Source organism: Streptomyces sp. NPDC031111 (assembly GCF_055570675.1).
This window is the reverse complement of sequence record NZ_JBVIGS010000003.1, coordinates 112199-225962: the sequence shown is the minus strand read 5'-3', so window position 1 is coordinate 225962 and position 113764 is coordinate 112199. Positions and strand designations below refer to the sequence as shown.

At 73.1% G+C, this 113764-nt stretch carries 102 protein-coding genes and 2 pseudogenes (2 of these 104 cut by a window edge); 52 read left to right on the top strand and 52 right to left on the bottom strand.

Features of this window, described 5'->3' with window-relative positions; translation table 11 throughout:
* The 4 genes from dgoD to ACZ470_RS08220 all read right to left on the bottom strand — a co-directional run.
* Window positions 1-183 carry the 5' end (the start) of a galactonate dehydratase gene (dgoD, locus tag ACZ470_RS08235; protein WP_468425553.1) on the bottom strand. The gene continues 963 nt to the left of window position 1, outside the view, so 183 of the gene's 1146 nt are visible here — the first part of the coding sequence; its start codon is at window positions 181-183; the stop codon falls past the left edge of the window.
* 58 nt (window positions 184-241) lie between these two features.
* Window positions 242-1018: an SDR family NAD(P)-dependent oxidoreductase gene (locus ACZ470_RS08230; RefSeq protein ID WP_468425551.1), complete on the bottom strand. Its 777-nt coding sequence runs from the start codon at window positions 1016-1018 to the stop codon at window positions 242-244.
* Window positions 1019-1130: 112 nt separating this feature from the next.
* Window positions 1131-2252, bottom strand: a complete 1122-nt coding sequence (locus ACZ470_RS08225) for an amidinotransferase (protein WP_468425549.1) — start codon at window positions 2250-2252, stop codon at window positions 1131-1133.
* A gap of 140 nt (window positions 2253-2392) precedes the next feature.
* The gene (locus tag ACZ470_RS08220; RefSeq protein ID WP_468425547.1) at window positions 2393-3397 is read right to left on the bottom strand and encodes a GlxA family transcriptional regulator; all 1005 of its coding nucleotides are present in this window, start codon (window positions 3395-3397) and stop codon (window positions 2393-2395) included.
* A gap of 119 nt (window positions 3398-3516) precedes the next feature.
* Here ACZ470_RS08220 and ACZ470_RS08215 point away from each other — a divergent pair, with 119 nt between their 5' ends.
* From ACZ470_RS08215 to ACZ470_RS08200, 4 genes are all read left to right on the top strand, one after another.
* Entirely contained in the window at window positions 3517-4146 is a 630-nt protein-coding gene (locus ACZ470_RS08215; protein ID WP_468425545.1) for an isochorismatase family protein, read from the top strand.
* A 122-nt stretch (window positions 4147-4268) separates the two neighbouring features.
* Entirely contained in the window at window positions 4269-5633 is a 1365-nt protein-coding gene (locus ACZ470_RS08210; RefSeq protein WP_468425543.1) for an MBL fold metallo-hydrolase, read from the top strand.
* A gap of 59 nt (window positions 5634-5692) precedes the next feature.
* Window positions 5693-6436, top strand: a complete 744-nt coding sequence (locus ACZ470_RS08205; RefSeq protein WP_468425541.1) for a sulfite exporter TauE/SafE family protein — start codon at window positions 5693-5695, stop codon at window positions 6434-6436.
* A 137-nt stretch (window positions 6437-6573) separates the two neighbouring features.
* Complete coding sequence (locus ACZ470_RS08200; RefSeq protein ID WP_468425539.1) at window positions 6574-7149, top strand: rhodanese-like domain-containing protein; 576 nt, start codon at window positions 6574-6576, stop codon at window positions 7147-7149.
* Window positions 7150-7157: 8 nt separating this feature from the next.
* On the opposite strand, the gene ACZ470_RS08195 is transcribed toward ACZ470_RS08200, so the two are convergent.
* The 11 genes from ACZ470_RS08195 to ACZ470_RS08145 all read right to left on the bottom strand — a co-directional run bounded on the left by ACZ470_RS08195 (window position 7158) and on the right by ACZ470_RS08145 (window position 21444).
* Window positions 7158-7811 carry a response regulator transcription factor gene (locus tag ACZ470_RS08195; protein ID WP_468425537.1) on the bottom strand — a complete coding sequence of 218 codons (654 nt, stop codon included), beginning with the start codon at window positions 7809-7811 and terminating at the stop codon, window positions 7158-7160.
* Window positions 7812-7815: 4 nt separating this feature from the next.
* On the bottom strand, window positions 7816-9294 hold the full coding sequence (locus ACZ470_RS08190) for a sensor histidine kinase (RefSeq protein WP_468425535.1): 1479 nt from the start codon (window positions 9292-9294) through the stop codon (window positions 7816-7818).
* A gap of 76 nt (window positions 9295-9370) precedes the next feature.
* A complete protein-coding gene (locus ACZ470_RS08185; protein WP_468425533.1) occupies window positions 9371-10621 on the bottom strand; it encodes a hypothetical protein in 1251 nt (416 codons plus the stop codon).
* Between the two features lie 131 nt (window positions 10622-10752).
* Window positions 10753-12825, bottom strand: coding sequence for an SWIM zinc finger family protein (locus ACZ470_RS08180; protein WP_468425531.1), 2073 nt, complete (start codon window positions 12823-12825; stop codon window positions 10753-10755).
* A complete protein-coding gene (locus tag ACZ470_RS08175; protein ID WP_468425529.1) occupies window positions 12822-15725 on the bottom strand; it encodes a DEAD/DEAH box helicase in 2904 nt (967 codons plus the stop codon). Before ACZ470_RS08175 ends, ACZ470_RS08180 begins: the two co-directional genes overlap by 4 nt.
* A gap of 98 nt (window positions 15726-15823) precedes the next feature.
* Window positions 15824-16402, bottom strand: a complete 579-nt coding sequence (locus ACZ470_RS08170) for a sugar kinase (RefSeq protein WP_468425527.1) — start codon at window positions 16400-16402, stop codon at window positions 15824-15826.
* Window positions 16399-17547: an ROK family glucokinase gene (locus ACZ470_RS08165; protein ID WP_468425525.1), complete on the bottom strand. Its 1149-nt coding sequence runs from the start codon at window positions 17545-17547 to the stop codon at window positions 16399-16401. The genes ACZ470_RS08170 and ACZ470_RS08165 overlap by 4 nt, the downstream gene beginning before the upstream one ends.
* A gap of 140 nt (window positions 17548-17687) precedes the next feature.
* A complete protein-coding gene (locus ACZ470_RS08160; protein ID WP_468425523.1) occupies window positions 17688-18482 on the bottom strand; it encodes an ATP-binding cassette domain-containing protein in 795 nt (264 codons plus the stop codon).
* Window positions 18479-19522 carry an ABC transporter permease gene (locus ACZ470_RS08155; protein WP_468425521.1) on the bottom strand — a complete coding sequence of 348 codons (1044 nt, stop codon included), beginning with the start codon at window positions 19520-19522 and terminating at the stop codon, window positions 18479-18481. Before ACZ470_RS08155 ends, ACZ470_RS08160 begins: the two co-directional genes overlap by 4 nt.
* On the bottom strand, window positions 19519-20523 hold the full coding sequence (locus tag ACZ470_RS08150; RefSeq protein WP_468425519.1) for a sugar ABC transporter substrate-binding protein: 1005 nt from the start codon (window positions 20521-20523) through the stop codon (window positions 19519-19521). The genes ACZ470_RS08155 and ACZ470_RS08150 overlap by 4 nt, the downstream gene beginning before the upstream one ends.
* Window positions 20524-20694: 171 nt before the next feature.
* Window positions 20695-21444 (bottom strand): GntR family transcriptional regulator, encoded by a 750-nt coding sequence (locus tag ACZ470_RS08145; RefSeq protein ID WP_468426283.1) that lies wholly within the window; start codon window positions 21442-21444, stop codon window positions 20695-20697.
* Between the two features lie 116 nt (window positions 21445-21560).
* Between ACZ470_RS08145 and ACZ470_RS08140 the strand changes: the two genes are divergently transcribed.
* Window positions 21561-22583 carry a Gfo/Idh/MocA family protein gene (locus ACZ470_RS08140; protein WP_468425518.1) on the top strand — a complete coding sequence of 341 codons (1023 nt, stop codon included), beginning with the start codon at window positions 21561-21563 and terminating at the stop codon, window positions 22581-22583.
* Between the two features lie 14 nt (window positions 22584-22597).
* On the opposite strand, the gene ACZ470_RS08135 is transcribed toward ACZ470_RS08140, so the two are convergent.
* Genes ACZ470_RS08135 through ACZ470_RS08125 form a run of 3 tightly spaced genes read right to left on the bottom strand, consistent with a single transcriptional unit; the run spans window position 22598 to window position 25064 of the window.
* Entirely contained in the window at window positions 22598-23026 is a 429-nt protein-coding gene (locus tag ACZ470_RS08135; protein ID WP_468425516.1) for a PaaI family thioesterase, read from the bottom strand.
* Between the two features lie 51 nt (window positions 23027-23077).
* Window positions 23078-23752: a response regulator transcription factor gene (locus ACZ470_RS08130; protein ID WP_468425514.1), complete on the bottom strand. Its 675-nt coding sequence runs from the start codon at window positions 23750-23752 to the stop codon at window positions 23078-23080.
* Between the two features lie 58 nt (window positions 23753-23810).
* Entirely contained in the window at window positions 23811-25064 is a 1254-nt protein-coding gene (locus ACZ470_RS08125; protein WP_468425512.1) for a sensor histidine kinase, read from the bottom strand.
* Between the two features lie 179 nt (window positions 25065-25243).
* Between ACZ470_RS08125 and ACZ470_RS08120 the strand changes: the two genes are divergently transcribed.
* Complete coding sequence (locus tag ACZ470_RS08120) at window positions 25244-25444, top strand: hypothetical protein (RefSeq protein WP_468425511.1); 201 nt, start codon at window positions 25244-25246, stop codon at window positions 25442-25444.
* A 28-nt stretch (window positions 25445-25472) separates the two neighbouring features.
* Here the strand turns inward: ACZ470_RS08120 and ACZ470_RS08115 are convergent, their stop codons facing one another.
* Window positions 25473-25898, bottom strand: coding sequence for a guanyl-specific ribonuclease (locus tag ACZ470_RS08115; RefSeq protein ID WP_468425510.1), 426 nt, complete (start codon window positions 25896-25898; stop codon window positions 25473-25475).
* 238 nt (window positions 25899-26136) lie between these two features.
* Here ACZ470_RS08115 and ACZ470_RS08110 point away from each other — a divergent pair, with 238 nt between their 5' ends.
* Entirely contained in the window at window positions 26137-26988 is an 852-nt protein-coding gene (locus ACZ470_RS08110; protein WP_468425508.1) for a MerR family transcriptional regulator, read from the top strand.
* A 20-nt stretch (window positions 26989-27008) separates the two neighbouring features.
* Here ACZ470_RS08110 and ACZ470_RS08105 read toward each other — a convergent pair whose 3' ends face one another.
* A complete protein-coding gene (locus tag ACZ470_RS08105) occupies window positions 27009-27611 on the bottom strand; it encodes a dihydrofolate reductase family protein (protein ID WP_468425506.1) in 603 nt (200 codons plus the stop codon).
* A 148-nt stretch (window positions 27612-27759) separates the two neighbouring features.
* Here ACZ470_RS08105 and ACZ470_RS08100 point away from each other — a divergent pair, with 148 nt between their 5' ends.
* Window positions 27760-28524: an SDR family oxidoreductase gene (locus ACZ470_RS08100; RefSeq protein WP_468425504.1), complete on the top strand. Its 765-nt coding sequence runs from the start codon at window positions 27760-27762 to the stop codon at window positions 28522-28524.
* Between the two features lie 158 nt (window positions 28525-28682).
* On the opposite strand, the gene alc is transcribed toward ACZ470_RS08100, so the two are convergent.
* The gene (gene alc, locus ACZ470_RS08095) at window positions 28683-29774 is read right to left on the bottom strand and encodes an allantoicase (protein ID WP_468425503.1); all 1092 of its coding nucleotides are present in this window, start codon (window positions 29772-29774) and stop codon (window positions 28683-28685) included.
* Window positions 29775-29806: 32 nt separating this feature from the next.
* Window positions 29807-31147 (bottom strand): allantoinase AllB, encoded by a 1341-nt coding sequence (allB, locus tag ACZ470_RS08090; RefSeq protein ID WP_468425501.1) that lies wholly within the window; start codon window positions 31145-31147, stop codon window positions 29807-29809.
* Between the two features lie 243 nt (window positions 31148-31390).
* On the opposite strand from allB, the gene ACZ470_RS08085 reads away from it, so the two are divergent.
* The gene (locus ACZ470_RS08085) at window positions 31391-32197 is read left to right on the top strand and encodes an IclR family transcriptional regulator (RefSeq protein ID WP_468425499.1); all 807 of its coding nucleotides are present in this window, start codon (window positions 31391-31393) and stop codon (window positions 32195-32197) included.
* An 11-nt stretch (window positions 32198-32208) separates the two neighbouring features.
* On the opposite strand, the gene ACZ470_RS08080 is transcribed toward ACZ470_RS08085, so the two are convergent.
* Window positions 32209-32523 (bottom strand): DUF5955 family protein, encoded by a 315-nt coding sequence (locus tag ACZ470_RS08080; protein WP_468425497.1) that lies wholly within the window; start codon window positions 32521-32523, stop codon window positions 32209-32211.
* A 201-nt stretch (window positions 32524-32724) separates the two neighbouring features.
* Here ACZ470_RS08080 and ACZ470_RS08075 point away from each other — a divergent pair, with 201 nt between their 5' ends.
* Window positions 32725-33342 (top strand): nucleotidyltransferase family protein, encoded by a 618-nt coding sequence (locus tag ACZ470_RS08075; RefSeq protein WP_468425495.1) that lies wholly within the window; start codon window positions 32725-32727, stop codon window positions 33340-33342.
* 207 nt (window positions 33343-33549) lie between these two features.
* Window positions 33550-35175, top strand: coding sequence for a malate synthase A (gene aceB / locus ACZ470_RS08070; RefSeq protein ID WP_468425493.1), 1626 nt, complete (start codon window positions 33550-33552; stop codon window positions 35173-35175).
* 3 nt (window positions 35176-35178) lie between these two features.
* Here the strand turns inward: aceB and ACZ470_RS08065 are convergent, their stop codons facing one another.
* Window positions 35179-36105, bottom strand: coding sequence for a HipA family kinase (locus ACZ470_RS08065; RefSeq protein WP_468425491.1), 927 nt, complete (start codon window positions 36103-36105; stop codon window positions 35179-35181).
* A gap of 42 nt (window positions 36106-36147) precedes the next feature.
* On the bottom strand, window positions 36148-37638 hold the full coding sequence (locus ACZ470_RS08060; RefSeq protein ID WP_468426281.1) for an IucA/IucC family protein: 1491 nt from the start codon (window positions 37636-37638) through the stop codon (window positions 36148-36150).
* Window positions 37639-37750: 112 nt separating this feature from the next.
* Between ACZ470_RS08060 and ACZ470_RS08055 the strand changes: the two genes are divergently transcribed.
* The 3 genes from ACZ470_RS08055 to ACZ470_RS08045 are packed head-to-tail and all read left to right on the top strand — an operon-like array spanning window position 37751 to window position 41385.
* Window positions 37751-39262, top strand: coding sequence for an IucA/IucC family protein (locus ACZ470_RS08055; protein WP_468425490.1), 1512 nt, complete (start codon window positions 37751-37753; stop codon window positions 39260-39262).
* A 45-nt stretch (window positions 39263-39307) separates the two neighbouring features.
* A complete protein-coding gene (locus ACZ470_RS08050; protein ID WP_468425488.1) occupies window positions 39308-40582 on the top strand; it encodes a VWA domain-containing protein in 1275 nt (424 codons plus the stop codon).
* Window positions 40582-41385, top strand: coding sequence for a hypothetical protein (locus ACZ470_RS08045; protein WP_468425486.1), 804 nt, complete (start codon window positions 40582-40584; stop codon window positions 41383-41385). Before ACZ470_RS08050 ends, ACZ470_RS08045 begins: the two co-directional genes overlap by 1 nt.
* A 46-nt stretch (window positions 41386-41431) precedes the next feature.
* Here ACZ470_RS08045 and ACZ470_RS08040 read toward each other — a convergent pair whose 3' ends face one another.
* Window positions 41432-42058, bottom strand: coding sequence for a winged helix-turn-helix transcriptional regulator (locus ACZ470_RS08040; protein ID WP_468425484.1), 627 nt, complete (start codon window positions 42056-42058; stop codon window positions 41432-41434).
* A gap of 83 nt (window positions 42059-42141) precedes the next feature.
* On the opposite strand from ACZ470_RS08040, the gene ACZ470_RS08035 reads away from it, so the two are divergent.
* Window positions 42142-43350: a pyridoxal phosphate-dependent aminotransferase gene (locus ACZ470_RS08035; protein ID WP_468425483.1), complete on the top strand. Its 1209-nt coding sequence runs from the start codon at window positions 42142-42144 to the stop codon at window positions 43348-43350.
* Window positions 43351-43391: 41 nt separating this feature from the next.
* On the top strand, window positions 43392-43718 hold the full coding sequence (locus ACZ470_RS08030) for a hypothetical protein (RefSeq protein WP_468425481.1): 327 nt from the start codon (window positions 43392-43394) through the stop codon (window positions 43716-43718).
* 7 nt (window positions 43719-43725) lie between these two features.
* Here the strand turns inward: ACZ470_RS08030 and ACZ470_RS08025 are convergent, their stop codons facing one another.
* Window positions 43726-44142, bottom strand: a complete 417-nt coding sequence (locus tag ACZ470_RS08025; RefSeq protein WP_468425479.1) for a winged helix-turn-helix transcriptional regulator — start codon at window positions 44140-44142, stop codon at window positions 43726-43728.
* A 100-nt stretch (window positions 44143-44242) separates the two neighbouring features.
* On the opposite strand from ACZ470_RS08025, the gene ACZ470_RS08020 reads away from it, so the two are divergent.
* Entirely contained in the window at window positions 44243-45694 is a 1452-nt protein-coding gene (locus ACZ470_RS08020) for an MFS transporter (protein ID WP_468425477.1), read from the top strand.
* Between the two features lie 9 nt (window positions 45695-45703).
* Here the strand turns inward: ACZ470_RS08020 and ACZ470_RS08015 are convergent, their stop codons facing one another.
* On the bottom strand, window positions 45704-46405 hold the full coding sequence (locus ACZ470_RS08015) for a hypothetical protein (protein ID WP_468425475.1): 702 nt from the start codon (window positions 46403-46405) through the stop codon (window positions 45704-45706).
* A 45-nt stretch (window positions 46406-46450) separates the two neighbouring features.
* Complete coding sequence (locus ACZ470_RS08010) at window positions 46451-46777, bottom strand: hypothetical protein (RefSeq protein WP_468425474.1); 327 nt, start codon at window positions 46775-46777, stop codon at window positions 46451-46453.
* A gap of 157 nt (window positions 46778-46934) precedes the next feature.
* Between ACZ470_RS08010 and ACZ470_RS08005 the strand changes: the two genes are divergently transcribed.
* Together ACZ470_RS08005 and ACZ470_RS08000 are read left to right on the top strand one after the other, a co-directional pair.
* Window positions 46935-47822: a serine/threonine-protein kinase gene (locus tag ACZ470_RS08005; RefSeq protein ID WP_468425472.1), complete on the top strand. Its 888-nt coding sequence runs from the start codon at window positions 46935-46937 to the stop codon at window positions 47820-47822.
* A gap of 56 nt (window positions 47823-47878) precedes the next feature.
* Entirely contained in the window at window positions 47879-51409 is a 3531-nt protein-coding gene (locus ACZ470_RS08000) for a protein kinase domain-containing protein (RefSeq protein WP_468425470.1), read from the top strand.
* Between the two features lie 16 nt (window positions 51410-51425).
* On the opposite strand, the gene ACZ470_RS07995 is transcribed toward ACZ470_RS08000, so the two are convergent.
* Window positions 51426-52331 (bottom strand): oxidoreductase, encoded by a 906-nt coding sequence (locus tag ACZ470_RS07995; protein WP_468425468.1) that lies wholly within the window; start codon window positions 52329-52331, stop codon window positions 51426-51428.
* Window positions 52332-52473: 142 nt separating this feature from the next.
* Here ACZ470_RS07995 and ACZ470_RS07990 point away from each other — a divergent pair, with 142 nt between their 5' ends.
* Window positions 52474-53358: a helix-turn-helix transcriptional regulator gene (locus ACZ470_RS07990; RefSeq protein WP_468425466.1), complete on the top strand. Its 885-nt coding sequence runs from the start codon at window positions 52474-52476 to the stop codon at window positions 53356-53358.
* On the opposite strand, the gene ACZ470_RS07985 is transcribed toward ACZ470_RS07990, so the two are convergent.
* Complete coding sequence (locus ACZ470_RS07985; protein ID WP_468425464.1) at window positions 53350-53811, bottom strand: ATP-binding protein; 462 nt, start codon at window positions 53809-53811, stop codon at window positions 53350-53352. The two genes, ACZ470_RS07990 and ACZ470_RS07985, sit on opposite strands and share 9 nt — an antisense overlap.
* A 154-nt stretch (window positions 53812-53965) precedes the next feature.
* On the opposite strand from ACZ470_RS07985, the gene ACZ470_RS07980 reads away from it, so the two are divergent.
* The 6 genes from ACZ470_RS07980 (at window position 53966) to ACZ470_RS07955 (ending at window position 57990) form a co-directional block, all read left to right on the top strand.
* Entirely contained in the window at window positions 53966-54796 is an 831-nt protein-coding gene (locus tag ACZ470_RS07980; protein ID WP_468425462.1) for a helix-turn-helix domain-containing protein, read from the top strand.
* Window positions 54793-55002 carry a DUF397 domain-containing protein gene (locus ACZ470_RS07975; protein WP_468425460.1) on the top strand — a complete coding sequence of 70 codons (210 nt, stop codon included), beginning with the start codon at window positions 54793-54795 and terminating at the stop codon, window positions 55000-55002. The genes ACZ470_RS07980 and ACZ470_RS07975 overlap by 4 nt, the downstream gene beginning before the upstream one ends.
* Window positions 54999-55634 carry a hypothetical protein gene (locus tag ACZ470_RS07970; protein WP_468425458.1) on the top strand — a complete coding sequence of 212 codons (636 nt, stop codon included), beginning with the start codon at window positions 54999-55001 and terminating at the stop codon, window positions 55632-55634. Before ACZ470_RS07975 ends, ACZ470_RS07970 begins: the two co-directional genes overlap by 4 nt.
* 58 nt (window positions 55635-55692) lie before the next feature.
* Window positions 55693-56115 carry an acyl-CoA thioesterase gene (locus tag ACZ470_RS07965; RefSeq protein ID WP_468425456.1) on the top strand — a complete coding sequence of 141 codons (423 nt, stop codon included), beginning with the start codon at window positions 55693-55695 and terminating at the stop codon, window positions 56113-56115.
* A 239-nt stretch (window positions 56116-56354) separates the two neighbouring features.
* The gene (locus ACZ470_RS07960; RefSeq protein WP_468425454.1) at window positions 56355-57239 is read left to right on the top strand and encodes a lysozyme; all 885 of its coding nucleotides are present in this window, start codon (window positions 56355-56357) and stop codon (window positions 57237-57239) included.
* Between the two features lie 85 nt (window positions 57240-57324).
* Window positions 57325-57990, top strand: coding sequence for a peptidoglycan recognition protein family protein (locus ACZ470_RS07955; protein WP_468425452.1), 666 nt, complete (start codon window positions 57325-57327; stop codon window positions 57988-57990).
* A 68-nt stretch (window positions 57991-58058) separates the two neighbouring features.
* Here the strand turns inward: ACZ470_RS07955 and ACZ470_RS07950 are convergent, their stop codons facing one another.
* The 7 genes from ACZ470_RS07950 to ACZ470_RS07920 all read right to left on the bottom strand — a co-directional run bounded on the left by ACZ470_RS07950 (window position 58059) and on the right by ACZ470_RS07920 (window position 64617).
* Window positions 58059-59489 carry a nucleobase:cation symporter-2 family protein gene (locus ACZ470_RS07950; RefSeq protein ID WP_468425450.1) on the bottom strand — a complete coding sequence of 477 codons (1431 nt, stop codon included), beginning with the start codon at window positions 59487-59489 and terminating at the stop codon, window positions 58059-58061.
* Window positions 59490-59707: 218 nt separating this feature from the next.
* A complete protein-coding gene (locus tag ACZ470_RS07945; RefSeq protein ID WP_468425448.1) occupies window positions 59708-61087 on the bottom strand; it encodes an 8-oxoguanine deaminase in 1380 nt (459 codons plus the stop codon).
* A 138-nt stretch (window positions 61088-61225) separates the two neighbouring features.
* The gene (gene pucL / locus ACZ470_RS07940; RefSeq protein ID WP_468425446.1) at window positions 61226-62128 is read right to left on the bottom strand and encodes a factor-independent urate hydroxylase; all 903 of its coding nucleotides are present in this window, start codon (window positions 62126-62128) and stop codon (window positions 61226-61228) included.
* 4 nt (window positions 62129-62132) lie between these two features.
* Window positions 62133-62537, bottom strand: coding sequence for a hydroxyisourate hydrolase (gene uraH / locus ACZ470_RS07935; protein ID WP_468425444.1), 405 nt, complete (start codon window positions 62535-62537; stop codon window positions 62133-62135).
* 6 nt (window positions 62538-62543) lie between these two features.
* Window positions 62544-63053: a 2-oxo-4-hydroxy-4-carboxy-5-ureidoimidazoline decarboxylase gene (uraD, locus tag ACZ470_RS07930; protein ID WP_468425442.1), complete on the bottom strand. Its 510-nt coding sequence runs from the start codon at window positions 63051-63053 to the stop codon at window positions 62544-62546.
* A gap of 947 nt (window positions 63054-64000) precedes the next feature.
* On the bottom strand, window positions 64001-64369 hold the full coding sequence (locus tag ACZ470_RS07925; protein WP_468425441.1) for a helix-turn-helix domain-containing protein: 369 nt from the start codon (window positions 64367-64369) through the stop codon (window positions 64001-64003).
* Complete coding sequence (locus ACZ470_RS07920; RefSeq protein WP_468425439.1) at window positions 64366-64617, bottom strand: YkoF family thiamine-binding protein; 252 nt, start codon at window positions 64615-64617, stop codon at window positions 64366-64368. The genes ACZ470_RS07925 and ACZ470_RS07920 overlap by 4 nt, the downstream gene beginning before the upstream one ends.
* Window positions 64618-64915: 298 nt before the next feature.
* Between ACZ470_RS07920 and ACZ470_RS07915 the strand changes: the two genes are divergently transcribed.
* The 14 genes from ACZ470_RS07915 (at window position 64916) to ACZ470_RS07850 (ending at window position 85385) form a co-directional block, all read left to right on the top strand.
* Window positions 64916-66292, top strand: a complete 1377-nt coding sequence (locus ACZ470_RS07915) for a hypothetical protein (protein ID WP_468425437.1) — start codon at window positions 64916-64918, stop codon at window positions 66290-66292.
* Entirely contained in the window at window positions 66286-67635 is a 1350-nt protein-coding gene (locus ACZ470_RS07910) for an MFS transporter (protein WP_468425435.1), read from the top strand. The genes ACZ470_RS07915 and ACZ470_RS07910 overlap by 7 nt, the downstream gene beginning before the upstream one ends.
* 119 nt (window positions 67636-67754) lie before the next feature.
* Window positions 67755-71246, top strand: a complete 3492-nt coding sequence (locus tag ACZ470_RS07905; protein ID WP_468425433.1) for an amino acid adenylation domain-containing protein — start codon at window positions 67755-67757, stop codon at window positions 71244-71246.
* 82 nt (window positions 71247-71328) lie between these two features.
* Window positions 71329-75561: a non-ribosomal peptide synthetase gene (locus ACZ470_RS07900; protein WP_468425431.1), complete on the top strand. Its 4233-nt coding sequence runs from the start codon at window positions 71329-71331 to the stop codon at window positions 75559-75561.
* A complete protein-coding gene (locus tag ACZ470_RS07895; protein WP_468425430.1) occupies window positions 75558-75965 on the top strand; it encodes a cupin domain-containing protein in 408 nt (135 codons plus the stop codon). Before ACZ470_RS07900 ends, ACZ470_RS07895 begins: the two co-directional genes overlap by 4 nt.
* Before the next feature lie 17 nt (window positions 75966-75982).
* The gene (locus ACZ470_RS07890) at window positions 75983-77365 is read left to right on the top strand and encodes a lysine N(6)-hydroxylase/L-ornithine N(5)-oxygenase family protein (RefSeq protein ID WP_468425428.1); all 1383 of its coding nucleotides are present in this window, start codon (window positions 75983-75985) and stop codon (window positions 77363-77365) included.
* Window positions 77362-77748, top strand: a complete 387-nt coding sequence (locus tag ACZ470_RS07885) for a cupin domain-containing protein (RefSeq protein ID WP_468425426.1) — start codon at window positions 77362-77364, stop codon at window positions 77746-77748. Before ACZ470_RS07890 ends, ACZ470_RS07885 begins: the two co-directional genes overlap by 4 nt.
* Window positions 77745-79265 (top strand): class I tRNA ligase family protein, encoded by a 1521-nt coding sequence (locus tag ACZ470_RS07880; protein WP_468425424.1) that lies wholly within the window; start codon window positions 77745-77747, stop codon window positions 79263-79265. Before ACZ470_RS07885 ends, ACZ470_RS07880 begins: the two co-directional genes overlap by 4 nt.
* 49 nt (window positions 79266-79314) lie before the next feature.
* Window positions 79315-80589 carry an ATP-grasp domain-containing protein gene (locus ACZ470_RS07875; protein ID WP_468425422.1) on the top strand — a complete coding sequence of 425 codons (1275 nt, stop codon included), beginning with the start codon at window positions 79315-79317 and terminating at the stop codon, window positions 80587-80589.
* Between the two features lie 2 nt (window positions 80590-80591).
* Window positions 80592-81899: a diaminopimelate decarboxylase gene (gene lysA / locus ACZ470_RS07870; protein WP_468425420.1), complete on the top strand. Its 1308-nt coding sequence runs from the start codon at window positions 80592-80594 to the stop codon at window positions 81897-81899.
* A gap of 199 nt (window positions 81900-82098) precedes the next feature.
* Window positions 82099-82938, top strand: a complete 840-nt coding sequence (locus ACZ470_RS07865) for a TIM barrel protein (RefSeq protein WP_468425418.1) — start codon at window positions 82099-82101, stop codon at window positions 82936-82938.
* Window positions 82939-82971: 33 nt separating this feature from the next.
* Window positions 82972-83865 carry a 2-hydroxy-3-oxopropionate reductase gene (locus tag ACZ470_RS07860; RefSeq protein WP_468425416.1) on the top strand — a complete coding sequence of 298 codons (894 nt, stop codon included), beginning with the start codon at window positions 82972-82974 and terminating at the stop codon, window positions 83863-83865.
* Between the two features lie 421 nt (window positions 83866-84286).
* Window positions 84287-84523, top strand: coding sequence for a hypothetical protein (locus ACZ470_RS07855; RefSeq protein ID WP_468425414.1), 237 nt, complete (start codon window positions 84287-84289; stop codon window positions 84521-84523).
* Between the two features lie 160 nt (window positions 84524-84683).
* Window positions 84684-85385 carry a TIGR04222 domain-containing membrane protein gene (locus ACZ470_RS07850; protein WP_468425412.1) on the top strand — a complete coding sequence of 234 codons (702 nt, stop codon included), beginning with the start codon at window positions 84684-84686 and terminating at the stop codon, window positions 85383-85385.
* Between the two features lie 641 nt (window positions 85386-86026).
* On the opposite strand, the gene gcl is transcribed toward ACZ470_RS07850, so the two are convergent.
* Entirely contained in the window at window positions 86027-87811 is a 1785-nt protein-coding gene (gene gcl, locus ACZ470_RS07845) for a glyoxylate carboligase (protein WP_468425410.1), read from the bottom strand.
* A 209-nt stretch (window positions 87812-88020) separates the two neighbouring features.
* Between gcl and ACZ470_RS07840 the strand changes: the two genes are divergently transcribed.
* From ACZ470_RS07840 to ACZ470_RS07830, 3 genes and pseudogenes are all read left to right on the top strand, one after another.
* Window positions 88021-88692, top strand: a complete 672-nt coding sequence (locus ACZ470_RS07840; protein ID WP_468425408.1) for a hypothetical protein — start codon at window positions 88021-88023, stop codon at window positions 88690-88692.
* 43 nt (window positions 88693-88735) lie between these two features.
* A pseudogene (locus ACZ470_RS07835) lies at window positions 88736-89107 on the top strand (GNAT family N-acetyltransferase); the annotation flags it as partial.
* 117 nt (window positions 89108-89224) lie between these two features.
* Window positions 89225-89740 carry a GNAT family N-acetyltransferase gene (locus tag ACZ470_RS07830; protein WP_468426279.1) on the top strand — a complete coding sequence of 172 codons (516 nt, stop codon included), beginning with the start codon at window positions 89225-89227 and terminating at the stop codon, window positions 89738-89740.
* Between the two features lie 7 nt (window positions 89741-89747).
* Here the strand turns inward: ACZ470_RS07830 and ACZ470_RS07825 are convergent, their stop codons facing one another.
* Both ACZ470_RS07825 and ACZ470_RS07820 read right to left on the bottom strand, forming a co-directional pair.
* Complete coding sequence (locus tag ACZ470_RS07825; RefSeq protein ID WP_468425406.1) at window positions 89748-91367, bottom strand: AMP-binding protein; 1620 nt, start codon at window positions 91365-91367, stop codon at window positions 89748-89750.
* Complete coding sequence (locus ACZ470_RS07820) at window positions 91364-93034, bottom strand: AMP-binding protein (RefSeq protein ID WP_468425404.1); 1671 nt, start codon at window positions 93032-93034, stop codon at window positions 91364-91366. The genes ACZ470_RS07825 and ACZ470_RS07820 overlap by 4 nt, the downstream gene beginning before the upstream one ends.
* A gap of 141 nt (window positions 93035-93175) precedes the next feature.
* Here ACZ470_RS07820 and ACZ470_RS07815 point away from each other — a divergent pair, with 141 nt between their 5' ends.
* From ACZ470_RS07815 to ACZ470_RS07805, 3 genes are all read left to right on the top strand, one after another.
* Window positions 93176-94009: a helix-turn-helix transcriptional regulator gene (locus ACZ470_RS07815; protein ID WP_468426277.1), complete on the top strand. Its 834-nt coding sequence runs from the start codon at window positions 93176-93178 to the stop codon at window positions 94007-94009.
* Between the two features lie 154 nt (window positions 94010-94163).
* A complete protein-coding gene (locus ACZ470_RS07810) occupies window positions 94164-96974 on the top strand; it encodes an ATP-binding protein (RefSeq protein ID WP_468425403.1) in 2811 nt (936 codons plus the stop codon).
* Window positions 96975-97170: 196 nt separating this feature from the next.
* Complete coding sequence (locus ACZ470_RS07805) at window positions 97171-97962, top strand: S1 family peptidase (protein ID WP_468425401.1); 792 nt, start codon at window positions 97171-97173, stop codon at window positions 97960-97962.
* Window positions 97963-98063: 101 nt separating this feature from the next.
* On the opposite strand, the gene ACZ470_RS07800 is transcribed toward ACZ470_RS07805, so the two are convergent.
* Complete coding sequence (locus tag ACZ470_RS07800) at window positions 98064-99182, bottom strand: winged helix DNA-binding domain-containing protein (RefSeq protein WP_468425399.1); 1119 nt, start codon at window positions 99180-99182, stop codon at window positions 98064-98066.
* Window positions 99183-99423: 241 nt separating this feature from the next.
* Here ACZ470_RS07800 and ACZ470_RS07795 point away from each other — a divergent pair, with 241 nt between their 5' ends.
* The 4 genes from ACZ470_RS07795 (at window position 99424) to ACZ470_RS07780 (ending at window position 101225) form a co-directional block, all read left to right on the top strand.
* A complete protein-coding gene (locus tag ACZ470_RS07795) occupies window positions 99424-99783 on the top strand; it encodes a hypothetical protein (protein ID WP_468425397.1) in 360 nt (119 codons plus the stop codon).
* 20 nt (window positions 99784-99803) lie between these two features.
* Window positions 99804-99986: a hypothetical protein gene (locus tag ACZ470_RS07790; protein ID WP_468425395.1), complete on the top strand. Its 183-nt coding sequence runs from the start codon at window positions 99804-99806 to the stop codon at window positions 99984-99986.
* 40 nt (window positions 99987-100026) lie between these two features.
* Entirely contained in the window at window positions 100027-100965 is a 939-nt protein-coding gene (locus ACZ470_RS07785; RefSeq protein WP_468425393.1) for a polysaccharide pyruvyl transferase family protein, read from the top strand.
* Between the two features lie 86 nt (window positions 100966-101051).
* Window positions 101052-101225, top strand: coding sequence for a hypothetical protein (locus ACZ470_RS07780; RefSeq protein WP_468425392.1), 174 nt, complete (start codon window positions 101052-101054; stop codon window positions 101223-101225).
* 139 nt (window positions 101226-101364) lie between these two features.
* On the opposite strand, the gene ACZ470_RS07775 is transcribed toward ACZ470_RS07780, so the two are convergent.
* The 7 genes from ACZ470_RS07775 to ACZ470_RS07745 form a co-directional block, all read right to left on the bottom strand.
* Window positions 101365-102261, bottom strand: a complete 897-nt coding sequence (locus ACZ470_RS07775; protein ID WP_468425390.1) for a glycosyltransferase family 2 protein — start codon at window positions 102259-102261, stop codon at window positions 101365-101367.
* Window positions 102258-103133 (bottom strand): glycosyltransferase family 2 protein, encoded by an 876-nt coding sequence (locus ACZ470_RS07770; RefSeq protein ID WP_468425388.1) that lies wholly within the window; start codon window positions 103131-103133, stop codon window positions 102258-102260. Before ACZ470_RS07770 ends, ACZ470_RS07775 begins: the two co-directional genes overlap by 4 nt.
* Window positions 103134-103307: 174 nt before the next feature.
* Window positions 103308-104471: a glycosyltransferase family 9 protein gene (locus ACZ470_RS07765; protein WP_468425386.1), complete on the bottom strand. Its 1164-nt coding sequence runs from the start codon at window positions 104469-104471 to the stop codon at window positions 103308-103310.
* Window positions 104468-105418, bottom strand: a complete 951-nt coding sequence (locus ACZ470_RS07760) for a glycosyltransferase (protein WP_468425384.1) — start codon at window positions 105416-105418, stop codon at window positions 104468-104470. The genes ACZ470_RS07765 and ACZ470_RS07760 overlap by 4 nt, the downstream gene beginning before the upstream one ends.
* The gene (locus ACZ470_RS07755) at window positions 105415-106404 is read right to left on the bottom strand and encodes a glycosyltransferase family 9 protein (protein ID WP_468425382.1); all 990 of its coding nucleotides are present in this window, start codon (window positions 106402-106404) and stop codon (window positions 105415-105417) included. Before ACZ470_RS07755 ends, ACZ470_RS07760 begins: the two co-directional genes overlap by 4 nt.
* The gene (locus ACZ470_RS07750) at window positions 106401-106952 is read right to left on the bottom strand and encodes a D-glycero-alpha-D-manno-heptose-1,7-bisphosphate 7-phosphatase (RefSeq protein WP_468425380.1); all 552 of its coding nucleotides are present in this window, start codon (window positions 106950-106952) and stop codon (window positions 106401-106403) included. Before ACZ470_RS07750 ends, ACZ470_RS07755 begins: the two co-directional genes overlap by 4 nt.
* Window positions 106949-107956, bottom strand: a complete 1008-nt coding sequence (locus ACZ470_RS07745; protein WP_468425378.1) for a glycosyltransferase family 2 protein — start codon at window positions 107954-107956, stop codon at window positions 106949-106951. Before ACZ470_RS07745 ends, ACZ470_RS07750 begins: the two co-directional genes overlap by 4 nt.
* Before the next feature lie 230 nt (window positions 107957-108186).
* Here ACZ470_RS07745 and ACZ470_RS07740 point away from each other — a divergent pair.
* Window positions 108187-108324: pseudogene (locus ACZ470_RS07740) on the top strand (polysaccharide deacetylase family protein); the annotation flags it as partial.
* Window positions 108325-108407: 83 nt separating this feature from the next.
* Entirely contained in the window at window positions 108408-108848 is a 441-nt protein-coding gene (locus ACZ470_RS07735; RefSeq protein ID WP_468425376.1) for an SRPBCC family protein, read from the top strand.
* 1 nt (window position 108849) lies between these two features.
* Here ACZ470_RS07735 and ACZ470_RS07730 read toward each other — a convergent pair whose 3' ends face one another.
* The 3 genes from ACZ470_RS07730 to ACZ470_RS07720 form a co-directional block, all read right to left on the bottom strand.
* A complete protein-coding gene (locus ACZ470_RS07730) occupies window positions 108850-111468 on the bottom strand; it encodes a S1 RNA-binding domain-containing protein (RefSeq protein ID WP_468425375.1) in 2619 nt (872 codons plus the stop codon).
* A complete protein-coding gene (locus ACZ470_RS07725) occupies window positions 111461-112291 on the bottom strand; it encodes a hypothetical protein (protein WP_468425374.1) in 831 nt (276 codons plus the stop codon). The genes ACZ470_RS07730 and ACZ470_RS07725 overlap by 8 nt, the downstream gene beginning before the upstream one ends.
* 174 nt (window positions 112292-112465) lie before the next feature.
* Window positions 112466-113764 carry the 3' portion of a hypothetical protein gene (locus ACZ470_RS07720; protein WP_468425372.1) on the bottom strand. The gene runs 159 nt beyond the window's last position, so the window shows 1299 of its 1458 coding nt (coding positions 160-1458); its start codon lies beyond the right edge, outside the window — the gene reads right to left on this strand; the stop codon is at window positions 112466-112468.

Below are 113764 nucleotides of genomic sequence, written 5' to 3'. Positions count from 1 at the left end.
CTCGATGCGCATCGGGTCCTGGCCGACGAGGTACTCGGCGAGCTCGTGCACGGCCGTGCGGACGGTGGCGGCCCTGCCTTCCACCACCGGCTCGCCCCAGCCCACCACACCGTCGTCGGTCTCGATGCGGCAGAACAGCCAGCGGGGCGGTACGGCGAAGGTCTCAACCCGGGTGATCTTCAAGGGACATGGCTCCAAGGCAGGGAACTGAGGGAGGAGGGGGACGCGGGCCGCTCACGAGTCACGAGGAGTTCTTCAGCACGCTCCATCCACCGTCCACGACGAGGGACGCCCCCGTCACGAAGGACGCGTCGTCGCTGACGAGGAAGGCGACGGCGGCGGCGACCTCCTCGGGTCGGCCCAGGCGGCCCGTCGCGGTCTCGGCGGCACTGGCCCGCCGGTCCTCCTCGCTGACGGCGTCCCATGCCCGGGTCAGAACAGGGCCGGGCAGCACACTGTTCACACGCACCTGTCCGCCGTACTCGACGGCCAACTGCCGGGCCAGTCCCGTCAGGCCGGCCTTGGCGGCCGCGTAGGCGGGCCGTCCGGGCAGGCCCACCAGGGCGTGCACCGAGGACACCAGCACGACGCTTCCGTCCGTGGCCCGCAGGTCGTCGAGGCAGGCCCGCACACCGAGGAACGATCCGCTCAAGGTCACGGCGAGTTGCCGGTTCCACTGCTCGGCGCTGGTCTCGTGGGCCGCCGCGACCCGGACCGCGTAGGCGTTGCTCACCAGAGCCCGGATCGGGCCGAACGCGTGACGGGCCGCGTGGACCGTCCCATTCCAGGAGGACTCGTCGGCGACATCGCAGTACTGGAACAGCGCCTCTCCGCCGTCCTCGCGGATGCCGGCGGCCACCGCCTCTCCGGCCTCGGCATCGATGTCGGCGAGGACCACGCGGGCACCCTCGGCGGCGAGGCGGCGGGCCGTGGCGGCCCCGATGCCCGACGCGGCCCCGGTGACGAGCGCGCACCGGCCGCCGAGGCGTTCCGAGAGGGTTACCCGTGCGGGAAGCATGGAGGCGACTCCTGTGACTGAGGCAGACAACGATGAGGACATTAAATATTAATTATCGATGCAAGCCAAGAGGTGAGAGGCCGAGCGCCCACCGATGCCGCGCGAAGGCCGATCAGTGCGTGTACGACTCAAGGGTGCCGCGACGCCGGACGTCGAGCGTCGCACAGTGGAACGAGCCTCCGAACGGCGCGTAGTGCAGCAGGTCGCACGGGATCGGTTCGAAGCCCCAGCCCTCCAGGGCTCGCAGCATGGCGGTGTGGTGTCGCTCCGCGATCACCCGTTTGTCGTCGATCACGAGCACGTTCATGCTGAGCCACTTGCCGCACATCGACGTGAGCTTGAGCAGCCGCTCGCCGATCGGGTCGGGTTCCGGGGCGATCAGGATGTCCCAGGAACCCAGGACGTCGGGCAGTCGGTCGACGTCGACGTACTCGGGATTGACCAGTGCCCTGCCGGGCGCGAGCGGGAGGAAGGTCGTGTCGATGTGCATGGGCGTACGGCAGCGGCTCTCGATCTCGTGAATGCGATAGCCGGGTCCGAGATGGCGGCGCAGCCACTCGATGCCCATCCCGTTGGTGACATTGCTCCGCGTGACGAACAGGTCGCGTCCCGCGCGCACGAAATCCGCCGCGTCGAACACCGGCTCGAACTCGGTGAGGATGTGGCGCACGGGCTCGTCGACCGCCGGTGGGGAGAAGTCCGCCTCGAACAGCTCGTCGGTGAGCTGTGGCTTCGGAGCCGCCGTCCAGCGTGCGCCGCGCCGGAAATAGTCCTTGAGGAGCGACCGATAGGAGTGGGTCTCGAAATATCGGCACGGCCAGGCCATCGGGGTCTCGATGATTTCGTCACCGATCACGAGCAGGCAGTCGCGCGGACACGTGTTGCAGAAGCCGCGTGACTGCCAGTCGGGTGTACCGAAGCGTCGCCCGTGATCGACCGCGTCCGGGCGTCTGACCGTGATACCGAGGGACTCGAGGAGGACCACGAACTGATCGAGCTCGTGCCGCGCCGGCTCGATCAGCATGCGCGGGTACTTGAGACCGGCGGCGAGCCCCTGGAGTCGCCCCGTCCACCGCGGGACGTTGCAGGACACGACCGGATGGTCCGAGGGGATCGTCGCGCCATCGAGGCGCCCGACGACGACCTCCTCGAGTGGATCCCATTCGTTGTGCGAATTGACCGGCGAAACGAGAGGCTCCGTAGCAGGCTCAGCCATGGTCGAAGATGATGACATAAGGGAACGAAGTTCCCTGTCAAGGCTTTCTATTCAGCGGCGGTGGATGTGGCTGTCGTATCCGTCCACTAGCGATTCCCGACGCCTGCGGTCGCGCCATCCGGCGGCACCGCCCGGGCCCGTACGTGGCCGGGATGTGGCTATGCCGGTGCTCCCCCGCTCGGCGTGAAGGAGGGTTCCGGGGCGGGGGCTGTCGTTCCGGTGTGGTTGGTGAAGCGGTGGCGGTAGGACGTCGGTGTGGTCGCGTAGTGCGCGGTGAAGTTCTGGCGGAAGGTCACGGCGCTGGCGAAGCCGCACGCCGCGGCGATGCGGGTGATGCTCCAGGTGGTCGTCTCCAGCAGCCTGCGCGCTTCGTCGAGTCGGCGGGTGAGGATCCACTTGGCCGGGCTCATGCCGGTCGTCTCGTGGAAGCGGCGGGAGAAGTTGCGGGTGCTCATGTGCGCGTGGGCGGCGAGTTCGGTGACGGACAATCGCTGATCGAGGTTGGCCAGGGCCCAGGTGATCGTGTCGCCGACGGGCCCCGCGGCGTCGTCGGGGACGGGCCGGTCGATGTACTGGGCCTGGTCGCCCTCCCGGTGGGGCGCGATGACGAGATGACGCGCGACGGTCGCGGCAGCCGCCGATCCCAGCCGCTCGCGGACGATGTGCAGGCAGGCGTCGAGCCCGGAGGCCGTACCCGCCGAAGTGAGCACGTCGCCATGGTCCAGATAGAGCGCGTCCGCGCGTACGTCCACGGCCGGGTAGCGTTCGGCCAGCTCTGCCGCCGCGGCCCAGTGGGTGGCAACGGCGCGCCCGTCGAGCACACCGCTGCCCGCCACGGGGAACGCGCCGAGACAGAGCCCGACGATCCCCACTCCGCGAGCGTGCGTGTCCCGGATCAGGGCGGCGATCCCGCCGTCCGGTTCCGGGAAGTCGGCGGGCCAGGAGGGGAAGACGAGCAGGTCGGCCGATTCCGCCGCGGCCGGTCCGGCGAGGTCGTCGATCAGGATTCCCTCCGAGGTACGGACCGGGCGCGCGTCCGCGCTCCACACCGTGGTGGTCCACCCCGTGGCCAGTCCCTGGCGGGCCACCTCGCCGAAGACGAGCAGGGGCGCGGCGAGGTGGAACGCGGTGATCCCGTCGAAGGCGTGAATGGCGATGCGCATGCCTGTCCTGATCTCATCGATTATCTGCTTTTCTGCCACTCACTGTAGCGCCCGCGGTCCCGTGAGCATGGGGTCCACGGCGCCCTCCGCGCCGTATCCACCGGAAACAGGAGAGAACGTTGACCGCCCCACGCCGCGCCCTTGTCCTCATCGACGTGCAGCAGGAGTACTTCGACGGACCGCTGAGCATCCAGTACCCGCCCCGCGACGAATCGCTGGCGAACATCCTGCGCGCCCTGGACGTCGCCGCGCGGGCGGACCTGCCCGTCGTCGCCGTCCAGCACCGGTTCCCCGACGGGGCCCCGGTCTTCGCGGCCGGCTCGGCCGGCTGGGAGAACCACCCCGAGGTGGAACGCCGCATCGGGTCCACGACCAAGCGAGTGGTCAAGAACTTCTCCGACATCTTCGCCGCGACGGGCCTCGCCGAATGGTTCCGGGAGAACCGGATCGACACCCTGACCCTGGTCGGCCACATGACGAACAACTGCGTCCTGTCCACCGCCGCCGCGGCCGAACCGCTCGGTTTCGCGATCGAGGTCCTCTCCGACGCGACCGGCGCCGTCCACCTCGCCAACGAGGCCGGGACCGCCTCCGCACGCCAGGTCCACGAGACCCTGATGACGCTGCTGCACTCGAACTGGGCCGCGGTCACCACCACCGACACGTGGGCATCGGCCGTGACCGGCGAAGAGCGACTCGCCAAGAGCGATCTCGTCACCTCGGCCACGCAGGGCCGAGCCGCTCACTGACGCCGCACCACCCTCCGCAGAGGCGGGAGCGACTCCCTGAGAAATACCCCCGGGGGTATAGATGTTAGTGTGGACATCAGATACCCCCGGGGGTACATCTCATCAGAGAGGAGTCGTGGATCGTGTTCTTCGTCGACACCATGGAATTCGAGGGCCTGGGCAACCGGAGCTACCTGGCCGGCGGGCCCGGTGCCGCGGTGGTCGTCGACCCGCCGCGCGACATCGACCAGGTCATCGCCGCGGCGGCCCGGCGCGGGGTGCGGATCTCCCATGTGGTGGAGACCCATGTGCACAACGACTACGTCACCGGCGGCCTGGAGCTCGCCCGGGTGACCGGAGCCGCCTACCTGGTGCCGGCCGGTGCGCAGGTGTCCTTCGCCCACACGCCGGTCGGCGACGGCGACACCGTGACGGTGGACGGGGGGCTGGTGCTGCGCGCGATCGCCACTCCCGGGCACACCCCGCACCACACCTCCTACGTCCTGGAAGAGGACGGGCGCGGCGTGGCGGCGTTCACCGGTGGGTCGCTGCTGATCGGCACCGTGGGCCGCCCCGACCTGGTCGAACCGCGGCTGACCGAGCAGTTGGCCCGGGCCCAGCACGCCTCCGCCCACCGCCTGGCCGACGAACTGGCCGACGAGGTGCCGGTGCTCCCCACCCACGGCTTCGGCAGCTTCTGCTCCTCCGCGCAGGCCGAAGGGGACGCGACCACGATCGGCCGGGAGCGCGAGACCAACGACGCGCTGACCCTGGACGTGGACACCTTCGTCGCCAGGACGCTCGCGGGCCTGGACGACGTGCCCGCGTACTACGCGCACATGGCTCCGGCCAACGCCGCGGGTCCCGCGCCGGTCGACCTCACCCCGGCCCGGCGCGCGGACGCCGAGGAGATCGCCTCCCGCCTGGCCGCGGGCGAGTGGGTGGTGGACCTGCGCAGCCGCGTGGCCTTCGCCGAGGGGCACGTGGCCGGGTCGTTCAACTTCGAGGGTGAGGGGAAGCTCGCCACCTACCTGGCCTGGCTGATCCCGTGGGGCAAGCCCGTCACCCTGCTCGCCGACACCCCGGAGCGGATCAGTGACGCGCAGCGAGAGCTGGCCAGGGTGGGCATCGACCGCCCGGCCGCCGCGGCCACCGGCGACCCGGCCGGCTGGGTCCGCGCCGGCGAGCGGCTCGCGTCCTTCCCGCGCGCACGCTTCGCCGACCTCGCCGGCGTCCGCGAGCGCGGCGAGAGCGTGGTCGTCCTGGACGTGCGGCGGGACTCGGAGCGTGCGGGCGGACACATCGACGGCTCGGTCCACATCCCGGTCCACGAACTGCCCGGCCGCACCGGCGAGGTGCCGGACGGGACGGTATGGGTGCACTGCGCCGGCGGGATGCGCGCGGCGATCGCCGCCTCCCTGCTGGATGCCGTCGGCCGTGACGTGGTCGCCGTCGACGACGGCTTCGACGCGGCGGCGGATGCCGGGCTGCCCCTGGTCTCCGGCTGATCGCAAGAAAGGAAGCGTGTGATGTTCCTCTTCCGTCGGAACGCGTGGGCCGCCGCAACGTGACCGTACTCGTTCTCGCTCTGATCGCCGGGGCCGTCGTCGGTCTGGCCCTTGGCGCCCTCGGCGGTGGCGGCAGCGTCCTCGCCGTACCCGCACTGATCTACCTGCTCGGATTCACCCCGGCGGCGGCCACCACGGCCGGCCTGATCATCGTCACCGCCACCTCCGCCACCGCCCTGTACGCCCACACCGGCGACGGGAACGTGGCCTGGCGGACGGGGACGCTGTTCGCCGCGGCGGGCATCGTCCCCGCCTTCCTCGCCGGGGCCGTCGCCGGGCGCCTGCCCGGGGCGCTGCTGACGGCGGCGTTCGCGGTCGTCGCCGCTCTGGCGGCCCTGCGCATGCTGCGTCCGTCCGCGGCCCGGCCGCCGGACCGGATCCGTCCCGGCAGGGCGGCCGGCGCCGGTGCCGGACTGGGCACCGTAACGGGCCTCTTGGGGGTCGGCGGGGGCTTCCTGGCCGTGCCCGCCCTCGTGGGTGTCCTGGGGCTGCGGATGCGGCAGGCGGTCGGCACCGGCCTGCTCGTCGTCACGGTGAACTCGCTCGCCGCGCTCGCCGCTCGCACCGGCACCGGTGGCGGGCTCCACTGGGAGGTCATCGGGCCTTTCACCGGAGCCGCGATCCTCGGTGCCCGGGACGGCAAACGGCTCGCGGCGAAGATCTCCGGCACCACCCTTCAGAAGATCTTCGCGGGTGTCCTGCTGGCGGTGGCCGCCTTCATGCTCGTCGACATGATCGTCTGATCGAGAGGCCCGCGGGCTGTGTGTCCCGGCCCGCACCGCACCGGGGGCTCCCGCCGGATCAAGCTCCGCTCCAACTCCGCACGACAGTACGGTCCCCCGCCGGGGGCACCGTCGCACACACAAGGATGACCTCTGCCATGACCACGCCCACCGCCCTCACCACCGACGAGGCACGCACCCGCCTGCACGAACTGACCGTCATCGACGTGCGCACCCCCGGCGAATACGCCGGCGGTCACCTCCCCGGCGCACTCAACATCCCCCTCGACCGGATCCAGCGCGCCCTGCCCGACATCCGGCATGCCGCCGGCCGCGGTGACATCCTGGTCGTGTGCGCGTCGGGCGCCCGCTCCGAGAAGGCCTGCGGGATCCTCGCGGAGAACGGCGTCACCGCCGCCACCCTGTCGGGAGGCACCGGCGCCTGGGCGGCCGGCGGCCACGAACTGCACCGCCCCCAAGGCGCCTCGCGTGCCACCTGGGGCATGGAGCGGCAGGTGAGGCTCACCGCGGGAGTGCTCGTGCTGCTCGGCCTGCTGCTCGGCCTCGTCGTCCACCCCGCCTTCCAGCTCGTCTCCGCCGGCATCGCGGGCGGCCTGGTCTTCTCCGCCCTCACCAACACCTGCGGCATGGCCGCCATACTCGCCAAACTCCCCCACAACCGCCCCCGCACCGCCGACATCGACAGCACCCTGGCGGCACTGCGCAATCGCTAGTGGCGCCTTCAGCGGTCGGTGAGGAGGCCCGCGTCGTGGGCCAGTACGGCGGCCTGTACGCGGTTGGCGCAGCCGGTGCGGGTGAGGATCCGGCTGATGTGCGCCTTGACCGTGCCGGCGCTCAGATACAGCTGATCGGCGATCTCCGCGTTGGACAGACCCCCGCCGAGCAGGCGCAGGACGTCCCGTTCGACGGGGGTCAGTTCCCTGGTCCTGTGCAGGGCGGCCTCGGTGTGCCGGCCGGACTGCACGTGCCGGTCCAGGAGTTGGCGGGTGATCCGGGGTGCCAGGACCGGTTCGCCCTTCGCGGCGAGCCGCACGGCGTGGATCAGGTCGGCGGGTCCGGTGTCCTTGAGGAGGAACCCGCTCGCCCCGGCGCGCAGGGCGCGGGTCACGCTCGCTTCCTCGCCGAACGCCGTCAGCATCACGACGCAGGTGCGGGGCGACAGCCGGGCGATGTCCTCGGCGGCGGCGATGCCGTCCCGGACCGGCATCTGGATGTCGACCAGGGCGACGTCGACGGAGTGGGTGCGGCAGGCCTCGGCGGCCTCCCGGCCGTCGCCCGCCTCGGCGACCACCTCGATGTCCTCGGCGTTCTCCAGGATGAGCCGGATTCCGGCGCGCATCAGCGTTTCGTCGTCGGCGACCAGGACTCGGATCACCCGCTCATCCTACGACCGCACCGGCCAGCAGTACGACGAGGAAGGCGACCGTCGGCAGGACGACGAGCAGGGCCAGGCACCCCGACCCGAGGATGCGGGGCCAGGTCAGGATCTCGTCCGGCAGCGGGGCACGCGCCCCGCGCTGTCCCTCGGTGCCGGTGCGGAAGGGGGCCGTGTCCCGGGGTGGTTCGGCGGATTCGGGGTGGGGGTGCGCCTGGGAGGGCAGCCAGGCGGCCATGCGGAAACCGCCGTTCGGCAGGGCGCCCGCCTCGAAGGTGCCGCCGAGCAGGGTGATCCGCTCCTGGCAGCCGGCCAGACCGCTGTGGTTCCCGCCGTGGGAGCGGCGCGCCACGCGCGGCGGGTCGTTGACGACGGACACCGCGATGCCGTGGTCCGTGGCCCTCACCGTCACCTCCGTGGCGGCGCCGGACGCGTGCTTCAGCACGTTCGTCAGCCCTTCGCGGACCACGCGGTGGATCGCCTGACGCGTACGGATCCCCACCTCGGCCGTGCCGGGAACGGACCAGTCCAGCGCCACGGTGCTGCCCGTTCGCCGCGACTCCTCGACCAGGGCGGCGATGTCCTCCCGTGTTCCCTTCTCGTCGCCGGTCCTCTCCCCCGGGTCCGTCAGGTCGCCGTGGCGCAGCACGCCGAGGATCTCGCGCAGTTCCTCCATCGCCGAGCCGGCGGTGGTGCGCAGCAGTTCGGCCTGTCCGACGAGGGCGGGGGCCTGCCGTCCGGCGGCGAGTTCGAGCGCTCCGGCGTGCACCGAGATCAGGCTCAGCCGGTGGCCCAGGAGATCGTGCATCTCCCCCGCGATCCGGTTCCGTTCCTCCATCCGGGCCGCCGCGGCGGTCAGGGCGCGGGTCTGTTCCAGATAGGCGTTGCGTTCCCGCAGCAGGCTGACCAGGGGCCGCCGCCGTCCCAACAGGGCACCGGCCAGGGCGGGAAGGAGCACGAGCAGCACCGCGGAGACGGCGTTCCCGGCCAGTTCCGTCGGCAGGTCCCCGGACCGTACCGGGGCGGCGGCGACGGTCAGGACCCCGACGACGGCGCAGACGATCCCGGCCAGTTGCCATACCCGGCGCTGCGGTGCGATGCGGCGGGTGGCGGACAGCACGACCAGCGGTGCCACCGCCATCGTCCACACGTTGAGACCCACGACCAGCGGCGCGGACCCCAGGACGGCGGCGACCGGCCGGCCGCGCCGGGCGGGGACGAGCAGCGCGGCCCACAACGCCTCCAGTACCGCCCACGTCAGGTGGTTCGGGGGCGCCAGGAGCAGCGGTGTGAGGCCGAACGCCGCGGCGAGGAGGCAGAGGAGTGCCTCGAGGACGACCGTAGGGCGCGCGGTGTTCCGCACCTCGGCCCGGATCGCGGCCGCCTCACGGCGCACCTGGCGCGCCATGTGGGCCGGCCCGGGGACCGGCCGGCCGGTCCGGCCCGACGGCTGTGTGTCCTCGTGCACCTGATGCATCGTCATCCCTGTCCCGCCACCCTGGATCTCCCCGGAGCAACGGTAGCCGTGGCGGTCTCCGCCGCACGGCAGGCCCCGGGGGTCACGCGCCCAGCCGGTGGCTCAGTTCCGCCCGCAGCGCGGCCACGTCCACCCGGCGGTCGGTGAGCAGCCGTACGACCGTGCCGTCCGCCCCGCCGTCCGCGTCGGCGGCGGGCCCGTCGAGCAGCGCGGAGAGCAGGTGGACCGTGCCGACGGTGGGTGATCCGTGCTCGGCGGCGGACAGCCGCGCCACCGCCATGGCCCGGTCGGCGGCGGCGGACTGCCGCACACCGTCGCCTCCGGGGACGGCGGCGGGCGGGGTCTGCGCGGCCGACGCGACCAGGGAGACCTGCCGTGCGCCGTGGCGGTGCAGCAGGGCGGGGGCGGCGTTGGCGGCGGCGAGGCTGTCGGGAAGGGAACGGCCGGCCACGGTCAGGGCCCGGTCCAGGGCCAGCGTCCCCAGCAGCAGGTCGACCGGCTCCACCGTGGCCCGCCCGCACCGCACCGCCTGCCGCCCGGCTTCGACGGACACCGCGAACAGCACCGGTGAGCCGTTCACGGTGCTGCCGGAGGTCCATGACGTCAGGGCGCGGCTCAGGGGGTTGCCGCTCCGGCCGATCGTCCCGGCCCTTCGCAGCAGGGTGACGCCACGGGATTCCGGTCCCTCCGTCTCGTCCGGGGCTGCCGTGTCCAGGGCGGCGAGGGCGGTCGCCGCCGCGGCCGTGTCCAGCCGCTCCAGCAACAGCGCTTCCCTCGCCCTGGTGTCCGGCAGCTCCAGCAGGGCACGGGCCACATGCCGGCAGCGCACGGAGACCGTGCCCTCGGCGCGGGCCGCCGCGACCGCGTGCAGCAGGCAGGCGCGCAGCGCCCCCGTCGTCCCGGGAAGCGCCGTGCCGCCGTCCGGGGCGGCTCGGCGGGAGCCGAGGCGGAAGCGCCAGCCGGCCTCGCGCCAGGCGGCCTCGACCTCCCACTCGTCGGCTTCCCGGCCGGCCCGCTCGTCGGCGCCGTCGCCGGCCGGCGTCTGGTGCGGCTCGTCGTCGCTCACCCAACCCCGGCCCGCGTGGCCGGAGATCAGGCCGCCGAGCGAACCGGCCTTCCGCATCCCCGGGGCGATCGCCGCACCGGCGTCCGTGTCCCCCATCACGAGTTCCCCGAGCAGGGTGTCCGTCCCCGCCTGCGGCAATTCGAGGCGGACCGCGCGGCGCACCGTCGCCACGAGCAGTTCCATGACATCCGGTTCGAACTCCGTGGTCGTCCCGGCCACGGCCGTGCCGTCGGTGTGGGTGTCGGTGGTGTCTCGTCGGCCCGTCAACGTTCCTCCCAAAGCGTGGTCACCTGGTCCGCATGACGCTAGGCGAACCCGGCGCGGTGCCGCTTCGGCCGACCGGCCACACTCCCGGTCCGATCGGCTGTGCCGGCAACTCCGCGCGGGAGCGGGCCGGTTCAGAGACTGCCGGGTGAGTCCAGACCGGTCAGCGCGCCGACGGGGTCCGGGTCGGGGGTGCCTCGGGGCCACCAGTCGTCGTGGCCCGGCTCTGACTCGTAGGCGTACCACAGGTGGTCGCGGCCGAGGCGGAGCTGGACATGGCCCCGGGGGTGGGTGAGGCGGTTGCGCCAGGGGCGGAAGGCGGGCAGGTCGGCGGCGAGGAGCAGCGGGCGGGCGCGGTCGAAACGGCCGGCCGGCGGGTCCCAGGGCTCCTCGAGGACGGCGAGGCCCGCCCGGCCGCCCTGACGCCAGGCGGCGACGGCGCGTGCCAGGTCGGCGGGGGTGCGGTCGGCGGCTCGGGCGAGGGAGGAGTACAGCGCGCGTGTCGCCGCGGTCAGGCCGGAACCGGGGCGGGCGGCGGCGAGCCGCACCGCGTCCTGCCAGAGGGTGAGCCCGCCGACCGGGTCGCGGCCGGTGGTGAGCAGGGCGTGTGCGCGGGCGGCGGCGTCGGTGGCCAGCTGGTCCAGGGCGAACGGGTCCGGCCCGCCGGGGGACGCGGGGTACACGGGCGGCTGCTCGGGGTGCGCCGGCGGGGGCAACGGGGCGGGGAGCGGCGGGAGTTCGCGGTCGCGTCGGGCGAGGGCCTCGGTCGCCCGCAGGCCGGGAAGGGGCTCCGGTTCCCTCTTCTGGGCGGCGCGGGCCGCGCGGGCGGCGCTGAGCCGGGACAGCGCGTCGATCACCTCCCGCTCACCGCGTCCGCGCAGCAGGAGCAGCACGAACGGGTCGGCGTCGAGCAGTCGGGCCGTCTGGTAGCAGAGGGCCGCGGCGTGCTTGCAGGGGTGACCGGAATCGGGGCAGCTGCACCGGGGGGTGAGGTCGCCGGGGCCGGGCAGCAGCGGGACCCCGCAGTCGGCGAGGGACTGGGGCATCTCCTTGTCCAGCAGGGCCGCGATGTGGCCGGGGCGGTCGGCGGCGGCGTCCAGGAACCGCTCCCAGTCGGCGTCGTCGAACGTCCGCAGCCGCACCTGCACCCGGTACGGGCGCGGGCGGCTGCCCTGCACGTAGGCGAGCACGAGCCCGGGTGTGACGGTGATGGCGTCGACATGTCCCTGTTCGGCGTACCCGCGTCCGCGTGCGAGCCGGGCCGCGTCCAGCGCGCCCTCCTCCAACGCGGTGACCCACGCCTCACCCCACCAGGTCTCGGCGAAGCCCTCGCTGTCCGGGGCCCGGGGCGGGAGCGCCGGGAAGGTGCGGCGCAGATCGCCGTCGCGGGCGGGGGCGGCCATGGAGCGGGGGGTCGAGTGCGGGCGGGGGGTGGCGGGTTCGGGCGGTGTGCCTCGCGGCGTGTCGGGGGGCAGGGGTCCGGCGCCTGTTGAGGCGACGGGCGCCGAAGTCCCGCCGTGGGAACGGGAGTCGGGGTCCGGTCCGGAGACCGAGGTGGGCATGCCGAAGGCGTCCGCGAGCGACGCGCGTACCTCGCGGGCGCGTGCGTCGGCCACACGGTCGCCGCGCGTGGTGCGTGGAACGCGGGGTGTCGGTGCGCGCCGTTCCCGGGGTTCGGCGCGGGTCGCGCGGTCGTCGCGCGCAGGGCGCTCGCGCAGCGCCTCCTCGCGGGCGGAGCGCAGCGCCTCCCGTGCGATGTCCCCGGGGCGCCGGGCGGCGCGGTCCCCCGCGGCGCCCCCGGGCGGGGTCGCCGTCTCCTCGGACGACCGGTCGCCGGACGGCGGCTCGTCGACGGGCGGCTCGTCGCCTGATCCGGCGTCGTCCGCGGCGGGGTGCTCCGGTGCGTCCGTGTCCGCCCGGTCCGGGTCGGCGGCGTCGGTGTCGGCGGGTGTCGCGGTCCCGCGCCGGGCCAGTACGGCCCGGCGCAGCGCCTCACGGGCCACGTCACCGGGGCGGGATTCCGGGTCCCCGGGCCGGGCGGACCGGCCGGGGCGGTCGGGCTGTGCGTCGGTCGGGGCGGGGGCGGGCGGCTGTTCCGGAGCGGGCCGGTGATCGGGTGTGTCCGTGCCGCCCGTCGGCTCGCGGGCCGCCCGTGCGCGGGCCGCGCGCAGGGCCTCGCGGGCCTCGTCGGAGGGGCGGGGGGTCATGCCGGCCTCCGCAGGGACACCAGGTCGGACAGGTCGCGGTCGGACAGTTCCGTGAGGGCCGACTCGCCGGAGCCGAGGATCGCGTCGGCGAGGGCACGCTTGGACTCCAGCATCTCGGCGATACGGTCCTCGACCGTGCCCTCGGTGACCAGGCGGTGGACCTGGACGGGCTGGGTCTGGCCGATGCGGTAGGCGCGGTCGGTGGCCTGCTCCTCGACGGCCGGGTTCCACCAGCGGTCGAAGTGGACGACATGGCCGGCGCGGGTGAGGTTCAGACCGGTGCCGGCGGCCTTGAGGGAGAGCACCAGGACCGGGGTCGATCCGCTCTGGAAGCGGTCCACCATGCGCTCCCGCTCCGGCACCGGCGTACCGCCGTGGAGGAGGTCGACCGGGACCGCCCGCTCGGTGAGATGGGCGGTGATCAGGCGGGCCATCCCGACGTACTGCGTGAAGACGAGGGCCGAACCGTCCTCGGCGAGGAGGGTGTCCAACAGCTCGTCCAGCAGGGCGAGTTTGCCGGACCGGGCGGCGAGCCGGTCGTCCCCGGCCCGTGCCCGCTCCTCCTTCAGAAACAGCGCCGGGTGGTCGCAGATCTGCTTCAGCGAGGTCAGCAGTTTCAGCACCAGTCCGCGCCGACCCATGCCCTGCGCGCTCTCGATGGCGTGCATCGACTCGCGGACCACCGCCTCGTACAGCGCGGCCTGTTCGCGGGTGAGCGGTACGGGGTGGTCCGTCTCGGTCTTGGGCGGCAGTTCGGGGACGATGCCGGGGTCGGACTTCTTGCGCCGCAGCAGGAAGGGGCGGACCAGGCGGGCGAGGCGCTCGACCGCCTCCTCGTCCTCGCCGGTCTCCACCGCGCGGGCGTGCCGGGCGCGGAAGGACTTCAGCGGGCCGAGGAGTCCCGGGGTCGTCCAGTCGAGGAGGGCCCACAGTTCGGAGAGGTTGTTCTCCACCGGGGTGCCGGTGAGCGCCACCCGCGCGGGGGCCGGGATCGTGCGCAGGGCCTTCGCCGTCGCGGAGTGGGGGTTCTTGACGTGCTGTGCCTCGTCGGCGACGACCATGCCCCAGCTCCGCGCGGCGAGTTCGGGGGCGGTGGAGCGCATGGTGCCGTAGGTGGTGAGGACGAAGCCGCCGTCCAGGTCGTCCAGGGTGCGGTCGGGGCCGTGGTAGCGGCGCACGGGGACGCCGGGCGCGAACCGGGTGATCTCCCGCTGCCAGTTGCCGAGCAGCGAGGCGGGGCAGACCACCAGGGTCGGCTCGGTGCGGGCCCGCTTCAGATGGAGCGCGATGAGGGTGACGGTCTTGCCGAGGCCCATGTCGTCGGCGAGGCAGCCGCCGAGGCCGAGGGAGGTCATGAGGTCCAGCCAGGCCAGGCCCCGGAGCTGGTAGTCGCGCAGGGTGGCGTGGAGGCCGGGCGGCGCCTCGGCGGGCCGTACGCCGGCGGTCAGGCGGTCGCGGAGGGCGGCGAGGGCGCCGGTCGGCACCGCCTCGACCGTCTCGCCGTCGACCTCGGCGTGGCCGGTGAGGGCGACGGACAGCGCGTCGACCGGGTCGAGCAGTCCCAGGTCCCGTTTGCGGGCCTTGCGGACGAGGGCGGGGTCGACCAGCACCCACTGGTCGCGCAGCCGTACGACGGGACGGTGGGCCTCGGCCAGGGCGTCCATCTCCGCCTCGGTGAGCGGGTCGCCGGCGAGGGCGAGCTGCCAGCCGAACCGCAGCAGGTCCTCGCTCTCGAAGAATCCGCTGCCGTCGGTCGCCGAACCGGGGGCCGGGCGGACCACCGCCGTGGCGGTCAGATCCTGGGCGAGGTCCCGGGGCCAGTGCACGGCGACCCCGGCGGCGGCGAGCCGGGTGGCCGCCACCCCCAGCAGGTCGCTCAGCTCGTCCTCGGACAGGGCCAGTACATCCGGCACGTCCTGGTCGGAGAGCCGGTCCAGGGGCGGCCAGACGCGGGCGGCGCGGCGCACGGCGAGGGCGGCGTCCACGCGCGCCCGGGGGCCGAAGGCGGAGTCCGCCTCGCCCGCCCACAGGGCGGCGGCGTCGGCCACCAGGGTCGGGTCGGCGAGGCTGTGCACCTGCACGATCGCCGCGCCCGCGCCGCGAGTGTCGCGTCCCTCGCCGCCCGCTCCCTCCCCGGCGTCGAAGAGGTCGTACGCGGACAGGTCGAGGCGGAGCGAGACACGCACGCCGGCGTCCATTCCGGCGGCGACCTCGGCGGCCCAGTCGTGGGCGTCGGGCAGGCGCTGCGCCTGCCGCGCGGCGAACGGGAGCCCGGAGGCGTAGGGCGCGGCCGGGGTGCGGGGCAGGGTGTCGGCGACCGCGTCCAGGAAGGCGCGCACCAGCGCCTCCGGCCGGGGCAGCCGGAGGGGGCCGGGGCCGGGCAGGGGGACGGCGTGGCCCTCGTGGGGGAGGGCGGCGGCCACCGCGCGCAGGTGTGCCACGTCGTCCGGTTCGAGCGGGCCGGCGCGCCAGGCGTCGTGGCCGGTGGCGGTCAGGCCGGGCAGCAGCCGGCCGCGGGCGGTGAGCCGCAGGGCGTGCAGGGCGGCGGCGCCCCAGCAGGCGGTGGCGGGGTGGGCCGCGGGGTCGTGCCGGGCGCGGACCAGCAGCGGCAGTGCCTCGTCGACGGGCAGGGAGAGGGCGGGGGTCGTGTGCCGCCGCACTCCCGTGCCGTGCGGGCGGACGACGGTGAGGTCCGTGCGCCGCGCGGATCCGGTGGTGTCGGGCCCTTCGGCGGGTGGTCCGGGAATCGCCTCGCCGTCGGGGTCGTAGAAGGCGATCCGTCCGTCGCGCGGGAGGGGTGCGGAGAGGAAGACGGCCGGGAGCCGGACGGGGACGTCCGTCCCGTCCGTGCCGCCGGGCGCGGCCGGGTCCCGCTCGGCCGTCACGGTCCGCTCGCTCATACGTTCTGCCACCTCCCGCCCGCGTGTCGGATCAGTCGTCTTCGACTCTACGGGCGGGCTCTGACAATCGGCCCCGGCGGCCGGTGCGCGGTGCCGGATCAGGGCACGGTGCGGGAGACCACGTACACCCTCGGATAGCCCGGCTTGTGGTGGTTGACGACGACGTCGTGGGTGGGCGCCGGTTTCTTCTGCTCGTGCACGAGGCCGGACCAGGTGCCGGGGCCGTAGAACTTCCAGCCGGTGATGTCCCGGTCGCGCTCGCCGATGGTGATGTCGCCGGGCTCCAGGTCGTTCGCCTGAACGCCCAGGCTGGTGAGGAAGGCGCTCAGGCCCGCGTCGGTCGTCTCGAACTCGACGTACAGGCGGCTGGTCTTCCAGTTGTTGGTCTCGTACGAGGCCACCCACCACGCGGGGTGCGGTACGGGCACCTGGTAGAGGCGGCGCTGGACCTTCGACGGCCAGCCCTCGGTCAGGCCGGTCGCGGAGTACTTCGCCTCCTTGTCCTTGCCGCTGGCCCGGCTCTGGTTCGCGGAGATCACCAGATAGCCGGCCGGGACACCGATGAGCAGCACGATGATCAGCAGGGTGAGTGCCCTGCGGCGGATCATGTGCCGCCGGTCCTCGGGCGGGCGGGGTGCGCCCGGGAGGGCGGGCTGCTGGGGAAACTCGCCGGTCACAGCGACTCCTGGGTGGTGCGGCGGGCCTCCGCGTACCGCTCGTAGCGTTCGTAGCGCTCGACGCGGCGGCGCTTGGCGCGGCGGAAGCGGCGGGCGACCAGCCGGGCGAGGTCGGCGGCGCCGACCATGCCGGCCTCGGGACCGAGCTGGGCGCGGACGATGGTGGCCTCGGGGCGGTAGCCGCGGCCGGTGAGCTGCCGCTTGAAGGCGTCCCGCGCGGGGCCGATCAGCAGGTCGTCGGCGGCGGAGACACCGCCGCCGATGACGAAGCAGGAGGGGTCCAGCGCGGCGGCGAGGTTGGCGATGCCGACGCCGAGCCACTGGCCGATGTCCTGGAGGAGTTCGATGCACATGGCGTCGCCCTCGCGGGCCAGCTCGGTGATCATCGGGCCGCTGATGTCGGCGATGTTCCCCTTGACGTGCTCGATGATCCCGTAGGCGACGGGCGAGTCGGCGGCGGCCAGCTCGCGCGCCTCGCGGACCAGCGCGTTGCCGGAGCTGTACTGCTCCCAGCAGCCCCGGTTGCCGCAGGGGCAGCGGTGGCCGCCGGGGACGACCTGCATATGGCCGAACTCGCCGGCGACGCCGTACTTGCCCCGCTTGACCTGCCCGTCCTCCAGGATGGCGCCGCCGATCCCGGTACCGAGCGTGATCATGACCAGGTGGTCCTCGCCGCGTCCGGCGCCGAACCGCCACTCGGCCCAGGCGGCGGCGTTGGCGTCGTTGTCCACCAGGACCGGGACGGCGAGGCGGCCCGCGAGACGGTCGCGCAGCGGCTCGTTGCGCCAGGACAGGTGGGGGGCGAACAGCACGCGGTTGCGGTCGGCGTCGACCCAGCCGGCCGCGCCGATGCCGACCGCGTGCACGTCGTGCCGGTCGGACAGGTCCAGCACCAGTTCGACGATGGTGTCCTCGACGACCTTGGGGCTCTTGGACTTGTCCGGGGTCTCCGTGCGCAGCCGCTCCAGGATGTTGCCGTCGGCGTCGACGACGCCCGCCATCACCTTGGTGCCGCCGATGTCGATGCCCACCGTCGGGACACGGGGTGCCGTCAGGTGGGAGCGGCGCTCCCGGGTGCCGACGGTTCTCAGGACCGGGGCGCGGCGGGAGCCGATGGGGGCGGTGAAGTCGCGGTAGGTGCTCATCGTGTGCGATTCTGCCGCACCGGTGCGCGGATTGTGGTGCGGGGCAGGTGGGGGGTGGTGTGGATCATGGCCGGGTGCGGGTGCGTTGTGGTTGATCGCGCCCGCGCGGCGGAGCCGCAGATCTACACAGCCCCGCGCCCCTAAAGGGCGCGTTGCAGTTCGTGGCGTAGATCGTCCAGTTCGTCGCCGCCGGCCATCTGGCTCGTGAGCTCGTCCAGGGTGATCTCGCCCCGTAGGTGGTTGCCCGCCATCGTGCCGCGCTTCAGTAGGACGAAGCTGTCGCCCACCAGGTAGGCGTGGTGGGGGTTGTGGGTGATGAAGACGACTCCCAGGCCCTGGTCGCGTGCCGCGGCCACATATTTCAGGACCACGCCCGACTGCTTGACGCCCAGTGCCGCCGTCGGCTCGTCCAGGACGAGGACCTTCGCGCCGAAGTGCACCGCGCGGGCGATCGCCACGCACTGGCGTTCGCCGCCGGAGAGGGTGCCGATCGGCTGGTCGACGTCGCGCAGGTCGATGCCCATGCGAAGGAGTTCCGCGCGGGTGGTGCGGCGCATGTGGTCGACGTCCATGCGCTTGAAGGGGCCGATGCCCTTGCGCGGCTCGGAGCCGAGGAAGAAGTTCCGCCAGACCGGCATGAGCGGGACGACGGCCAGGTCCTGGTGGACGGTCGCGATGCCCCGGTCCAGTGCCTCGCGCGGCGAGGACAGGCGGGTCTCCTCGCCGTCGAGGGCGAGCGTGCCGCCGTCGTGCTGGTGCAACCCCGCGATGATCTTGATCAGGGTGGACTTGCCGGCGCCGTTGTCGCCCAGTACGCAGGTGATCCCGCCCGCGTGCACCTCCAGCGACACGCCTTCGAGGGCGCGGACGTTGCCGTAGCGCTTGCTGATGCCGGACAGCTCCACGAGGGGCGTGCGGTGGTCGGTCCGTGTCATGTCGAGGCCTCCGCGCGGCGGCGTACCCAGGTGTTGAGCAGGGTGGCGAGGAGCAGCATCGCTCCGAGGAAGAACTTGAACCAGTCGGGGTTCCACTCGGCGAAGACGATGCCCTTGCTGGTCATGCCGAAGAGCAGCGCGCCGACCGCCGAGCCGACGGCGCTGCCGTGGCCGCCGGTGATCAGACAGCCGCCGATGACGGCCGCGATGATGTAGATCAGCTCGTTGCCGACGCCCTCGCCGGACTGGACGACGTCGTAGGAGAAGAGCAGGTGCTGGCCGCAGATCCAGGCGCCGAGGGCGACGCCCATGTAGAGCGCGGTCTTGGTCCGGGCCACGGGGACGCCCACCGCGCGGGCGGCCTGTTCGTTGCCGCCGACGGCGAAGATCCAGTTGCCGGCGCGGGTGCGCAGGAGGATCCAGCTGCCGAGGGCGACCAGGGCGAGCCACCACAGGACGGTGACCTTGAGGTGCGTGCCGCCGACGGTGAGAGTCGAGGCGAACAGGGCCCGCGCGCTCGTGAAGCCCTCCATGTCGGCGATGGTCTTCGTGGAGACAGTGCCGCTGATCAGCTTGGTGAAGCCGAGGTTCATGCCGGTCAGCATCAGGAAGGTGCCGAGCGTGATGATGAAGCTCGGCAGCCGGGTGCGGGCCAGCATGAAGCCGTTGAAGGCGCCGACGGCGAGGGTGACCAGCAGGGAGACGCCGACGCCGACCCAGACGTTGGCGGTCATCTGGTAGCTGAACATCGACGACACCAGCGCCGACGAGGTGACCAGGACGCCGGCCGACAGGTCGAACTCCCCGCCGATCATCAGCAGCGCCACCGGGACGGCCATGATGCCGATGGTGGAGGACGCGTAGAGGACGGTGCCGAGGCCGGCGGCGCCCAGGAAGCCGTCGGCGACGAGGGCGAAGCAGAAGAAGACGGCGATCGCGCCGACGACGGAGCCCAGCTCGGGGCGGCTCAGCAGCCGCTGGACCGGGGCCGACGTACGCAGAAACCTTTCATCGGGAACGTCGGGAGTCGTCGCGCTCATCGGGTGCCCCGCTGCGTGTACTCCTCGAGCGCGCCGGCGTCGTCCTTGGTGACGATCTGCGGACCGGTGAGCACGGGCCGGCCGCCGCCCAGGACGTCGGCGTTGTACCGGTACAGCCACAGCAGGTCGACCGCCTCGTAGCCCTGGAGGTAGGGCTGCTGGTCGACGGCGAAGCCGAGGCTGCCGTCCTTCAGACCGGCCGCGACCTTGGCGTTGAGGTCGAAGGTGTCGATCTCGGCGTCGCTGCCGGCGCCGTCGCGGGCCTTCACCGCGGTGTCGGCGTAGGGGGCGCCCAGCGTGACGACGGCGTCCACGGCGGTGTCGGACTGGAGCCGGGCCTCGATCGCCGACTGCACGTCCGGCATGCTGGTGCCGTTGACGTGGAGGCGGACCACCGTGCCGTCGAAGGTCCGCTCCACTCCGTCGCAGCGCTGCTCGTGACCGACGTTGCCCTGCTCGTGCAGGACGCACAGGGCCTTCTTCCGGCCCCGCTCGTTCAGCTCCTCGCCGACGGCCTCACCGGCGATCGTCTCGTCCTGCCCGATGTGGCTCAGCGCGCCGAACTCCTTCGACTCGGCCGAGCCGCTGTTCACGGTGACCACCGGGATGCCCGCCTCGCGGGCGCGGGCGAGGGACGCCTTCATGGCGTCCGGTTTGGCGAGGGTGACGATGATGCCGTCGACCTTCTTGTCGACGGCCGCGTCCACGAGCTGCGCCTGCTGCTGGGCCTCGTCGTCGTGCGTGTAGAGGAAGCGGACGTTGTCCTTCACCGCGGCCTGCTTCGCGCCGCTCTGGACGATGTCCCAGAAGGTGTCGCCGTCCCCCGCGTGGGTGATCATCGCGAAGGTCCAGCGCGGTGTGTTCACCGCCGCCCGTCCCTGGGCCGCGGCGGCCGCGCGGGCGTCCTCCGCCCGTTTGCCGCCGGTATCGCTGCATCCGGCGAGCGTGAGACTCAACGCCCCCGCCACCGCCATGCCCACCCAGGTCGAAAACCGTGCCACGAGGACGTGCCCTTCTTGCTGTGCTCTTGCGTACACAAGGGGCCGATGACCGCACCGGCCCCAAACGCCCCATTCTGGAACACGCGCATCGGGCGCCCCCGCGCGGGGACCGGCAGCCGGTCACATTGTCCGGACATTCCGACGAGGTGTGACGTACGCCGCCCCGGATTGTCAGGACCGCACAAGCAGCTGGAACTCGAACGAATAGCGGGACGGCCGGTAGGTGTGCGTGCCGAACTCCACCGCACGGCCGGTGTCGTCGAAGGTCACGCGCTGCATGGTGAGCAGCGGGGCGCCGGCCGGCTCGCCGAGGCGCTCGGCCTCGGCGGCGGTGGCCGCGCGGGCGCCGATGGTCTGGCGGGCGCTGTGCAGGGTGATCCCGGCGGCCCGCATCAGCCGGTACAGGCCGGTCGCCTCGAGCTGCCCGGTGTCCAGGTCGAGCAGTCCGGGCGGCAGACAGTTGCAGAGGTACGCCATCGGTTCCCCGTGGGTGAGCCGCAGCCGCTCGATCCGGTGCACCTCACTGTCCTCGGCCACCCCGAGCGCGGACGCGACCTCGGCGGACGCCGGCACGACCGTGTTGACCAGCACCTTCGTGGTGGGGCGCTGACCGGCCGCCTCCAGGTCGTCGTAGAGGCTGCTGAGCTCCAGGGGGCGTTTGACCTGGCTGTGCACCACCTGGGTGCCGACCCCGCGACGGCGTACGAGCAGGCCCTTGTCCACGAGGGACTGGATGGCCTGGCGGACGGTCGGCCGGGACAGACCGAGCCGCGCGGCGAGCTCGATCTCGTTGCCCAGCAGGGTGCCGGGGGTGAGCACGCCGTGCTCGATGGCGGACTCCAACTGCTGGGACAGCTGGAAGTACAACGGCACGGGGGAGCCGCGGTCCACGCTCAGCTCCAGCTGTACGGTCGGGTCCACTTCTGGTTTCGGCACGGGGCGAGCGTAGCCCCGTGCGCTGTTGACGGGAAGTTGTGTAGTTCGGTTGTCCGGACATACGCATTGACAGGGAGCGGTGCGGGCCCCACTTTGTTTCCATGCGCATCGGGGTCATCGGTACGGGCCGTATCGGCACCATTCACGCCCACACACTCAGCAGGCACCGCGACGTCGGCTCCCTGATCCTCACCGACGTGGATCCGGCGCGGGCCCAGGCCCTGGCGCTCCGGCTCGGCGAGACGGCGGCACCCGGGGTGGACGAGATCTACACCTGGGGCGTGGACGCCGTGGTGATCACGGCGGCCACCTCCGCCCACGCCGATCTGATCGGCCGGGCGGCACGCGCGGGGCTGCCGGTGTTCTGCGAGAAGCCCATCGCCCTGGACCTCGCGGGCACGTTACAGGCGATCACTGAGGTCGAGGCGGCCGGAACCGTCCTCCAGATGGGCTTCCAGCGCCGCTTCGACGCCGGTTACAGGGGCGCGCGGGAGGCGGTGCGTTCGGGCAGGCTCGGGCGGCTGCACACCGTACGGGCGATGAGCAGCGACGCGGAGCCGCCGCCCGCCGGGTATCTGCGGCAGTCCGGCGGGCTGTACCGGGACACCCTGATCCACGACTTCGACATCCTGCGCTGGGTGACCGGCCGGGAGGTCACGGAGGTCTACGCGGCCGGGTCCGACGCCGGGCCCGCGCTGTTCCGCGAGATGGGCGACGTCGACACCGGCGCGGCCCTCCTCACCCTCGACGACGGCACACTCGCCACGGCCACCGCGTCCCGGCTGAACGGCGCCGGCTACGACGTGCGCATGGAACTCGCCGGGGAGCGGGACCAGATCGCCGTCGGCCTGGACGACCGTACGCCGATCGCGTCCACCGAGCCGACCGGGCCGCCGGCCGCGGACAAGCCGTGGACGGGGTTCCTGGAGCGGTTCGGACCGGCGTACGAGGCCGAGCTGATCGCCTTCGTCGAGGTGGTGCGGGGCGAGCGGGCCAACCCCTGCGACGGGCGGGAGGCCCTTCAGGCGCTGCTGATCGCGGAGGCGTGCGAGAGATCCCGGCGGGAGCGCAGACCGGTCCGGCCGACCGAGCTGGTGAGCGGATCCGCGGCGGCGTTCACCTGACGCGCGGGCCGGTGTCAGGGGGCCTGGACGGGCAGGACCGTCCCCTGGGCGACCGCGCACAGCGTCTCCGTGCCGTCCTCGTCGACGGTGAGCAGATCGCAGCGGACGACGGCCTGGCGCCGTCCGGCGTGCACGACCTCCGCGCGGGCGCGCAGGGTGCGGCCGGTGGCCGGGCGGAGGTACTGGATGGAGAAGCCGCCGGTGAGGACGTGCGGGCCGAGGACGGCCCCGGCGGCGAAGGTGAGGGCGTTGTCGGCGGCGTAGGAGAGGACGCCGCCGTGCACGAAGCCGTTCTGCTGGTGGAGTTCCTCGCGGATGTCGATCTCCAGGGTCGCCCCGCCGTCGCCGAAGGCCGTCACCCGGGCACCGAGCAGCCGGCTGAAGGGCTGGCCGAGCAGGGCCTGCTGAGCGGTGGTCAGGTCGAGCGCGGGGGACGCGGTCATGGGAACGGAACTCCTTCGACTGGCGGGTGGACGACGGACGGGGCCGGAGGGTCAGGGGCTGTCGGACTCCTCCAGGAGGCCGGCGTCGTGGGCGAGCAGGGCGATCTGGACGCGGTTGTTGAGGTCGAGCTTGGCCAGGATCCGGGAGACATGGGTCTTGACGGTGGCCACGCTCATGTAGAGCTGCGCGGCGATGTCGGCGTTGGACAGGCCCCGGCCGACCGCCACGGCGACCTCGCGTTCGCGGTCGTTGAGCTCGGCGACGCGCGCACGCGCGTGCGCGCGTCGCGTGCCGGCGGGCGTGCCCACCGCGTGTGCCATCAACTGCCGGGTGACGGTGGGCGACAGCACCGGATCGCCGGCCGCGACCCGGCGCACCGCGTCGACGATCTCGGCCGGCGGGGTGTCCTTGAGGACGAACCCGGCGGCGCCCGCGCGGAGGGCGCGCAGCACCTGCTCGTCGGCGTGGAAGGTGGTGAGCACCACGACCTGCGGAGCGTCCGCGCGCCGGCGCAGCGACTCGGTCGCGGTGAGACCGTCCACCGTCGGCATCCGGATGTCCATGAGGACGACGTCCGGGCGGGTGCGGTCGACGAGTGCCTCGACCTCTCCCCCGTCGGCGGCCTCTCCGACGATCTCGATGTCGTCCGCGCCGCCCATCATGAAGGACAGTCCGGCCCGCACCAGTGGGTCGTCGTCGACGAGGAGCACTCTGATCGCAGTCATGGTCGGTACGTAATCACGGTCGGGCGGGACGGAGACAGACGGCCCGGCCGATCCCGGTTCACCCCCATGGCAGCCGTGCCCGTACCTCGAACCCGCCGTCGGACGTGGGCCCGTGCTCCAGGGTGCCGCCCGCCAGGGTGGCCCGCTCGGTGAGGCCGATCAGGCCCTGCCCGGCACCGGGAACGTGCGGTACGTCCCCCTCCGGAGCCGGGTTGCGCACGGTCACGGTGAGGCCGTCCCCCGGGCCGCCGGTGACCGACACGGTGACCTCCGTGCCAGGGGCGTGCTTGCGGGCGTTGGTCAGCCCCTCCTGGGCGATCCGGTAGGCGGTGCGGCCCACGGAGGCGTGGACGGCGGCCGGGTCGGTGACCCGCTGTTCCAGGGTGACCTTCATGCCGGCCTGCCGGGACTCGGCGACCAGGGTGTCGAGCGCCGCGAGCGTCGGCTGCGGCCGCCCCGCGTCGTCGGACTCCCCGGCCCGCAGTACACCGATGATCTCGCGCAGGTCCTGGAGCGCCTCGTGGGCGCTCTCCCGGATGACGCCGGCCGCCCGCGCGATCTCCTCGCGCGGGGCGTCGGGCCGGAACTCCAGCGCGCCCGCGTGCACGCTCAGCAGCGTCAGCCGGTGCGCGAGGACGTCGTGCATCTCCCGCGCGATGTCCTCGCGCGCGAGCCGCTGCGCCTGCTCGGCCCGCAGCCGCGCCTCCGTCTCGGCCCGCCGTGCCCGGTCCCGGAGACTCAGCATGAGCTGCCGCTTGGAGCGTACGAACATGCCCCAGCCGACGGTCGCGACCGCCAGCACCGTGAAGAGGACGATCGAGGCGAGATACGGCAGGTCGGGGTCGGGGCGCCACCAGAAGTAGAACGGGACGAGCACCACCTGGGCGCCGCCCACCCAGACCACGTACCGGAAGGGGCGGTGCACGGCGAGCGTGAAGAGGGCGATGACGGCCACACCGCCGGAGGTCTCCGAGACGAAGCTGACCGGGACCATCACGGCGGCCAGGGCGAGCGGCCACCGCCGGCGCAGCCAGATCGCGGCGCAGGACAGCGCGCCGAGCACCTGGTCGGCGACGGCCACCGCGTGCGGGATGTCGTGGTTGTCGTTGAGTGCCTCGGCGCCCAGCAGTCCGACCAGGACGGCCAGCAGGAAGCAGGAGAAGTCGACGACCCAGTCGCGCGCGGTGCGCCGGGGCCTGCGCCCGGAGCGGGCCGCGTCGGGGTCGAGTTCGTGGATGAGGGCGGACGGGAAGTACCACCTGCGCCCCGTGAACACCGGGGCGGGGGTCTGTTCCGCCTTGTCACCAGTCACGGTCGACAAATCTACGCAGCGGGCCGGCCCCGGCACAGCCCGGACGGCGGGACGGCTACCGAAGTCGCGGCTCCGCAGACTTTCGGCGTACCGGCCGGCGCGCACGGTCGCCTTCCGTCGGGGAGGACTCGCCCCGCGGCCGATGTGGGTGGGGGGTCCGCGGGGCGAGAGTCGGTCGCATGAAGCAGTTGTTGGAGGTTCTGGGGTTCATCGCCGTCGTGCAGGGCGTGGCGGGGCTGGTGCACGAGTTCACCGACCTGGACTGGGGTCTCGTGCAGCGGGTCGATTTCCTCGACGACTACGGGATTTTCGCGAGCATCGCCCTGCTGGTGCTGGGCGCTGCCCTGTTCTCGGTCGCCGGGAGCCGGAAGCCCGGCTGACGGCCGGCCGGGCTTCCGGGCGCGGTGGTCAGCAGGTGTGGTCGACCAGGTCGAACGAGGCGTAGTGGTCGGCGGTGTAGTAGTCCTCCTGGTACTGCTCACCAGTGACGATGCGGCGTGCGCCTCGGGTGGGGGAACCGGGCGTGATCACCGTGTACTCGTGGTAGTAGCCGGTGGATTGGTCGGGCAGGATGCCCTCCCGGTTCTGGAAGACGGTCCCGTCCTGTTCGAAGGGATAGGGACCGCCCTGCTCGATCAGGTCGAGGGTGTCGTGCGCCTCGGCGGGCAGATCGCTGTAGCAGATGTCGCCGACCGCGAGGACGACGGAAGAGGCGACGGGGGCGGGTGCGGGGGCGGAGTGAGCCGTCGTCGCGGAGACGGTGCCGCCCAGGAGGAGCGCGGACAGGACAGCGGCTGCCGCGCCGGTACGAAGGGTGTGTGGGGGGAATCGCATGCCCCCATGATGACGCGCGTAGACGATGGCATGTCAATGACAACCACAGGGATTTTGCCGACGGGTCCCATGAGTTTTCCGTGACGTAACCCGCCGGGGCGCTGCCGCCGGCCCGGCAGGCGGTGAGAATTCATTTCCTGGCATTGGCGCGGCGCGGTGTGTATGGGGTTGCACCTTCCGTAGCGGCATGTGGTCCGGTGGACTTGCGTCCCGATGCCTCGAGGAAGGGTCCCTGCTCATGCCTTCGTCCTTCGTGCCACCCCGTCAGGTCAAGATCGGTGACGCGGCGGCCTTCGTCGGCAGCACGCCACGGGCGATTCGCCATTACCACGAGATCGGCCTGCTCCCCGAGCCCGAGCGGGGCGCGGATGACCGCCGCCGCTACGGGTACGAGGACATGATCCGCTTGCTGTGGATTCGCAGGATGGCCGACGCCGGGATCGCCCTGGACGACATCCGTGACGCCTTCACCACCGGCACGACTTCCGCCGCTGCGGACAGCGCAGACGCTGTCGCGGGCGTCCTGGAGCGGTTGGAGGAATCCCTCGCCGAGCAGGAGGCGGAATTGCGGCGGCAACGGACCGCCGTGCAGCGGATGCGCACCGAAGGCAGCCGGATGGGCCTGCTCTCCGACCTCGTCACCGAACGCCTCAAGAGCCTGCCCGAGGGCTCCCTGCGTCAGGCGGACCTGGACACTCTGCTGGTCACCGAGCGGATCTTCGGCCCGCTCGGCGCGGCCGTCCAGGCCACCCGCTTCGTCGTCCTGGCCACGCATCCCGCTCTGCGGGAGGAGTCCGACCGCATCGATGACGCCGAGGAGGCACTCGACGACAGTGTCGCCGTCGATGATCCACGGGTGGCTCAAGTGGCCGTCGAGCGGCACGCCTTCGAAAGCACCCTCCAGGCCGTCATCGAGGAGTCCGGCCTGGGTAAGGACGACGATGCCCTCTTCGACGCCTGGGACACGTCGCACCCTGCGGAGGCCGACTCCATGAGCGTGTTCGAAGCCACCGGCAAGATGCCCTACGACTTCTCCCCGGCCCGCCTGCGCTGTATGGAACTGGCGGAAGAACTGTCCGCCCAAGACTGACCCGCTACCTGAAACACGGCCTAGAGCTCGTACTCGCCGTACTCGGGGCGGCCCGCGAGGTCGTAGGTCTGGATGGACACTCCCTTGGAGGTGATGCTGCCGCCCGTGTGCTGGAAAGCGGTCGGTGCCGAGCCCTCCGGGAACAGCCGGCGTCCGGCGCCGAGGACGACCGGATACGTCAGCAGATGCAGGGTGTCCACGAGGCCGAGCGCGAACAGGGACCGGGCGAGGGCGCCGCTGCCATGGAGCTGGAGCTCGCCGTCGGTGCGCTCCTTGAGGGCGGTGACCTCCTTGGCGAGATCGCCGCCGAGGACGGTGGTGTTGGCCCACTCGGGTTCGCCGAGGGTGGAGGAGACGACGTACTTCGGCAGCGCGTTCACCGGATCGGCGGGGTCGGTCACCTTCGGCCAGGACGAGGCGAAGATGTCGTACGTACGACGGCCCAGGAGGAAGGCGCCCACCCGGGAGAAGACCCCGTCGACGAACCGTCCGAAGTCCTCGTCGAGGTAGGGGACGCTCCAGCCTCCCTGGTCGAAGCCGTCCCTGGTGTCCTCCTGGGGGCCGCCGGGAGCCTGGTAGACCCCGTCGAGGGTGACGAAGGTGGTGGCCACGAGCTTGCCCATGACGGGTACCTGCCTTTCGGTGCGCGGGGGCGGACGTGACGTCATCAGCTCAGACCCCGGCGGGGCCCGCAACTCATCGGTCGTCGTCCGGCAGGTCGACGTCCGTTCGCCGCCAGCACGGCCGGGCCGCGGGCGCTGGGATGGACGCATGACGACAGACACTTCTGTGAAGAACTTCGGGACGGCCCTGGCCGGCAAGGTGGCGCTGGTGACCGGCGCAAGCCGCGGGATCGGCGCGGCGACGGCGCTGCGGCTCGCGCGGGAGGGCGCGGACGTCGCGGTGACGTACGTGAGCGGCAAGGAGGCGGCCGAGGAGGTCGTGCGGGCCGTGGAGGCGCTGGGCCGCCGCGCGGTGGCCCTGCGCGCGGACGCCGGTGACGCGGAGGAGGCCGCCGGGGCGGTGGAGGCGACCGTGCGGGCGCTGGGGCGGCTGGACGTGCTGGTGAACAACGCGGGGGTCGGCGTGCTCGGGCCCGTGGAGTCCCTGTCCCTCGCGGATGTGGACCGGGTGCTCGCGGTGAATGTGCGCGGGGTGTTCCTGGCGTCCCGGGCGGCGGCGGCCCACATGGACGGTGGGGGGCGGATCATCACCGTCGGCACGTGCATGACGCAGCGGGTGCCGGGGCCGGGCGGGACGCTGTACGCGATGAGCAAGTCGGCGCTGGTGGGGCTGACGAAGGCGCTGGCCCGGGAGTTGGGTGGGCGGGGGATCACGGCGAACATCGTGCATCCGGGGCCGATCGACACGGACATGAATCCGGCGGGTGGGGCGTTTGCGGCGGATCAGGTCGCCATGACGGCGGTGGGGCGGTTCGGGACGGTGGAGGAGGTGGCGGGGGCGATCGCGTATGTGGCGGGGGCGGCGTATGTGACGGGGGCGGAGTTCTCGGTGGATGGGGGGCATGCGGCGTAGGGCTGCCGCACGGCGGCGGGGGTTACTGGCTGCCGCCGTGCGGGGGTTGCTCTGCCGGGGTTGCTCTGCCGGCGTTGCCGGGTGCCGCTGCGCCCACCCGTGCCGCCCCAGCGGCACGACTGCCCGCAGCTGCGGCGGCACGACTGCCCGCAGCTATGTCAGCTCAGGGTGGACTTGCCCTGGGCTGTCAGGGTGCCGTAGAGGCGGAGGCGGGAGATGCCGCCGTCGGGGTGGATGTCGATGCGGGCGTGGGTGGCGGTCGCCGGGGTCGGGAGGACGAAGCGGTGGTTGGTGTCGGGCTGGAGGCGGGTGCGCGGGAGGATCTCGCGCCAGTCCCCGTCTTCGCCGTCCTTCACCGACACCGACGCCCAGCCCGCGCTGTTGCCCTTGAGGTACGCCGTGTCGATCTCCAGGGCGCGGATCTGCGCCTGGGCAACCAGCCGGTAGCGGATCCAGTCGTGGCCCCGGTCGCGGCGGCGGCGGGTCTCCCAGCCGTCGTCCATCTTGTGGGAGCGGCCGGGCTGGATGGTGTTGGTGGCCGGCGAGTAGAAGCGGTTCGAGGCGTCCTCGACCCGGCCGCCGTTCTCCAGGGCGACGACGTCGAAGGTGCCCAGCGCCTCCAGCCAGGCCGGGTCCGGGACGACCTCGCCGTACACGCGCAGCCGGGCGATGCCGCCGTCGGGGTGCTGCTTGAGGCGCAGGTGGGTGAAGCGCTGCTCGTCCGTCACGGCGAAGCCGTTGGCCGCGTGGCCGCCGACCGGTGTGCGCGGGACGAGGGTCGTCCACTTCACGTCGTCCGCGAGGAGTTCCTCCGGCGACGGGGAGCCCGCCATCGCGGTGCCCTCGACGGACACGGCCTGCGGGTAGTTGCCGCGGAAGTGGGCGGTGTCCACGACGATGCCGCGGACCACTCCGGGCGCGCCGAGGCGGATCAGCGCCCAGTCGTGGTCGTCGTCCGCCGGCCAGGGGTGCTCGGCGGAGGGGCCGCGCCGGCGCCTGGTCTCCCAGCCGTCCATGACCTTGCCCTTGTGCCCGAAGTGCTCGGGGTCGAACTCGGCGCGCCCGGGGAGCAGGAGGTTCTCCCGCTGGGCGAAGAACTCGTCGTTGGCGGCGATGACACCGGCACCGAGCCGGCGGTCGGCGAGGTCGGCGTGGTGGGTGAAGGGGAAGTCGGCGGTGCGGTAGTCCGCGTACGGGTCACCGCCGCTGTAGGGGTTCGCGTCGCCGGTGAAGCTCTCGATCGCCGTCACGGTGATCAGGTCCTGCCTTTCGGGTGTCGGTGTCAGTGGGAGCGGGTGAGCAGTCGGCCCTTCGGTTCGGTGAACTCGCCGTCGGCCACGATGCGCCGGCCGCGCAGCCAGGTGGACCTGACGACGCCGTACAGGGTCCTGCCCGCGTACGCCGTCACCGGGTTGCGGTGCTGAAGCGCCGCGGGGTCGACGGTGAAGGTCTCGTCGGGGGCGAGGACGGCGAAGTCGGCGTCACGGCCGGGCGCGATGGCGCCCTTGCGCGCGTCGAGGCCGGCCAGCCGGGCCGTTCGCGTCGACATCCAGCGCACCACGTCCTCCAGGCCGTGGCCGCGCCTGCGGGCCTCGGTCCAGACGGCCGGCAGGCTGAGCTGGAGGCCGGAGATGCCGCCCCAGGCGGTCGAGAAGTCGTCCGTCTTGAGGTCGGCGGTGGACGGGGAGTGGTCGGTGACGACGCAGTCGATGGTGCCGTCCGCCAGGGCCTGCCAGAGCAGGTCCTGGTTGGCGGCCTCGCGGATGGGCGGACAGCACTTGAACTCGCTGGCGCCGTCCGGGACCTCCTCCGCGGCGAGGGTGAGGTAGTGGGGGCAGGTCTCGACGGTGACGCGCACGCCGTCCGCCTTGGCCCGGGCGATCACGGGCAGCGCGTCACTGGAGGAGAGGTGCAGGACGTGCACCCGTGCGCCCAGACGTTTCGCCAGGTCGACGAGGTGGGCGATGGCGGTGTCCTCGGCGTCGCGCGGGCGGGAGGCGAGGAAGTCGGCGTACTTGGGGCCGCCGTGCTGCGGGGCGGCGGCGAGGTGGTGCGGGTCCTCGGCGTGCACGATCAGCAGGCCGTCGAAGGCGGCGATCTCCGCCAGTGAGCGGGCCAGCCGCTCCTGGTCGAGGTGCGGGAACTCGTCCACGCCGGAGGGCGACAGGAAGGCCTTGAAGCCGAAGACGCCGGCCTCGTGCAGCGGACGGAGGTCCTTGACGTTGTCGGGCAGCGCGCCGCCCCAGAAGCCGACGTCGATGTGGGCCTTGTCGGCGGCGACGCGCTGCTTGACGCGCAGGTGGTCGACGGTGGTGGTGGGCGGGAGGGAGTTGAGCGGCATGTCGATCAGCGTGGTGATGCCGCCGGCCGCCGCGGCGCGGGTGGCGGTCCAGAAGCCCTCCCACTCGGTGCGGCCGGGGTCGTTGACGTGCACGTGGGTGTCGACGAGGCCCGGCAGCAGGACGTCGTCGCCGAGGTCCTCCGGGTGGGCGCCTTCGGGGACCGGCGCGTCGTACGGCAGTACGGCCGTGATCGTGCCGTCCGCGACCGTGACGGACGCGGCGCGCGTTCCCTCGGGAGTGATGACACGCGTGGAGCGCAGCACCAGTTCGGCGTCGGGCACCCGGAACCTCCTGAACTTCCGCCGGCCTGAGAATTCAACGTTCTGTTGAAGGAGTCTTCACCCGCGCTCCCACCCCGTCAAGAGCACACTTTCCGTGCGCCCCCGGCCCGGCGGCACCTCTGGACGATTCCACAAAGTGGAATTAGACTTTCGCTGAGCAGAACGTAGCTATGCACAAGCGGGCAGTCAACCGGCTGCCGGGTAGGCTGCTGCCCTTCCTGCCAGTCCCGAAAGGAACGCGCCGTGCCGACGTCCAGCGCCAGCACCACCGACTCCGCCCGGTCCGCCGCCAGCGGCGGCGTGCAGTCCCTCGAGCGCGCCTTCGATCTGCTCGAACGGATGGCGGACGCGGGCGGCGAGGTCGGCCTGAGCGAGCTGTCCGCGAGCAGCGGGCTGCCCCTGCCGACCATTCACCGTCTGATGCGCACGCTCGTCGCCTGCGGCTATGTGCGCCAGCAGCCCAACCGCCGGTACGCGCTGGGCCCTCGGCTGATCCGGCTCGGCGAGTCCGCCTCCCGGCTCCTTGGCACCTGGGCGCGGCCGTATCTGGCCCGCCTGGTGGAGGAGACCGGCGAGACGGCGAACATGGCGCTGCTCGACGGGGACGAGATCGTGTACGTGGCGCAGGTGCCGTCCAAGCACTCCATGCGGATGTTCACCGAGGTCGGCCGGCGCGTGCTGCCGCACTCCACGGGCGTGGGCAAGGCCCTGCTGGCCGCCTTCCCGCCGGAGGAGGTACGGGCCCTGCTCGGCCGTACGGGGATGCCCGCCGCGACGGACAAGACCATCACCACGCCGGAGGGCTTCCTCGCGGCGCTGGAGGACGTGCGCCGCCTGGGCTACGCGATGGACGACAACGAGCAGGAGATCGGCGTCCGCTGCCTCGCCGTCCCGGTGCCGGACTCCCCCACGGCGGCGGCGATCTCGATCTCGGGCCCGGCGGGGCGGGTCACGGAGTCGGCGACGGAGAAGATCGTGCCGGTGCTCCAGCAGGTCGCCGTGGAACTCTCCGAGGCGCTCACCACGCCGGGCACCGCCCCGACCGCCTGATCGGGGGGCCGTCAGCCGCGCGGCGAGGGCCCGAACAGCTCCACCGCCTCGCGCAGTTCGCGCACCCCCTGCCCCAGCGCGCTCACCGAGCCGATCGCCCCCGCGATCAGCAGCAGGGAGCGGCGCAGGCGGGGGACCTCGGGATCACCGGCGGCGGCCAGGCCGGCCAGCTCGGCGAGCTCATCCTCCGCGATGCCGCGGTCCCGGAAGTCCCCGGGATGGGCGGCGAGTTGCCGACGTAACCGGGACACGGCGGAGCGCAGCTCCGCCACCCGCGGGTCCACCTGACTGCCGGGCACACGCCTCTGCTCCACGCTGCGCAACACAGTCCTCCCCCTGGCACGTCGTTGTGCGCCTCCCCTGACCGGCCCCCGGTACCCCGTCGGCCGGTCGCGCCAGTAAACGCCACCCCGGCCCCCTCGCGCCAGTCCGCTGCGTCATCGAGTTGCTCCGCAGCGTGACATCGTGGCCCGAGGCATCCGTTCCCGCGCCGCCGTCAGCCGCGCCGGGTGCGGTATGCAGGACACATGACGACACATCACGGGGGCGGGCACCCCGCCACGGAGGTCGCGGGACTACTGCTGGCCGCGGGCGGCGGACGCCGACTCGGCGGCCGGCCCAAGGCGCTGCTCACACACCGGGGGCGGCCGCTGGTGGAGCACGCGGTGGAGGTTCTCCGCGCGGGCGGCTGCGCCCGGGTGCACGTGGTGCTCGGCGCGCGGGCGGACGAGGTGCGCGCCCGCGCCCATCTGCCGGGCTGCGTGCTCGTCGACAACCCGGAGTGGGAGCGGGGCATGGGCACCTCGCTCCGGGCCGGGCTGGACTCCCTGGCCGGGACGGGCGCGCGGGCCGCGCTGGTCTCCCTGGTCGACCAGCCCGGGATCGGCCCGGAGGCGGTCGCCCGGGTGCTCGGCGCCCTCGACTCCCCCGAGTCGCTCGTCTCGGCCGCCTACGACGGTGTGCGCGGCCATCCCGTCCTGTTCGGCGCCGCGCACTGGGCCGGGATCGCCGCGACCGCGACCGGCGACCGGGGTGCACGGGCCTATCTGAGGGAACACGCGGAACAGGTGGTGCTCGTCGAGTGCGGGGACGTGGCCGAGGCGTACGACATCGACACCGAGGCGGATCTGGCGCACCTTGAATAGACCGGAGTGGCAGGGAGTGAGCGGGATGGCACTGAGCGCCACGTTCCCTCGACCCGGAGAATCTCGACATCAACAAAACATTGAACTTCCACCATGAGGAAACTACTATCCACTGCTCAGAAGCGCCCGACCGCCGTACGGGCGTCCCCAGCCGTACCCGGGTCGACCGGCACCCGGTGCCATGCACGCCGAAGGAAGTGACAGCTGATGTCCGCACCAGCGCCGTCCCCGCTGGCCATCGTCGACGCCGAGCCCCTGCCCCGGCAGGAGGAGGTCCTCACCGACGCGGCGCTCGCCTTCGTGGCCGAGCTGCACCGGCGGTTCACGCCCCGGCGTGACGAGCTGCTCGCCCGCCGCGCGGAGCGCCGCGCCGAGATCGCCCGCACCTCCACGCTCGACTTCCTGCCCGAGACGGCCGCGATCCGCGCGGACGACTCCTGGAGGGTGGCCCCGGCGCCCGAGGCCCTCAACGACCGCCGGGTCGAGATCACCGGCCCCACCGACCGCAAGATGACCATCAACGCCCTCAACTCCGGCGCGAAGGTCTGGCTCGCGGACTTCGAGGACGCCTCCGCGCCGACCTGGGCGAACGTGGTCACCGGCCAGCTCAGCCTGATCGACGCCTACACCCGGAACATCGACTTCACCGACCCGGCGTCGGGCAAGTCGTACGCCCTGCGCCCGGACGAGGAGCTGGCGACGGTCGTCATGCGCCCGCGCGGCTGGCATCTGAACGAGCGGCACCTCACCGACCCGGACGGCACACCGGTCCCGGGCGCGCTGGTCGACTTCGGCCTGTACTTCTTCCACAACGCCAAGCGCCTGATCGACGCCGGCAAGGGCCCGTACTTCTACCTCCCCAAGACGGAGTCCCACCTGGAGGCCCGCCTCTGGAACGAGGTGTTCGTCTTCGCGCAGGACTACATGGGGATCCCGCAGGGCACCGTCCGCGCCACGGTCCTCATCGAGACGATCACGGCCGCGTACGAGATGGAGGAGATCCTCTACGAACTGCGCGACCACGCCTCCGGGTTGAACGCCGGCCGCTGGGACTACCTGTTCTCCATCGTCAAGAACTTCCGTGACGGCGGCGCCAAGTTCGTCCTGCCGGACCGCAACGCGGTGACGATGACCGCCCCGTTCATGCGGGCGTACACCGAACTCCTCGTGCGCACCTGCCACAAGCGCGGCGCGCACGCGATCGGCGGGATGGCGGCGTTCATCCCGTCCCGCCGGGACGCCGAGGTCAACAAGGTGGCCTTCGAGAAGGTCCGCGCCGACAAGGACCGCGAGGCGAACGACGGCTTCGACGGCTCCTGGGTCGCCCACCCCGACCTGGTCCCGATCGCCATGGAGTCCTTCGACCGGGTCCTCGGCGACAAGCCGAACCAGAAGGACCGACTGCGTGAGGACGTCGACGTCAAGGCGGAGGACCTCATCGCCGTCGACTCCCTGGACGCCAAGCCCACTTACGCGGGCCTGGTCAACGCGGTCCAGGTCGGCGTCCGCTACATCGAGGCGTGGCTGCGCGGACTCGGCGCGGTCGCCATCTTCAACCTGATGGAGGACGCCGCCACCGCCGAGATCTCCCGCTCGCAGATCTGGCAGTGGATCAACGCGGGTGTCGTCCTCGACAACGGCGAGCGGGTCACCGCCGAACTCGCCCGCAAGGTCGCCGCCGAGGAACTGGCGAACATCCGCGCGGAGATCGGCGAGGAGGCGTTCACGGCCGGCAACTGGCAGCAGGCGCACGACCTGCTGCTCAAGGTCTCCCTCGACGAGGACTACGCCGACTTCCTCACCCTCCCGGCGTACGAGCAGCTCAAGGGCTGAGCCCTACTGCTCCGAGCGGCCCAGGTGCACCGACCAGTCCTGGGCCGCCGCCGGTTTGCCGTGCAGGTCGGGCACGCGCTTGAGCCAGTCCGGGCGGCCCCGCTGGGTCCGGGCCGCCCGCCGGGCGTTCTCCTCGGCGAGCTCCTCCGCGCTGGGGAAGTCCGTGGGCAGCCACTCCCGCGAGGCCCGCACGCGCGCGTGGAGGTATGTCACGTACGCCTCCCGGACCTCGTCGGGCGTGGTGAAGCGGTGGTCGTCGGCCAGCCAGTCGTCGGGCACCTCGGCGGTGATGGACCGCAGCAGTTCCTCGGTCACCTTCGGCGCCAGCTCGGCGTCCGCGGCGCGGACGTCGGGGCCGTAGTGGCCGAGGGCGTGATGGCGGAAGTCGTACGCCTTGGCCGGGTCGGAGCCCTCCCAGCGGTGGTGGAAGACGAGCGCGGCGCCGTGGTCGATGAGCCACAGCCGCGGGGGTGCGGCGCCCAGCGTGGGCCAGACCACCAGATTGGAGCTGTGGACGGTGCGGTCCACGTTCACGGTCAGCGCGTCGAGCCAGACGATCCGCCCGGCCTCCAGCGGATCGACGGGAAAGTCCCGGGCGACCTCGGGGGTGAAGTCCGCGGCGCCGGACAGGTAGTCCATGCCGAGGTTGACGCCCGCGCTGGAGGCGTGCAGCTCCCGCACCTCCTGGTGGGGCTCGCTGTCCGCGATCGCCGGGTCGAAGTGCACCAGGACCAGCTCGGGGAAGCGCAGGCCGAGGGCGCGGGCCAGCTCCCCCACGATCACCTCGGCGACCAGCGCCTTGCGGCCCTGCGCGGACCCGGTGAACTTGACGACGTACGTCCCCAGGTCGTCGGCCTCGAAGACGCCGGGCACGGAGCCTCCCGACCTGAGCGGGGTCACATAACGAACAGCCTTCACGTCGCGCAGCACACCGGCCAGCGTACGGCAGGCTTCCCTTACCCTCACCTGCCTTTATGCGCCGGCCAGCGGATTGGGCAGCGGCAGGTAGCGGGCGTCCGCGCCGTCCGCGGCGGTCCAGCGCAGCAGGAGGTTGGTCTTGGCGGGCAGGGTCGGGGCGGTGAGGAGGGCGGGGATCTCGGGGAGGTCGTGGCGGGAGAGTTCGTCGCGCAGGGCGGGCCAGGGGTCGAGGCCGGGGTGGTGGTCGGCGAGGGCGGCGGCGATCTCCATGAGGTGGTTGACGACCAGGCAGTAGACCAGGCGTTCCCAGCCCGCCTCCCTGGAGACCGCGGACAGCAGTTTCACGCCCTCCGCGTCCCGGTACAGGGCCTGTACGGGCATGCCGCCGGCGTCCACGGCGATCAGCGCGTTCTGGAGGTGGGCCTCCAGGACGACGCCGTGCCGGTCGAAGGCCGTCAGCGCGGGGGGCACCACCCGCGCCAGGTACGCCCGCCACCAGTCCGCCGGACGCGGGGTGCCGGCGAGCGGGTCGCCGTCGAAGCCCTCCGCCAGCGCCGCCGCCAGGTAGGGGGTCGCTCCCTGCACCAGGTGCCCGCGCAGCCCGTCGCGTACGACGACGGCCAGCTGCTCGTGGGCGAAGTCCGTGGTGCGGTGGCCCCGGTCGCTGAGCCAGGCCGCGTCGAGCCCGGCGAAGGCGTCGCGTACGGCCGTGTCGGTCACCCGGAGTCCGTCCAGGTCGTGGCGCCACAGGCGGCGGATGTCGTTGGTGATGCGCACGTCCAGGCTGAACTTCAGGAACAGGTCCCGCTCGGGCGCGTACACGGTGCGGATCGCCGCCGTGGGCCAGGCCGGGAAGGCGGTCGTGCCCAGCCGGACCAGGCGGCCGTCGGCGAAGGCGGGGGCGAGGTCACGGGCCGCGAGGTCCAGCTGCCAGGGGTGGGCGGGGAGCAGCCGGTAGCCGGGCGGGGCGGTGCCCAGGCGGTCGAGGGCCGCGGTGTCGCCCTCGTCCACGACGGCGTCCTCGCGCACTCCCAGCAGCGCCAGCGGGAAGCGGGCGTGCGCCTCGGGCGCGTACGGCAGCCAGGCCGCCGCGGGGCCGCCGCCCCGTGCCTTGGGGGCGGGGTGGTGGGTGTGGCCGGTGATCAGGGCCTGTTCGGAGCGCAGATACGGGTCGTCCGGCGGGGTGGCCAGGGCTCGGGCGGCGAGCAGGACGGCCACCGTGTCCCGGCTGTCGAGCATCTCGGCGGGCAGTTCGTGGTTGGACAGGCCGGTGTGCCGGCGCAGCTCCTCGGCGACGAGTTGGACCAGCTCCGGGTGGCCGACGCGGTGCCAGGTGCCGGCGGCGTGGACCTCGGGTGCGGCGGGGCGTCGGGTGCCGCGCACCCGCAGCAGACGGTCCGTGCCGGGCAGGCGGTACGTCCGGTGCCCGTGGGAACCCGGGCCCGGCACGGGCTGGGCCACTTCGCGCAGCAGGCAGTTCAACAGCGGCACGGCCGCGTACGCGTCGGCGCGGCGCGCCGCGCCGTCGTCCGCGGGCGGGGGCATGAGGTCCACGCGTTCCCCTGGTTCCTTACGGTCTGTGCGGGCGGAGACGATCAGTATGTCTGTCACCGTCCACCCATACGTCCCACACCGCGTGTACCCGAGGAGCCCGCCCGTGCACCGTCCCTCCCCCGCCGAGGCCGAGGTCGCCGACGAACTGGCCGTCGTACGGCCCGGCCTCGTGCCCGGGTACGCCGACGCGCTCCCCGGTGCGCGGGCCGCCGTGCTGACCCGGCTGTGGCGTGGCCTCGCGCATGATCCGCTGCCGTGGGTGGCCGGGCGGGAGACGACGGGTGACGGGCTCACCCTGCGGCTGACGGACGGGCGGCGGCTGCACGGCCCGCGGGCGGATCCGTACGCGACCGGCGCGTATGTCACGGACGTACGGCTGGACGGGGCGGGGTACGGCGATCCGGCGCGGCTGATGACGGAGCTCGCGGTACCGCACTCGGCGGTCTTCGCGGCCGAACTCGGGCACAGTGTCGCGTCGTTGGCGTTGTCGCGGGCGGGGCGGCCGCGGGACGACCCGCGGCAGTGGCCGGCCCGGGACTGGGAGTGGGAGCAGCGGGTGGTGGACGGGCATCCGTTCCACCCCAACTGCCGTTCCCGGCCGGGCTTCTCGGTGGCCGAGCAGCTCGCCTACGGGCCGGAGCACGGGCCGCTCGTGGAGCTGGGGACGGTGCCGGTGCCGGACGGGGAGTGTCTGGTGACGGGGGTGTGGCCCGAGTGGCTGCGGGAGGCGGGGCGGGTGGTGATCCCGGTGCACCCCTGGCAGGCGGCGCACGTGCTGAAGCGGGCGGGTGGGCGGCGGCTCGCGGCGCATCCCCTGATGGCGCTGCGGACCCTCGCCTTGCCGGACGGGCCGCACGTCAAGACGGCACTGAGTGCCCGGCTGACGTCCTCGGTGCGGGACATCTCGCTCGGTTCGGTCGCCGCGTCGGCGGTGCTGTCGGACTTCGGGCAGGCGGTGGCGGCCCGGACGGACGGGCTGCTGCACATCACGCGCACGCTGGGCGCGGTGGCGGCGGGTTCGCCGGATCTCGCCGCGGTGCTGCGCGAGTCGCCCGAGGTGTTCGCGGGGCCCGGGGAGCGGGTGGTGCCGGTGGCGGCGCTGGCGACCACCGAACTCCCCCGCTCCGCCTCCTGGTCGGGCCGGTTCGCCCGGCTCGCGCTCACGGTCGGGCTGCGGCTGCTGGAGCTGGGGGTGGCGCTGGAGGCGCACGGGCAGAACCTGCTCGTGGTGCTGTCCCCGGCCGGGGACCCGGTGCGGCTCGTCTACCGCGATCTGGCCGATCTCCGGGTCGGCCCCGCGCGCCTCGCCCGGCACGGCGTCCCGCTGCCCGGAGGGCTTCCCGCGCGCATGGTCACCGACGACGAACGCACCCTGCGGCGCAAGCTGTTCGGTTCGCTGGTGGCCGGGGCGCTGGCGGGGATCACGGGGTCGGGGCCGGCGCTGCGGGCGGCGCTGGAGAGCGCCGTACCGCGGCTGCCGCGCACCCCGGACCTGGCCGCGCTGCTCGAGGAACCGGTGCCGACGAAGGCGCTCACGCAGATGCGGCTGTCGCCGCGGACGGCCGGGGACCGGTGGGCGGAGCTTCCCAATCCGCTGCGGTACGAGCCGATGTGACATCCCGTTTTGGAGGAGGCCACTTCTGATCAATAGGATCCGCCGATGATCAGAAGAAAACGGCCGGTGGCAGGCGCCTGTGCCCTGCTCGCCGCACTGACGGCCGGGCTCGCCTTCCCGGCCGGGGCGGCCGCCGGTGAACCCACGGGCCAGGACGCGCCCAAGGTGAACCTCGTCCTCGATGTGAGCGGCTCGATGCGCGCCAAGGACATCGACGGCCAGTCCCGGATGGCGGCGGCGAAGCAGGCGTTCAACGAGGTGCTGGACGCCACGCCGGAGGAGGTCGAGCTGGGCATCCGCACCCTGGGCGCGAACTACCCCGGCGACGACCGCAAGGAGGGCTGCAAGGACACCGCGCAGCTCTACCCGGTCGGCCCGCTGGACCGCACCGAGGCCAAGACGGCGGTGGCCACGCTCGTCCCGACGGGCTGGACCCCGATCGGCCCCGCCCTGCTGAAGGCGGCGGACGACCTCGACGGCGGCGCCGGCTCCAAGCGGATCGTGCTGATCAGCGACGGCGAGGACACCTGTGCCCCGCTGGACCCGTGCGAGGTGGCCCGGGAGATCGCGGCCAGGGGCATCGGCCTGACCATCGACACCCTGGGCCTGGTGCCGAACGCCAAGCTGAGCCGGCAGCTCAGCTGCATCGCCGAGGCGACCGGCGGCACGTACACGTCGGTCGAGCACCAGGACGAGCTCACCGACCGGGTGAACGAGCTGGTGGACCGGGCGGCCGAGCCCGTGGTGACGCCGGTGGCCGCCGAGGGCGCCGACTCGTGCGCGAAGGCGCCGGCGCTGAAGTCCGGTCTGTACACCGACCGCGAGGAGTTCGGTCAGCAGCGCTGGTACCGCGTGGAGGTGCTGCCGGGGCAGGAGCTGCGCGCCTCGGTGAGCGTGGCGGCGGACCGGGCGGTGCGTCCGGACCACGGCGTGCTGCTGCGGGCGGTGACGACGCACGGCCGGGAGATCGTGCGCGGTGAGGCGGCCGGCAACGGCCGTACGGACGTGCTGTCCACCGGGCTGCGGTACCCGAAGCCCGAGCTGGAGGACAGCGACGGCGACAAGGTCGCGGCCGAGGTCGTGTGCCTGGCGGTGACCAACTCCTTCTCGGCGGACTCCGGGGTCAAGACCACGCCCGGTCTTCCGCTGGAGCTGACCGTCGACGTCGTGGACGGTCCCGACGGGGCGGGCGACGTGGCTTCCTTCGGTCTGGGCCGGGGCTGGTGGCTGCTCGGCGCGCTGATCCTCGCCGGCTTCGTCGCCGGTCTGCTCTGGGGCTGGCTGTCACGCTGGCGGGTCGCCGTCTGGAGGACCAACTGATGCGCGTCACACGTGTACTGAGTGCCGCCCTGCTCACGCTCGGGCTGGCCGCGGCCCCCGCCGCGGCCGACTCCTCGCCCTCCCCGGGCGCGTCCGAGGACGGCGGGGCGCCCACCCGCGCGGGCACCTCGTTCCGCACCGCGGCGGAGGTCGAGCAGGGGCAGACCGCCACCGCGCGCGCCTCCACCGGTGACTACCTGTACTGGTCGTTCCCGGCGGACGCCGGGCAGCGTCCCACCGTCCGGGCCACGGTGAAGCTGCCGGAGACCCACGCGGCGGAGACCTGGCAGATCGACGTGTACGACGGTCTGCGCCGCCGTCAGGCCTGCCAGTACGGCGCGCAGACCCGCACCGCCCCGGCGGACGCGGCCTCGGTCGAGCTGGAGTGCGTGCTGCGCACCGTCCGCGCCTGGTCGGAGCCGTGGGCCAACGACCCGCTGCCGGGCACCTACTACGTCCGGCTCACCGCACTGCGGCTGTCCACGGCGGATCTCGGTCAGGCCGTGGACACCGAACTGCGGGTGGAGTCCAAGGACATGGGCGGCGCGGCGGCGGTGGACGGCGCGCTGGCGCGGCCGCTGGTGCCGGGCATCGCGACACGCGCCGAGGCCGACGAGGACGACGACTCGCCGTCCGCCGTGCTCGCCGGTCTGGAGCCGGAGGACGGCTGGACCTCGGGCTGGTGGTCCGACCGCTGGGTGTGGACGGCGGTGGGCGGTGCGCTGGCCGCGCTGGCGGGTGTCGGCGGGTACCGGCTGACGCGGGGATCCGGGCGCCCGCCCGGGGTGCCGCCGACCGCGTGACGCCCGTACGGAGGGCCCGCCCCGTGCGGGCCCTCCGTCGTTCGTCTCACAGCTCCCGCAGGGTTTTGGCGAGCGTGCCGTCGCCGGTGACCTCGGCCCGCCCGGCGCGCACGGCGTCGGCCAGGGTCAGCTCACCCCGGCTGATCGCCGTACAGGTGGCGGTGTCCAGGGACAGCAGGGCGTCGGGCTCCCCGGGGGCGGGCCCGTCGCCGTACACCGGCCCGTCCTCGGCGCCGACGTGCAGGTGGAACCGCCCCTCCTCCAGGCGTACTTCGACGAGGCCCTCGCCGTCCAGGGCCCGCAGCAGGGGCAGCGCGAACCAGTGCGCCCGTACCGCGTCCGTGGGCCGCCGCTCCCCCAGTTCGGCCTCGCCCCAGGCGCCGAGCGCCTGGAGCACCGGCAACAACGCGGTGCCGCGATCGGTGAGTTCGTACACGTACGCCGCTCCGGGCGGCGGCAGCCGGCGCCGGGTGGTGAGCCCGTCGCGTTCCATGTCCTTCAGCCGGGAGGCCAGTACGTCCGTGCTGACGCCGGGCAGGTCCGCGTGCAGGTCGGTGTAGCGGCGCGGTCCCGCGAGGAGTTCGCGGACGATCAGCAGGGTCCAGCGGTCGCCGACGGCGTCGAGCGCGCGGGCGGCGGAACAGTACTGGTCGTAGCTTCGGCGAGGTGACATGCGACGCAGTCTAGACATGTTGTTGGACTTTCCAAGCTCTCACTTGGTAAAACCAAGCAACACGACGTGAGGGGAAGCGGCGCATGGAGTTCCGGCAGTCGAGCAAGCTCAGCGAGGTCTGTTACGAGATCCGCGGCCCGGTCATCGAACACGCCAACGCGCTGGAGGAGGCGGGGCACAGCGTGCTGCGCCTCAACACCGGCAACCCGGCCCTGTTCGGTTTCGAGGCGCCGGAGGAGATCCTCCAGGACATGATCCGGATGCTGCCGCAGGCGCACGGCTACACCGACTCGCGGGGAATCCTCTCCGCCCGCCGCGCGGTGGCCCAGCGCTACCAGACCCTGGGTCTGGAGGTCGACGTGGACGACGTCTTCCTCGGCAACGGCGTCTCCGAACTGGTGTCGATGGCCGTCCAGGCGCTGCTGGAGGACGGCGACGAGATCCTCATCCCCGCGCCGGACTTCCCCCTGTGGACGGCGGTGACCACCCTCGCGGGCGGCAAGGCGGTCCACTACCTGTGCGACGAACAGGCCGAGTGGTACCCGGACCTGGACGACATGGCCGCGAAGATCACGGACCGTACGAAGGCCGTGGTCATCATCAACCCCAACAACCCGACCGGCGCGGTGTATCCGAAGGAGATCGTCGAGGGCATCCTCGATCTCGCCCGCCGGCACGGCCTGATGGTCCTCGCCGACGAGATCTACGACCAGATCCTCTACGACGACGCCGTGCACCACTCGGCCGCCGCGCTCGCCCCCGACCTGGTGGTGCTGACCTTCTGCGGTCTGTCCAAGACCTACCGCGTGGCGGGCTTCCGCTCGGGCTGGCTGGTGGTCACCGGTCCGAAGCAGCACGCGAAGGACTATCTGGAGGGCCTGACCATGCTGGCCTCCATGCGGCTGTGCGCCAACGCTCCCGCCCAGTACGCCATTCAGGCCGCGCTCGGCGGCCGGCAGTCCATCCGCGAGCTGACCGCGCCCGGCGGGCGGCTGCGCGAACAGCGGGACGTGGCCTGGGAGAGGCTGAACGAGATCCCCGGCGTGAGCTGTGTGAAGCCGAAGGGCGCGCTGTACGCGTTCCCGCGCATCGACCCCTCGGTCCACAGGATCCACGACGACGAGAAGTTCGTCCTCGACCTGCTGCTCCGGGAGAAGATCCAGGTCGTCCAGGGCACCGGCTTCAACTGGCCGTCCCCCGACCACTTCCGCATCCTCACCCTCCCCCACGCGGAGGACCTGGAGGCGGCGATCGGCCGCATCGGCCGCTTCCTGAGCGGCTACCGGCAGTAGGCCGCGGAACCGCCGGCGGGGACACCCGCGTCCGATCTTGCATGCGGGAAGAACCACTGGGCTGTGCGGGCATCCTCCTGGCGGGCCTGGGTGCCGTGGCCGCGGTGCTCGCCTGGGCGCCGAGGGCGCGGGTCAGCGTCCACGGCGGCTTCGAGGGCATGCACCGGGACCTGAGCGTCCTCTACGTCGACCTCCCCCTCATCGCCGCCGGGGGCGCACTCGTGCCGCTCGCCGCCTGGCTGCTCACCCTGCGCACACTGCGCCGCCCGTGGCTCGCGGCCGTGATCGCGTCGGGCGCGCTCGCGCTCGGGATCTGGGGGCTGCTCAGCTGGTGGACCCCCTATCAGCGGCCCGAGTTCATGGGTTAGCGAGCGATCAGCGACGGGCGGGCTGCGCGTCGGCCGGGGCGGGGTCGTGCTCGGCGTCGTAGGCCGCCCGCGACTCGGCGATGTAGACCCGGTGACGCTCGGACCAGTCCGTAAGCCGTAGCAGGGTCTCATGCAACTCCCGGGCCACCGGCGTGAGTTCGTACTCCACCTTCGGCGGCACCGTCGGGTGGACGGTACGGCTGACCAGTCCGTCGCGCTCCAGGTTGCGCAGGGTGAGGGTCAGCATGCGGCGGCTGATGCCCTCGATGCCGCGCTCCAGCTCGGTGAACCGGATGGGGCCCTGCGCCGCCGCGACCAGGATCTGCACGCTCCATTTCCCGGCGACCCTGTCAAGAACTTCCCGCACCGGGCACGCGTGCGCGTTCACCACCTGCGAGGTAACACCGGTGTTCCTCTGGGACATCGGACTGCCTCCTTACGCCGACTCCCATGGTTACTCAGGATGTACCCCGTTACAAGTCGTGCACCTTTGGAATCCGGGCAGAAAGCGGAGGCACCACCCCATGTCGACCACGACCGAGTCACCGGCGCCGGTGGCACCCCGACGAACGTACTCCCGCTGGGCGTCCCTCGTCGTGCTGTGCGCGGGGACGCTGATGACGATCCTGGACGGCAACATCGTCACGGTCGCCATGCCGGCCATCCAGAGCGACCTGGGCTTCAGCGCGCCGGGGCTGGCCTGGGTCGTCAACGCCTACCTCATCCCGTTCGGCGGCCTGCTCCTGCTCGTGGGCCGGCTCGGCGACCTGATCGGCCCCAAGCGGATGTTCACCGCCGGGCTGGCCGTCTTCACCGCGGCCTCCGTGCTCTGCGGGGTCGCGGACGATCAGGCCGTGCTGATCGCGGCGCGTGCGGTCCAGGGCGTCGGCGGGGCGATGACGTCGGCCGTGGTACTGGGCATGCTGGTGGCGCTGTTCCCCGAGGGGCGTGAACAGGCCAAGGCCATCGCCGTGTTCAGCGCCGTCGGCGCGGCGGGAGGGGCGCTCGGCACGTTTCTCGGCGGGGCGCTGACGCAGACCCTGGGCTGGCACTGGATCTTCCTGATCAACCTGCCGATCGGGGTCGTCGCGCTCGTCGCGGCGGTCCGCGTGCTCGCCCCCGACGGATCGGACGCCGCCGCCGGGTCCGCCCGGGGCGCCGACCATCTCGGGGCCGCGCTGGTCACGGGCGCGCTGATGCTGACCGTGTACGTGATCGTGGGCACCGGCGAGCGGAGCACGAGCCGCACCCTGCTGCTGTCCGCGCTCGCCCTGGCCCTGTTCGTCGCGTTCACCCTCCGCCAGGCCCGCGCCGCACGTCCGCTGCTGCGGCTCGGGCTGTTCCGCTCACGGCTCCTGAGCGGGGCGAACGCCGTACAGGTGCTGATGATCGCGACGATGTACGGGTTCCAGTTCATCGGCGCGCTCTATCTGCAACGGGTCCTCGGCTACGGCGAGTTGGCCACCGGGCTGGCCTTCCTTCCCGCGCCGGTCGCGATCGGCGTGCTGATGCTGGGCCTGTCGGCGCGGGTGGTGGGCCGGTTCGGCGCCTACCGTGTGCTGCTGTCCGGGCTGGTGCTGATCGTCGCCGGGATGGCGCTGCTGAGCCGGGCGCCGGTGGGCGGCGCGTACGTGACGGACGTACTGCCGCCGATGCTGCTGCTCTCGGTCGGGTTCGCCGCCGCGATGCCCGCGCTGACCGGGCTCGCCATGACCGGGGCGCGGGAGGAGGACGCGGGGCTCGCGTCCGGGCTGTTCAACACCACGCAGGTGGTGGGCGGTTCACTGGGCCTCGCGGTGCTGTCGGTCCTCGCGTCGAGCCGCACGGACGGGCTGCTCGCCGACGGCGCGGAGGTGGTAGCGGCGACGGCCGAGGGGTATCAGCTGGCCTTCCGGGTGGCGGCCGTGATCGCCGTCGGGGCGCTGGGGCTGGCGGCGGTGGCGCTGGGGGGACGCAAGCGAGGGCGCAACGCCTGAATCTCCTGGTCAGGCGGTGAGGGGCTCGGTGTCGGGGCGGCCCGGCACCGGCTGCCGTCCGGGGGACGGCGCCGGGTCACCGATCTCCTCACCCAGCGCCGTCACGGCGCCCTCCAGGACGTCCGGGCCGACGATGTTGATCAGCAGCAGACCGAGGGCGTACGACTTCTGGGTGTCCGTCATCTCGCTGGCGGCCAGCGACTCCACGGCGGTCGCGAGGTCCTGCTGCTCCTGCTCGGGCAGGTTCTGGAGCAGGGCCAGGCAGAAGGCGGGCAGGGCGACCCGGGCGCGCTCGAACCGCACCCCGCGCATGATGCGGGTGACCTGCTGGGAGCGGTCCTTGGCGCGGACGCGGTCCACTCCCCGGTCGGCCACGCCCAGCAGCATGGCGAGGATGAGGTTGGGGCCGACGCCGACCTCCTGGTCGCCGATGCGGACGTTGAACAGCGAGCTGCGGAACAGCGCCAGGGCGGCCAGTCCGGCGACGAGCACCTGGAGGGCCGCCGTCTGGTCGGGGGACGTGGAGCCGAACCGCCAGTCGAACGCGCGGATGAGCCACAGCACGCCGGTGCTCGCCGCCGCGTTGAGCAGGACGTAGAACCACGCGCTGGCGACACCCAGCAGCGCCGATGGACGGTCGCGGTAGCGCGACATCAGTTCGGCCGTGCCCACCAGCGCTCCCAGCACGCCCGCCGCGACGAATCCCTGCACCTGGTGCCCCTCCCGTCTGTCGCCTGCCTGAACCGGTCCTGCGGGCTAACGCGTGCTGTCAACGAACTCTTCTCCCGCAGGAGTGAGTTCGAGTACCTCGTCGGGGCCGGCGGCGATGACCTCCACCAGCGACAGCCGCCGGAGCATCTCCACCGTCTCGGCGATCTGAAGTGTGGTGAGGCCGAGTTCGACCCGCAGCTCACCGACCACCGTGGGCGGCCTGCCGTGCAGCGCCCGGATCACCCGCATCGCGTCGGGGGGCAGCGCGTCCGTGGAGCGCATCGGTTCGGCCGGCGAGTGCCCGACGGAATACTGACGGTTCGTCGCGTTGAGAAACGTGCTGAACGGATCCGCGGAGTGGTCCCTGGACATCCCGGCCCTCCTTGAAGCAGTACAACTACCGGACCGCATCACCCTTTGGTCGGCTTTCCGCACAAACCGTCCCGGTTCGGGTGCGGCCCCCTACTATACGAGGCGACCTGGATCACAGGGTCCGGTTCCGATCCGCGCGGACACGGGGAGAGTGCCGATGGACACCCGTAACCGGCCGCCGGTCCTTGGTCGTTGGGCGATCGGCCCACGGCTGGGGCGAGGCGGCATGGGCACCGTGTACGGCGCCGTCGACCAGGAGAGCGGCGAGCGCTGCGCCGTGAAGGTGCTGCGCGGGGACGCCGGTTCGCATCCCGGTGGGGATCCGCGCGTGCTGCGGGAGCTGCGTACGGCCGAGGTGCTCGTCCACCCCCATGTGGTGCGCACCCACGCCTGCGGATACGCGGACGGGCGGTACTTCCTGGTGATGGAGCTGTGCGAGGGCGGCAGCCTGGAGCAGCGGGTGCGGCACGGGGAACCGCTCGGCCCGGACGCGGCCGTCGCCCTGTTCCTCGACGTGCTCCACGGTCTGCACCACGCGCACACGGCGCCCCTGGAGGCCGTCGACGCCGAGGGCAGGCCGGTGCGGGTCACGGGCGTGGTCCACCGCGACATCAAGCCGCACAACCTGCTGCTGGCGGGCGATCCGTCGGCCCCCCAGGTGAAGATCGCGGACTTCGGCCTGGCCAAGTCGTACGAGCTGGCGGGGGCGAGCGGACTGACCCGTTCCGGCGCGTCCGCCGGGACTCCGGCCTTTATGCCCCGGCAACAGGTCGTCAACTTCAAGTACGCCCGGCCCGACGTGGACGTCTGGGCGGTCGCGGCCTCCCTGTACTTCGTACTGAGCGGCGGCCGCACCCCGCGGGACTTCCCACCCGACCGCGACCCCTGGCTGACCGCCTGGCACAGCGCGCCCGTGCCGCTGTCCGAGCGGGCGCCGGACGTGCCGCCGCGCCTGGCCCGCCTGGTCGACGAGGCCCTCACCGACACCCCGCGCATCCGCTTCCCCACGGCGGCCGCCCTCCGGTCGGCGCTGGAAGCGGTGTAAGGCGCGTTTCCCTGTTATGCGCGTCTCCCCCACTCCCTTCCCGGAAGGACCCCCGCATGCCGGTGCACAGCTCCCGCTCCTGGCCGTCGTCCGGACACCCCGCCCGGCCCGGGGACGGCACCCCCTGGCCGGCCGGATCGACGGTGCTGGGCGAGTTCGTCGTCGAACGCGCCCTCGGTCACGGCGGTTTCGGCGAGGTCGTCCTGGCGGTGAGCCGGCGCACCGGGGACCGGTACGCGGTGAAGCGGGTCCACCGCGACGACCCCGTGGAACAGGGCCGGTTCCTCACCGAGGCGCAGCGGTGGATCGGACTGCCGCCGCATCCGCACATCACCCCCTGCCACTTCACCCGCACCGTCGGCACCCAGCTGGCCGTGTTCAGCGAGTACGTCGCCGGAGGGTCCCTGGCGGACTGGATCGCGGACGGACGGCTGTACGCCGGCACGCCCCGGGAACGGCTGCACACCGTGCTGCGCATCGCCGTGGAGGCGGCCTGGGGGCTGGACGCCGCGCACGCCCACGGGTTGCTCCATCTCGACACCAAGCCCGGCAACGTCCTGCTCACCGAGGCCGGCGGGGCGCGCATCACGGACTTCGGGCTGGCGACCGGTGGTGAGCGGGACGCCAGGGACGTCATCGGCCAGGAGTTCGTCCTCGACTTCCTGACCCGGGAGGGCGACGGCATCGACGCCGAGGCGAGCGAGGCGCTCAAGACCGTGCTGCGGCAGACGCTGGCGGAGGCGCGGGCGGAGGAGGCGCCGCCGCCGAGCGCGGTCGCGGAGGGCGTCACCCCCGGCTACACCTCCCCGGAACAGGCGGAGGGCCGTCCGCTGGGGCGGCCCGCCGACCTGTGGAGCTGGGCCGTCACCGTGCTGGAGATGTTCACCGGTGGCCGCACCTGGCCCTCGGGGACGCTCGCCGGTGTGGCGCTGGAGGCGTATCTGGAGGAGCGCCGGAACGGCGCGGCGGGTCCGGTGGACATGCCCGACGGAGTGGCCGCGCTGCTGCGGGCCTGCTTCCGGACGGATCCGGGCGAGCGTCCCGAGTCCCTCCGGGACGCGGCGGACAGCCTGGTGCGGACCGCCGTACGGGAGTGCGGCATCCCGCTGCCCGGCGATCCGCCGCCCGCCGCGCCGCGTCCCTCCCCGAAGGGCGGCTTCGAGCGCCGGCTGCCCGGCGGGGCCGCGTGGCAGGACCCCCGCGAACTCCTCGGCGCCGCCTACGAGGCCGCAGGCCGGGACCCCGGGGAGGCGGTGCGGTTCTGGCCGAGCGGGCACGGCAGCCGGGCCTCGCAGGCCATGGAGGACCTGCGGGCGCTCACCGAGGCGGCCAGGGTCCTCGACACCGTGCCGGAGCCCGACGACCCGGTACGGCTCCTGCGGGCGCGTGTCACCGCCGAGTCGGGCAGGGTCCGGCACAGCCTCAACGACCTGCCCGGAGCCGTCGCGGCCTACCGGTCGGCCGCCGAGGCCCTGGAGGAGCCGGCCCGGCGGGGACCGGACCGGGACTACGCTCTCTCGCTGCGGCTCGCGGTGCTGCACTCGCTCGCCATCGTCCTGCGGCTGTCGGGTTCCCCCGGCGAGTCGGTGGCGATCTGCGATCAGGTCCTCGACGCGGCGGCCGCGCTCCCGGACCCCGTGGAGGCCGCCCGGACCCGGGGCATGGCACTCGGCACGAAGGCGAACGCCGTCGCCGATCCGCACGAGCGGCTCCCGCTGACCGAGCAGGCCGTCGAGGCCATGACCGCCGCCGGTGAGGACGAGGGCGTCGCCATCGCGCTGGCCGGCCGGGCCGGGGCGCTCGAGGAAGCAGGGCTCCCGGACGAGGCGACCGCCGTGTGGGAGCGGGCCGAGGAACTGCTCGAGGCCGCCGCCGCGCCGGGGCGTACCGATCTCGACGCCGTCCGCGCCCAGCTGCGCCTCAACCGGGCGGTCACCTCGGACAACAGGCGGGACTCGGCCGAGTACGCGCGGAAGGCGATCGAGCTGTACGAACCCCTGGTGGTGGAGCGGGGCCGGCACGATGTCGCCGGCGATCTGGGCCGCGCCCTGCTGCTGTCCGGCCTCGGCCACGAGAGGTCCGGACAGCCGCAGGAGGCACTCACCTCGTACCGGTCGGCCCGCTCCTTCCTGGAGGACGCGGTCCTGCGCGACGGCCGCCTGGAGTACGTCCGCTATCTCGCGCAGGCCCATGACCACGAGTCGACCCTCGTACGGGCGCTGGAGGACCCGGCCAGTGCCGTCGCCCTCGCCCGGCGGGCCGTCGACGTGTGGGACCGGCTCAGCGCCACGGACGGCCGCGACGCCTGGGCCGTCCAACGCGCCGACGCGCGGCACAAGCTCGCCGACGCGCTGATCGACGCGGGGGAAGGGGCCGCCGCGGCCCGGGAACTGGACGAGGCCGAGCGCGTCCTGGGGACGGCGTCCGGCCCGGACACGGGCAGTCGCCGCCTGGTGGCGGCGCTGATCCACAACGGGCGGGCCGTGCTGCTGCGCAGGTCAGGAGAGCCCGAGGCGGCGTGCGACGAGGTAGGGGTCGCGCTCGACGCCCTGGGCACTCCGGTCGACCCGCAGGAGGAGCAGGTCCGGGTGCAGTGCCTCCAGACCCTCAACGCCGCGCTCGGCAATCTGAACCGGCACGCGGAGGCGCTGGCGGTCGTCGACGACATCACCACGGCCGTGGAGTCCCTGTTCCGGCGCGGCGAGGTGTCCCTGCGCGATGTGGCGGACGCCCGCCAGCGCCGGGTCAACGTGCTGCTCCGGCTCGGCCATGTCGTCGAGGCGCAGGCCCCCGCGCAGCAGGCGCTGCGGGAGTACCGGAGCCTGATCGACGAAGGGCGCGCGGACCTCGTGAGCGAGGCGGCCCGGCTGCGCGGAGCCCTGTCCGTGGCGCTCCAGCGGTCCGGGGACCTGGACGGCGCGGTCCGCGAGATGGAGACGATGCGCCGGCACTTCGCCGAGCGGACCACGTACCCGTGGCAGCGCCTCCTCCCCGCCCAGGCCGTGAACACCGCGGCCTCACTGGGCGCCGACCCCAACGCCCTGCTGCTCCAGGGCCTGGACGTCCGGCTCGCCGACCTGGCGAAGGTACGGGACGTGAAGCCGCGGCACGTGGAGCGGCTGCTCGCCGAACTCGCCCGGCACCGCGAGGAGTTGGTGTCGGGCACGCTCGCCTTCATGGAGCCGGACCAGGTGTCCCAGGCCCTGGAGGACATGTGCGGCAGCCTCGTGTGGCTGGCGGAGCGGCATCCGGGGGACGCGGTGCACGAGGCGTGCGTGGAGACGGCGCTGGTCTCGGGCGTCACCGCGATGCGCTGCGCGCGCGACGGCGCGGCCGAACGCGGGTTCCGGCTGGCCGTGGCCCATGGCCGGGTCCTCGTACTGGACCGAGGCCGGACGGCTCACCTGGAGCGCTGGTCCAACGCCCATGTGGCACTGGCGTCCTGGCAGACGTTCCGGGGCGACGAGGACGGGGCCGGCCGCACAATCCGCGAGATGGAGACCCACCTGACCGCCCTGGTCCCGGCCCAGGTGTCGGCCTGGTCCGCGCACGCCCGCCAGGCGCTCGCCGCGTTTCGGCGCGGGTAGTTCCGCGCCGCACGGCTCACAGGTAGCGGACGCCCGTCAGTTCCTCGGCCGCCGCCCAGAGTCGCCCGCCCACGGCCGGATCGGCCGCCTCCCGGCCGATCCGGGCCTCGGTGACCCGGCCGCGTGTCTCCCCGAACCCCGACGGCCCGAAGAACTGACCGCCCCGCACGCCGGGATCGGTCGCGGCGCGCAGTTGCGGCAGCGCGCCCTGCTCCACCGACTGCGTGATCAGCAGGCCGGCCCGCGCGATCACCTGTCCGAGCCGGCCACGGTGCTCCCAGGCACGCGGGGTCAGGTTGGTGCGGGTGAGACCGGGGTGGGCGAGCGTGCTGATGACCGGTGATCCGGCGGCGCGCAGGCGCCGGTCCAGCTCGATGCCGAAGACCGTGGTGGCGAGCTTGGACCGGCCGTAGGCGGAGGCGGCCCCGTAGTCACGTTCCGCCATCAGGTCGTCGAAGTCGAGGTGCGCGTTCTTGTGGGTGATCGAGCTGAGACTGACCACGCGGGCTTCCCTCGCCGCCTCCAGCCTGTCGAGCAGCAGGCCGGTCAGCGCGAAGTGCCCCAGCATGTTGGTGCCGAGGTGCAGTTCGAAGCCGTCGGCGGTGGTGCGGCGCGGGCCGAGCAGGACCAGGCCGGCGTTGTTGACCAGCAGGTCGACCGTCGGATGGTCGGCGGCCAGCTTCGCGGCGAACGCGCGGACGGAGTCGAGCGAGGCCAGGTCCAGTTCGCGCACCTCCACGTCACCGCCGATCCGGCGGGCGGCCTCCGCACCGGCTGCGGTGTCGCGGACCGCGAGCACGACGTGGGCGCCGTGGCGGGCCAGCTCCCTGGCCGTGATCAGGCCGAGGCCCGAGTTCGCGCCGGTCACGACGGCGATCCTGCCCTGCTGGTCGGGGATGCGGTCGGCGGTCCATCCGGCCATGCGCTGCTCCTGAGGGTGTCGGCGGGGTGTGCGTGGGGTGCGCCGACGACGTTAGGAGCGGTGCGGGCCGGCTCGGTCGTTCCGGTTTCCCTAGGTCCGCGGGACCTACCTTGGTCGCCCGGCGAGGAGACACACTGGGGGCATGACCCATCCGTACGCCCGTGAGCTCGGTGATTTCCTGCGCGCCCGACGCGACCGGCTACGCCCGCGGGACGTCGGCCTGGAGCCGGGCGGCCGGCGCAAGGTCACCGGGCTGCGGCGCGAGGAGCTGGCCCTGCTGGCCGGGCTGAGCACCGATTACTACCAGCGGATGGAGCAGGGCCGGGAGGTACGCCCGTCCGACGACGTCCTGGACGCACTGGCCGGCGCGCTCGGCCTCGACGAAGCGGAACGCAAGCACCTGTTCGGCCTGGCCCGTGCCGCCCGTCGACCGGTACCCGCCCGGCCGGACCGCGGTCCGGAGAGGGTTCCGGACAGCACACGGCGGCTGCTGCGGGTCATGGACACCCCTGCGGTCGTACTCGGCCGCCACCTCGACCTGCTCGCCTGGAACCCGATGGCGGAGGCACTGCTCGGCAGCCCGGACGGCTACCCGCCCGACCGGCTCAACATGCTCCTCCTGCTGTTCGACGACACGCTGACCGGCGAGCGGAGCTGTCCCGACTGGGAGCGTCAGGCCCTGGACTACATCGGCATGATGCGCGCCGCCGTAGCCACCGACCCCACCCATCCGCGCGCCACCGCGATCATCGGCGAACTGAGCATCCGCAGCGCCGAGTTCCGTCGGCTGTGGGCCCGGCACGACGTACGGGTCTCGGTCAGCGGCACCAAGACCTTCCGGGTCCCCGAGGTCGGCGACGTCGTCCTGGACTGGGACACCTATCCACTGCCCGGCCGGCCCGGTCCGGTCATGCTGGTCTTCACCGCCGAGCCGGGCAGCCCCGACGCGGACCGGCTGCACCTCCTCGCGTCGCTGCGCGCGACCCGCTCGAACGGAAAGGCGACCCCACCGGCCGCCTCACCCTGAGCCCAGGGCGACTTCGCACCAGACCGTTTTGGTGTACGGGTCGCCGCCGGTCGTTCCCCAGTGGGTCGACAGGGCCTCGACGAGGAGCAGACCGCGGCCGGACTCCTGCTCCGGTGCGGTCGGGGCGAGCGTGCCGGGTGTGGGTGGGCGGCGGTCCGGGCGGGCGTCCGTGAGTTCGATACGGAGCGTGGCGTCCGCCGGGTGAAGGGTGAGGCGGAGCCGGAAGTCCCGGCCCCGCACGTGTCCGTGCACCACCGCGTTCGCGGCGAGTTCGGCCACCAGCAGGGCCGCCGTGCGGTTGGCCTCGGTGTCGTACGGCCAGCCCCAGGAGGCGAGTTGCTCGGCGGCGAGGTGCCGGGCGAGGCGTGCGCCCCGGGTGGTGGCCGAGAGCCGGATGCCGAAGTGGCGTGTGGGGCCCGTGTGTTCGGCGGTCGGAGCGATGTCGACGTTCATGTCACTCAGCGTGGTCGGCCGGATCTACTCTGAACAGTCACGACGTCGGTACGCAGCGTCACCGTACGGGCGCTGTCCGGCTCTGTCCGGGCCGCGACGCGTGACGCCCCGCCCCGGCGCCGAGTTGGGCACGGGTGGCGTGGAGGTGTGGGACATGAGCGTGGAACCTTACGGCGCGGACGAGGAGTCCGCGGCCGTTCTGCGGACCGTCGGGCGGGTCATCAAGATGTGCCGGGAGCGGGAGGGTTTGACCCAGGCCGGTCTCGGAGCGCAGATCCGGTACAGCGAGGAGCAGGTGTCCTCCGTGGAGCGCGGGCGGCGGGCGCCGACGGAGTCGTTCCTCGACGCGGCGGACCGGGTGCTGGAAGCGGGCGGCCTGATCGCCGGGCTGAAGAAGGATGTGGAGAAGGCCCGGTTCCCGAAGAAGGTAAGGGATCTGGCCAAGCTGGAGGCCGAGGCCGTGGAGATCTGCGCGTACGACAACTCCGTGGTCAACGGGCTCCTACAGACTGAGGAGTACCTGCGAGCGGTGTTCGGGTCTCGGCGGCCCGCCTTCTCCGAGGAGGAGATGGATCGGGTGGTGACGGCGCGGCTGGCACGTCAGGAGATCATCGACGGTAAGCAGATGAACCTGTCCTTCAGCTTCGTGCATGATGAGGCTGCCTTGCGAAGGCGGGTCGGAGGCAGAATGGTGCTGCGCCGACAGCTCGAACGGCTGTTGGAGATCGGGCAGATGCGGAACGTGGAGATCCAGGTCCTTCCTCTGGATCGTGAGGACAACGCCGGTCTCGGCGGCCCCTTCCACCTGCTGCGACTCAAGGAGGGCACCACGGTGGCACACAACGAGGTACAGCGGACCAGCCGACTGATCTCGGAAAGGAAGGAGATCCAGATCCTGGAGCTGCGCTACGGAGTGATCCGGGCCCAGGCCCTGCCGCCGCGTGAGTCGCTGGCCTTCGTCGAGAAAGTTCTTGGAGAGACATGAGTGTGAAGCCCCCGGCCGGTGACGGCACCGAGTTGACCTGGTTCAAGAGCAGTTACAGCACCGACGACGGGCCGGCCTGCGTGGAGGTCGCCTCCACCCCCGAAACCATCCACATCCGCGACTCGAAGCACATACACGGCCCCCGCCTGACCTTCTCCCCCCAGCACTGGGCCGCCTTCCTCCCGTACGCCTCCGGACGCCGATGACCCGACCGCTCACCGCCGCGCAGCGCCGCCTCATCGACGCCGCCGATCCCGACACCGGGCGGCTGAGGGGTACGCCGGTACAGCTCGCCGCGCTGGTGAAGCGCGGGCTCGCGTTCCGGCATCCGAGGCCGCCGCACGACCACTTCCTGACCCCGGCGGGGCATCGGATACGGGAGGCGGAGACGGAGACGGCGTCCGAGCCGGAGGTGAAGGCACCGGCCGCGACCGGCGTGTTCGCCGCGCGGGTCGGTGGCGAGGCCTCCGCGCCGGTGTCGGGCCCGGCCCGGCTCCGGGAGGTGCGCGGTGCCTGGCAGGGCATGCTGGAGCTGCGGCGGATGACCAATCCCGACGGTGCCACCGACCGGCCCTGCGGCTGGGAGCGTTCGCATCTGGTGCAGGCCGCCGCCCTCGCCCTGGAGGCCGCCGGGCACCGGCCGGCCGGGGTGGACGGCACGGGCGGCTACCGCGTACGGGAGACCCCACAGCCGGAGGCGGTCGCCGTGTACGAGCCGGACGGCGAGGCGTTGCGGGCCTGCGCGGCCACCCTTGAGCGGGCCGGCTGGCAGGCCGGGGAGTACACGGAGCCGAGGACGCGGGCGCGCTATCTGCTGGCCTCCCCGCGCCGGGCGTGAGCGGCATGCCAAGATCGGTGGGTCGGGCAACGAACCGGGCAGTCGTGAAGGGGACGCAGTGAGCGAGCCGTTTTCCGTACGGGTCACCGTGCGCGGATACGAGACCGACGTACAGGGCCACCTCAACCAGGCCGTGTATCTCAACTACGCGGAGCACGCGCGCTGGTCGCTGCTCCAGGAGGCCGGGATCACCCAGTCCGGCCTGATCGCCCAGGGGGTGGGGCCGGTCGCCCTGGAGACCACCATCCGCTACAAGCGCGAGCTGCTCGCCGGTGACGAAGCCGATGTGACCTGCTCCTTCGTCTGGAGCGGCGGCAAGGTGTTCACCATCGAGCAGACGATCACGAAGGCCGACGGCACCGTGGCGGCCGAGATCACGGCGGTCGGCGGTCTGCTGGACCTCAAGCAGCGCAAGCTCGTGCCGGATCCGGGGAGCGTCTTCCGGGAGCTGGCGAAGGACCCCGGCCTGTTCGGGCTGTAGCCGAGGTTTCACGCGCTGAAAGTTTCCGCCGCCGGGTTCCCAAGTTTCCTGGCCATCCGCTCCTACAGTGGACCAGACCACCAGAGAGGAACGGAGTCTCTTTACAGGCGCGGAATCTACGTGCGTAACTAATGACGCGCGCACGTCAATCAGCACCTCAATCAGCACGGAACTGCCCAGGTGGCAGCGGCCGACGTCACCTCCTTCGCTCATCCCCACATGTGTCAGGAGGCAGCCCCATGTTCTCTCCCCTCAGCCCCTTAGCCGGACCTCGCAGACGGATCGTCACGGCGCTCGGCGTCCTCGGCGCCGCCCTCGCGCTGACCGCCACCACCGTCGGTGGCGCGACCGCCGCACCCCAGCCCGACCGGGACCGGGTCGACATCGAACCCGGCGAGGCGTACATGGGTGTGGGCACCCGCATCCACGAGGGCCTACGTGCCGGGGAGCCGTCGATGGGCATCATGGCCCCGACCGACGGCGTCCAGGGGATCGACGTATCTCACTGGCAGGGCTCCATCAACTGGACCTCGGTGCGCGGCTCCGGGATCCAGTTCGCCTGGATGAAGGCGACCGAGGGCACCACCTACAAGGACCCGAGCTTCAACACCAACTACCCCGCCGCCTACCGCGCCGGCGTGATCCGGGGGGCGTACCACTTCGCGCGTCCCAACGTCTCCAGCGGCGCCACCCAGGCGAACTACTTCGTCAACAACGGCGGCGGCTGGTCGCGCGACAATCTGACCCTGCCCGGCGTCCTGGACATCGAGCACAACCCGTACGGGGCGATGTGCTACGGCCTGTCCACCACGCAGATGCGCAGCTGGATCAACGACTTCTACAACACGTACAAGTCGCGCACCAGTCGTGACGTGGTCATCTACACGACGGCGAGCTGGTGGAACACCTGCACCGGCAACTGGACCGGCATGTCCACCAAGAGCCCGCTGTGGGTGGCGCACTGGACCTCCGCGGCGTCCCCGACCATCCCGAGCGGATTCCCCACCTGGACGGTGTGGCAGTACACCAGCACCGGATCGGTCGGCGGTGTCGCCGGCAACGTGGACCGCAACAAGTTCAACGGCTCCCGCGACCGGCTCCTGGCGCTCGCCAACAACACGTGACGGGCTCGGTGGAGCGGGCGGCCGTCCGCCGTCCGCTCCGCCGTCCTTCTCTCCCCCCACCCGCTCCCCTCCATGAGGAGTGACCGTGCATCCCGAGAACGTCCTCCGTCGCCGTCTTCTGATCGCCGGTGCGGCCGGTCTGGCCGCCGCCACCGCCCTGCCGGGCACCGCGCACGCGCGGGACGTCGGCGCCGACGCCATAGAGCCGGACATCGACTCCACCGCGGCCTGGGGAGCCCGTGCCCCGCAGGGAAACATCAGCCTCCTCCAGTACCGGCCGAGCAGGATCGTCATCCACCACACGGTGAGCACCAACTCCACCGACTACTCCCGCGCCCAGGCGCACGCCCACGCCCACTGGGTCCAGGACCTGCACCTGGACAAGAACGGCTGGGTCGACACCGGCTACCACTTCCTGGTCAGCCGGGGCGGCTGGATCACCGAGGGCCGGCACGGCAGCCTCCAGGCGCTGACCGGCGGCCGGAACTTCGTGCTCGGCTCCCACACCTCCGGGCAGAACAACCAGTCGCTGGGCATCGCGTGCGAGGGCGCGTACCACGCGGGGGCGGTGCCGCCCGCTGCCCAGTGGGAGGTGCTGGTGACGCTGTGCGCGTACGCGTGCGTGCGGTACGGCATCCCGTCCGCGCAGCTCTACGGCCACAAGGACTACGGCGAGACGCTGTGCCCGGGCGTGTACCACGACATGCTTCCGCGGTTGCGGTCTGAGGTGGCGGCGGCCCGGGCGGCGTAGCGTGCGCCGGGGGTGGGTTACTCCGGCCGGCGTTCGCCGGGTGCCGCTGCGCCCACCCTCCCCCACTCTCAACTTCGTTCGAGCGGGGGGACCCCCATCGCCCCAGCGGCACGACTGCCCGCAGCCGTGGGGGCGGTTGAGACGATGTCCTCGCCCTGTTCCATCGGGTGGGTGACGTCGGTGGCTTCTCGGCGGCCGTTGCCCAGGTGGTTGAAGACGAAGTTCAGGAGGACCGCCACCACGCAGCCCGTGGAGATGCCGGAGTCCAGGACGATCCGGGCCGTCTCCGGGAACGAGTGGTAGAACTCCGGCGCGCTGATCGGGATGATGCCGACGGCGAGCGAGACGGCGACGATCAGGACGTTGTTGTCCTTGTCCAGGCCCGCCTTGACCAGGGTCTGGATGCCGCTGGCCGCGACCGAGCCGAAGAGGACCACGCCCGCGCCGCCGAGCACCGGGCGCGGTACGACGGCGATCAGCGAGGCGGCCATCGGGCACAGGCCCATCAGGACGAGGAAGCCGCCGCCGGTGGCGACGACGTACCGGCTGCGGATCCTCGTCATCGCGACCAGGCCGATGTTCTGCGCGAAGGCGCTGCACATGAAGCCGTTGAACAGCGGGCTGATCGCGGAGCCGAGGGTGTCGGCGCGCAGGCCGGCCGCGATGGTCTTCTCGTCGGCCGGGCGGTCGACGATCTCGCCCAGCGCCAGCATGTCGGCGGTGGACTCGGTCATCGACACGACCATCACCACGCACAGCGAGAGGATCGCGGCGAGCTGGAACTGCGGCGCCCCGAAGTGGAACGGGGTCGGGAAGCCGACGATGTCCGCGTCCGCCACCGGGGAGAAGTCGGTGACGCCGAACGGGACGGCGAGGAGGGTCCCGGCGACCAGGCCGAGCAGCACCGCGATCTGCTTGACGAAGCCGCGGGTGAAGCGGCGCAGCAGCAGGACGATCACGAGGGTCGCGCCGGCCAGGCTCAGGTTGGTCGCCGAGCCGTAGTCGTCGGCCGCCGGGCTCGCTCCCTGGGCCCAGCCGAAGGCGACCGGCAGCAGGGATATGCCGATGAGGGTGATCACCGTGCCGGTGACGACCGGCGGGAAGAAGCGGACCGCCTTGCTGAAGAAGGGTGCCGCGAGGAAGCCGAGGAGGCCGGCGACGATCACCGCGCCGAAGATGATCGGCAGGGCGTCGTTCTTGTCGTCGGTGGAGGCGACGATCGCGGTCATCGGGGCGACACCGGCGAAGGTGACGCCGTTGACGAAGGGCAGGCGGGCGCCGATCTTCCAGATGCCGAGGGTCTGGAGGAAGGTGGCGAGGCCGGCGGTGAACAGGCAGGCGCCGGTGAGGAAGGTGAGTTCGGTGCCGGTGAGACCGATGGCCGCGCCGACGATCAGGGGTGGGGCGACGACGCCCGCGTACATGGCGGCCACATGCTGGAGGCCGGTCGTCGCCATCTTGAGCGCGGGCAGTTTCTCGTCAACTGGGTGGTCGGCCACTGCGGCTCTCCTCCGGTCGGGTACACGGCTGCGTCAAGGACGGCCGTGGGTGTCAAGGAGGTGGTGCGGGTGGTCGTGCGGGACCGGGGGACGGGTGGTGGCGTCTCCGGGGCACGCGTGTCCACGCGCGCCCCGGAGACGGCCGCCGCGGACCTCGAAGCGGGGTCCGCGGTCACCGGCCGGGAGCCGTCCCTCCCGGCCGGAGACATCGATGGGGTTCAGTTCTGTGCGGCGATTCGTGCCAGCCGCTGGGCTTCCGCCCGGGTGGAGCGGGCGATCGTGTCCTCGTCGGCGGTGAGCAGCCGGCCGTTCTCGACGATCTGCCGGCCGTTCACGAAGGACGCGGTGACCGGGGCCGCCGCGCCGAATACCAGCGCGGTCACCGGGTCGGCGATGGAGGCGTGCGCGAGGGTGTCCATCCGCCACAGCACCAGGTCGGCGAGCTTGCCGGGCTCCAGGGAGCCGATCTCGGCCGCCCGTCCCAGCACCCGAGCCCCGCCGTACGTACCGAGCCGCAGCGCCTGCCGGGCGTTCAGGGCGGCCTCGCGGTGGGCGCCGAGACGGTTGACGAGGAGGGCGTTGCGCAGTTCGGTGTGGAGTTCGCCGGACTCGTTGGACGCGGTGCCGTCCACGCCGAGGCCGACCGGGACGCCGGCCGCGAGCATGTCGGGGACGCGGGCGATGCCCGCCGCCAGTCGCGCGTTGGACGACGGGCAGTGGGCGACACCCGTCCCCGTACGGGCGAAGGCGGCGATGTCGGAGTCGTTCATGTGGACGCAGTGGGCCATCCACACGTCCTCGCCCAGCCAGCCGGTGGACTCGAAGTAGTCGGTCGGGCCCATGCCGAACAGCTCGTGGCAGAACTTCTCCTCCTCCACGGTCTCCGAGCCGTGGGTGTGCAGGCGTACGCCGAGCCGCCGGGCCAGTTCGGCGCCGTCCCGCAGCAGTTCGGTGGAGACCGAGAAGGGGGAGCAGGGGGCGACGGCGACCTGCGTCATGGCGCCGAACGAGGCGTCGTGGTGCCGGCGTACGGTCTCCTCGGTGGCGGCGAGCGCGTCGTCGAGGGACTCGACGGCGAAGTCCGGGGGCAGTCCGCCGTCCTTCTCGCCGCGGTCCATCGAGCCGCGGGCGAGGGTGAAGCGGACGCCCATGTCGCTGGCGGCGCGGATGATCGCGCCGGACAGGTCGCCGGTGCCGCGCGGGAAGACGTAGTGGTGGTCCATCGCGGTGGTGACGCCGCCGCGGGCCATCATCGCGAGCGAGCCCTGCGCCGCCGCGTGCACCATCGGCTCATCGATGCGCGCCCAGGTGGGGTAGAGGGCGACGAGCCAGTCGAACAGGTTGTGGTCGGTGGCCAGGCCCCGGGTGATCCACTGGTAGAAGTGGTGGTGGGTGTTGACCAGGCCGGGCGTCACCAGATGACCGGTGGCGTCGATCCTGCGGGCGACGTTCTCGAGGCCCTCGGGGGCCGGGCCCGCGCCGAGCGACTCGATGCGGTTGCCGGCGAGGACGAGGTACCCGCAGGCGTACTCGGTGTCCTTCGCGTCGACGGTCGCGATCGCGCAGTTCTCGATGACGATGCGCCGGTCTGCTGCCATGGTTCGTCCTTTTCGCGTACGTGGAGGGGGCACGGCAGGACCCTGGGAGTTTGAGTGCCGTGGCCGGGTGACGTGGGCCCGCGTGTTCTCACGCGTTCCCCTGTGTTCCCCGGCCACGGGTGCCGAAGGGTGTGGCGGTCAGAGGTTGGTGAGGTCCACCGGGATCCGCGCGTCACAGCCGTCCCGCAGGACGGTGGCCTCGATCAGGCCGTAGGGACGGTCGGCGGCGAAGTACACCTCGTTGTCGTTCTTCAGCCCGAACGGCTCCAGGTCCACCAGGAAGTGGTGGCTGTTCGGGAGGGAGAAGCGGACCTCGTCGATCTCGTCGCGGTTGTCGATGATCCGCGCGCCCATCTGGTACATCGTCTGCTGGAGCGAGAGGGAGTAGGTCTCGGCGAAGGCCTGGAGCATGTGCCTCCTGACCTCCTCGTAGGACCGCTCCCAGTCGGGCATCGCCTGCTCGTCGTCGGTCCAGTTGAACCGCCAGCGGCCGGAGACCGAGGTGGCGAGGATCCGGTCGTAGGCCTCCTTGAGTGTCGTGTACCTGTCCTTGACGTAGCCCCAGAACTCGGAGTCGGTGGAGTTCATCACCGTCAGGTCCTTCAGACCGGAGACGACCTCCCACTGCTCCCCGTCGAAGGTGATCTGGGCGATCCGGGTCTCCTGGCCCTTGCGGACGAAGGAGTGCTTGGCCCCGTCGGCGCCGGAGGTCTCGATCCGCTCCCAGGCGTACTCCTCGATGCGGATGCGCGCCCGGTGGATGGGCTCCTGCGAGGTGACGAAGTGGCGGGCGAGGTGGATGCCGAACTGCTCGGCGGACTCGATGCCGTGCTCCTTGGCGAACGCGTACACCGTGTTCTTGGTGGTGTCCGTCGGCAGGACGTTGGCGTTGGAGCCGGAGTAGTGGACCTCGTCCATGTCGCCGGAGAGGGCGACGGAGACGTTCAGGTCCTTGATGTGGTGGGTGGTGCCGTCCCGCGTGATCCTGACGACTCGGTTCTCGGCCTTGCCGTACTGGTTCTGTCCCAGAATGGTCGGCATCTAGCTAGCTCCCTCGGTAAACGGAGTAGCCGAACGGGTTGAGCAGCAGCGGTACGTGGTAGTGCTCGCCCGGTACGACGGCGAACGTGATCGCCACCTCCGGGAAGAACACTCCCGCGCCGCTGTCCCGATTCGCGGGGGCGTCCTGCTGCGCCTCGGCTTTCTTCTTGGCTGATTCCTCGAAGTACGCCTCGACGGCGAAGTCGAGCCGTACGTGGGTGGTTCCCTCCGGCAGTGCCGGCAGGTCCTTGCACCGCCCGTCCGCGTCGGTCGCGGAGCCGCCGAGCGCCCGCCACTCGGCCTCCCGGCCCGAACGGGCGGCGAGGCCGACGGCGACGCCCTCGGCGGGGCGGCCGACGCTGGTGTCCAGGATGTGCGTGGACACGGAGGCGGTGGTGTGGGTGCTCATGGTGCGTCAGTCCTCTTCGACGAGTCGGGCCAGCCGGATGCGGTTGATCTTCCCCAGTTCGGTGCGGACGATCTCGCGCTCCCGCTCCGGCGGGTTGCCGAGGCGTTCCCTGACGGCGTCGCGCATCTGCTCGCCGGTCCGGCCGGTGGCGCAGATGAGGAACACATGACCGAACCGCTCCTGGTAGGCCAGGTTCAGTTCGAGCATCTCGGCCTTGAGTCCGTCCGGGGCGCCGGCCATGCCGCTCTGTTCCCGGGCGGAGGTCGGGTCCCCCGGCTTGGGCCGGCCGATCGGCGGGTGCCCGGCCATCGCCTCTTCCAGGTCGGCCGTGGTCAGGTCGGCCATGGCGGCGTCGCTGGCGGCGTACAGGTCGTGGGCGGTGGCGTACGGGCGGGCGGCGAGCAGTCGCCGGGCCCACGCCGTGGAGGCGCATGCCTCGTGCAGTGCGGCGAGGGCCGCGTGCTCCTCCAGGGCGTTGAAGCGGACCAGGCCCGGGGGCGTGGAAGTCGACGTCACGTGAGCCTCCTGGGCCGCGAGCGGCCTTCGTGCTGAACGGGCGTGCCGACAGTGAACGCCGTCACGGGCAGTGCGTCAACAGTTTGTTGAAAATTCGGCGTTACAAAGGGGAACACCCCTGACCGCGCGGTCCGGGCGCCCTCTCACGAGCCGCGGGCTCGGACGCCTCCTCTCGCGCGCGGCGGGCTCAGACGCCCCCTCTCACGAGCCGCGGGCTCGGACGCCCCCTCTCACGGGCCGCGCACCCAGAGCCGTTCTCACCCTGCGCGGGGCAGGCACCCCTCTCACCGCCCGCAGGCTCGGGCGAGCCTCCCGCAATCCGCGGGGTCGGACACCCCGCGTCGCGGACACGGGCTCAAACGCCCCCTCGCGGACCACAGGCTCAGGCGCCCGTCGCGGGACGCGCGCCCGGAGCGCCTCGTCCCTGGACCGGATCCAGCCCGAGAGCCGCGGCATCGTCGTCCACCTGCGCGGACACGAGGGACGCGGCACGGGCCGCGGGACCAGGCGCCCCTCTCACGGGCTGCGGGCTCAAACGCCCCTCACACCGTTCACAGCCTCGGGCGAGCCTCGCGCGGGCCGCGGGGTCCGGCGCCGCCTCGGATGCCGCGGGCGCAAACGGCCGTCTCACGGGCCACGGGCTCACGCGAGCCTCCCGCGGACCGCCGAGGGAGGCGCCCCTTCGCGGGCCGCGCGCCCAGAGCCCCCTTTCCGTGCGCGGGGCCAGGCACCCCCACCGCCCGCGGGCTCAGGCGAGCCTCTCGCCGTCTGCCAGGTGAGGCACCCCTCGCGGGCCGCGGGCACAGATGTCCCCGGGGCCACAGTCTCAGACACCCCTCACACCGCCCACGGGCTCGGACGCCCTCCCGCGGGCCGCCCCCCTCACCGTGCGCGGGGCCAGGGCCCCTCACCCCGCGAGCCGAGGCGAGCCCACGCCGTGCGTCGGCTCACGCGCCCTTCTCGCGGTTCAGGTAGTTGTAGACCGTGAAGCGGCTGACGCCGAGGGCGGTGGCCACCGTTTCCACGCCGTGGCGTACGGCGAAGGCGCCGCGTGCCTCCAGGCCGCGCACGATCTCCTGCTTGGTCCTGCGGTCCAGATCCGCGAGGGGGCGGCCCTTCCTGCGCTCCAGCGCCGCGAGGATGTGGTCGAGGGAGTCCGCGAGCTGCGGCAGCCGTACGGCGACGACGGCCGCGCCCTCCCAGGAGAGCACCACGTCGTCGGCCCCCGCCTCGTCCGGCGGGACCATCTCGCCGCCCATGGCGTCGACCAGCGGCTTCACCGCCGCGATGAAGGCCTCGTCACCGGTGCCGGTCACCGGTCGCCCTCCTCGATCACATTGACCTGGAGCGAGATGCGCGTGGCGCCGGCCGTCAGCGCCCTGCGCAACAGCGCGTCCACGGCGCCGAGCACCTCGTCGGCGCCGCCCTCGGCGGTGTTGCCGAACGGCCCGACGTCCACCGCGTCCAGTTCGGCCGCCTCGACGACCTCCCGCGCGACGACCGCGTGCGCGGGCGCCTCGTCGAGGTCGAAGGGCTCGGTCGTGAACTCCACTCTCAAACGCACTGCACGACCTTAACGGACTCCCCCGCGGCGAGCACCGGGGCTGCGCGGACCTGTTGATGGAGCACGGAGCCCCGGGTGTCCACGTAGTGATATTTCTCGATCGAGCACACCCGGCCGGTAAATATTCGCGAGCCTCCCGCGCGCGCCGCGCCTTTCCTCCGCCCCGGCATCCACCCGTGCGGGACATGTCCCGCCGACCAAGATCACCGTCGTGGACATGACGCTACTGTTCCGTCCGAGCGGCCGGGGGGACGCGAACCCTCCATGTTCGGTGTCTTGATCAGAAAAACGTGGGGGCATGGAAAGCAGTCTCGGTTCATCGCGCCATTCGCTCGACGTGTGGGGCGAACTCCCCCAGTCCTTCAGGGAAGGCGTCCTGGCCCGGTCGGTCACCGGCGCACGGGATGTCCATGACGGGATCAGCGGTTCCAAGGGGACGTGGCGGCCTCTGCGGCCGGCCTTCGTCGACCGGGCCCACTACGACGAACTGGGACGCGTTTCCGCACGTCTGATGCGGTTGATCCTCGACGCCTGCCGCCGTCGGGCCACCACCGTCGGCGAACTCCAGGACGTACTGGGGGTGGACGAGGCCGCCACCCCGCTGCTGTCCCGCGCGGAACTCCTCGGCGAGCACCTGCTGGGCGCGGCCCGCCCCGACATCGTCTACCGGTCCGGTGTCCCGTGGTTCGTGGAATTCAATATCGACGGGGCACTCGGCGGCACCCTCCAGGCGGATCTCCTCGCCGCCCGTTTCCATGACCTTTATCGTTCGCTTCCCGGCGGGGACCGAATCGCCGCTCCGCCTTCCGCGGTGGATTCCCGATTCGCCGAAATACGCGCCTCATTGGGGCTTGCCGAAGGCTCCCGGGTCGCCATTCCCGTGTTCCGGAAGGGCGCCGCGCCCGGCCTGGAGGATCCCGACGCCTTTCTCGCCTGGCTCGCCCCGATGTGCGAGAGCGGCCGGCGGCACGGCATGGAGACCGTCGCCTGCCCGATGGACCGGCTGGAGACCGACGGGCACGATGTGCTGCTCCTCGACGGCCAGCGGGTGGACGCGGTGTTCCGGCTCTTCCTCAGCTTCGACCAGCCGCCGAGCGCGGGCCTCGACGCCCTGATCCGCGCCGTGCGCGCCGGGCGGGTGCGGATGCACACCTCCGAGGCGACCTGGCTGCTCAGCGACAAGACCACGATGGCCTGGCTCTGGGCGGACAAGGAGTCGCTCCCGGAGGCCGACCAAGCGCTGATCGAACGTCATCTGCCGTGGACGGCGCTCTTCCCCGCTCCCGGCGCCGAGGGCGAGGAGCTGCTGCGGCACGCCCTGGCCCGCCGCGCCGAACTGGTCCTCAAGCCCGCCGGCGGATACGGCGGCGGTGGCGTGGTCCTCGGCCCCGACGTCTCCGACGAGGAGTGGCGGGACGCGCTGGAGCGCGCGGGGCGGGAGGGACGCCACATCCTTCAGCGCCATGTGACGCCCGACCGGCTCGCGCTGGACTTCCAGGACCAGGAGACCGGCGCGGTCGAGCACGCCGAAGTGCCCTTCGTCCTGGGCCCGTTCCTGTTCGGCGGCGCCCCCTCGGGCGTACTGGTCCGGCACGGGGTCCCCGGTGGCGGTCCGGTGCTCAACGCGCACCACGGGGCCCTGATGAGCTCCGTGCTGCTGGTGGACCGATGTTGAGCGCGCTCCGGCGGGGACGGGATACCTCGGAGAAGGAGCGGCTCGGCCCGCCGTTCCGGATCTTCCAGTCCGCCGTGGTCTCCTCGGACCTCGCGGACGGCATCTACAAGATCGCCGTACCGCTGCTGGCCCTCGGGATCAGCCGCTCCGCGGTGGCGGTGAGCGTGGTGGGCCTCGCGGTCCGGCTGCCCTGGCTCATCGCGACGCTCCCCGCCGGGGTGGTCGCCGACCGGTACGCGCCGCGTTCCGTGATGCGCTGGGCCTCGGCGGTCCGGCTGCCGCTGGTGGCCGTGATGTGCGCCCTGGCCGCGACCGACCGGCTGCCCCTGTGGGCGCTGGTGGTCACCGCCTTCCTCATCGGCTGCGCGGGGATCTTCGTCGACGTCGCCGCCCAGTCCCAGCTGCCCCGGCTGGTCCCGGTGGATCACCTTCCCCGGGCCAACGCCTCCCTCCAGTCCACCCAGATGTTCCTGGCGCAGCTGGTCGGCCCCGCCCTCGGCGGCTATGTGATCGCGCTGGGCTCGGGCGGCGGACTCGGCGTCGTGGTCGCCCTGTACGTGGTCACCGTCTGGTCGCTCGGGCTGCTGCCCGAGGCCGTGCTGAAGGCGGCGAGCCACCAGGAACCGGCGCGGCCGTCCCCGGCCGCCTCCGAGGACCGCAAGCGTTCGTCGTTCCGCTCGCTGGTCGGCGAACTCGGTGAGGGGCTGCGCTACTTCCGCGGGCGCCGGGACCTCGCCCGGCTCGCGACGGCGGCCGCGGTCAACAACCTGTCGTACTCGATGTGCCTGACCATGATGCCGCTCTGGGCCGTGACGCCCGGCCGGCTCGGGCTCTCCGAGACCGGATACGGGCTGCTGCTCACCTGTCTCGCGGCCGGCAGCATCCTCGCCGGACCGGTGACCGGCCGCGTCCTGAGGGCGGTCGGCGACGGGCCGGTCATGCGGATCGGGGCACCGCTGCTCGGCGTCTGCTTCCTCGCCCTGGCCGTGCCCAGCGTGCCGGTCGTCGCCCTCGGGCTGTTCGCCTACGGACTGGTGTCCATGGTCTGGAACGTGGCCGTGGTCTCCTACCGCCAGGCGACCATCCCGCTTCCCCTGTTCGGCCGGGTCAACGCCGCCTACCGCTGGCTGACCTGGGGTGTCATTCCGTTCGGCGCGATGATCGGCGGCGCGCTCGCCTCGACCGCCGGCATCGCCCGGGTGTTCCTCGTCGCCGGCGCCCTGCCGCTGATCGCGGCGGTGGTGCTGCCCCCGCCCCGGCCCTCGGCCGCGGGCGAACGGACCGACGGCGGCGCCGACGCGCCCGCCGACCGGGCCGACGCGTCCCGCGCGGCCCAGGACTGACCCGCCCGGACCCGCCGGTCCGCGGCCTCCGCTCCCCTCCACCCGTTCCCCCGCTCCCCCGCTCCCCCGCTCCTTCCGCTGTTCCGTCCGCACCGACCTACGGAAAATGGTGTCCACGTATGTCGTTCCTGCATGACCTGCTCACGGCGCAGGCCACGTCGGCTCCCACCCGCACCGCCGCCCTCTACGGCGACTCGTCGGCCACCTACGCCCAGGTGGAGGCGGAGGCGAACCGGATCGCCGGGGCGCTGGCCGCCCAGGGCGTCCGGCCCGGCAGCCGTGTCGGTCTGCATCTGTCGCGCTCCCTCACGCTGCTCCCCGCCCTGTTCGGCGTGCTGCGCGCCGGCGGCGTCTGCGTACCGGTCGACCCGGAGGACCCGGCCGACCGCCGCTCCACCATCCTGGAGTACTCGGGCGCCCGGATCGTCCTCACCGAGCGTGCCCTCCTAGACGGGCCCGCGCCCGAGGGCGTCCGGCTGCTCGCCGTCGAGGACCTGCTCGACGGCGACACCGAGCCGCTCACCGAAGCGGTCGAACTCGGCGCCGACGCCCTGGCGTTCATCTTCTACACGTCCGGTTCCACCGGCACGCCCAAGGGCGTGATGCTCACCCACCGGGCCCTGCTCAGCGGTCAGCGGTGGCTCCAGCGCACCTTCCCCCTCGAACCCGGCGACCGCCAGCTGCTGCGCACCACCCTGAGCATCACCAACCTGGTCCGCGAGGTGTTCTGGCCGGTGCTCTCGGGCGGCGCCGTGGTCATCGTCCCGCCCGGCGACCACAAGGACCCCGACCGTCTGGTCGAGCTGATCAACAGCGGGTCCGTGACGACGCTGATGGTCGTCCCGGCGCTGCTGTCCGGCATCCTGGAGAACCCCGCGTTCGCCGCCAACTCCTCGCTGAAGTACGTCTTCTGCAGCAGCGACGTGATGCCGGGCGCGCTCCCGGAGAAGTACTTCGCCACCGGCCTGTCCGCCCGGCTGTTCAACGTCTACGGCCTGACCGAGGCGCTCTACAGCACCTACTGGGAGTGCCTGCCCGGCGCCGTGTACGACGGCTTCGTCCCGGTCGGCCACCCGGCCGAGCTGACCCCCCGGGTGCTCGACGCCGACCTCGCCCCGGTCCCGGCGGGTGAGACGGGCGAGCTGTGCCTGGCCGGCGTCGGCATCGCCGAGGGCTACGACCAGCTGCCCGAGCTCACCGCCGCGAAGTTCGCCGAGACCGCCGAGGGCCGGGTGTTCCGCACCGGCGACCTGGCCCGGCGGCGGGAGGACGGCTGCCTCGAACTCCTCGGCCGGATGGACGACCAGGTCAAGATCGCCGGCTACCGGGTGGAGCTCGGCGAGGTCGAGGCCCGGCTCCTGGAGGTCCCCGGCGTCACCGGCGCCGTCGCCTCCGGTCTGCGCGGCGCGGGCGGACACCAGCGCCTGGTCGCCCATCTGACCTGTACGGACGAGCCGCCGACCGCCGCCGCCATCCGCGACCACCTGGCCGGGCGGCTGCCGTACTACATGGTCCCGGCCGCGTTCACGGTCGTCGACGCGATCCCGCTGACCCACAACGGCAAGGTGGACCGCCGCTCCCTGCACGAACTCCAGGGCGCCCACCTGGAGCTGGCCGAGGAGTACACGGCCGCGCGCAACGAGCTGGAGAGCTACCTGTGCGCGCTGTGGGCGGAGACCCTGGAGCTGCCGGCCGTCGGCATCCACGACAACTTCTTCGCGCTCGGCGGCGACTCCATCCAGGGCTTCCTGATCAGCGCCAAGGCCAACCGCGAGGGCATCGCGCTGAGCGCCACCCAGGTCTTCGCGACCCCCACCGTCGCCGAGACCGCCGCCTTCGTCGAGGAGCAGCGCCGCACCCTGCCCGCGTCGGCCGGCCCCGTCGACCCGGGGGGCTTCACTCTCGCCGAGGAGGACCTGGCCGCGGTGCGCGCGTCGGCGGCCGACCCCGACGGCGTCGAGACGGTGTACCCGCTGACCGAGATGCAGAAGGGCATGCTCTTCCACTCGCTGCTCGACCCGGACTCCGGTGTGTACTTCGAGCAGTTCCTGTACGCGATCGACGGCGAGGTGGACCTCGACGCCTACCACCGGGCGTGGCAGCAGGTCGTCGACCGGCACGAGATCCTGCGGGTCTGGATCGCCTCCAAGGGCCTGTCCGAGCCGCTCCAGGCCGTGCAGCGCACGGCCGAGCTCGGTTGGACGGTGCTCGACTGGTCCGGCCGCGGCGAGGAGGAGCAGACCGAGCTGCTGGAGCGGTACCTGGACGAGGACCGGCGCCGCGGATTCGCGTACGACCGGGCGCCGCTGTTCCGGCTGACCATGGTCCGGCTCGGCGCCACCACGTACAAGCTGGTGATGAGCTACCACCACCTGATCCTCGACGCGTGGTCGCTCTTCGTCCTGCTGCGCGACTCGCTGGAGATCTACCACTCGGGGCTCGAAGGGCGGCTGCCCGAGCTCCGGCCGACGCGTTCCTTCGGCGACTACGTGGCCTTCCTGGAACGGGAGGACATCGCGGGCGCCCGTGACTACTGGCTGGAGCGGCTGGCCGGGTTCCGCCGGCCGACCGTGATCGGCCGCTCCGCGCAGCTCGGCCTCTCCGCCAGCTCGCAGGAGATGCACGCCGAGGCGCGCCTGGACCTGGGCGAGGAGCTGACCGAGCGCCTCCTCGCCTACGGACGGGCCAACCAGCTCACCCTCAACTCCCTGGTGCAGGGCGCCTGGGCCGTGGTCGTGGGCGGTTGCAGCGGCCAGGACGACGTCTGCTTCGGCATCACCATCACCCACCGTCCGGTGGCGCTGGCCGGTGTCGAGGACATCGTCGGCATCTTCATCAACAGCCTCCCGATGCGGGTGGGTCTGGAGCCGGAGCAGCCGATCGGCCGCTGGCTCCAGCAGATCCAGCGCACCCAGGTGGCGGCGCGCTCGCACGACCACTACCCGCTGCCGCTGATCCAGCAGCGCACCGACCTGCCCAGCGGACAGCCGCTCTTCGAGTCGCTGCTGATCTTCGAGAACTTCCCCCGGGGCACCGGCTGGTCCGGGCGGGGCGGCGTGCGGGTGCGCCAGGAGCGCTACGTCGGCTGGACGAACTACCCGTTCGCCATCGAGGCGATGCCCGAGGAGCAGCTGTTCTTCCAGGTCAAGTACGACCTGGCGTTCTTCGACGCGGAGTCGGTGGACCGCGTCCTCGGGGCGTTCCGCGGCGTACTGGAGGCCATCGCCGACGGCGGTACGGAGCCGGTGGGCAAGCTCGCGGAGCACATCGCCGCCCAGCGGCCCGGACCGGCGGCCGACCCGCTGCCCGCGGACGCGGCCGCGCGGGAGCTGTTCCCGGCGCGCGGCACCGCCGCGACGGCCGAGGTCGCCACGGCGCCGAGCACCGAGGACGAGATCGCGCTGGCCCGGATCTGGGCGCAGGTGCTCCAGGTCGAGCGGATCGACGTCCACACGCCGTTCCTGGCGCTCGGCGGGAGCTCGCTGGCGGCCATGCGGCTCGTGGCGCTCGCGCAGGCGGAGGGCTTCGACTTCGAGCTGAGCGAGCTGTTCACGGAGGACGGCACCGTCCACCGGCTCGCCGCGGCCGAGGCCGACGGCACGGGGCGGTAACCGCACCGGGCAGGAGCGGCGGTCCCGCCACGGGCGGGACCACAGGGGCGACGACGGACACAGGTCGGAAGGGGACGGCACGGTGGAACACGCACGCGGGGATACGGAGGAGCGGGACACGCTCGCGCTCCTGCGCGAACTGGCCGAACACGGCGTCCTGGTGCGGTCCCGCCGTGGCCGACTGTCCGTCGACGCCCCGCCGGACGCCCCGGAGGAACTCCTCGGCCGCCTGACGGCCGCCGAGGGGCCCGTCCTGGAGGCGATCGCCGCCCACCCCGGCCTGCCCGGACCCCGCGTCACCGCACCGGAGGCGGCGGACGGGGCGGACGGGGAAAACACAGCCACGCGTCCGTTCCCGCCGACCGACCTTCAGAGCGCCTACCAGGTCGGCGAGTCCGACTTCCCGCGGCTGGCCACCCCGGCGTTCGTCGCGCACGGCTTCGAGGTCCCGGACTTCGACGCCGGACGCTGGGACGCGGCACTGCGCGCTGTCCTCACCCGGCACGAGATGCTGCGCTGCGCGGTCGACGGGGACGGCCGCCAGCGGGTCGTACCGCTCGACGACTCCTGGGGCCCGGTGAGGGTGGACTGGCGCCACCTGGACGCCGCACAGGCCCGTGCGGCGTTCCACCGGGAGCGGGAGACCGCGGCCCGGCTGCTGCCCGCCCTGACCGACGGTCCCCAGCTGGGCTGCGCGGTCCACTCCGCCCGGGACACCACGTTCGTGCTGCTGTGCCTGCGGCTGTTCGTCCTGGACGCGCGCTCGATCGGGCTGGTCTGCCGGGACCTGGCCGACGCCTACGAGGGCCGGCCGTTCGCGGACCCGCCCGTGCCGTCCGGCCACTTCGCGCGGTACGCCGATGCCCTGGACCGGCACCGGGACAGCCAGGCGTACCGCAACGCGGTCGCGCACTGGCGGCGGCGGGTGCCCGTGCTGCCCGGCCCGCCGGCGCTGCCGGCCCTGCCCCACCCGGCCGAGTCCCGGTTCGCCCGGGTCCGGCACCGGCTGCCCGCGCCCGTCTGGCGGCGGCTGGGCGAACGGGCGCGGGACGCGGGCCTCTCCGCGAACACGGTGCTCTGCGCCGCCTACGCCGAGGTGCTGCGCCGCTGGTCGGGGCAGCGGTCCTTCTCCCTCACCGTGCTCGTCGCCACCCGCGGCATGCTGGCGGTGGACCCGTCGGGGGCCGATTCCGCCACGGGTGCCTGCGTGGGGAACTTCGGCAGCACGCTGCTGCTCGAGTGCGACGGCGCGGGCGGCTCGTTCGCCGAGCGGGCCGGGGCCCTCCAGCGCCGGCTGATGGCGGACCTGCCGCACGCCTGGCTGTCCGGGGTCGAGCTGGCCCGCCGGGTCCGCCGGCAGCGTCCCGGTGCCGAGGTGGGCAGCCCGTACGTCTTCGCGTCGGGGCTCGACGACACGGCGGCCGACGCGCTGCCCCCGCATCTGCGGGCCGCGGGCTGGGACCTGGTCTTCAAGTCGATGCACACCCCGCAGGTCCTCCTCGACCACCAGGTCTCGGAGGAGGAGGGGGAACTCGTCTGCACCTTCGACCATGTGGCCGAGGCGTTCCCGGAGGGCCTGGTCGACGAGCTCGCGCAGGCCCACGCCGATCTGCTGCGCCGGCTGGCCGGGGAGGAGGCGTCCTGGTCGGCCCCGCACCCGCCGCCGCTGCCGGACGCCCTGACCGCGGCCCGCAGGTCGGCCAACGGCACCGCGCGCCGGTTCCCCGGCGGCGGTGTCCTGGACGGGCTGCGCGAAGGGGCGTCCCGTACCCCCGGCCGGGTCGCGTTCCACGGAGCGGACGGGGAGGTCACCTACGGCGAGGCGGCGGACCGCGTGGCGCGCACGGCCGGGGCGCTGACCGCGTCCGGGGCGGCCCCCGGCGAACTGGTCGGCGTGCTGGCGCGCAAGAGCACCGGCCAGTACCTCGCCGCGCTGTCGGTGATCGCCGCCGGCGGGGCCTACGTACCGCTCGGCGTGGACTGGCCGCCGGCCCGGGTCGACGCGCTGCTCGGCCGGCACGGTGTCGGCCGGGTGCTGGCCGACGCGGAGGGCACACGGCTCCTCGCGGCGCTGGAGCGGCCCGTCACCGTACTCGGCCTGGACGCCCCCGAACCACCCGCGCCGACGGCGCCCCTGCCCGTGCCCCCCGCCGACGACCTCGCGTACGTCATCTTCACCTCGGGCTCGACGGGCGTCCCCAAGGGCGTCGCGATTCCGCACGGCGGTCTGCTCAACACCGTCCAGGACATGGTCGAGCGGTTCGGCGTCGGTCCGGAGGACCGGCTGCTGTCGCTCTCCGAACTGCACTTCGACCTGTCGGCCTTCGACCTGTTCGGCGGCCTGTGCGCGGGCGGCACCGTCGTGGTCCCGCCGTGCGGCTCCCGCCCCGACCCGGAGGTGTGGGCGGAGTGGGTGCGGCGGAGCGGGGCCACGGTCTGGAACACCGTTCCGGCGCTCCTGGAGATGCTGCTCGACCACCTCGGGGAGGAGCGGGCCGCCGCCGTGCTCGGCGGGCTGCGGCTGGTCCTGCTCAGCGGCGACTGGGTCCCGCTGGACCTGCCCGATCGCGTCCGGCGGGCCGCGCCCAAGGCGGAGGTGGTCGCGCTGGGCGGGGCGACCGAGGCGTCGATCTGGTCCAACTACCACGTCGTGGACCGGATCGACCCGTCCTGGAAGTCCGTGCCGTACGGGCTGCCGCTCGCCAACCAGCGCTACCACGTCCTCGACGCGGACTTCGCGGACGTGCCGCACTGGGTGCCCGGTGAGCTGTTCATCGCCGGCGACGGCCTCGCCACGGAGTACTACGGGCAGCCCGAGCTCACCGAGGCCCGCTTCCCCCGCCACCCCCGCACCGGTGAGCGCCTGTACCGCACCGGCGACCACGCCCGCTACCGACCGGACGGCGTGCTGGAGTTCCTCGGCCGGGTGGACAGCCAGGTCAAGGTGCGCGGCTACCGCGTGGACCTGCTGGAGGTGGAGCAGCGGCTGGCGGCGCAGCCCGGCGTGCGCGCGGCGGCCTGTGTCGTCACCGGCACCGGGGCCGCCGCCCGCCTGATCGCCTTCCTGGTGACCGGACCGCGCGACGAAGGCGCCCCGGACGACGGTACGGACCTCGACCCGGTGGCGCTGCGCACCCGGCTCGGCGCCGACCTGCCGTCGTACGCGGTGCCCAGCGCCTTCCACACCGTCCCCGCGCTGCCGTTGACGGCGAACGGCAAGCGGGACGCGCGGGCGCTGCTCGCGCTCGCCGAGGAGCACGCGGCGACGGAACGGGACGCCGGCCGCGGCGGACCGTCCGGCCGGGCGCCGCGCACCGAGCGGGAGACGGCACTCGCCCGGCTGTGGCAGGAGGTCTGCGGCACGGCCGTCCGCTCGGTCGACGACGACTTCTTCGCCGCCGGCGGCAGTTCGGTCTCCGCGGTGCGCCTGGTCCGCCGGATCGGCGAGGAGTTCGGGGTGCGGCTGCCGCTGTCCAGCCTCTTCGAGGCGAGCACGATCGCCGGTCAGTGCGCGCTGCTCGACCAGCGCGTGGGCGGGCTGCTCGTGCCGATCAGGCCGGGGGACGGGCCGGCCGTGGTGCTGGTCCATCCGGTGGGCGGGCATCTCCTCGGCTACCGCGCCGTGATCGACGCGCTGCCCGCCTCGTACGCGGTGTACGGGCTCCAGTCGCCGCCCACGGACGAACTGCCCGAAAGCCTGGAGGAGTTGGCCGCCGAGTACGCGACCGCGCTCGCGGCCCTGGACCGTCCCGTGCATCTGGTGGGCTGGTCGATGGGCGGTGTCCTCGCGGCGGAGACCGCCCGCCGCGCGGGCCTCGTCCGGCCGCTGTCGCTGACGCTGGTGGACAGCTTCGTGGCCGCCCCGGAGGGCGTCGGTCTCGACGAGTCGGCCGCCGCCGTCGGCTTCTTCACCGACCGGCTCGGGCAGGGGGACGGCGGCGCCCCCGCGGGGATCTCCGTCCCCGCCGGGCACCCGGACCCGTTCGCCCATCTCGCCGCCGCGCACCTCCCGGACGAGCCGCCGGAGACCCTGCGCGACCTCTACGGCCAGTACCGGGCCCTGTACCGGCTGCTGCTCGGCCACCGGCCGCGACCACTGCCGCGGCTCTGCCCGCTCCTCGTGGTACCGGCCGAGGGGGAACGCCCGGACGGCTTCCGGGGGCTGACGCCGCTGCACCGGCACCCCGCCGGTCTCGTCCCGTCCGACGCGGCCGTCCGGCCGCTGCCCGGGACGCACTACTCGGTGGTCCGCGGGGCCTCCGCCCGGCTCCTCGCGGAGCTCATCCACACCCGGATATCGAAGGGATCGGCATGACCAGCAGGACGATCAAGGACATCGTGGTCTTCGGCGAGTCCGCGCCGGAGAACGTGCGGAACGTCAGGAAGGGCCCGGACCGCTGGATCTCCGGCGAGCTGGCCATCACCAACACCCTGCACTTCACCAGCCCCGACGGCGCCTTCACCTCGGGCATCTGGGAGAGCACCCCGGGCAAGTTCCGTGCGGTGTACGAGGAGGACGAGTTCTACCACATGCTGCACGGCCGGGTGGTCATCGCCGACGACGAGGGCAACGCCCGCACGTTCGTGCCCGGGGACACCATCGTCGTCCCCGCCGGGTTCACCGGCACCTGGGAGGTCCTGGAGCCGACGAAGAAGTTCTACGCCCACTACCGGCCTGCCGACGACGGACGGACCGGTCCGGCCGTACAGGCCGGCTGACCCGGGAGAGGGATTCCATGACCAGTACCTCTTCCGCGGGACATCCGCACCACCGGCTCCTCGGCATCGGCTACGGCCCCTCGCACCTGTCCATGAGCGCGCTGCACGCGTCGGCCGGCTCCACCGCGGCCGGGGCGTCCCTGCACTTCCTTGAGTCCAGGGACACCTTCTCCTGGCACCCCGGCATGCTGCTGCCCGGTGCCCGGATGCAGGTCGCCTTCCTCAAGGACCTGGTCACGCCCCGGGACCCGACCAGCCCGTACAGCTTCGTCAACTACCTGGTGTCCCAGGGGAGGCTGGAGCCGTTCCTCAACCTGGGCACGCTCACCCCGACCCGGCGGGAGTACGTGGACTACTTCGGCTGGGCGGCCGAGCGGCTCGCCCGGTACGTCTCGTACGGCAGCACCGCCGAGCGGATCCGTCCGGTGTCCGGGCCCGACGGGGAGGTCACCCGTCTGGAGGTGGACTACCGGGGCCCGGACGGCACCCGGCACACCGTCTCCGCCGACCATGTGTCCCTGGCGCCGGGCGGCACGCCCGTCGTCCCGCCCGGCGTCGATCCGCGCGTGCTGGAGGACGGCACCGTCTTCCACAGCAGTTCCTTCCTGGGACGCGTGCGGTCCTTCCACGACCGGGGCCGCGAACTGCCGTACCGCTTCCTGGTGGTGGGGGCCGGGCAGAGCGCCGCGGAGATCTTCCGGTATCTGGCGGGCGAGTTCCCGGCGGCCGAAGTGACCCTGGCCCACCGGGGTTTCGCGCTGATGCCGGCCAACAGCAGCGCCCTGGCCAACGCCATCTTCGACCCGGCGTCGGTCGACCTGTTCCACGACGCCGACCCCGCGCGTCGCCGGAGCATCCTCGCCGACCTGAGGGCCACCAACTACGCGGCCGTCGACGACGAGGACATCAACGCCGTCGCCGAACTGCTCTACGACCAGCTGGTGCACGGCGGGGACCGGCTGCGGCTGTGCCGGTTCACCGAACTGGCCGGCGCCCGCGCCGAGGGCGACCGGGCCGCCGCGACGGTGCGCGACCTGCTCACCGGCACCACCCGCACCGAGCGGTACGACGCGGTCGTGCTGGCCACCGGCTACGACTTCCGGGAGGCGCGCGGCCTGCTGGCCGGTGTCGACCCCTATCTGCTCAGGGACGGGGACGGCGACCTGCTCGTGGACCGCGACTACTCGGTGCGGACCACCGAGCGCTTCGCGCCGCGGATCTTCCTGCACGGCGCCGCCGAACACACCCACGGCCTGACCAGCACGCTGCTGTCGATGCTGGCCCGCCGGGCCGGGGACATCCTCGACGCCGTCCTGGACGCACCGGCCCCCGCCGCGCCCGGCGGCCGTCCGTCCGTTCCCTCACCCGTCACCCCTCTCCTCGAAGGAGTCCACGCATGAGCGGCATCCAGATCCAGCGGCGGGACGACGCCGTCGTCCAGGAGGAGTACGGCTGCGCGTTCCGGCGCATCCTGCCCTGGCGGTCCAGCGGGCCCTCGGACACCGGCATGGGCGTCTGTACCGTCGCGCCCGGCGCGGTGACCACCCCGCACTCCCACGAGGACCACGAGCACTTCTACGTGGTGCGCGGCAGCGGCCGCGTCGAGGTCGACGGGGTCCGTACGGACATCGCGGCCGGTGACGCCCTGGTGGTGGGCTCCCACCAGCGGCACCACTTCGAGAACGCCTCGGACACCGAGGAGCTGGAGCTCGTCTCGGTCTGGTCGCTCGGCCCGTTCGGCGCGGCCCCCGGACCGGCCGGTGCTCCCGGGGGGACGCGATGACGACGACCCCGCGCCGCTTCCTGGTCACCGCCACTCCCCCGACCACCAACGGCGATCTGCACGTCGGCCATCTCTCCGGGCCCTATCTGGGCGCCGACGTCTTCAGCCGCGCGCAGCGGATGCTGGGACACACGGTGCTGTACGCGTCCGGGGGCGACGACCACCAGACGTACGTGGTCACCACGGCGCAGCGGCTGGGCCTCGACCCGGTCGAGCTCGCCGCGCGGTGCAACCGCGAGATCACCGCGACGCTGGAGCTCGCCGACATCGGCATCGACGCGTTCACCAGCCCCGACGACGTCTACCGGGACGGGATACGGGAGTTCTTCGCCGGGCTGCACCGCGCGGGGAAGCTGGTGACGCGCACCTGGACGTTCCCGTACTGCGCGGAGACCGGCCGGTACCTCCTGGAGGCGTTCGCCACCGGGTACTGCCCGGAGTGCCTGGCCGGCACCTCCGGCGCGATCTGCGAGAGCTGCGGGCACCCCAACGACGTCGACTCGCTGCTCTTCGCCGCGAGCACCGGCGCCGGGGACGGTGCCGTCACGGAGCCGCGCGAGGTGGAGATCCTGGTCCTCCCGCTGGAGGAGTACCGGGAGCGGTTCACGGAGTTCTACCGGCGGCGGCGGGCGACGATGCGCCCGCACGTGCTGCGCTTCGTGGACGAGATGCTGTCCCGGCCGCTGCCGGACTTCCCGGTCAGCTACCCGGCCGACTGGGGCATTCCGGTCGGCATCGACGGCTTCGACGGCCAGGTGATCAACGTCTGGGCGGAGATGCTGCCCGGCCTGCGGCACATGGCGGGGGTCGCGCGGGCCCGCCGGGGCCCGGAGGCGCCGTCGGACGTGTGGGCCGGGGACTCGGGCTTCGAGCTGGTGCAGTTCCTCGGCTACGACAACACGTTCTACTTCGCGTTCGCCCATCTCGGACTGGCCTTCGCGCACGGCGGGCTGGTCGAGCCGACCGCGATCGTGACCAACGAGTTCTACCACCTGGACGGGTCCAAGTTCTCCACCAGCCGGCGCCATCTGATCTGGGCCCGCGACCTGGTGGGCAAGTACGGCCCGGACAACGTGCGGTTCTTCCTCGCGCTCGGCAACCCGGAGCACCAGCCGGCCAACTTCACCGAGGCCGAGTTCCTGGAGACCGTACGCACCCGGCTGCACGAGCCGCTCCGGGCGCTCGGCACGGCGCTGGCCCCGCACACCGGTCGGCCGCTGCCCGTCCCGGAGGGCACGGAGGCGCTCCTGGACCGCTACCGGGACCGGATGCGGCGGGCGTACACGCTGGAGACCTTCTCGATGCGCCAGGCCGCGGAGACCACCGCGAACCTGCTCGCGCTGCTCGCCGCCCGGGCGGCCGGCGACCCCGGGCTGGCCGTCGCCGGTCTGCGTGTCCTGGCCTCCCTGGCCGCGCCGCTGGTGCCCGGCCTCGCGTCCGCGATCGAGGCCCGGTACGCGGCCGCCGCGCCCGGCACCGTCCCCGACCTGGCGGATCTCCTGCCCGTCACCGTCTGAGCACCCCGACCGACGTACTCCCCCCGCACCCGACCACTAGGCAGAACCCATGCACATCGCGTTCGTCGACTCGAACCCCGCCGCGCTGGAGGCGATCCGGCTGGCCAAGGAGGCCGGCCACCGGGTCACCTACCTCCAGTCCGCCGACCCCTTCTACCCGCCCACCGAGGGGAACCTGCGGATCGTCGCGTCCGTGGACCACTTGGCCGACGGGCTGGTCACCACCGACCCGGAGACCGTCACCCGGGTGCTCGCCGCCCGCCACGCCGTCGACCCCATCGACGTCGTCACCGGCCAGCTGGAGCTGAGCGCGGAGGCCGTGGCCCTGGCCTGCCGGGAGCTCGGTCTGCGGGGCACGGCGACCGACGCCGTGCTGACCGCCCGCCGCAAGGACCGGTGCCGGGCGGCGCTGGAGAAGGCCGGGCTCGCCTCCGCCCGGTACGCCCTGGCCGGGACCGAGGAGGAGGCGCTGGCCGCGGCCGAGGAGATCGGCTATCCGGTGGTCCTCAAGCCCCCGTCGGGTGCGGACAGCCTGCTCTCCCGGGTGGCCGCGAACCCGGCCGAGGCCGCCGCCGCCTGCCGGGCCGTGCTGACCGGCCTGGACGCGGTGCCGGAGCAGTGGCACGAGCAGTTCACCCGCGGCATCCTCGTCGAGGAGTACCTGGTCGGCACGCTGGTCTCGGTGGAACTGGGCGCCAAGGACGGGGAGTTCTTCCCGTTCGCGGTGTCCGGGCGGTTCCGCTGGGCCGAGGACGAGGTGGTGGAGCTCGGCTCGTACATTCCCGCGAACCTCCCCGAGGAGCAGTCCGCCGCCTGTGTCGCGTACGCGATCGACGTGTGCCGGGCGATCGGCCTGGACCTGGGCGTTTTCCACCTGGAGATCATGGTCACCGAACGCGGGCCGGTGCTGGTCGAGGTCAATCCCCGCGTGATGGGCGGTGCGCTGCCCACCATCTACCGGCACGCCACCGGCACGGACATCTTCTCCGGCCTGCTGGACATCCTGGACCCGGACGCCGAGCCCGCGCTGCCCGGCGCGCTCGACGGCTGCGTCGGCGGGCGGAAGGTGATGGTCCGCGACGGCGGCACCCTCTCCGCCGGGGCATCGGTGGCGTGGATCGCCGACGAGCCCGGGGTCCTGGAGGTCATCGGCTTCGACAGCTACGGCACCGGACCGGGCCGGGAGGTCTCCGCCGGGCAGATCGTGGCCCGTTTCATGCTGCGCGGCCCGGACCATCCGTCCGTGGTTCGGACGGCCGAGCGGATCCTGCGCCGTTTGGAAGAGGATTTCGGAGTTGCCCTGATGATCGGCGAGAAGGACTGACCATGACCTCCCCATCCGCCCCTTCCTCCGCTGCTTCGTCCCGCGCGGGGGAGCCGGCCGGCCTCCCCGGCTCGCTCGACGGGCCCCGGCTCGCCGGCGCCGCCGCGGAGTACGGCACTCCGCTGTGGGTGTACGACGCCGGGACGATCCGCGCGCAGATCGACCGGCTGCGCCGCTTCGACGTCATCCGCTTCGCCCAGAAGGCCTGTTCCAACCTGCACATCCTGCGGCTGATGCGCGAGGAGGGCGTGCACGTCGACGCCGTGTCGGAGGGCGAGATCGAGCGTGCGCTCGCGGCCGGCTACCGGGTCGAGGGGGCCGACGAGCCCATCGTCTTCACCGCCGACCTGCTGAACCGCTCCACGCTGCGCCGGGTCGTCGAACTGGGCATCCCGGTCAACGCCGGTTCCCCGCAGATGCTGGACCAGGTGGGCGCGGCCTCCCCCGGCCACCCGGTGTGGATCCGGGTCAACCCGGGGTTCGGCCACGGGCACAGCCGCAAGACCAACACCGGTGGCGAGCACAGCAAGCACGGCATCTGGCACGAGCACCTCCAGGAGAGCCTCGCGCTGGTCGACCGGTACGGGCTCGACCTCGTGGGCCTGCACATGCACATCGGCTCCGGGGTGGACTACGGCCACCTGGAGTCGGTCTGCGAGACCATGGTCAAGCAGGTCAGGCTGGCCGGGCGGGACATCCGGGCCATCTCGGCCGGCGGCGGCCTCTCCGTGCCGTACGCGCCGGGCGACCCGGAGATCGACACGGACCGCTACTTCGAACTCTGGGACGCCGCGCGGCGGGAGCTCGTCTCCGAGCTGGGCCACCCGGTCCGGCTGGAGATCGAACCCGGGCGCTTCCTGGTGGCGGGCTCGGGGGTGCTGGCCGCCGAGGTCCGCGCCCAGAAGCCCATGGGCAGCAACTACTTCGTGCTGGTCGACGCCGGGTTCAACGATCTGATGCGGCCCGCGATGTACGGCAGCAGCCACCGCGTCTCGGTCCTCGGCGGCGACGGCGTCCCGCGCGGCGAGGACGCCCGCGACACGGTCCTGGCAGGCCCGCTGTGCGAGTCCGGGGACGTCTTCACCCAGGTCGAGGGCGGCGACGTGGAGCCCGTGCCGCTGCCCCGCACCGAGATCGGCGACCTGGTGGTGTTCCACGACACCGGCGCCTACGGCGCGAGCATGTCGTCCACCTACAACTCCCGGCCGCTCATCCCCGAGGTGCTGGTCGACGGCGACGACACCAGGCTGATCCGCCGCCGACAGACCGTCACCGAACTGCTGGCGCCGGAGCTCGACCTGCCGCTCTGACCCCGGCCCGCTCCACGGAGGGCGCGTCCGGCGTGCGCATCGCACGCCGGACGCGCCCTTTTGTGTGCGCACGCGGGTACCGCATCGCGTCACGCCCCCTCTTGACAAGCCCGGACGGTCGACGGCAATCTTCCCTTACTTCCATTACACAGAAATCAACTTCCGTATTACGGAAACAAGCGGAAGGGAGTGCGGCCCGATGCCAGGTTCCGCATGGAGCACAGCCGGAGACCACCGCTTCGACGTCAACCTGTCGATCCTCTTCACGGAACTCCCCTTGTCGGAGCGTCCGGCGGCCGCCGCCGCGGCCGGGTTCGACGCGGTCGAGCTGTGGTGGCCCTGGGTCGACTCCCCCACCCCCGGGCAGTCCGAGCTCGACGCCCTGAGGAAGGCGATCCAGGACGCGGGCGTACGGCTCACGGGCCTGAACTTCTACGCCGGACGGCTGCCCGGCCCCGACCGGGGCGCGCTGTCCCTCCCCGGCGAGGAGTCGGAGCGGTTCCGCGCCAACATCGACGTGGCCGCCGGTTTCGCCCAGTCCCTCGGCTGTACGGCCCTCAACGCGCTGTACGGCAACCGCGTCGACGGCGTGGACCCCGCCGAGCAGGACGCGCTGGCGCTGGAGAACCTCGTCCTCGCGGCGCGGGCCGCCGACCGGATCGGCGCGATCCTGCTGATCGAGGCGCTGAACGAGCCCGAGTCGCCGCGGTACCCGCTGGTGTCGGCGCCGGCCGCCGTGGGGGTCGTCGACAAGGTCAACGCGGCCACGGGACTGGACAACGCCCGGTTCCTGATGGACCTGTACCACCTGGCGATGAACGGCGAGGACCTGCCGTCGGTGATCGACCGGTACGCGGAGAAGACCGGTCATGTGCAGATCGCCGACAGCCCCGGTCGCGGCGCCCCCGGCACGGGCTCCCTGCCGCTGGAGGAGCTGCTGGGCCGGCTGCGCAAGGCCGGCTACGACGGCTGGATCGGCCTGGAGTACAAGCCGGGCGACCGTCCCAGCGCGGAGTCCTTCGGCTGGCTGCCCCGCTGACCCCATCCCTTGTTATCGAGAGGCACCCTCACCATGAGCGACAACCTTCCCAAGATCTCCTGGATCGGCCTCGGCATCATGGGCTCCCCCATGTCCGAGAACCTGATCAAGGCGGGCTACGACGTCACCGGCTTCACCCTCGAGCAGGAGAAGCTGGACCGGCTGACGGCCGCCGGCGGCACCGCGGCCGGTTCGATCGCCGAGGCCGTGCGGGACGCGGACGTGATCATCACGATGGTTCCCGCCTCCCCGCAGGTGGAGGCCATCGCGTACGGCCCCGACGGCATCCTGGAGAACGCGCGGTCCGGCGCCCTGCTGATCGACATGTCCTCGATCACCCCGCAGACCTCCGTCGACCTGGCCGCCGCCGCGAAGGACAAGGGCATCCGGGTGCTGGACGCCCCGGTGTCCGGCGGTGAGGCGGGCGCCGTCGAGGCGGTGCTGTCCATCATGGTCGGCGGCGAGCGGGCCGACTTCGACGAGGCGAAGCCCGTCTTCGAGGCGCTGGGGAAGACCATCGTGCTGTGCGGTCCGCACGGCTCGGGGCAGACCGTGAAGGCCGCCAACCAGCTGATCGTCGCCGTCAACATCCAGGCGTGCGCCGAGGCCGTGGTCTTCCTGGAGAAGTCCGGCGTGGACCTGACGGCGGCCCTGGACGTCCTCAACGGCGGTCTCGCCGGCTCGACCGTGCTGACCCGCAAGAAGGACAACTTCCTGAACCGGGACTTCAAGCCGGGCTTCCGCATCGACCTGCACCACAAGGACATGGGCATCGTCACGGACGCCGCCCGCACCGTCGGCGCGGCGCTGCCCGTCGGCGCCGTGGTCGCCCAGCTGGTGGCGAGCCTGCGCGCCCAGGGCGACGGCGGCCTGGACCACTCGGCCCTGCTGCGCGCGGTCGAGCGGCTGTCCGGCGCGCGGGTCTGAGCGGCCCGCTCCCTCACAGACCTCCGGGCGGCGCCGGCTCCGACACCTGTCCTGTCGCGCCCAAGGCGTCGGCGCCGCCCGGATACCAGCCCGTACGGGCACAGCGACTCGCGCACGGCCCCTGACGGGAGGTCGGGACCCTGCGCGCAGCCCGCGTCGACGCCGTACCACCCGGATGAGGGGTGCGGTACGGGGTCGTCGCGGGCGGGGCGAGGGCACCGCGGCGGCGTGCGAGCCAGTGCGGTGGTGAAGGCCGCGGGACTCCTTCTTCGACCTGAGGGGAGGAGCCCCGGGAGCCGTCGCCGCCGCCGCGGTCCCTCGGGCCCCGGTCATTCGGCGCCCGGATGCGGACGGTCCCGCATCCGGGCGCTTTCCCGTATCCGGGGGTGCGGATCCGTCCGGGGCGCAGCAGCCTGGGGACATGGCACATCCCACGGAGCATCCGCACATCGTGGTGCACTCCCCGGCCCTGGACGGCTCGCGGCGGGTCACCTCGGGCGACGACACGCTGGGCATCGCCACGCACGTCGACGACGTGGCCGAGATCCTGCGGCTGGCCGACCTGTACGTCACCGACGTCGAGGGCACCGATCTGATCGAGTGGCAGGGCGGCGGTCCCGACGACTGGCCGGGCCTGTCGGAGCACCACGAGACCTGAGCGCCGCTACAGCATCGGCCGTACACCGGCTACGCGACCCTCAAATGAACCTCTGAAGGCGGCCCGAGAGGCTTGGACCGCCTCCGCCGACGGGCACACTCCTGGCACATGGGGCCCGCCGGCACGGGGGCGGCGGGCCCTGCCGGGGAGGTGTCATGCCATGACCGCCGTCGGAGGCGTCCAGGGGACGCCGCACGAGATCGCCCTGCTGGCCGGTGGCGCGCGCGCCGCGGTCACGGTGGCCGTGGTCGCCCTGCATCTGCGGGGCGCGGTCGAGGCGGGCGCGCCGGGCACGATCCGGGCGGTCGACGGGGAGGCGGGACGGGCCCTGCCCCCGCTGCCGCCGCCGGGAGTTTCGCTGGACGTGGCGGCCGAGGTCATCGTGGGGCGGGTGGACGCCCTCACGAGCGGGGTGCGCGCGTTGTACCTGGAGAGCGCGGTCTACCACTGTCTGGAGGAGCCCTCCGAGATCCGGGAGCTGGTGCGGCACCCGGACATCCGCTGGGCGTTGGCCGAGGTGCGGGTCGGGCTGGCGGAGGCGGGGATGCTGCGCGCCACGCCGCTCGGGCCGACCAGGGCCGCCCGGCGGCGGGTGAAGGTCCTGCGGAAGGCGTATCCGCTGCCGTCGAGCCGGAGCGGCCGGCCGGACGAGGAGAAGCTGCTCGCCATCGCCCTGCACGGCAAGGACGCCCTGACGGTCTTCGTCCCGCGCTTCGCCCTCCGAGCGGGTCTGACCGACCGGGTCGACCTCAGGGAGAAGGGCCTGCGCCACTCACCCGGCGGCGGCACCTACGGGGGCGGAGGCGGCCACACCTACTGCGGTGGTGGCGGCGGAGGCGGAGGCGGCTGCGGTTCGGCCTGACCCCGGCCGAGGGCGCCTCACGGCACCCGGCGCGTGCTCCGGCCCCCGGCCGAGGGGACCTCACGGCATCCGATGCGTGCTCTGGACCCCGGCCGGCCCAAGGGCCTCACCGCACCCGGCGCCCCGGACCCCGGCCGAAGGCTCGGGGAGTGCCGGGCGGGCGCCCGCGTACCGGTCGCAGTCGGGTGTTCGCCCGGTGCGGCGAGAGAGCGTGCCGGGCGTGGGGGGGGGGGGGGGCGGGCGCGCCTCGCGGACACCCCTTGGCGGGTGTCTCGTCGATCGGGCCGGACCAGCGAGCGGCATCCGGTGCGGTGCGTCGCGAGGCGGGGGAACCGACGCGACGGGGCCCCTCCCCCGCGAGCAGCCGAGCGTCGGGGAATTGGCCAGTGGCGACAGCTCGGCGGGGCGCCAGGCGCGGCGTGATCGGCCTGAGCACGGCCGAGGGGCCGGGTCCCCCGGCCGAAGGCTCGGGGAGTGCCGGGCGTCGGGGGGCAGGCGCGACTTCGTGGACACCTGGTGGCGGGAATCAGCGAGTGGCGACGGCGCGGCAGGGGCGCCGGGCGCGGTGTGATCGGTGAGACACGCCCGAGGGGCGGCCCAAGCCTCCAGGGGGGGCCGCCCCTCAACCACGCCGGCGCGTGTCAGGCCTTCAGAGTTCTGATCGACGTCGGCGCGTGGCCCGGCTCCGTCGCGAGTTCTTCGAACTCGACGACGTTGCCGATGTCGTTGGTCGTCGACATGGAGATGTTGGTGACGCGTTCCAGGATCGCCTCGACGACGACCGGCACCCGGAACTCGGCCGCGAGCTTCTTCGCCCGTTCCAGGGCCGCGCCCAGTTCGTTCGGGTCGGTCACCCGGATCGCCTTGCAGCCCAGCCCCTCGGCGACCTTGACGTGGTCGACGCCGTAGACGCCCAGCTCCGGGGCGTTGACGTTCTCGAACTCCAGGTTGACCTGGAAGTCGATGTCGAAGGCCCGCTGCGCCTGGCGGATCAGCCCCAAGTAGGCGTTGTTGACCAGGACATGGACGTACGGGATCTTGTGCTGCGCGCCGACGGCCAGTTCCTCGATCATGAACTGGAAGTCGTAGTCGCCGGACAGGGCGACGACCTGGGCCTCCGGATCGGCCTTGGCCACACCGAGCGCGGCGGGGACGGTCCAGCCGAGCGGCCCCGCCTGGCCGCAGTTGATCCAGTGGCGCGGACGGTAGACGTGGAGCATCTGCGCGCCGGCGATCTGGGAGAGGCCGATGGTGGAGACGTACCGGGTCTCGGGTCCGAACGCCTTGTTCATCTCCTCGTAGACCCGCTGCGGTTTGATGGGGACGTCGTCGAAGTGCGTGCGCCGCTGGAGCGTGGCGCGCTTCTCCTGCGCGGCGGCAGCCCAGGCGGAGCGGTCGGGCAGCCGTCCCTCGGCCTTCATCCCCTTCGCCACCTCGACGAAGAGCTCCAGCGCGGCGCGCGCGTCGGAGGCGATGCCGTAGTCCGGGGCGAAGATCCGGCCGATCTGGGTGGGTTCGACGTCGACGTGGACGAACGTCCGTCCGGCCGTGTAGACGTCGAGCTTCCCGGTGTGGCGGTTGGCCCAGCGGTTGCCGATGCCGAGGACGAAGTCGGACTCCAGGAAGGTCGCGTTGCCGTAGCGGTGCGAGGTCTGGAGGCCGACCATGCCGGCGTTGAGCTCGTGGTCGTCGGGGATGACGCCCCAGCCCATCAGCGTCGGAACGACCGGCGTGCCGGTCAGCTCGGCGAACTGGACGAGCAGTTCGGCGGCGTCGGCGTTGATGACGCCGCCGCCCGCGACGATCAGCGGGCGCTCGGCGGCGTTCAGCATGCCGATCGCCTTCTCGATCTGGGCGCGGGACGCGGCGGGCTTGTACACCGGGAGGGGTTCGTAGGTGTCCGGGTCGAACTCGATCTCCGTCAGCTGGACGTCGATCGGCAGGTCGATCAGGACCGGTCCGGGGCGGCCGGAGCGCATCAGGTGGAAGGCCTGCTGGAAGACGCCGGGGACCTGTGCGGCCTCCAGGACGGTGACCGCCATCTTGGTGACCGGTTTGGCGATGGCGGCGATGTCGACGGCCTGGAAGTCCTCCTTGTGGATCACGGCGGTCGGCGCCTGCCCGGTGACGCACAGGATCGGGATGGAGTCGCCGGTCGCGGAGTACAGACCGGTGATCATGTCGGTGCCGGCGGGTCCCGAGGTGCCGATGCACACGCCGATGTTGCCGGGGCGGGTGCGGGTGTACCCCTCGGCCATGTGGGAGGCGCCCTCGACATGGCGGGCGAGGGTGTGGGTGATGCCGCCGGAGGCCTTGAGCGCCGCGTAGAAGGGGTTGATCGCCGCGCCGGGGACACCGAACGCGTCGGTGACGCCCTCGCGCCTGAGGATTTCGACTGCCGCGCGGGCAGCGGTCATTCGAGCCATCGAGTACTCCTGCTTCGGCTGTCGGATTCGCACTCCCGTCGCGCCCCGCGGTGAGCTCTTCCGTATTGTGGAATTTAACTTCTACGATCTGGAATGAATGTAAGGTGGGTGGCCGGAGCCGTCAAGAGAAGGGTCAAGTGCCGGACACACGACGGATTCCGGGAGGACGATGGGGAGCGCCTCGAGAACACGTCGTCCGGGAGTGGGCCATGCCCGAGAGCGTGCCGGTGCGTTGTCCCGCCTGTCGGCGCGCGCACCGCTACACGGCACCGTCGTACCCCTGCGCCTGCGGCGCACCCGTCACGCCGTCACTGGATCCGGACGGGGTGCCCGGCCCCGTGGGGCATCGCGCCTGGGACGAGGAGTGGGTCACCCTGCGGTGCGGGGACTGCGGCCTGCCGGCCGAGTGGCCGCGGCCCGAACTCGGGTGCCCGTGCGGGACGGTGCTGCGGATCCCGCTGGCCGGCGCCCGGGGGCCCGACGGCGCCGGCCGGCCCGAGCGCCCCGCCTTCGGCGCCGTGCCGCTCCGCACCGCACGGGACGCGGTCACGGCCGCCATGACGCATCTGCGCCGGCTCGGGCACGAGGACGTCCGCCGCGCGGGCCCTCGGTCACCGTCCGGGATCGGTGTGGTGGGCCGTGGCGTGCTCGCCCGGGTGGACCCGTCGGCACGGCCGGCGACCGTGCGGGACGTGGAGTGCCTGTGGCTGTCCGCGCTGACCGAGTCCGCCGTCTGCCGGTACTTCTCCCTAGCGGGATACGCCGAGGAGGCCCGGGCCCGCGCCGACGACCTGGGCGTCCCGCTGTACCTGCTCGACCCCGCCGGCACCCCGCGACCGGTGAACGGCCCGGCCCACGCGCTGGACGCCGGCGGGGCCTGAAAACCCGGCGACGCACACCCCGCCGGCGACCGATACTCGACGGATGCGCATCCGCCCCGCCGCACCCGGTGAACTCCCCGCCCTCCAGGACATCGAGCGGGCCGCCGGCGCCCCGTTCCGCGCCCTCGGGATGCCGGACATCGCCGACGACGAACCGCCCGCGCCGGACGTGCTGGAGCGCCACCGCCGGGCGGGCCGCTGCTGGGTCGCGGCCGACGAACGGGACCGGCCCGTGGCGTACTTGATCGCCGAACCGGTGGACGGCGCGCTCCACGTGGAGCAGGTCTCCGTCCATCCGGACGCCGCCCGCCGGGGCGTGGGCCGGGCCCTGCTCGACCACGCCGCCGCCCAGGCCCGCGACGAGGGCCTGACCGCGCTGACGCTGACCACGTTCGCCGACGTCCCGTGGAACGCCCCGTACTACGCGCGCCTCGGCTTCCACACGCTGGGCGAGGACGAACTCACCCCCGGGCTGCGCCGGATCCGCGCCGAGGAGGCCGGGCTCGGGCTCGACCGGTGGCCGCGCGTGTGCATGCGCCGGGACGTTTCCACACACCCGGGACACGAACGCCCGACCTCCCGGACGACGATCAGACTCGCCCGCGAGCGGGACTTCCCCGGGTTCCTCGGCCTGGCCGCCCAGGTCGAGCAGTGGTTCGGCCCGATGGTCGAGGAGGAGGGCTTCCACGACGCGGTGCGTGAGCACATCGCCGGCTCCATGGCGCTCGTCGCCGAGTCCGACGGCCCTGACCTCCTCGGCGGACTGCTGTTCGGCGGCGAGGCGCCCGCCTACCACGTGCACTGGCTCGTGGTCTCGCACCGGGCGCGGGGGACGGGCGTCGGCCGTGCGCTGATGGCGGACGCCACGCGCCGGTGGGTGCGCGGGCCGGGCGGGATCGAGGTGGTCACCTTCGGGGCCGACCACCCCGGTGCCGTCGACAGCGGCGCCCGCGTCTTCTACGAGCGGCTCGGATTCACCCCCGCCGAGGCCGCCGCTCCGGGCCCGGAGGGCGGCTCCCGGCAGGTCTTCCGCCGGGCGGTCGGGTGAGACGGCCCTAGGGGGTGCCCGCCGCGTACCGCTCCCGGAGTTCCACCTTGCGGACCTTGCCGGACACCGTCATCGGGAAGGTGTCGAGGAGTTGGAGCCGACTCGGGATCTTGTAGTGGGCGAGGCGGCCGTCGCAGAAGGCGCGGAGTTCCTCCAGGGTGAGCGGGTCGGCCGGGTCGCGCGGGATGACGCAGGCGAGCACCTCCTCGCCGTACCGCTCGTGCGCGACCCCGACGACCTGGACGTCCGCGATCTTCGGGTGGGCGTAGAGGAACTCCTCGATCTCGCGCGGATAGATGTTCTCCCCGCCCCGGATGATCATGTCCTTGATGCGGCCGACGATCTCCACGTACCCGTCCTCGCGCATCACCGCGAGGTCCCCGGTGTGCATCCAGCGGCCCGCGTCGACGGCCTCGGCGGTCTTCTCGGGCTCGTTCCAGTAGCCGAGCATCACGCTGTAGCCGCGGGTGCACAACTCCCCCGCGCCACCGCGAGGTTGGGTGACCCCGGTGGCCGGGTCGACGACCTTGACCTCGATGTGCGGCAGCACCCGGCCGACGGTGCCGGTGCGGTGCTCCAGGTCGTCGTCCATGCGGGTCTGGAGGGAGACCGGGGAGGTCTCGGTCATGCCGTAGCAGATGGAGACCTGCTCCATGTGCATCTCGGCGACCACCCGCTTCATCACCTCCACCGGGCACGGCGAGCCCGCCATGATGCCGGTGCGCAGCGAGGTGAGGTCGTACGACGCGAAGTCCGGCAGGTTCAGCTCGGCGATGAACATCGTGGGCACGCCGTAGAGCGAGGTGCAGCGCTCCCGCTGGACGGCCTCCAGGGTGGCCGTCGGCTCGAAGGAGGGGGCGGGGACGACGATGCAGGCGCCGTGGGAGGTGGCGCCCAGGTTGCCCATGACCATGCCGAAGCAGTGGTAGAAGGGCACCGGGAGGCAGACCCGGTCCTGCTCCGAGTAGCCGACGGTACGGCCCACCCAGTAGCCGTTGTTGAGGATGTTGTGGTGGGAGAGGGTGGCACCCTTGGGGAAGCCGGTGGTGCCCGAGGTGTACTGGATGTTGACCGGGTCGTCACAGCTCAGCCCGGCCGCGATCGCGTCCAGCCGGTCGGCCGGCACGCCGGCCGCGCCCCCGGTCAGCGCGTCCCAGGACGGGTCCCCGATGTAGACGGTCTCCCGCAGGTCCGGGCAGGCGCCGCGGACCTGCTCCACCAGGGCCCGGTAGTCGCTGCCCTTGTGGGAGAGCGAGGCCACCAGCAGCGAGATGCCGGACTGCTTGAGCACGTACTCCAACTCGTGCGCGCGGTAGGCCGGGTTGATGTTCACCATGATGACGCCGATGCGGGCGGTGGCGTACTGCGTCAGCACCCACTCCGGGCAGTTGACCGCCCAGATGCCGACCCGGTCGCCCTTGGTGACGCCCTTGGCGAGCAGTCCGCGCGCCACCTCGTCGACGGCGGCGCCGAACTCGGCGTAGGTCCAGCGCCGTCCGGAGGGCACGTCGACCAGGGCCTCGCGGTCGGGCCAGGCGGCGACCGCCCGGCCGAGGTTGGCGCCGATGGTGTCGCCGAGCAGCGGTGTCGTACTGGTGCCGTGGCTGTAGGACAGGGGTGCGGTCACCGGAAGTCCTCCTCGCGGTACTCGTTCACCGAACCGGCGGCCGTGGCCTCGCGCAGCTCGATGCGGCGGATCTTGCCGGAGACGGTCTTGGGCAGCTCCCCGAACTCCAGGCGCCGGAGGCGCTTGTAGGGGGCGAGGACCTCGCGGGAGTGCTCGAACAGCACCTTCGCGGTGTCCGGGCCGGGCTCCCAGCCCTCCGCGAGCACGATGTACGCCTTGGGGACGGCCAGGCGCAGCGCGTCCGGCGCGGGCACGACGGCCGCCTCGGCGACCGCCTCGTGCTCCAGCAGGGCGCTCTCCAGCTCGAACGGGCTGATCTTGTAGTCACTCGCCTTGAAGACGTCGTCCGCGCGCCCGACGTAGGTGATGTATCCGTCCTCGTCCCGGGAGCCGATGTCGCCCGTCCGGTAGTAGCCGCCGGCCATCGCCTCGGCCGTGCGGTCCGGGTCGCCGTGGTAGCCGGTCATCAGGCCGACCGGCCGGTCGGAGAGGTCGAGCGCGATCTCGCCCTCGGCGGCGCCGGGCGCGCCGGAGACCGGGTCGAGGAGTTCGACGCGGTAGCCGGGGCTGGGACGGCCCATGGATCCGGTCTTGAGGACCTGGCCGGGGCTGTTGGAGACCTGCACGGCGGTCTCGGTCTGCCCGAAGCCGTCCCGGATGGTGACGCCCCAGGCCCGCCGGACCTGGTCGATGACCTCGGGGTTGAGCGGTTCGCCGGCGGCTACGACCTCGCGGGGCGGGGTGCGCAGCAGGCCGAGGTCGGCCTGGATGAGCATGCGCCACACGGTCGGCGGGGCGCAGAAGGTGGTGACGCCGGCCTTGTCCATCTCGGCCATCAGCCGGGGCGCGTCGAAGCGGGTGTAGTTGTGCAGGAAGACGGTCGCCTCGGCGTTCCACGGGGCGAAGAGGTTGGACCAGGCGTGCTTGGCCCAGCCGGGCGAGGAGATGTTCAGATGCACGTCGCCGGGGATGAGGCCGATCCAGTACATGGTCGCCAGATGGCCGACCGGGTACGAGGTGTGGGTGTGCTCGACCAGCTTGGGGCGGGCGGTGGTGCCGGAGGTGAAGTACAGCATCAGCGGGTCGTCGGAGAGGGTGGGCCCGTCGGGCGCGAAGTGCTCGGCGGCGCCGTGGGTGTCCTCGTACGGCAGCCAGCCGTCGCCGGCTCCCTCCCCCACCGCGATCCGGGTGTAGTCGCCGGGCACCGCGTCGAACTTCGCGGAGTCCGCGGCACGCGCGATCAAATGGCGGACGCGGCCCCGGTCGACGCGGTCGCGCAGATCGGCGGGGCCGAGCAGCGGCGTGGCGGGGATGACCACGGCGCGCAGCTTCATCGCGGCGAGGGCGGTCTCCCACAGCTCCGCCTGGTTGCCGAGCATGACCAGCACCCGGTCCTCGGCGGCCACGCCGCGCTGCCGCAGCCAGTTCGCGACCTGGTCGGAGCGGCGGGCCAGGGCGGCGAAGGAGAGCCGGGTCTCGTCGCCGTCCTCCTCGACGAGGTGCAGCGCGGTGCGGTCGTTGCCGTCCGCGATCACGTCGAACCAGTCGAGCGCCCAGTTGAACCGCTCGGGCCGGGGCCAGACGAAGTCCCGGTGGGCGGTGGCGTAGTCCTCGCGGTGTTCCAGCAGGAAGTCCCGGGCCCTGCGGAACTCTTCCGTCGCCGTCATCTGTCCTCCTCGGTTCCGGACCATTGCCGGGCGGCTCTCCGACATCGTGTAATCCGTGATGCGTGTCTCACTACCCCCGAACGGGGGTGTGCGCCCGCGCGGAGGTCGTGGTGAAGGGGCGAACAGGTGACAGCTGACCCGATGAGGGCGGGCGACGCGGGGGAGATCCGCGGGGCGCTGGCCCGGCTGCGGCGCGCGACCGGGCTGCCGGTCGCCTTCGGCGGTCTGGTGGAGCCCGGCCGGCGGCGGGTGCGCATCAGCGAGCTGAGCGGCACCGCCACGCCCGCGCTGAGCGCGCTCGCGGTGACCCCCGGCAACGGGCTCGGCGGCAAGGCGGTGGCGCTCGCCCGGCCGTGCGCCGTGACGGACTACTCCGTCTCCCGGCAGATCAGCCACGAGTACGACGTCCCGGTCGCCGCCGAGGGCCTGCGCGCCGTCGTCGCCGTCCCCGTGGTCGTACGGCGACGGGTGCGGGCCGTGCTCTACGGCGCCCTGCGCGCCGCCCAGCCGCTCGGCGACCGCACCCTCGGCGCGGCGGTCCAGGCGGCCCGTGACGTGGAGCAGGCGCTGGTGGTGCGGGAGGAGGCGGCCGAGCTGATGGCGGCGGCCCGGCCGGAGCCGGCCCCGGCGCCCGGTGCGTCCGGGGCGGCATGGGAGCAGGTGCGGGAGGCGCACGCGGCGCTGCGGGCGCTGGCCCCGCGCATCACGGACCCGGCGCTGCGGGACGAACTGCTCCAGGCGTGCGCCCTGCTCACCGACGGGACCGCCCCGTCCACGGCGGTGCGGCTCGCGCCCCGGGAGGTGGACGTGCTCGCATGTGTGGCGGCGGGGGCGACCAACGGGGCGGCGGCGGAGCGGCTCGGTGTGACGGCCGAGACCGTCAAGGCGTATCTGCGGTCGGCGATGCGGAAGCTGGGGGTGCGGACCCGGGGGCAGGCCGTGGTCGCGGCCCGCCGGGCGGGGTGGTTGCCATAGGTTTGCGGTGTTTTCCCTGCCGAGTATTACCACCAGTAGGACTTTGGATTTACTGTTGCCCACCTCGCTGTAATTGGCCTCACTACACGGTCTGCCCGGAATTAAGGAGCCGGTTGCCTAATATTGGCCAGGACACGCCACACGGAGGGGAGCGGTGACCGTGCGACGGGACTTCAAGGAGCCTGCCAGGAGCCGCCCCGACCTGGTCATAGGCCGGGAAGAGCTGTACTCCGAGGCACGGGAGCAGCTCGGCCGAGGCGGCAGCGTGCTGCTCCACGGGCCCGCCGGAATAGGAAAATCGACCGTGCTGCGGGCACTTGCGGCCGAAAACGCCGGTGCCACGGGGACGGTGTTGCGCTGCTCGGCCACCGAGTCCGAATCCCATCTGCCGTTCCTGGCGCTGGCCGATCTGTTCGGTCTGGTCCTCGACCGGGTCTCGGCCCGGCTGCCCGCCGCCCAGCGCACCGCCCTGGAGTCGGCGCTCACCGGGCGCGGCGAGTCCACCCTCCAGCGGGACGGGCTGGCGCTCCGCCTCGCGGTGCTGTCCACGCTGCGCGCCCTGGCCGCCGAGGGTCCGGTGCTCATCGTCGCCGACGACCTCCAGTGGCTGGACTCCGCCAGCGCCGAACTCCTCGGCTTCGCCGCCCGCCGGCTCGGCGACAGCCCGGTGCGGATGCTGTGCGCGGTGCGCACGGACGGCGAGGAGTACGACGGCCATCTGCGGGCCTGCCCGCCGGACACCCTCGCGGTGCGGCTGGGCCCGTTCTCCCGGACCCAGGTGTCCGCGCTGCTGGACCACCGCGGCTACACCGGTCTGTCCCGCTCCACGGTGCGTGACATACACCGCACCAGCGGCGGCAACCCGCTGTTCGCCCTCGAACTGGGCCGCGCGCTCGCCGAGAGCCCGGCCCGGCCCCGGCCGGGCGAGCCGCTGCCGGTGCCGACGTCGCTGCGGGCCCTGGTCCTCAGCCGGCTGGAGATGCTGTCGGACGACGCGCGCCGCACCCTGCTGGTGGCCAGCGCGGGCGCCCGCCCCACCCTGGCGCTGCTGCACGCGGCCGGCCGGGAGAACGCCGAGGCGGAGACGGCGCGGGCGGCGGCGCTGGGACTGCTGACGACGGACCCGGAGGAGCCGGCGCTGCGCTTCGCGCATCCGCTGATCTCGGCCGCCCTGTACGCGGAGGCCCCGGCGGGCGAACGGCGCGCCGTGCACACCGCGCTGTCCACGGCGGCCTCCGACCCCATCGAGCGGGCCCGGCATCTGGCGCTGGCCGCCACCGGACCCGACCCGGAGGTGGCGGCCCGGCTCGCGGAGGCCGCCGCGCTGGCCCGGGACCGCGGGGCGCCCTCGGTCGCCGCCTCCCTCGGGCTGCTCGCCGCCCGGCACACCCCGGCCGACGGCGCGCCGGGACCCGACGAGCGGCGGCTCCAGGCCGCCGAGGACGCGATCACCGCGGGAGAGGTCGACCTGGCCCGCGACATAGCGCGGGAGGTGCTGACCCGGGCGACGGTGCCGGCGGAGCGGGTGCGGGCCTGGATGGTGGTCATCGAGGCGGCCGGCCAGGCGCTCGGCGAGGTCGACGCCGTCTTCCCGCAGGTGCTGGCCGACGCCGGCGACGACCCCCGGCTGCTCGCCCTGGTCCACTACCAGCTCGCCTGGCGGGAGGTGGTGGTCGACGGCGACTTCGCCAAGTCCCGCCAGGAGGCCGCCCACGCGGCGGAGCTGGCGGCCCGGGCCGGGGACCGGCGCACCGAGCTGATGGCGCTCGCCTTCCAGTCGTCCACCGAGACGCTGATGGGCCACCCGGACGCCCCCGCCACCATCCAGCGGGCGCTCCAGGAGCCCCAGGACCCCGATGTGGCCAGCCACCACAACGGCGCCGCGATGGCCAGATTCCGCTGGCTGCTCATGAGCGACCAGCTGCCGGAGGCCCGTACGGCCATCACCGCGCTGCTGCGGGAGGCGCGGCGGCGCGGCATGGTGGAGAGCGAGGTGCACTTCTCGCGGCTGCTGGCCGACACCGAACTGCGCGTCGGGCACTGCGGCCGGGCCCTGGACCTGGCCCGGGAGAGCCTGCGGCTGGCCCGCGACTCCGGGATCGGCGAGAGCGCCTCCGCCATGCTCGCCTCGCTCGCGGAGGCGTCGGGCGGGGACGTGGAGCGCGCGCTGACGCTGGCCCGCGAGGCCGCGGACCACGCCGAGGTGGACGGCGACCAGTTGTACCTGTCGCTGGCCCTGGCCGCCCTCGGCTACGCCCAGTTGGTGGCCGGGGACGCGCAGGGCGCGGTCCGCTCGCTGCGCCGGGTGCGGGAGCTGGAGCACGGCATGGGCATCAGCGACCCGGCGCGGGGCCGCTGGCAGGGCGACCTCGCCGAGGCGCTGGTGCGGATCGGTGAGCCCGGTGAGGCGCAGGAACTCATCAACCTCACCCGGGTGCACGCGCTGCGCCTGAACCGGGCGAGCGTGCTGGCGGTGCTCGACCGCGCGGAGGCGCTGGTCCGCGCGGCACGCGGTGAACACCAGGCGGCGCAGGCGCAGTTGGCGTCCGCGCAGGAGCGGCTCGCCAAGCTGGGCTACGGCCTGGAGGAGGCGCGCGCCGCCTTCGCGCTGGCCCGGCTGCGGGCCAAGGGGCCGGCGCCGGCCGCGTACGACGAGGCCGCCCGGCTGTTCCGACGCTGCCGCGCGCTGCCGTGGCTGCGCCAGGTGGACCGGGCCCTGGCCGCCGGCCCCGCGGAGGCGGAGACCGTGCCCGCCACGGCGCCGGGTGCCCTGGACGGGCTGGCCGCGATGGAACGTCAGGTGGCCGCGCTGGTGATGGAGGGCGCCACCAACCGGGAGATCGCCGGCCGGCTGTTCATCAGCGTGAAGACCGTCGAGGCGACCCTCACCCGGGTCTACCGCAAGCTGGGGATCCGCTCGCGGGTCGACATCGTCCGTCTGGCGGCGGGCCGCCGCACCAAGTAGCGCCGGGCGGCCCGTCCGGGCGACCGAGGGTTTTCCCTGCCCAACTCCCTTAGGGGGTTCCCTCATTGGGAGGTCCCGCACCGGGTCGTAGCGTAATGGTGTGCCGCCCGCAGGGCACACGAGGACCGGCCCCGAGGCCCTCGTGCTCGACCCCCACCCCCGCGCGACCCCCACCGGCCATCCCCTGAGGAGACCCATGTCCGGGCTCACCCGTGCCAAGAAGGCCGCCGCCGTCCTCGCGGCGACCGCCGCAGCGGCGGCTACGGCGCTCATCGCCGCCCCCTCGGCCGTCGCCGCCCCGCAGCCGATCGTCGGCGGCACGACGACCACGACGTCCACGTATCCGTTCATGATGCAGATCACCGACGCCTCGCAGAACCAGTTCTGCGGCGGCACCCTGGTCTCCCCCACCAAGGTGGTCACGGCCGCGCACTGCATGGTCGGCGAGACCACGAGCAGCGTCCGCGTCGTCGGCGGCCGCACCTACCTCAACGGCACGAACGGCACGGTCGCGAGAGTGAGCCGGATCTGGATCCACCCGGACTACAGACGCGTCACCCGGGGCGACGACGTGGCCGTGCTGACGCTGTCGACGTCGATGCCGTACGCCACGGCGCCGTACGTCTCCGCCTCGGACACCTCGGTGTACGCGGCCGGGACCACCGCCCGCATCCTCGGCTGGGGCACCACCTCGTCCGGCGGCAGCTCCTCCAACCAGCTGCGCACCGCGACCGTGCCGACCGTCTCCGACTCCAGTTGCGCCGGCTCCTACGGCAGCCGGTTCGTGCAGAGCGACATGGTGTGCGCCGGGTACGCCTCCGGCGGGGTGGACACCTGCCAGGGCGACAGCGGCGGACCGCTGCTGATCGGCGGCCGGCTGGCCGGTATCACCTCCTGGGGCGACGGCTGCGCGGCGGCCGGCTACCCGGGCGTCTACACCCGGCTGACCACGTTCTCCGCGGATGTGACGGCGCAGGTCGGCGGTTGAGAGACCGTCCCATGAGTTCCTGAGTACCCCTCAGGTGGCAAACCAGGGGGCGTTGCGAGCTTCCACGAGCAGCCCGCAACGCCCCCTCTCCATGCCTCGCGTCATTCGCGTACGGTCCCGAGGCGGATGTCGTACGCCCTCCCCGGGTGCATGACGCCGAGCATCCGCTCCCCCTCGGCGGTGACCTCCTCCCACTGTTCCCGGCCGAGCCGGCCGAACGGCTCGACGACGAGGGCGTGTTCGTCGAGCCGCCACAGTCCCGCCAGGAACCCGTCGACGAGGAGCGTGCGGTAGGCGATGTTGCCCTGCCAGTGGCGGCCCCGGTGCTCGGGCGGTACGACGCGGGTGCGGTCGGCGTGGGAGAGGAGCAGGTTGTCGAACTCGGGCAGGAAGCGCGGCGGGGCCGGGGTGTCCGGGTCCGGGCGGGGCGCGTCCGGCAGGTCGAAGAGCTCGACGCCCTTGTCGTCGTGGAAGGTGACGAGCCGCGGGCGGAGGCGTTCGAAGGCCTCGCGCAGCCGGGTCAGACCGGCCCAGGTCTGCATGTCCTTCACGGAGGCCGGTCCGAAGGCGGCGAGGTAGCGCAGCACGGTCGCGTCCGGAGCCGGTTCCGGCTCGGCGGGGCTGCCGAGCCACTGCTCTGCGGTGGTGAGCGTGACCTGACCGCTGCGGCCCCACAGTCCGCGCGGGGTGATCTGCACGAGGGGCAGCTTGCAGCGGGCGGCGACGGAGAGGGCCTGCGGGTCGGCGTCGGGCCACGTCTTCAGCAGGGCGTCGCGGAGCTGCTTCATCGTGCGCGGTTCGGTCTCGACGAGGTCCCGGGCGAGGGCGGCGAGCCTGTCCAGGTCGACACCGGCGAGGCCCTTGCGGAACTGGGTCAGTTCGCGGTCGCGGGCGGGCTGCACCAGGGGCCGCAGGGTGAGGCAGTCGCGGGCGGTGTGGGTGTGGATGGTCGAGCGCATGGTGACGATACGGGCGAGCCTCCGGTCGGCCATCGGCCGGGACAGCGCCTCGGGAGTGAAGCCGTCGAGGCGGGCGGCGAGCGCGTAGTAGGGCGGTTTGACGTTCTGCGCCTGGAGCCCGACCAGATGCCCGACGGCGTCCTCGGCGGACAGGGGCGAGCGGCGCAGCAGCAGCTGCCGCTCGAGGGTGGCGCGGTTCAGGGCCCGGGTGCCGAGCACACCGGCCGGCGACGGTCCGGCGCTCCGCTTCGTCTTCGTCATACCGGCACGCTAGCGGCCCTTGCGGTCAGGTTCTGTCCGCAAGGGCCGTGACGCACTTCCCGCCCGTCGCGAAAAGCGCACAAAGAAATACCGCGCACACCCATGTGAGCACCTTCCCGAATACCTCCGCATATTCGGGACATCCGGCGGCGGCATGTAACACCATGGCGGCCACGGAACGCTGAGATGAATGAGCCGGCCGTCCGGCGGCCCGAAATACGCAGCGTCAGATGGGATTCCCGTGAGCCATATCGACCCGACCCCCGGGCAGTACGCCCACGACCGGTCCGCGCCCGACCCCTACCAGCGGGAGCGGCGCCGGACCGACGGTGCCCGCAGGGCCGCGCTGACCATTCAGACCGTCGCCGACATCGCCGCCGGCTTCCTGATCCTGTGGATCGTCCTCCATCTCCTCGGTGCCAACGAGGGGAATGTCTTCGTCGAATTCGTGCGAGGTTCGGCGGAATTGCTGTCGTGGTGGTCACAGGACATTTTCACCATGGACACAGAAGGACTTCGTGTTCTCCTCAATCATGGTCTGCCCGCCCTCATTTACCTGGCCCTCGGCCATGGCATGGCCGCGCGTCTCAACCGCGCCTGACCGCGAAGGGATCAGCCCGCATGACTTCCTCTCCCCCAGCCCACGATCGTCTGCCGGTCTACGACGGCCTGGTGCGCGAACGCGGTGACGTCGTGGCCGAGGCGCGCGAGGTGGCCGAGCGCGCGCGGCACCAGGCACGGCAGGCACTGGCGGGCCACTCCGGCCCCCGGCGGGAGCCGGGCCCGCGCCCCCGCACACGCTGACGCGCCGGGCCGATTGCCTCCCGCCGGAGTGGGGCACTCGGTGCGCACTGTGTACGGACGAGAGACCTCGGGACCGCGAAGGGTCCTGCTGACCGGGTGGTTCAGCTTCCGCGACGGGGAGGCGACCGCCGGGGACGTGCTGGCGCTGCGCCGTGTGGAGGAGGTGCTGCGCGGCGCCGGGATGGCGTACGACGTCGTATGGAGCCCCGGGTTCCGCCCGGCGGACCTGCACTTCGACGATGTGCGGCCCGGCGACTACTCCCATCTGGTGTTCGTGTGCGGGCCGCTGCACGGGCCCCAGGTCGAGGAACTGCACCGGCGCTTCGCCCACTGTGTGCGGATCGCGGTGGGGACGTCGGTGATCGACGCGGGCGGCGAGGCCGTGACCGGCTTCCACCGCGTGCTGGCGCGGGACGCCCCGGGCAGCGAGCCGTCCGAGGACCTGGCGGCCCGCGCTCCCGCGGTGCCCGCACGGCCCGTGGTCGGGGTGATCCTCACCCACGGGCAGCGGGAGTACGGGCCCAGGCGCCGGCACGGACAGGTCGCGGAGCAGGTGACGCGCTGGCTGGCCGGGAAGGACTGTGCCCGGCTGGAGCTGGAGACCCGGCTGGACACCCGTGACTGGCATCTGAGCGAGACACCGGCGCAGGTGCAGTCTGTCCTGGCCCGCCTCGACCTCGTCGTCACCGACCGGCTGCACGGGCTGGTGCTGTCGCTGCGGGTCGGCACGCCGGTGCTGGCGGTGGACCCGGTGGCGGGCGGCGCCAAGGTGACCGCGCAGGCCAGGGCCTGCGGCTGGCCCGCGCTGCTGGGCGCCGAGCAGGTGGACGCGCGCCGTCTCGAGCGGTGGTGGGACTGGTGCCTGACCTCGGGCCGGGTGGCCGCCCGGCAGATGCGCGACGCGTTCCGCGACGGCCGGGTCCCGGACGGCGCCGACCGACTGGTGGAGGTACTGACGACACGCGCCGGCGCCGGTTAGGCGGGACACCGCCCGGGCACTCGGACGTCCCTACGCGTACGCTCCGGGTCCGCCGGGAGCCCGACGCGGGGCGGCTCCCGGCGCGCATGGCGTCGTACCGTCCGCACGGCCGGACCGTGACCGTCCTGCTCGCGGTGCCCCTCAAGCTGATGCTGACCGGCATCGTCACCTCCGCCCCGTGGGCCGTCTGGGCCTTCGCCGCGGTGTGGCCGCCGACGTTCGCGGCATTCCGGCTGCTGTGCCGGTGGTCCGACGGCTGAACGCTCGCCCTCAGGGGGCGGCGGAGACCCGGCGCGGCAGGAGGTGATCGTCGTGCCCGAACCCGGAAGACGGACTGAGCCGGGTGGGCCGAGACCGCGCGCCCCCGTGGTGGGCGGGCCCCGGCGCACCCGGCGGCGCTCAGCCGGTGTAGCGGCGGGCCGTGGAGGTGCGTTGGGCGGGTTCCAGGAGGCGTAGGCGGGACTCGACCTCGCGCGGCAGGACGCGGCGTTCGCGCAGCACCCAGGGCAGGGCGGCGGCGGCCTCGGCGAAGGCGCGCAGGGAGGCGGTGTCGCGCGGGACGGTGCGGGCCAGGTTCAGGGTGCGGCGCAGGGCGGGGCGGACCGGCCGGCGCAGCCAGGTGAACCACAGGGTGTTGCGGATGCCGTGGATCCGGCGCAGGGTGGCGTCCCGCGCCGGCGAGGCCTGGTGGTGGATCGTCAGATGGCCGGCGTAGACGAGCCACCAGCCGTCGGCCGCCAGGTCCGCGGCCAGCAGCTCCTCCTCGCCGCCGAGCCAGAGGCGCTGGTTGAAGCCGCCGGCGGTGCGGAAGGCGTCGGTGCGCAGGACGGTCGCGGCGGCCAGGAACGAGCCGAGCGCCGGGCCGGGCAGCCATGGCGGGCCCGGCAGGGGGGAGTCGCGCAGTTCCCGGACGATCGGGTCCTCGGTGCCGTCCGGCTCGACGACGATCCGCGCCGTGACCGAGCCGAGCGCGGGGTGCCGGTCGAGCAGGTCGGCGGCGCCGGCGAGGGAGCCGGGCGACCACCAGGAGTCGTCGTCGCAGAAGGCGACGTAGGGCGTGTGGACGTCCCGTACCGCGAGATTGCGGCCGACGGCGCCCAGGTTGCGGCCGGGGCGCAGCAGGCGGACCTCGGGGTGGTGGCGGGCGACGGCTTCGGCGGTGCCGTCGGTGGAGCCGTTGTCGGTGACGATCACCGGCGGTTTCTCGGGGAGGGCGGCGAGGTGGCCGAGGGTGCGGAGCAGCTCCCCGCGCCGGTTGTGGGTGATGACGACGACGGTGGTGCGGGGGTCGGTCATGCGCTCGCCCCCTCCGGGTCCAGCAGGCGGGCGGCCCGTTCCACGTGCGGGGGCAGCGGCCTGCGTTCGCGCAGGGCCGCCGGCAGCCGGGCGAGGGCCTCCCGCAGGGCACGCCGGGCCTGTCGGTCGGCGCGCGCCTCGTCCGCGAGGGCCGTGGTACGGGCGAGCGCGCGCGGGACGGGACGGCGCAGCCACGCGGTGAGGACCTCGTTGCGGCGCTGGAGCACCGGGCGGCCGGGACGGGCCGCGGGGGCCGGGTGGTGGTGGGCGACGACGTCGGGGCAGTGGGTGACGCCCCAGCCGCGGGCGGCGAGATCGTAGGCGAGCAGGGTCTCCTCACCGCCGAAGAACAGCAGCCGGTGGAAGCCGCCGGCGTCGAGGTGGGCGCTGCGGCGGACGACGGCACCGCAGGCGAGGAAGCCGAGCACCTGGGTGCCGGGGAGATCGGTGGCGGGCCCGAGCGGGGAGCCGGCGAGGACGTCGTTGAGCGGGTCGGGGTCCGCGGCCGGGCCGACGAGGGTGCGGCCGGCGATCAGACCGAGCCTGGGATGGGCGTCGAACAACTCCGCCGCCCGGCCGAGCGCACCGGCCGCCCACCAGGAGTCGTCGTCGCTGAACGCCACGTACGGGGTGTCGAGGGCGCGGGCCCCGTGATTGCGGGCGAGGGCGCCGTGATTGACGGGCAGCGCCAGCAGGCGCACCTCGGGGAAGTCCCGGGCGACCATGTCGCGGGTCCCGTCCGTGGAGGCGTTGTCGGCGACGAGGATCTCGGGCCGCTCCGGCAGGTCCAGCAGGTGCCGGAGGGTGACGGCGAGCCGGTCGCGACGGTCCCGGGTGGCGATGACGACGCCGATGCGCCGCGGTTCGGTCATGCTGTGCACCTCCTCGTACCGGACGTCCGCCCCTGCGGAACCCCACCGGGGCCCGTGGCCGCCCCGGTTCGGGACCCCTGCCGGGAACAAGCCGACCTGCCCGCGCCCGCTCCCTCCGCCCGACCGGGTGCGGTCCAAGGGGACCGGGGGCCGGTCGGTGGCGCCGCGGGCCGGTCATGAGGCGTGCTCCCCTCGCGGTGGCAGTCGGTCCAGGGCGTTCAGGACCTCGTCCGGGGTGATGCGCAGGAGCGCGGGGTCGGGGTGGTGGGCGTGGGGGTCGCCCGGTGGGCCGTGCCACAGGGCGATGTGGCGGGGGTGTGCGGGTGGGCCCCAGTGGGTGGGCGGGACCGGGCCGAAGAGGGTGACCGTCGGGGTGGCGTGGGCCACCGCGAGATGGGCGATACCGGTGTCGCCGCTGACGACGGCGCGGGCGCCGGCGACCAGCGCGGAGAGCCGGTCGAAGGGCAGCCCGCCGGCGAGGACGTCCGTGTCGGGCAGCCGGGCCTCCTTGGCGAGCCGCGCCACCAGGTCCTCCTCGTCCGCTCCCCCGGTGACCACCACCCGCAGCCCGCGCTCGCGCAGGGCGCCCGCGACGGCCGCGTACCGCTCCAGGGGCCAGCGGCGGGCGGGCGCTCCCGCGCCGGGGTGCAGGACGACGGCGCCGGGTGCGGGGGACGCGGTGCGCGGGCGGGGCAGCAGCAGGTCGGTGGGGTCGGCGTCGATGCCGTACGCCCGGAGCAGGCGGCACCAGCGGTCCCGTTCGTGCTCGTCCGGGTACCAGGGCGGGCCCTCGATCCCCGGGGTCTCCGGGTGTGCGAACGCGAGCAGCCGCAGGGGGCGCAGGTGCTGGAGCAGGCGGTGGCTGGGCGGTCCGTTGCCGTGCAGGTCCACGGCGATGTCCGGGGGCGGGCCGGTCCAGTCGAGGGTGCGGGGCACGGCCCGTCCGGGCGCGGAGGCGGGCAGCAGCCGGTCCACCGCTCCCGTGGCCCCGGCGACGGGGGCCAGTCCGGCGGGCGCGGCCAGCACGATCTCGTACCCGGGAAATCCCCGCCGCAGCGCCCGCAGGGCCGGAACACCGGCCAGCAGATCACCCAGCCCGAGGGCGCGCAGCACCAGCAGCCGTGGCCGCGGGCCCCGCCGTACCGACGGCACGGCGCCGTCACCCTCCGAGCCGGGCGCGGGGGCGTCTCCGCCGCCGAGGCCGGCGGGGTCGTCGCGCTGGGCGGTCGCGCCGGCCGGCGCAGCTGCGGGCAGTCGTGCCGCTGGGGCGGCACGGGTGGGCGCAGCGGCACCGGTACAGCGCCGTGAGCCCCGTCGTCGGGCCGTGGTGCCCCTCATCGGGTCACCTCTTTCAGCAGGCGCTCCCAGTCGTCGAGGAAGCGGGCGAGCCCGTAACGGGCGAGCGCCGCCGCGCGGGCGCGCTCGCCGGTGTCACGGGCCAGCGCCGGGTCCGCGACGAAGTCCCGTACCGCGTCGGTCAGGACGTCGACGCGGTTGGACACCACACCGGCGCCGGGCGGTACGGCCTCGGTGACCTCGGTGGTGGCGAGGGCGACGACGGGCATGCCGAGGTGCATCGCCTCCAGCAGGGACAGGCCCAGGGAGGTCCAGCGCACGGGGTGGACGTAGACGCGCCGACGGGCCAGCTCCTCGTGCAGCGCGGCCTGCGTGAGTTCGTACGAGCGGCAGCGGCCGGCGGGCAGGCCGAGGTGGTCGGCGAGGCCCTCGGTGCGCATGCCGAAGACGTCGAGGGGCGCGGCGCCGGCGAAGGCGGGGAGCAGATCGGTGCCGGTCGTACGGCCGCGCCGCACGGGTTCGTTGACGACGACGGCGGCGTGCGGCAGTTCGCCGGTCCACCGCGGGCCGGGGTCGACGATGCCGTGTTCGACGACGGTGGCGGGGGTGTCCCCGCCGTCCCACATCAGGTGGTTGAAGTGGGTGACGTGGACGAGGGTGGCGCCGGGGATGTCCGCCGCGGGATGGCGGGTGTCGGGCACGTCGCCGTGCGGGGCGTTGTGCTCCAGATAGACCAGGGGCGGGCGGCGGCCCAGCCACCGGTCGACGAGGGCGAGTTCGTGCGGTCGTTGCAGGACGACGACGTCGATGTCCTCCTCGCGGAGCCGCTCCGGGGGCACCTCGACGACCGAGTCGGGCCAGTCGAAGGTGCGGGCGCGGCCGAGTCCGTCGGGTCCGCGGTCCGGGGTGACGGGAACGACGTAGGTGTGCGGGCCCCGCACGAAGGCCGTGGTCCACGACCCGTGCACGTGCCACAGCAGGATCCTCATGTCACCTCCACGAGCTTGTCGACCGCGGCGGCGACGTCGAGCGCGGTCACGGTGTCCAGGCAGGGATGGCCCGGTACGGGGCAGCGCCGGGCGCGGGTCCCCGCGCAGGGTGCGTCCTGGTCGCCCAGCAGCACGTACGGCACCCCGTACGGCCGCCAGCGCTCGGCGGGGACGACCGGCGCGAACAGGGACACCACGGGGGTGTCGACGGCGGCGGCGAGATGGGCGGGGCCGGTGTTCCCGGTCACGACGCAGGCGGCCCGGGCGAGCACCCCGGCGAGTTCGGCGGCGCCGGTGCGGCCGCCGAGGTCGACGGCCGTGTCACCGGCGACGTACGCGGTCAGGTCCCGCTCGCCCGCCCCGCCGGTGACCACCACACGGCGTCCGGCGGCGGCTAGTTCGCGCACCGCCTGGGCGCACCGGCCGGGGCTCCAGGCGCGGGCCGGCACGCTGGCGCCCGGGTGCACGACGACGTACTCCCCGGGGCCGGTCAGCGCCTCGGTCGCGGGCGGCGGGAGCACCCGCAGCCGTCCGTCGTCGACCCGGGGGAAGCCGGCGGCCTCGGCGAGGTCCAGCGCCGCCTCGGCCTCGTGGGCGTGCGCCGCGCGGTGGTGGCGCACGTCGAGGAGGGAGCCCGGGTAGTCCTCGCAGTCGGCGGCGATGCGGCGGACGCCGGCCAGGCGCAGCAGCAGGGCGGTGGGCAGCGGGGACTGGTGGAAGGAGGTGAGGACGAGCGCGCTGTCGGCGTCGAGGGCGTCGACGAGCGCGTCGATCTCCTCCCGGTCGACCCGCGGCGGCTGGAACCCGGTCCACGGCGAGTCCCAGACGAGGATCTCGTCCACGCCGGGCAGCAGCCGCGCGGCGGGCGCCCCGTGCGGCCCGCACAGCAGGGTCACGGTGTCGGCGCGGGCGGCGACGGCCCGCACGGCGGGCCCGGCGAGCAGCACGTCGCCGAAGCTGTCGAGCCGGGTGACGAGGGCCTTCACGAGGACCTCCCGTCCGGCCGGTCCCAGGGCGGGCTGTCGAGGAGCATGCGTACCGCCGTGGGGAGGTCGGGGGCCGCGCACGGGGCGGTGGAGATCTCCTCGGGGCGGGTCTCGGGGGTGGGTACGAGGACGGCGTGGGCGCCGGCCCGCCGCGCGGCCTCGACGTCGGCGCCGATGTCGCCGATGACGACGCAGTCGGCGGGGTGCGCGCGGATGCGTCCGGCGGCCCGGAGGATCATGCCTGGCCGGGGCTTGCGGCAGTGGCAGCCGTCGTCGGGGCCGTGCGGGCACATGGCCCAGACGTCGAAGGGGCCGAGGAGTTCCTCGACGCGCCGGTTGACGCGGCGGGCGTCGGCCTCGGTGAGCAGTCCGCGGGCGATGCCGGACTGGTTGGTGACGACGCCGGTGCGGATGCCGTGCGCGCGGAGCGCGTCGAGTGCCTCACGGGCGCCGTCGACGGGCCGTACCAGGGCGGGGTCGGCGTTGTAGGGGACGTCGTGGACCAGCGTGCCGTCGCGGTCGAACAGCACCGCCCGCACCGGGCTCATCGGTCCGCCTCCTGCCAGGCCGGGGCGTTCCGGTGGCGCCAGGCACCGGCCAGGCGGTGCCAGGTCGCGGCGGGCGGGATGATCACGCTGGTGGCCAGCACGGTCGTGACCTCGTCCCGGGTGCGTGGCCCGGGGACGATACGGGCGCGGGCGAACTCGGCGGTTCCGGCGGCCCAGCCGACCGCGCACGCGGTGGCCGCCCGGCGGTGCCCGGCGGCGGCGAGGGCGCAGGCGGCGGCGCCGGCGGCGGTGATCGCGGCGTGCCGGCGGATCCGGCCGCGCGGCGCGACCGCCTTGTCCCACCAGTCGGGTCCGTGCAGCCGCCGCATCAGGGCGTCGTCGGCGTTGCCGCGCTGCTGGCGCACCGACGCCCAGCGGGAGGCGGCGGGCACCGGGTGGAGCGTGGTGCGGTGGCCCTTGTGGATGCGCCAGCCGGCGTCGAGGAGGCGCAGGGCGAGGTCGGCGTCCTCCCGGAAGGACCGGGGGAAGCGTTCGTCGAAGCCGCCGACCTGCCGGAGGGCCTCGGTGCGGTAGGCCATGTCGGCGGTGATCCAGCGGGCCCGGGCGAGTCCGGCGGTGCCGCGCTCCCAGTCGGTGGGGCGGCGCTCGCCGGGCAGCGGCACGGTGATGGCGCCCTGGACGCCTGCGGTGTCGGGGGACACCTCCTTGAGGTCCTGGACGAGCTGCGCGCACCAGTGCGGCCCGACCTGGACGGCGTCGTCGAGGAAGGCGACCCAGGGCGTGGTGACGGTGCGCAGCCCGATGTTGCGTGCGGCGGCGGGCCCGAGGCCCCCGCCGGTGACGACGGTGGTGGTGCGTTCGCGCAGGTCGCCGAGGACGGACAGCGCGTGCTCCAGCGCCTCGGGCGCGGGGTCGGGGTCGCTCCGGTCGTCGACGAGGACGATCTCGTCGGGTCGCGGCCCGTTCGCCGCGGCCAGCGCGGCGAGGCAGTCGGCGAGGGTGTCCCCCACCAGGGTGGGGATCACGACGGAGTACGACGTCATCCGACCGTCCTCCTCCTGGCTCCGGTACCGACGATGCGCATCGGGGCTGTGCTCCGTCCCTGAGAGGCGTGGGTCCACTACCGGGACGCGGGTGCCGCATTCACGGCTGTCTCAAACACTTGGACACAGCTTGTCCCATACAGGCGAATTGGCCACTTTTCCGTACCCGTACAGGTCAGGCCACCACACAGAGGGAGGGCGACGGCTCCCGCACGCCGGCACGCGCTGGGATCCACGACATCCACGACGGCACGGTGCCGGCCGTCCCCGGCATCATCGCGGGGCTGAAGAAGTGGGGCCATGTGTTCGTCACGGTTCCTCAGCCGCTGGCGCCGGGAAAGGCGGAGCCGGGCGAGGTGTACCGGTAGTACCGGAGGCCCGGGACTGGGCCGGACGGGTGACCCGCACCCTGCCGTGCGGATGAGCCGGGCGGATTCCCTAGGATCCCCCCGTGGCCACCTTCCAGCTCCAGCGCACCGCGCCGCTCCCTCCCGACGAGGCCTGGCGCCGGCTCACGGCCTGGCCCCGCCACGGCGAGGTGGTCCCGCTGACCCGGATCGCCGTGACCACTCCCCCGCCCACCGGCGTGGGCACCGGGATCGTCGCCCGCACCGGCCTCGGCCCGCTCTCCTTCGACGACCCGATGGACGTGACTGTCTGGCGGCCCCCGGTGGACGACTCCCCGGGGCTGTGCCGCCTGGAGAAGCGCGGACGGTTCGTCAAGGGCTGGGCGGAGCTGGAGGTCCGCCGGGGCCCGGGCGGCCGGGCCCGCGTGGTGTGGCGCGAGGAGATCCGGGTCCGGGCGATACCGGCCCTCCTCGACGCGGTGGTGGCGCGGGCGGGCCGGTACGTGTTCGGGCGAGCGGTGAACCGGCTGCTCAGGGAGCCGTGACTCAGGGGCGGGGAGAGCCGCCTCGCCGGTCGACCCACGTCCGGTGCCGCCGGCAGAGCTCTGTCATCTCATTGAGCCGACGGTCCCAGTGCTCACGTTGTGCCCGGAAGCCCGGCAGCCAGACCCCCTCCTCCTCGTCGTAGCCGTCAGGGAGGATCAGCCGCCCCCGGCTGTCGCAGTACGCGGCCATCCCGTACCGGTCGGGCGGACACCGCCCCTCGCTGAGGCCGGCGACCAGGGCGTCGGCCTCCCTGAGGGAGAAGGAGAGGCGCCGGCGGTCGTAGTCGATGTCACTGACGGCCACGAAGATCCGAGCGCCCGGGCTCACGAAGTACGGGGAAGACGCCCGGGGGTCACCCAGCTCGGAGTGGTGGACCAGACCGTCGATGCCCTCGTCCACACGGACCAGGGCGCCGAAGGAGAGCAGCTTCGTGATCGTGGCCTCGACGATCTCCCCCGGCCGGTGGGAGGTCGTGAACGCCTGCCAGGGGCGGTCCTGGGCGGCTTTGCGGGAAAGGATCCAGCGCTTGCGGTCGTCGAGACTGAGAACCCGGACGGTGACCCGCTGCCCGACACCCACCACGTCCGAGGCGTCGTCGACGTGCAGCCACGACAGTTCCTCCCGGGGGAGCACCCCCGTGAAGCTGTCCACATCCACGAACGCCACGTGCCTGGCGACCTCGGTCACCGTCCCCGACAGGATCTGCCCGGGCTGGACGGCCCCGGGGGTGCGCGGACGGAGGAGGAACTCGTTCTCCTCCAGCCAGGCGCGGCGGGAGAGCATCACGAGGCCGCGGGCCCGGTCCAACTCCGTGATCCTCGCTTCCAGTGACTTGCCCAGGAGACCGCGCAGGTCGGCGCCGCGCCGCAGGTCGACGAGGTCGGCCGGCAGGAAGGCCCGTACCCCGATGTCGAGTACGAGGCCGCCTCTGACGACATCGATGACGGTCCCGTTGACGTAGGTGCCCCCCACCTTGACGGTCTCGAGGGTGGTCCAGGCGTGGAGCGACTGGGCACGCCGGAGGGACAGGACGGCGTGGCCGTCGGCGTCCCGGCGGCCGAGGGCCAGGGCCCGGACGCTGTCACCCAGCGCCAGGGAGCGCGGGTCGGCATGGTGCCGGAGCGAGAGTTCACCAGCCGGGACGACGCCCGTGATGCCACCCACGAACAGCAGGACGTGGTGATCGTCGATCTCGATGACGGTGCCGGAAACGAGCTCTCCCGCGGCGGGACCCCGCTCCCCGGGACGTGCGCGCCTTTGCTCCGGGCCGGCCGCGTCCCCCAGGTCGTCCTCCTGCCGCCCGCGCCGGCCGAGTGGCTCCCTCACCTCGTCGAACGAGCGGTAGGCCCCGGGGTCGGTCACCCATCCCCGCGGGGCGTCGGTCAGCGTCATCAGCATCGTGGTGCCGTGACCCCACAGGTCACCGTCCCGCGCGGCGATCCTGCGGCAGGTGCGCGAGGAGGCCCGCACCAGCCGGGTCACCGGATGGTCCGCGCCGAGCCGTTCACCGGCCCGCCGCGCCTGTGCGGCCAGCACCTCGGCGGTCCGCTGCGCCTTGTCGGCCCGGTGGGCCTCGTCGGAGGCGCGGACCGACTCCACCCGGGCGGTGACCAGGTTGGTCAACGCCGCCACGGAGCGGGGGTGTTCGGGGCCGAGCCGTGCGTCCAGCCGCTCGGACACGGACGCGAGCTGGGCAACCGCCCGCTCCAGCCGGACGGCAGACCTGATCACGCGCGCGGACTCCAGCTGTACGGCCGCGAGGTCCGCCAGCACACCGAGGGCCTCCGGATGGTCGGCGCCGAGCATCGCCGAGAGCCGCTGGCAGGCGACTTCCAGCACCTGGACGGACATCCACAGGCCGCGGGTGTCCCCCTCGCCCAGCGCTGCCCTCACACGGGCGACGGCGAGACCCGCGACCGAGAGGAAGGCACGCGGGTCTCTGTCGCCGCGTTCCCTCACGAACTCGGCGGTCCGGACGGCGAGTTCCCTCAGCCGTGTGGCCCCGGCCGAGTCCGGGCCGCCCAGCACGTCGTCCGGCGGCATGCCGAGCGGCGTGTCGGCGAGACGCAACTCCACCGCGCTCAGCACCTGGTCCAGTTCGGCGCTGTGGGGGACGTCGAGCATGCGCAGCCGGCTCCGGGCCGACCGGGCCCAGGAGGCGGCCGAGTCGGTATCACCCAGTGACAGGTCGACGACCGCCAGATTGATCCAGGCCACGGCGGCCAGCACCTCGTCTACCTCCGTGCCGCCGGGCGCCTCGGACACCAAGCGTTTGAGAAACGCCCGTACGTCGTTGCCGCGGCCCATCGCCACGCCCACCGCGGCCAGGGCGTTGCCGAGGGCCACGGTGTCGTCCGTGCCGGCCGGCATCCTCCGCAGCCACGCCACGAACAGGTCGAAGAGCCGAGCGGCCTCGCCCCGCAGTCCCAGCTCCCACAGCAGCCGGTTGAGACGTACTCCCTGGGCGAGTTCACGCGGGTCGCGGTCGGCTCCGTCGGGGTCGTCCCGCAGGCGCTCCACGAAGGCGACCAGGCTGGGCAGGTGCGCGAAGCGCAGTCCGCCGGGGTCGCGCAGTGCCTCCTCGGCGCACCGGGCCGCCGCGCTGAAGGAGTCAATCATCGTCCGGCTCCCCGTACACGGCGCCTAGCGCCTCGTCGCAGACCTCGTTGGCCAGCCGCATGTAGTACGGCTCCATGTCCCGTGCCAGGAGCGGGTTCTCGGCCGCCAGGGCGTCCATCTCCCGGGCCAGGAACCGGCCGGTCTCGAACGCCTCCAGCGCCTTCCGCTTCTTGCTCCGCCGGTGATCCGACGCCTTGCCGAGCCCTACGCCCAGCATGCCCACCAGGTACTCGGCCGACAGTCGCTCGAAGAGCTCGAACGCGCAATCGATGGCGCAGGCGACCAGAGCGCCCTCGCCGGTGTCGCTCAGCCGCCCGGAGGCCTCGGCGTCGAGGAGGATGCCGAGGACGGAGGGGGCCTGCCCCTCGGTGCGTCGCTCGACCGGCCCTCCGACGTACCTCTCGTAGCCGCCCGGCGGTGGGTCGGCAGCCAGTTCGATCAGGTCCAGCGGACGCCCGTCACCGTCGCGCCGGTCGGCTACCACCGCGTCCACCGTGCCCCGCAGGACCGGCTTCAGCGGATCCGGACGAAACGGGGCCCGCCACGGGTCGCCCTTGACGGCGTTGCCGGCCTGGAGGGGCGCGAAGTCCGCCTCCGGGTCGGGCAGCACGCTGAGCAGAGCGAGCCCGGCGTCCTCCGCCACCTCGAACACCATGGCCCGCAGCGGCAGTCCCTGCGCGGTGTGCAGGTCGACCGGGTCACGCGCCCGCAGTCCGGGGATGCAGGCGGTGGAGGTGAGGACGTACGAACTGTTCACGAAGAAGCCGCCGCCGAGCAGGTTTCCCTCCCGCGATATGGCCACCCAGTAGTCCTCGTGCCCCATGGAGTACCTCAAGGTCCGGCTCGGTCGGCAACGCCGCCCCCGATACGCGCGTTGGCGCCTCCTCGGTGCAACGCGGGGCGGCGCCGGACATGAGCGTACCGCCAGGGTGCGCGAACGCGCCGGGACACGGGGCAGTGGGTCCACAAGGACGGAAGGAGGCAGCAGGCCAGGAGGTCAGCCCCGGCCCAGCACCCGCCGCGCACCGGCGATCACGGCCGTGGCCAGAACCCAGCCGGACACGACCAGCAGCAGCGCCACGGCCTTGCTCGCCCCCGTGGGGTCCCAGGCGCCGCGGTGCCCGAGGCTCGCCACGGGGATGAGGAGGTCGAGGCTGTACAGGACGGGGTCCCAGACCCGTTTCGAGTCGCCGCCGACCGGCCGTGGCGGGTGCGCGGCGAACCACACGGAGCCCACGGCGACGAGCGACAGCAGCCACAGCAGCGCCCGCCGGGGTGCGTACCCGTACCCGAACAGGGTGTCCTGCACGAACCCCCATACCAGCCCGGTCAGACGGTCGTTGCGGCTGAGGTGACGTTCCTTGGCGTGCCGTACGACGCGGGCGGAGCGTTCGTCGCCGCCACTCTCGTACGAGGTCGCCAACTGTTCGAAGGCCCGGGCACCGGCTCGGGGGTCGCGGGTGAGCCAGGCGATCCGGGTACGGACGTCGACGGGCCGCTCCGTCTCCAGCCGCTGGTAGACGAAGCCTTCCAGGGACAGGGTGCCCGGGGCGGGCCAGGTGGACGCGGAGTCCACCAGGACGTCGACGGTCGCGTCCTGCAGCACGACCTGTCCGGCCGGCGGTTCGCGCAGGTCCAGCCGGAGACGCGGGACGCGGAGCCGGCCGCACAGCAGCGAACCGGCGGGCGCGGCCAGCACGGCGTCGTGGAAGGTCACCACACCGGCGACCTCGGCCGCCCGCAGCAGCACCTGCCCGGTGCTGCGGAACCCCCAGTCCGCGTAGAAGCCGGAGCAGGTGACGCCGGTGGCGTCGATGCCGCCGACGTCGGCGGCGTGCAGATTGACGGCGTGGGTGACCCGGGCGTCCCGCAGGTAGAGGGAACCGTTGGCGGTCAGGCCACGACCGTGGACGGAGCCCTCGACGGTGAGCCGGGGTGCGAGCAGCGACCAGGGACCGCCGTCGGTCACGGTGAGCCCTTCGACGACGAGGTTCCCCCCGATCCGCCCGTCCGCCAGCCGCACGGCTCCGGTCGCCGTGTCCTCGTGCAGGCGGCGCGGCGCCCGTCTGCCCGTGCCCGGGTCCGACGGGTCGGTCATTGGCCGGGGTTCACCGGTCCCGTCCCCCACGCGCGTGCCGGTGAGCCGGAGTTCGCCGTCCACGGTGAGACGGTCGGCCCGCAGCGCCGGAAGGACGGAGCCGGACAGGTCCAGCGAGGGCACGGTGAGTTCCGTCAGATCGACCGGCTCCTCGAAGACGCAGTCGACGAAGGCGAGGACGCTGCCGATCCGGCGCCG

Bases quoted from the DNA above. Each gene is read 5' to 3' on its own strand.
- ACZ470_RS08000 (WP_468425470.1), top strand. From the start codon at position 47,879: ATGCCGGTGCACAGCTCCCGCTCCTGGCCGTCGTCCGGACACCCCGCC.
- ACZ470_RS08100 (WP_468425504.1), top strand. From the start codon at position 27,760: ATGACGACAGACACTTCTGTGAAGAACTTCGGGACGGCCCTGGCCGGC.
- ACZ470_RS07850 (WP_468425412.1), top strand. From the start codon at position 84,684: ATGACCGCCGTCGGAGGCGTCCAGGGGACGCCGCACGAGATCGCCCTG.
- ACZ470_RS07820 (WP_468425404.1), bottom strand. From the start codon at position 93,034: ATGACGGCGACGGAAGAGTTCCGCAGGGCCCGGGACTTCCTGCTGGAA.
- ACZ470_RS07905 (WP_468425433.1), top strand. From the start codon at position 67,755: ATGTCGTTCCTGCATGACCTGCTCACGGCGCAGGCCACGTCGGCTCCC.
- ACZ470_RS07945 (WP_468425448.1), bottom strand. From the start codon at position 61,087: ATGGCAGCAGACCGGCGCATCGTCATCGAGAACTGCGCGATCGCGACC.
- ACZ470_RS07730 (WP_468425375.1), bottom strand. From the start codon at position 111,468: ATGATTGACTCCTTCAGCGCGGCGGCCCGGTGCGCCGAGGAGGCACTG.
- ACZ470_RS08105 (WP_468425506.1), bottom strand. From the start codon at position 27,611: ATGGGCAAGCTCGTGGCCACCACCTTCGTCACCCTCGACGGGGTCTAC.
- aceB (WP_468425493.1), top strand. From the start codon at position 33,550: ATGTCCGCACCAGCGCCGTCCCCGCTGGCCATCGTCGACGCCGAGCCC.
- ACZ470_RS08110 (WP_468425508.1), top strand. From the start codon at position 26,137: ATGCCTTCGTCCTTCGTGCCACCCCGTCAGGTCAAGATCGGTGACGCG.
- ACZ470_RS07745 (WP_468425378.1), bottom strand. From the start codon at position 107,956: ATGACGTCGTACTCCGTCGTGATCCCCACCCTGGTGGGGGACACCCTC.
- ACZ470_RS07880 (WP_468425424.1), top strand. From the start codon at position 77,745: ATGACGACGACCCCGCGCCGCTTCCTGGTCACCGCCACTCCCCCGACC.
- ACZ470_RS08030 (WP_468425481.1), top strand. From the start codon at position 43,392: ATGCGGGAAGAACCACTGGGCTGTGCGGGCATCCTCCTGGCGGGCCTG.
- ACZ470_RS07885 (WP_468425426.1), top strand. From the start codon at position 77,362: ATGAGCGGCATCCAGATCCAGCGGCGGGACGACGCCGTCGTCCAGGAG.
- ACZ470_RS08155 (WP_468425521.1), bottom strand. From the start codon at position 19,522: ATGAGCGCGACGACTCCCGACGTTCCCGATGAAAGGTTTCTGCGTACG.
- ACZ470_RS08025 (WP_468425479.1), bottom strand. From the start codon at position 44,142: ATGTCCCAGAGGAACACCGGTGTTACCTCGCAGGTGGTGAACGCGCAC.
- ACZ470_RS08165 (WP_468425525.1), bottom strand. From the start codon at position 17,547: ATGAGCACCTACCGCGACTTCACCGCCCCCATCGGCTCCCGCCGCGCC.
- ACZ470_RS07995 (WP_468425468.1), bottom strand. From the start codon at position 52,331: ATGGCCGGATGGACCGCCGACCGCATCCCCGACCAGCAGGGCAGGATC.
- ACZ470_RS07750 (WP_468425380.1), bottom strand. From the start codon at position 106,952: ATGAGCCCGGTGCGGGCGGTGCTGTTCGACCGCGACGGCACGCTGGTC.
- gcl (WP_468425410.1), bottom strand. From the start codon at position 87,811: ATGGCTCGAATGACCGCTGCCCGCGCGGCAGTCGAAATCCTCAGGCGC.
- ACZ470_RS07895 (WP_468425430.1), top strand. From the start codon at position 75,558: ATGACCAGCAGGACGATCAAGGACATCGTGGTCTTCGGCGAGTCCGCG.
- ACZ470_RS08120 (WP_468425511.1), top strand. From the start codon at position 25,244: ATGAAGCAGTTGTTGGAGGTTCTGGGGTTCATCGCCGTCGTGCAGGGC.
- ACZ470_RS08005 (WP_468425472.1), top strand. From the start codon at position 46,935: ATGGACACCCGTAACCGGCCGCCGGTCCTTGGTCGTTGGGCGATCGGC.
- ACZ470_RS07805 (WP_468425401.1), top strand. From the start codon at position 97,171: ATGTCCGGGCTCACCCGTGCCAAGAAGGCCGCCGCCGTCCTCGCGGCG.
- ACZ470_RS07960 (WP_468425454.1), top strand. From the start codon at position 56,355: ATGTTCTCTCCCCTCAGCCCCTTAGCCGGACCTCGCAGACGGATCGTC.
- ACZ470_RS07915 (WP_468425437.1), top strand. From the start codon at position 64,916: ATGGAAAGCAGTCTCGGTTCATCGCGCCATTCGCTCGACGTGTGGGGC.
- ACZ470_RS07765 (WP_468425386.1), bottom strand. From the start codon at position 104,471: ATGAGGGGCACCACGGCCCGACGACGGGGCTCACGGCGCTGTACCGGT.
- ACZ470_RS07855 (WP_468425414.1), top strand. From the start codon at position 84,287: ATGGCACATCCCACGGAGCATCCGCACATCGTGGTGCACTCCCCGGCC.
- ACZ470_RS08160 (WP_468425523.1), bottom strand. From the start codon at position 18,482: ATGACACGGACCGACCACCGCACGCCCCTCGTGGAGCTGTCCGGCATC.
- ACZ470_RS08230 (WP_468425551.1), bottom strand. From the start codon at position 1,018: ATGCTTCCCGCACGGGTAACCCTCTCGGAACGCCTCGGCGGCCGGTGC.
- ACZ470_RS07970 (WP_468425458.1), top strand. From the start codon at position 54,999: ATGACCCGACCGCTCACCGCCGCGCAGCGCCGCCTCATCGACGCCGCC.
- ACZ470_RS07910 (WP_468425435.1), top strand. From the start codon at position 66,286: ATGTTGAGCGCGCTCCGGCGGGGACGGGATACCTCGGAGAAGGAGCGG.
- ACZ470_RS08045 (WP_468425486.1), top strand. From the start codon at position 40,582: ATGCGCGTCACACGTGTACTGAGTGCCGCCCTGCTCACGCTCGGGCTG.
- ACZ470_RS08220 (WP_468425547.1), bottom strand. From the start codon at position 3,397: ATGCGCATCGCCATTCACGCCTTCGACGGGATCACCGCGTTCCACCTC.
- ACZ470_RS07840 (WP_468425408.1), top strand. From the start codon at position 88,021: ATGCCCGAGAGCGTGCCGGTGCGTTGTCCCGCCTGTCGGCGCGCGCAC.
- ACZ470_RS07865 (WP_468425418.1), top strand. From the start codon at position 82,099: ATGCCAGGTTCCGCATGGAGCACAGCCGGAGACCACCGCTTCGACGTC.
- ACZ470_RS07860 (WP_468425416.1), top strand. From the start codon at position 82,972: ATGAGCGACAACCTTCCCAAGATCTCCTGGATCGGCCTCGGCATCATG.
- ACZ470_RS07830 (WP_468426279.1), top strand. From the start codon at position 89,225: ATGCGCCGGGACGTTTCCACACACCCGGGACACGAACGCCCGACCTCC.
- ACZ470_RS07775 (WP_468425390.1), bottom strand. From the start codon at position 102,261: ATGACCGACCCCCGCACCACCGTCGTCGTCATCACCCACAACCGGCGC.
- ACZ470_RS08175 (WP_468425529.1), bottom strand. From the start codon at position 15,725: ATGAGCGAGCGGACCGTGACGGCCGAGCGGGACCCGGCCGCGCCCGGC.
- pucL (WP_468425446.1), bottom strand. From the start codon at position 62,128: ATGCCGACCATTCTGGGACAGAACCAGTACGGCAAGGCCGAGAACCGA.
- ACZ470_RS08180 (WP_468425531.1), bottom strand. From the start codon at position 12,825: ATGACCCCCCGCCCCTCCGACGAGGCCCGCGAGGCCCTGCGCGCGGCC.
- ACZ470_RS08200 (WP_468425539.1), top strand. From the start codon at position 6,574: ATGACCACGCCCACCGCCCTCACCACCGACGAGGCACGCACCCGCCTG.
- ACZ470_RS07875 (WP_468425422.1), top strand. From the start codon at position 79,315: ATGCACATCGCGTTCGTCGACTCGAACCCCGCCGCGCTGGAGGCGATC.
- ACZ470_RS08060 (WP_468426281.1), bottom strand. From the start codon at position 37,638: ATGCCCCCGCCCGCGGACGACGGCGCGGCGCGCCGCGCCGACGCGTAC.
- ACZ470_RS08135 (WP_468425516.1), bottom strand. From the start codon at position 23,026: ATGACCGCGTCCCCCGCGCTCGACCTGACCACCGCTCAGCAGGCCCTG.
- ACZ470_RS08225 (WP_468425549.1), bottom strand. From the start codon at position 2,252: ATGTCATCATCTTCGACCATGGCTGAGCCTGCTACGGAGCCTCTCGTT.
- ACZ470_RS08115 (WP_468425510.1), bottom strand. From the start codon at position 25,898: ATGCGATTCCCCCCACACACCCTTCGTACCGGCGCGGCAGCCGCTGTC.
- ACZ470_RS07890 (WP_468425428.1), top strand. From the start codon at position 75,983: ATGACCAGTACCTCTTCCGCGGGACATCCGCACCACCGGCTCCTCGGC.
- ACZ470_RS07815 (WP_468426277.1), top strand. From the start codon at position 93,176: ATGAGGGCGGGCGACGCGGGGGAGATCCGCGGGGCGCTGGCCCGGCTG.
- uraH (WP_468425444.1), bottom strand. From the start codon at position 62,537: ATGAGCACCCACACCACCGCCTCCGTGTCCACGCACATCCTGGACACC.
- ACZ470_RS08140 (WP_468425518.1), top strand. From the start codon at position 21,561: ATGCGCATCGGGGTCATCGGTACGGGCCGTATCGGCACCATTCACGCC.
- ACZ470_RS07760 (WP_468425384.1), bottom strand. From the start codon at position 105,418: ATGAGGATCCTGCTGTGGCACGTGCACGGGTCGTGGACCACGGCCTTC.
- ACZ470_RS07790 (WP_468425395.1), top strand. From the start codon at position 99,804: ATGACTTCCTCTCCCCCAGCCCACGATCGTCTGCCGGTCTACGACGGC.
- ACZ470_RS08040 (WP_468425484.1), bottom strand. From the start codon at position 42,058: ATGTCACCTCGCCGAAGCTACGACCAGTACTGTTCCGCCGCCCGCGCG.
- ACZ470_RS08130 (WP_468425514.1), bottom strand. From the start codon at position 23,752: ATGACTGCGATCAGAGTGCTCCTCGTCGACGACGACCCACTGGTGCGG.
- ACZ470_RS07990 (WP_468425466.1), top strand. From the start codon at position 52,474: ATGACCCATCCGTACGCCCGTGAGCTCGGTGATTTCCTGCGCGCCCGA.
- ACZ470_RS07800 (WP_468425399.1), bottom strand. From the start codon at position 99,182: ATGACGAAGACGAAGCGGAGCGCCGGACCGTCGCCGGCCGGTGTGCTC.
- ACZ470_RS08010 (WP_468425474.1), bottom strand. From the start codon at position 46,777: ATGTCCAGGGACCACTCCGCGGATCCGTTCAGCACGTTTCTCAACGCG.
- ACZ470_RS08020 (WP_468425477.1), top strand. From the start codon at position 44,243: ATGTCGACCACGACCGAGTCACCGGCGCCGGTGGCACCCCGACGAACG.
- ACZ470_RS07985 (WP_468425464.1), bottom strand. From the start codon at position 53,811: ATGAACGTCGACATCGCTCCGACCGCCGAACACACGGGCCCCACACGC.
- ACZ470_RS08050 (WP_468425488.1), top strand. From the start codon at position 39,308: ATGATCAGAAGAAAACGGCCGGTGGCAGGCGCCTGTGCCCTGCTCGCC.
- ACZ470_RS07975 (WP_468425460.1), top strand. From the start codon at position 54,793: ATGAGTGTGAAGCCCCCGGCCGGTGACGGCACCGAGTTGACCTGGTTC.
- lysA (WP_468425420.1), top strand. From the start codon at position 80,592: ATGACCTCCCCATCCGCCCCTTCCTCCGCTGCTTCGTCCCGCGCGGGG.
- ACZ470_RS07980 (WP_468425462.1), top strand. From the start codon at position 53,966: ATGAGCGTGGAACCTTACGGCGCGGACGAGGAGTCCGCGGCCGTTCTG.
- ACZ470_RS07770 (WP_468425388.1), bottom strand. From the start codon at position 103,133: ATGACCGAACCGCGGCGCATCGGCGTCGTCATCGCCACCCGGGACCGT.
- ACZ470_RS08190 (WP_468425535.1), bottom strand. From the start codon at position 9,294: ATGACGATGCATCAGGTGCACGAGGACACACAGCCGTCGGGCCGGACC.
- ACZ470_RS07725 (WP_468425374.1), bottom strand. From the start codon at position 112,291: ATGGGGCACGAGGACTACTGGGTGGCCATATCGCGGGAGGGAAACCTG.
- ACZ470_RS08035 (WP_468425483.1), top strand. From the start codon at position 42,142: ATGGAGTTCCGGCAGTCGAGCAAGCTCAGCGAGGTCTGTTACGAGATC.
- ACZ470_RS08075 (WP_468425495.1), top strand. From the start codon at position 32,725: ATGACGACACATCACGGGGGCGGGCACCCCGCCACGGAGGTCGCGGGA.
- ACZ470_RS07780 (WP_468425392.1), top strand. From the start codon at position 101,052: ATGGCGTCGTACCGTCCGCACGGCCGGACCGTGACCGTCCTGCTCGCG.